This is a genomic window from Microscilla marina ATCC 23134 (genome assembly GCF_000169175.1).
Classification (GTDB): Bacteria; Bacteroidota; Bacteroidia; order Cytophagales; family Microscillaceae; genus Microscilla; species Microscilla marina.
Genome location: NZ_AAWS01000037.1, coordinates 1 through 96789 on the forward strand (window position 1 = coordinate 1; position 96789 = coordinate 96789).

68 protein-coding genes are annotated in these 96789 nt (G+C 38.4%); 32 read left to right on the forward strand and 36 right to left on the reverse strand.

The genetic code is table 11. The annotated features are described in order from the left end of the window. The 6 genes from M23134_RS26120 to M23134_RS38925 all read right to left on the reverse strand — a co-directional run. The coding region (locus tag M23134_RS26120; RefSeq protein ID WP_002701358.1) for a hypothetical protein at positions 1-1969 on the reverse strand (1969 nt) is incomplete at its 3' end. 45 nt (positions 1970-2014) lie between these two features. Further along, on the reverse strand, positions 2015-2548 hold the full coding sequence (locus M23134_RS26125) for a SiaB family protein kinase (RefSeq protein ID WP_002701360.1): 534 nt from the start codon (positions 2546-2548) through the stop codon (positions 2015-2017). Between the two features lie 55 nt (positions 2549-2603). Further along, complete coding sequence (locus M23134_RS26130) at positions 2604-3656, reverse strand: hypothetical protein (protein WP_157558656.1); 1053 nt, start codon at positions 3654-3656, stop codon at positions 2604-2606. Continuing rightward, on the reverse strand, positions 3643-4110 hold the full coding sequence (locus M23134_RS26135; RefSeq protein ID WP_002701364.1) for a nucleoside 2-deoxyribosyltransferase domain-containing protein: 468 nt from the start codon (positions 4108-4110) through the stop codon (positions 3643-3645). Before M23134_RS26135 ends, M23134_RS26130 begins: the two co-directional genes overlap by 14 nt. Before the next feature lie 25 nt (positions 4111-4135). Then, entirely contained in the window at positions 4136-4516 is a 381-nt protein-coding gene (locus tag M23134_RS26140) for a TerB family tellurite resistance protein (protein ID WP_002701366.1), read from the reverse strand. 74 nt (positions 4517-4590) lie between these two features. Further along, positions 4591-5610 (reverse strand): leucine-rich repeat domain-containing protein, encoded by a 1020-nt coding sequence (locus M23134_RS38925; protein ID WP_002701367.1) that lies wholly within the window; start codon positions 5608-5610, stop codon positions 4591-4593. 117 nt (positions 5611-5727) lie between these two features. Here M23134_RS38925 and M23134_RS26150 point away from each other — a divergent pair, with 117 nt between their 5' ends. The 10 genes from M23134_RS26150 to M23134_RS26195 all read left to right on the forward strand — a co-directional run bounded on the left by M23134_RS26150 (position 5728) and on the right by M23134_RS26195 (position 19433). After that, entirely contained in the window at positions 5728-6429 is a 702-nt protein-coding gene (locus M23134_RS26150; protein WP_002701369.1) for a YjjG family noncanonical pyrimidine nucleotidase, read from the forward strand. Between the two features lie 152 nt (positions 6430-6581). Then, on the forward strand, positions 6582-7808 hold the full coding sequence (locus M23134_RS26155; RefSeq protein ID WP_002701371.1) for a hypothetical protein: 1227 nt from the start codon (positions 6582-6584) through the stop codon (positions 7806-7808). A gap of 336 nt (positions 7809-8144) precedes the next feature. After that, the gene (gyrB, locus tag M23134_RS26160) at positions 8145-10124 is read left to right on the forward strand and encodes a DNA topoisomerase (ATP-hydrolyzing) subunit B (RefSeq protein ID WP_002701373.1); all 1980 of its coding nucleotides are present in this window, start codon (positions 8145-8147) and stop codon (positions 10122-10124) included. 236 nt (positions 10125-10360) lie between these two features. Continuing rightward, positions 10361-12577 carry a polyphosphate kinase 1 gene (ppk1, locus tag M23134_RS26165; protein WP_002701374.1) on the forward strand — a complete coding sequence of 739 codons (2217 nt, stop codon included), beginning with the start codon at positions 10361-10363 and terminating at the stop codon, positions 12575-12577. 171 nt (positions 12578-12748) lie between these two features. Further along, entirely contained in the window at positions 12749-14881 is a 2133-nt protein-coding gene (locus tag M23134_RS26170) for a GAF domain-containing protein (protein ID WP_002701376.1), read from the forward strand. A 212-nt stretch (positions 14882-15093) separates the two neighbouring features. Then, positions 15094-15516, forward strand: a complete 423-nt coding sequence (locus M23134_RS26175) for a SufE family protein (RefSeq protein WP_002701377.1) — start codon at positions 15094-15096, stop codon at positions 15514-15516. Between the two features lie 129 nt (positions 15517-15645). Further along, a complete protein-coding gene (locus tag M23134_RS26180; protein ID WP_002701378.1) occupies positions 15646-15972 on the forward strand; it encodes a DUF59 domain-containing protein in 327 nt (108 codons plus the stop codon). 189 nt (positions 15973-16161) lie between these two features. Next, entirely contained in the window at positions 16162-16581 is a 420-nt protein-coding gene (locus M23134_RS26185) for a BrxA/BrxB family bacilliredoxin (RefSeq protein ID WP_002701379.1), read from the forward strand. A 773-nt stretch (positions 16582-17354) separates the two neighbouring features. After that, positions 17355-18410: a hypothetical protein gene (locus M23134_RS26190; protein WP_002701382.1), complete on the forward strand. Its 1056-nt coding sequence runs from the start codon at positions 17355-17357 to the stop codon at positions 18408-18410. 129 nt (positions 18411-18539) lie between these two features. After that, positions 18540-19433 (forward strand): DUF3822 family protein, encoded by an 894-nt coding sequence (locus tag M23134_RS26195; RefSeq protein WP_002701384.1) that lies wholly within the window; start codon positions 18540-18542, stop codon positions 19431-19433. Positions 19434-19436: 3 nt separating this feature from the next. Here M23134_RS26195 and M23134_RS26200 read toward each other — a convergent pair whose 3' ends face one another. Beyond that, entirely contained in the window at positions 19437-20114 is a 678-nt protein-coding gene (locus tag M23134_RS26200; RefSeq protein WP_002701386.1) for an NUDIX hydrolase, read from the reverse strand. A gap of 101 nt (positions 20115-20215) precedes the next feature. On the opposite strand from M23134_RS26200, the gene pyrE reads away from it, so the two are divergent. Further along, positions 20216-20872 (forward strand): orotate phosphoribosyltransferase, encoded by a 657-nt coding sequence (pyrE, locus tag M23134_RS26205; RefSeq protein WP_002701388.1) that lies wholly within the window; start codon positions 20216-20218, stop codon positions 20870-20872. A 9-nt stretch (positions 20873-20881) separates the two neighbouring features. On the opposite strand, the gene M23134_RS26210 is transcribed toward pyrE, so the two are convergent. Further along, positions 20882-21673 carry a TIGR02757 family protein gene (locus tag M23134_RS26210; protein WP_002701390.1) on the reverse strand — a complete coding sequence of 264 codons (792 nt, stop codon included), beginning with the start codon at positions 21671-21673 and terminating at the stop codon, positions 20882-20884. A gap of 143 nt (positions 21674-21816) precedes the next feature. Beyond that, a complete protein-coding gene (locus tag M23134_RS26215; RefSeq protein ID WP_002701392.1) occupies positions 21817-22596 on the reverse strand; it encodes a hypothetical protein in 780 nt (259 codons plus the stop codon). A gap of 444 nt (positions 22597-23040) precedes the next feature. Here M23134_RS26215 and M23134_RS26225 point away from each other — a divergent pair, with 444 nt between their 5' ends. Continuing rightward, positions 23041-23505, forward strand: coding sequence for a peroxiredoxin (locus M23134_RS26225; protein WP_002701398.1), 465 nt, complete (start codon positions 23041-23043; stop codon positions 23503-23505). Positions 23506-23582: 77 nt separating this feature from the next. Here the strand turns inward: M23134_RS26225 and M23134_RS26230 are convergent, their stop codons facing one another. After that, positions 23583-23792 (reverse strand): hypothetical protein, encoded by a 210-nt coding sequence (locus M23134_RS26230; protein WP_002701400.1) that lies wholly within the window; start codon positions 23790-23792, stop codon positions 23583-23585. Between the two features lie 90 nt (positions 23793-23882). Here M23134_RS26230 and M23134_RS26235 point away from each other — a divergent pair, with 90 nt between their 5' ends. Continuing rightward, positions 23883-25352 carry an outer membrane protein assembly factor BamB family protein gene (locus M23134_RS26235; RefSeq protein WP_045114364.1) on the forward strand — a complete coding sequence of 490 codons (1470 nt, stop codon included), beginning with the start codon at positions 23883-23885 and terminating at the stop codon, positions 25350-25352. A gap of 64 nt (positions 25353-25416) precedes the next feature. Here the strand turns inward: M23134_RS26235 and M23134_RS26240 are convergent, their stop codons facing one another. From M23134_RS26240 to M23134_RS26250, 3 genes are all read right to left on the reverse strand, one after another. After that, positions 25417-26376: a leucine-rich repeat domain-containing protein gene (locus tag M23134_RS26240; RefSeq protein ID WP_002701404.1), complete on the reverse strand. Its 960-nt coding sequence runs from the start codon at positions 26374-26376 to the stop codon at positions 25417-25419. Positions 26377-26449: 73 nt separating this feature from the next. Next, positions 26450-29593, reverse strand: coding sequence for a hypothetical protein (locus tag M23134_RS26245; protein WP_002701406.1), 3144 nt, complete (start codon positions 29591-29593; stop codon positions 26450-26452). A gap of 186 nt (positions 29594-29779) precedes the next feature. Continuing rightward, positions 29780-30220, reverse strand: coding sequence for a hypothetical protein (locus tag M23134_RS26250; protein ID WP_232296836.1), 441 nt, complete (start codon positions 30218-30220; stop codon positions 29780-29782). A 319-nt stretch (positions 30221-30539) separates the two neighbouring features. Here M23134_RS26250 and M23134_RS26255 point away from each other — a divergent pair, with 319 nt between their 5' ends. Further along, the gene (locus tag M23134_RS26255; RefSeq protein WP_002701409.1) at positions 30540-31349 is read left to right on the forward strand and encodes an XRE family transcriptional regulator; all 810 of its coding nucleotides are present in this window, start codon (positions 30540-30542) and stop codon (positions 31347-31349) included. A 226-nt stretch (positions 31350-31575) separates the two neighbouring features. Here the strand turns inward: M23134_RS26255 and M23134_RS26260 are convergent, their stop codons facing one another. Next, the gene (locus M23134_RS26260) at positions 31576-32022 is read right to left on the reverse strand and encodes an META domain-containing protein (protein WP_045114365.1); all 447 of its coding nucleotides are present in this window, start codon (positions 32020-32022) and stop codon (positions 31576-31578) included. 863 nt (positions 32023-32885) lie between these two features. On the opposite strand from M23134_RS26260, the gene M23134_RS26265 reads away from it, so the two are divergent. Continuing rightward, entirely contained in the window at positions 32886-33503 is a 618-nt protein-coding gene (locus M23134_RS26265; RefSeq protein ID WP_002701415.1) for a hypothetical protein, read from the forward strand. Between the two features lie 181 nt (positions 33504-33684). On the opposite strand, the gene M23134_RS42560 is transcribed toward M23134_RS26265, so the two are convergent. The 8 genes from M23134_RS42560 to rho all read right to left on the reverse strand — a co-directional run bounded on the left by M23134_RS42560 (position 33685) and on the right by rho (position 57804). Further along, complete coding sequence (locus M23134_RS42560; protein ID WP_002701417.1) at positions 33685-33816, reverse strand: hypothetical protein; 132 nt, start codon at positions 33814-33816, stop codon at positions 33685-33687. Between the two features lie 387 nt (positions 33817-34203). Then, positions 34204-35544, reverse strand: coding sequence for a hypothetical protein (locus M23134_RS26270; RefSeq protein WP_002701418.1), 1341 nt, complete (start codon positions 35542-35544; stop codon positions 34204-34206). A 46-nt stretch (positions 35545-35590) separates the two neighbouring features. After that, positions 35591-37267, reverse strand: coding sequence for a hypothetical protein (locus M23134_RS26275; protein ID WP_002701419.1), 1677 nt, complete (start codon positions 37265-37267; stop codon positions 35591-35593). 16 nt (positions 37268-37283) lie between these two features. Continuing rightward, entirely contained in the window at positions 37284-38627 is a 1344-nt protein-coding gene (locus tag M23134_RS26280; RefSeq protein WP_002701420.1) for a hypothetical protein, read from the reverse strand. A gap of 256 nt (positions 38628-38883) precedes the next feature. After that, entirely contained in the window at positions 38884-53277 is a 14394-nt protein-coding gene (locus M23134_RS26285; protein ID WP_002701425.1) for a Tc toxin subunit A-related protein, read from the reverse strand. 317 nt (positions 53278-53594) lie between these two features. Continuing rightward, positions 53595-54041 (reverse strand): hypothetical protein, encoded by a 447-nt coding sequence (locus M23134_RS26290; protein ID WP_002701427.1) that lies wholly within the window; start codon positions 54039-54041, stop codon positions 53595-53597. 1089 nt (positions 54042-55130) lie between these two features. Beyond that, positions 55131-56096: a TIGR02452 family protein gene (locus M23134_RS26295; protein ID WP_157558657.1), complete on the reverse strand. Its 966-nt coding sequence runs from the start codon at positions 56094-56096 to the stop codon at positions 55131-55133. A gap of 115 nt (positions 56097-56211) precedes the next feature. Further along, complete coding sequence (rho, locus tag M23134_RS26300) at positions 56212-57804, reverse strand: transcription termination factor Rho (RefSeq protein ID WP_002701430.1); 1593 nt, start codon at positions 57802-57804, stop codon at positions 56212-56214. 556 nt (positions 57805-58360) lie between these two features. Here rho and serS point away from each other — a divergent pair. Continuing rightward, positions 58361-59635, forward strand: a complete 1275-nt coding sequence (gene serS, locus M23134_RS26305) for a serine--tRNA ligase (protein ID WP_002701432.1) — start codon at positions 58361-58363, stop codon at positions 59633-59635. A 43-nt stretch (positions 59636-59678) separates the two neighbouring features. Here serS and M23134_RS26310 read toward each other — a convergent pair whose 3' ends face one another. The 3 genes from M23134_RS26310 to hemW form a co-directional block, all read right to left on the reverse strand. Then, positions 59679-60065 carry a hypothetical protein gene (locus M23134_RS26310; RefSeq protein ID WP_002701434.1) on the reverse strand — a complete coding sequence of 129 codons (387 nt, stop codon included), beginning with the start codon at positions 60063-60065 and terminating at the stop codon, positions 59679-59681. A 226-nt stretch (positions 60066-60291) separates the two neighbouring features. Further along, positions 60292-60972, reverse strand: coding sequence for a cyclase family protein (locus tag M23134_RS26315; protein WP_232296837.1), 681 nt, complete (start codon positions 60970-60972; stop codon positions 60292-60294). A 77-nt stretch (positions 60973-61049) separates the two neighbouring features. After that, positions 61050-62180, reverse strand: coding sequence for a radical SAM family heme chaperone HemW (gene hemW / locus M23134_RS26320; RefSeq protein ID WP_002701440.1), 1131 nt, complete (start codon positions 62178-62180; stop codon positions 61050-61052). Here hemW and M23134_RS26325 point away from each other — a divergent pair. The 8 genes from M23134_RS26325 (at position 62164) to porN (ending at position 72099) form a co-directional block, all read left to right on the forward strand. Continuing rightward, positions 62164-63990, forward strand: coding sequence for a BamA/TamA family outer membrane protein (locus tag M23134_RS26325; protein ID WP_002701438.1), 1827 nt, complete (start codon positions 62164-62166; stop codon positions 63988-63990). The genes hemW and M23134_RS26325 overlap by 17 nt on opposite strands. 28 nt (positions 63991-64018) lie before the next feature. Then, positions 64019-65206, forward strand: a complete 1188-nt coding sequence (locus M23134_RS26330; RefSeq protein ID WP_002701442.1) for a DUF4271 domain-containing protein — start codon at positions 64019-64021, stop codon at positions 65204-65206. Between the two features lie 42 nt (positions 65207-65248). After that, a complete protein-coding gene (locus tag M23134_RS26335) occupies positions 65249-66046 on the forward strand; it encodes a uroporphyrinogen-III synthase (RefSeq protein WP_002701444.1) in 798 nt (265 codons plus the stop codon). Positions 66047-66135: 89 nt separating this feature from the next. Next, entirely contained in the window at positions 66136-67140 is a 1005-nt protein-coding gene (locus M23134_RS26340) for a PorP/SprF family type IX secretion system membrane protein (RefSeq protein WP_002701447.1), read from the forward strand. 199 nt (positions 67141-67339) lie between these two features. Further along, the gene (porK, locus tag M23134_RS26345; protein WP_002701448.1) at positions 67340-68536 is read left to right on the forward strand and encodes a T9SS ring complex lipoprotein PorK/GldK; all 1197 of its coding nucleotides are present in this window, start codon (positions 67340-67342) and stop codon (positions 68534-68536) included. Positions 68537-68628: 92 nt separating this feature from the next. Then, positions 68629-69471, forward strand: a complete 843-nt coding sequence (gene porL, locus M23134_RS26350; RefSeq protein ID WP_045114370.1) for a type IX secretion system motor protein PorL/GldL — start codon at positions 68629-68631, stop codon at positions 69469-69471. A 44-nt stretch (positions 69472-69515) separates the two neighbouring features. Next, positions 69516-71114 (forward strand): type IX secretion system motor protein PorM/GldM, encoded by a 1599-nt coding sequence (porM, locus tag M23134_RS26355; protein ID WP_045114371.1) that lies wholly within the window; start codon positions 69516-69518, stop codon positions 71112-71114. A 106-nt stretch (positions 71115-71220) separates the two neighbouring features. Continuing rightward, the gene (gene porN / locus M23134_RS26360) at positions 71221-72099 is read left to right on the forward strand and encodes a type IX secretion system ring subunit PorN/GldN (RefSeq protein ID WP_002701451.1); all 879 of its coding nucleotides are present in this window, start codon (positions 71221-71223) and stop codon (positions 72097-72099) included. 86 nt (positions 72100-72185) lie between these two features. Here porN and M23134_RS26365 read toward each other — a convergent pair whose 3' ends face one another. The 5 genes from M23134_RS26365 to M23134_RS26385 all read right to left on the reverse strand — a co-directional run bounded on the left by M23134_RS26365 (position 72186) and on the right by M23134_RS26385 (position 80232). Beyond that, positions 72186-73409 carry a tetratricopeptide repeat protein gene (locus M23134_RS26365; RefSeq protein ID WP_157558660.1) on the reverse strand — a complete coding sequence of 408 codons (1224 nt, stop codon included), beginning with the start codon at positions 73407-73409 and terminating at the stop codon, positions 72186-72188. A gap of 158 nt (positions 73410-73567) precedes the next feature. Next, positions 73568-74863: a transposase gene (locus tag M23134_RS26370; RefSeq protein ID WP_157558661.1), complete on the reverse strand. Its 1296-nt coding sequence runs from the start codon at positions 74861-74863 to the stop codon at positions 73568-73570. Positions 74864-74954: 91 nt separating this feature from the next. Beyond that, positions 74955-76442: a hypothetical protein gene (locus M23134_RS26375; protein ID WP_002701454.1), complete on the reverse strand. Its 1488-nt coding sequence runs from the start codon at positions 76440-76442 to the stop codon at positions 74955-74957. Between the two features lie 162 nt (positions 76443-76604). After that, positions 76605-77654 carry a hypothetical protein gene (locus tag M23134_RS26380; protein ID WP_002701455.1) on the reverse strand — a complete coding sequence of 350 codons (1050 nt, stop codon included), beginning with the start codon at positions 77652-77654 and terminating at the stop codon, positions 76605-76607. Positions 77655-78189: 535 nt separating this feature from the next. Then, positions 78190-80232, reverse strand: a complete 2043-nt coding sequence (locus M23134_RS26385; protein WP_002701457.1) for a carboxy terminal-processing peptidase — start codon at positions 80230-80232, stop codon at positions 78190-78192. A gap of 544 nt (positions 80233-80776) precedes the next feature. Between M23134_RS26385 and M23134_RS38930 the strand changes: the two genes are divergently transcribed. Both M23134_RS38930 and M23134_RS26395 read left to right on the forward strand, forming a co-directional pair. Beyond that, a complete protein-coding gene (locus M23134_RS38930; RefSeq protein WP_002701458.1) occupies positions 80777-81385 on the forward strand; it encodes a J domain-containing protein in 609 nt (202 codons plus the stop codon). Between the two features lie 188 nt (positions 81386-81573). After that, complete coding sequence (locus tag M23134_RS26395) at positions 81574-82065, forward strand: nuclear transport factor 2 family protein (RefSeq protein WP_232296838.1); 492 nt, start codon at positions 81574-81576, stop codon at positions 82063-82065. Positions 82066-82108: 43 nt separating this feature from the next. Here the strand turns inward: M23134_RS26395 and M23134_RS26400 are convergent, their stop codons facing one another. Then, positions 82109-83152 (reverse strand): hypothetical protein, encoded by a 1044-nt coding sequence (locus M23134_RS26400; RefSeq protein WP_002701460.1) that lies wholly within the window; start codon positions 83150-83152, stop codon positions 82109-82111. A gap of 237 nt (positions 83153-83389) precedes the next feature. Here M23134_RS26400 and M23134_RS26405 point away from each other — a divergent pair, with 237 nt between their 5' ends. Then, on the forward strand, positions 83390-83731 hold the full coding sequence (locus M23134_RS26405) for a DUF6150 family protein (RefSeq protein ID WP_002701462.1): 342 nt from the start codon (positions 83390-83392) through the stop codon (positions 83729-83731). A 132-nt stretch (positions 83732-83863) separates the two neighbouring features. Here the strand turns inward: M23134_RS26405 and uvrC are convergent, their stop codons facing one another. The 5 genes from uvrC to M23134_RS26430 form a co-directional block, all read right to left on the reverse strand. Beyond that, the gene (gene uvrC, locus M23134_RS26410) at positions 83864-85669 is read right to left on the reverse strand and encodes an excinuclease ABC subunit UvrC (protein ID WP_002701463.1); all 1806 of its coding nucleotides are present in this window, start codon (positions 85667-85669) and stop codon (positions 83864-83866) included. Between the two features lie 112 nt (positions 85670-85781). Beyond that, entirely contained in the window at positions 85782-86780 is a 999-nt protein-coding gene (locus tag M23134_RS26415; protein WP_002701464.1) for an aspartate-semialdehyde dehydrogenase, read from the reverse strand. A gap of 149 nt (positions 86781-86929) precedes the next feature. After that, the gene (locus tag M23134_RS26420) at positions 86930-87793 is read right to left on the reverse strand and encodes a nucleoside hydrolase (RefSeq protein WP_002701465.1); all 864 of its coding nucleotides are present in this window, start codon (positions 87791-87793) and stop codon (positions 86930-86932) included. 193 nt (positions 87794-87986) lie between these two features. Then, positions 87987-90716 (reverse strand): T9SS C-terminal target domain-containing protein, encoded by a 2730-nt coding sequence (locus M23134_RS26425; protein ID WP_002701466.1) that lies wholly within the window; start codon positions 90714-90716, stop codon positions 87987-87989. Between the two features lie 437 nt (positions 90717-91153). Next, positions 91154-92341, reverse strand: a complete 1188-nt coding sequence (locus tag M23134_RS26430) for an IS4 family transposase (RefSeq protein ID WP_002701467.1) — start codon at positions 92339-92341, stop codon at positions 91154-91156. Positions 92342-92599: 258 nt separating this feature from the next. Here M23134_RS26430 and ispE point away from each other — a divergent pair, with 258 nt between their 5' ends. The 5 genes from ispE to M23134_RS26455 all read left to right on the forward strand — a co-directional run. Next, positions 92600-93409 (forward strand): 4-(cytidine 5'-diphospho)-2-C-methyl-D-erythritol kinase, encoded by an 810-nt coding sequence (gene ispE / locus M23134_RS26435; protein ID WP_002701468.1) that lies wholly within the window; start codon positions 92600-92602, stop codon positions 93407-93409. Between the two features lie 12 nt (positions 93410-93421). Continuing rightward, positions 93422-94276 (forward strand): formate dehydrogenase accessory sulfurtransferase FdhD, encoded by an 855-nt coding sequence (fdhD, locus tag M23134_RS26440; protein ID WP_002701469.1) that lies wholly within the window; start codon positions 93422-93424, stop codon positions 94274-94276. A 211-nt stretch (positions 94277-94487) separates the two neighbouring features. Beyond that, the gene (locus M23134_RS26445) at positions 94488-95069 is read left to right on the forward strand and encodes a DUF308 domain-containing protein (RefSeq protein WP_002701470.1); all 582 of its coding nucleotides are present in this window, start codon (positions 94488-94490) and stop codon (positions 95067-95069) included. A 3-nt stretch (positions 95070-95072) separates the two neighbouring features. Next, entirely contained in the window at positions 95073-95777 is a 705-nt protein-coding gene (locus M23134_RS26450) for a hypothetical protein (RefSeq protein WP_002701471.1), read from the forward strand. Then, a partial coding sequence (locus M23134_RS26455; RefSeq protein WP_045114376.1) for a ParA family protein occupies positions 95778-96789 on the forward strand: 1012 nt, incomplete at its 3' end.

Consider the following 96789-nt stretch of genomic DNA (forward strand, 5'->3'; position numbering starts at 1 on the left):
ACGGGTAAGACAAATTAAAGTGTCGAGGAATCGGCTGCGGTTTGTTTCTTAGGCTATAGCGATAGCCCCAAGTACCTGTACTACTACGATAGTTTTGTAGAGCATCCCAAGTATTACCAAACCAAGTGATATTATAATAAATATTTCCTAGTTCGAACATTGCATTGGCATTCGCAGCTTGTTTTTGTAAGTGAAGTATTTCTTTTGCTAAACTGGCTTGGGTATATTTATTAATAACCGGACGGCGGTGTCCGTAGCTTCCACTAATTGTGTAGTGTTTAGGGTTAGCCAATAGTTTTTTTGATTCACCTGCCAATGTATAATGTTTAACGGCTTTCTTTAATTGGTCATTACGCAAATACATAGTAGCTTTTACCTTATACCAGTTTTTGAGCGATGAATTCAAGGTTTCTTCAAAAAGGGTTTTGTTCTTAGTACGCTTCTCCCAAGAAATCAGGTTATCTACTACTTTCATGGTAAGTGGTATAGTCAGTGCTGAGTTTTGTGGTTGGCACAAGTACGCTTTACCTATATCTCCTTGGGCGTATAGTTTATGACGAAACACGTTGAGTAAGTAATCGTTCAGATGGTTGTGCTTTAATAATCTTACTTGCTGGAACAGTGATCCTTCCTCTACTTTGGTGATTTTATCGAGTTGTGCTATTTTTATTGCTAACTTAAATACTTGTACTTGATACTTGAGTTGGGGAGAGCTGACTGAAAGCTTGTTAAACATTTGTAAAGCTTTAGTGGGCTTGCCTGCTACATACTCTAGGTAGCAGTGAGCCATTTGCCATAATGTCAAATCATCTACTTTACGTTCTTGTACCACCTTGCTTACCATTGCTTTCAACTCTTTGAGGTATTGAATAGCCTCTTGTTTTGGGAAACCATCAAACTTTTGATAAAAAGCCAAATTTTTGCTCAAGTTGGCAGATAATAAGTTTACTTCCATTTTATTGACTTCACGAGTGAGCAATAGTGAGAGGTGTTTGGAAGAGGGTGCTATCTGATAAATACGTTGCATTTCTTCTATAGCGTTTGCATAGGGTTTTATTCCTCGCAATAAATATACAGCAGCAGCTTCTTCGCTGTTTCTACACAGGTTTAGTACTTGACGAAAGTCTTGATCTGAGGAAATCTTAAAACTATCATAAGCTTGTACCCTGCGGCTGGGACATTTGTCAAAAACTCTGGCAAAAAGGTATGCTCCTTTTACTTTAGCACCACTTAGTGTCAAAGCGCCTGCTTTATGGGCAAGTGCCCAATATTTGATAAGAGAGCTAGAGTTGCTTGCCAATGGTTTTGCCAACTGATCGTATAGCTTAACAGCTTGAGTGTAGTTTTGAGAATAATGCGCTAAACGTACTAGTTGATAAGCATAGCGCATTTTTAAAAATTTATTAGAGGAGTTTATGTAAGCGCCATTGCCATTAATAATGAGGTCTTGCATTGCCTCTTTGTCTTTTTTGGGGATATTTCGCCAGCGATTGTCACCTAAGTTAGTTACATAAGGTTCACATTTTTTTGCAAATAGCAAGTATTTCACCACATCAGTAGCACGTGTGTTCTTCAGGTGTTGCACTGCTGAGTTATTACGCCATTTGCTTGGAAGAGAACCACTAATGCCCGCTACATAGTTTTTGATAAGCTTAGTTTCATTGACCTTAGCTTTGTATACCAACTGTTTGGTGTCATTGGTTGAAGGTGTATTTTGGAAATAGGCCTTCCATTCAACAAGGTTGTCTTGGGTGCGTCCTTCTTCTTTATCCCAGTGATAATCGTATAAACGTTCAAAAGTAAAAAAGAAAGGTTTACTATGAGGTTGGTTAATAATCTCAGGATCGAGAAAATTGTAATAGGTGATGCCTGGTTCATAAAAGCCACAGGCAGACTGAGAGAGTTCTTGTGGTTTTAGTACAAATGCTGCGTGTACTAAAACCACAAAAGCCATTTTTAAAAACTTCATATTCGTAAATTTGAGTAGATTTTAGGTAATGACACCTACTCAAATTTACACTAAATAATCAAAATTTCCTCGTCTTACACGCAAAAGCAAAGAGAAGAATATCATGTCGTTATCTATTGCCTGAAAATCAAACAATAACTTTTCTCCCGATTTTCGTACCATATCAATGAATCCTAAACCAGCCCCACCTTTATCTGACAGTTCACCAATTTTTACGATTTCGCGGAAAAGCGCACGTAGCTCATCCCGACTCAAACCATTCACATAGTTTATTTTCTCGGCAATGGTAGCAGCTTCCTCTTTAGTTACAGGATTGCCCGATCCTATGATATAGTCATCGTCGTGCTTACCAATCATAAAAATCGAACTGTTGCTTGAGTGTTTCACAAGGTTTTGCAAACACTCAATCATTATATTGAAGACTTTTTTGCGAATGGTGGAAATTTCGCCGAGAACGTTCATGTTACGTTCGGCCATTGCTAAAACTGTTTTGGTTATTTCTTGGGTAAATTCCCCTTCATAGACCAAAATCAAGTTTTCGTCCATCAATCTTTTATGCAAGTTATAGATGTAACCCATCTTTCAAGCTTAGATTTTTGGTTAATTTAGTATAACAATTGAATAGCAATTCAAGCTAAAAAGAGTAGAAAATACTCTTTAATTCTTTAGGCTCATAATTTTTCAGGTTTTTTTCGTCCAGATGATATAATGTAATATACAACTGATTACTTACTATATAACGACGTAACAACTTTGCCGCTTGTTGTAAGTTGTGAGCACTAACCTGTTCGAGCCTTATCAAATCACCTTTATAAAGGTAAACGCCATTTAAATAAGTACTTTTGATGACTTCAAACACTTGTTTTTGTTTTTGACGAAAAAAACGGGTATTAACAAATGTATTGTTTTTTAAGCTATTCAGCAACTTTATAACGCGTCCTCTTCTTATCAAAACGCCCCACTGATAGATTGGCAATGCCACGTCTAATTGTAGGGGGTATTTCTTTGATTTGCCCAAGTATTGTTGGGCAATTTGGAGGTCTAAAATAGAGTTATTGGTATTTTTACCATCGAGACTTCCCATGTTGTAAAACATCAGCATACCACGATCTACTGGAGGTACTCCAGTTTTTTTGTAGTATTTAAGCTGATGCAACCGAATGGTTGCTGATAGGGTCTTAATACCGTTGCCTTTGACCTGTTCTCTCAGTATTTCAATTAATTTGAAAAAACGCTTTTGGGTTTTACCCGACCAATCACAATCCAGTTGGACTTCACGAATGGTTACGTTTCTGAGATTCTTTGACTTCTCAAGTATTTTGTTAGCAATATTGTTGCCTAATTTCTCTAATTGATTATAAGAAATATTCAAAAGTGTACGATTCGTAATAAAAACAGTAGGTACCAAGTGTGGTATAGGTATGTTCTGGGTTTGCCATTTGAGCTCAGCTATTGGTTGCGCTTCTTTTCGGTAAGGGTTCCAATCTATGTCAAAATAGCGTACATATAGCCGCTTGATTTGCAACTCTTTTAAATATTTACGTTCGTTTGTGGAAAGATTAAAGATCGTCTTCCAATAATAAAACGCAGGAGTTACTTTTGATTTTTGAGAACGACAGTGAGTATGAAGTAGCCCTATACATAACCATCCAATAGCCCAGTAATATTTATAATTAAATTTCCACACATTCTTTTTTTATTGCTTGAATTAAGTTTTCCAGGTTGGTAACTTGTGGAATATCATATCTTTGACAAACCACATCTACATTACCTTTGCGCCAAAAGTTTTTTGAACAACACACGATTAACTTTTTACTTTGAGCAAATAACCCTAACTCTAATAGTGTAATTGGTGCTTTTGAGTGGGGAGCAAAATACATCGCAATATAATGGGCTTTTTCTAGCGCCTCTAGTTCCCAGTTTACCTGTGCTACAAACTGAGGGTTATTGGTAGATTGTTCCCAGGAGGCATCCCAATCATCGCGTCGGGGATTCAAAAAAGTAACAGGACTGTCAGCCAATGCTTGAGTTACTGTGACTTGCCAGTTTATAGCATTGCCCATGTCTATGCTTCCTGCCAAAAAGACTGCCTTGGTATTAGGAATAATGTCAATAGAATCAGGCGGTTTTATAACTTTCATTTGGTTGGCACTTACGATAACTTATTTACATCCAGTTATTTTCTTCAGCATCCTTAACAAAGCGTTTGTACAAATCAGACTGAAAACTGTCTATGACTTTTTGTTCGTTGGCATCTATACCATCACTTGCTTCTGCTACTTTTTCGAGCACATCCAATAAATACACATAGTCAGGGTCAGGTCCGTGTTCTTTAAAAATATCTAAGGCTTTTTTATAGCTATCTTCTGGATTCATGCCTTTTTTACTTTCATAATCGAACGACCAACGGATTTGACTAGCCCAAGGGTGTGCTGTCAAAATATTTTCCAACATGCGTTGTTCTTCCGCTTGAATAAGACCATCAGCTTTTGCTACTGCATAAATTAGTTCACCAAAAGCATCGTACAATTGTTCTTTGTTTACCATAATATAAGTTTATTTGAATCACCTTTTAGGTTGAGTAAATATATCAAAAACCTGAGATTATTACAGAACCAAGTTTAGAAAATAAGTTCAATAGGCGCAAAATTCTTTTTTAATTGATGTCGTTGCTTTGCCAATGCAGGCATATTATGAATGGTGACTTGCTTCAAACAAGGCAGTTTTTTTAATTTGAGCGGTAACTCTTCCAACAAGTTACCAGAGATATCAAGGGTAGTAAGGTTTTCTAATAAGAGTAGTGACTCGATAGATAAGCTAGAAAGCTCATTGGCAGACCAATTGAGTTTTTTTAGTCTTTTTAACTGCTTGGCAGCCTTGGGGAGTTGTTTAATCTCATTGTGGGCAATGTTCAGCTCTTTGAGCTTAGGTAAATTACAAATGCCTAATGGCAGTGTCTTGAAACTATTGTAGCTTAAGTCCAACCATACTAATTTAGCCCAATTACTCAAATCTCCTGGCAAGTTATTCATCCCTTTATTTGCACTTAAATCCAACTTTTTTAGGCTTTTAAGCTTGCGTATTTCAGTAGGCAATACAGCAATTTGATTATGTGCAAGAGATAGTGTATCTAGTTTTTTTAGTTTACCAAACTCAGGAGGCAAGGTAAGCAAATGATTATGTGCAAGGTCAAGTACTTTTAAATGCTTGAAGGTGGCAAGTTCAGATGAAAGGTATTGCAATTTCAGGTTGTTGAGTTTCAACTCAGGGTTTGTGAGGTATTCTCGATAAGCCCATTGCCGAATAATGCCTGCATCTATTTGTGGGTGTTTTACTACCTCTTCTATCAAGGTCCATACTTTGGGTAGGGTAGGAGTAGGCAAGTAACGCCACTTACCCTTTAAAAAACTGGCGTAGTCGTCAGATACCTCTTTAAAAATAAGGTGTTTTATCCGACGTCGAATCTTTGTATCAGGATAAAACCAACTCATTCCTACCAAGTAAGATATGATTTTATAATCAAGCTTGTGTTGGCGCAATTTGTTTAAACCACTAATCACTTTTTTGGAGGATGAATCTTCTAGCAACTGATAAACCTGCTCGAGTTGTTGGGCAGATAGTTTTTTACCTTGTATGGGCATTCTATGTATTTTTTATAGCAAATATTAGGTGCTTATTTTATATCTTTTTTCTTTACGGAAGAAATGTAATCAAACCTTTACTTGATAACAAGCTCACCTTTATACATTTTTGAACTAATGAATTATAAACATATATTTTTTGACCTGGATGATACCATTTGGGATTTTCGGCGCAACTCTAAAGAAACCCTACTTGAGTTGTTTGAACATTACAATCTTGCTGAGGCAGGCAAAGAAGTGATTGATCAGCAAGATTTTTTGACCAAGTACTACGCCATTAATCAAGAACTTTGGAAGCAGTACCGAGAAAATAACATAGATCATCAAACTTTAAGAATGGTACGGTTTGAAAGAATCTTTACTCAATTTAAAATAGATATGCCTCATCAATTGGTAAAACGATTTTCGGACGATTACTTGGGTATGGCTCCTACTAAGCCTCATTTGTGTGACCAGGCACAAGAGCTGCTAGATTACCTTAAGGGTAAATATGAATTACATATTATTACCAATGGTTTTTCTGACATACAACCAGTAAAAATAGCCAGCGCCAAATTAGGTGATTACTTTAATGTAGTGGTGACTTCAGGTTGTACTGGTTATAAAAAACCTTCTACTCAAATATTTGAATATGCACTTCGTCAGGCTGGTGCCAAAACCCAAGAGAGTATTATGATTGGCGATAGTCTGGAGGCCGACATTGCGGGTGCTAAAAATAGTGCCCTTGACCATGTGTTTTATAACCCTTTACAAAAAGCACACAAAGAAGAAGTGTATAAAGAAATTACAAGCCTGAAGGAGCTTATAGAGATGTTTTAAACATTTAAAGCACTAAAAAATGAATCCTTATTGGGAGGCAACGATTTTTAACCACTTTAGAGTTTATTATCTGGTTTTTTTTTGTTTGTTTTGCCCTCAGTTAAAATTTATCTATACTAAGTTTCGTAATTACCCTTAGGGCATAACAGACAATGGATATAACGTCACAGATAATTATGATACTGGGCTTTTCTCTGGCATCATACTCAGTGGTTGGTAATGATGTGATTCAAACGTTAGGAACCTTCATCAGTTCCAACAGCAAACGCAAATGGCATTTGTTATGGCTGTATATTGGCGGTATATTTTTAGCCGTGGCTACCTACGCCTGGTTTCAACTTCAAGGTGATATTGCCTATGGTCGCTTAGATAAAATTCCTTTCCCGAAAAACTACCATTGGTGGTTAGCACTTCCTCCTGTTATTTTAGTAGTAATTACTCGTTTTGGAATACCCGTAAGCACTACATTTCTTATTCTAAGTGTGTTTAGTTCCAAAAATATCCGAAGCATGGTCGAAAAATCATTGCTAGGATACCTAACAGCGTTTGTAGTAGCAATCGTGTTGTATATGTTCATTTCTAAACGTCTCGAAAAATACTTTATCAGTACTAGCCATAAATATCAAGAGTTTACCAAAACCTCTAGTAATGCGGTATTTCTAAGAGCTTTTTTCAACTTCCTGATCGCTATAGGCTTGGGTATTGTTATTGTCAATTTAATTGGACATTATCAACTCATAGAGGGTATCTTTGGCAAAGAAGCCTATAAAACTTATCGCTTGTTTGTGTTCAAAAATGTATTAGCAGCATTGGTAGTAGTGCCAGTGTATTTTTTCTTATATCGTCAAGGGTTAATTGCCAATAGTAAAGATTCAGAAGAATATACCTCTAATAGTTGGATGATTGCTCAATGGATTTCTACCGGCTTTTTGTGGAGTCAATGGATCATTCAAGACATGGCGAACATATTTGTATACTTGCCACGCCATGGTGCCCTGTCAGCCTTAGGATACTGGTTAGCTATAGCCTTGCTAGTAGGACTTTTAGGGCTTATATTGTATCAACGTGGGGGAGGTATTCAAAAAATTGTGACTACCAAAACTAACACCTTTGACATCCGTTCGGCTACCATCATTGACTTTACTTATGGTATTGTATTGTTTATTTTCAAAGAATATAGCAAAATACCTATGAGTACTACTTGGGTGTTTGTGGGTTTGCTGGCTGGTCGCGAAATAGCCCTTACTTATCAATTGGCACGCGGCGAAGCAGGGAGTTTCCGGTCTGTGATTATGGTAGTACTCAAAGACCTTGGTAAAATCTTCTTAGGTTTGGTAGTGAGTCTACTGTTGGTGTGGTTGATCAGCTACTTGAAATAAGATATAAAACATTTACATAAAGTAAATACCAAAGCTTGGCATTGATGTCAGGCTTTTTTTCTTGGGTTAAAACGATGATTATGTTGCATCAATCTGGTCAATAGTTTAAGTGCTTGAATATAAGTACTTTAATTTTAGTTAAGTACTGTTGTCATAAGTTCTTATGCTGCCTTGAAAACAGGCGGTGAAAAATGTGATTTGCACCCCAAAATTACAATTGCTCAAGATAACTTACATCTCTCATAAAACCTCTTTGTTTTTGTGCTAAAACCTTGGAAATGATAGTCTAAATGTCATTTTTTTTTTGTAAATTTACCTCTTTGAAAAAGAAAAATTATGAGCGAATTTACGGAAAATCAAAATGGTGCTGTAGACGCCAAAAACTCAGAATATTCTGCTGATAATATACGCGCATTAGAAGGGTTAGAAGCGGTTCGAATGCGTCCATCAATGTACATTGGCGATGTAGGTGTACGAGGGTTACACCACCTTATTTGGGAGGTAGTAGACAACTCTATTGATGAGGCACTTGCTGGGTATTGTGATCATATCACAGTAGAGGTAAATACTGACAATTCTATTACAGTTACAGACAACGGGCGTGGAATACCTACTGGGTTTAACAGCCAAATGCAAAAGTCTGCGCTTGAGGTAGTAATGACAGTATTGCATGCAGGGGGTAAATTTGATAAAGATACATATCAAGTATCAGGTGGATTGCACGGGGTAGGTGTCTCTTGTGTAAACGCATTATCTACTCTTTTAAGAGCCACAGTACACCGCGAAGGCAAAATTTTCCAACAAGAATATAAACAAGGAGATCCTCAAACAGAGGTAGAGGTAATAGGAGAGTCGGATAAGACAGGTACAGTGATACATTTTGTGCCCGATGCTACCATATTTACTGCTATCGAATACAAGTATGAAACGATCTCTCAACGCTTGCGTGAACTTTCATACCTGAACAAGGGCATTCGCCTGACAATGGTTGATCACAGGGTGAAGGGTGAAGATGGTAAGGCTTTGACTGAAGACTTTTTGTCAGAAGGCGGCCTTACTGAGTTTGTACGTTACCTGGATGAAACTCGTCAGTCGTTTTTGCCTGAGCCCATTTATGTAGAAGGAGAAAAGTCAGGCGTACCTGTACAAGTAGCCTTCACTTACAACCATTCTTATTCTGAAAATGTGTATTCTTATGTAAATAACATCAACACCATTGAAGGTGGTACACACATTTCAGGGTTTCGCCGGGCGCTTACCCGTACTTTGAAGTCTTATGCTGATAAGGAGGGAATGCTAGAGAAAGCCAAGGTAGATGTAACCGGAGATGATTTTAGAGAGGGACTTACTGCCGTTATTTCTGTAAAGGTTGCTGAGCCTCAGTTTGAGGGTCAAACCAAAACCAAATTGGGTAACTCTGAAGTAATGGGGGTGGTAGATAATGCCACCAGTGAGGCGCTGAGTAAATTTCTTGAAGAAAACCCTAAACAAGCCAAGTCTATCATTCAAAAAGTAATATTGGCTGCTCAAGCACGTCATGCTGCCCGCAAGGCGCGTGAAATGGTACAGCGTAAAAATGTACTGAGTGGTTCTGGCTTGCCTGGTAAGCTTGCCGATTGTTCGGAAAAAGATCCTGGCTTGTGTGAACTATACCTGGTAGAGGGTGACTCGGCAGGTGGTAGTGCCAAGCAAGGGCGTGATCGTAATACTCAAGCAATTTTGCCATTGAGAGGTAAAATTCTGAACGTAGAAAAGGCACAAGAATACAAAATTTACGACAACGAAGAAATTAAAAACATTATCACGGCTCTAGGAGTTACTTTTGGTAAGGATGATGATGACAAGGCGTTGAATATGGAGAAACTACGTTATCATAAGATCATAATTATGACGGATGCTGACGTGGATGGAAGCCACATTAGAACATTGATTTTGACTTTCTTCTTCCGTTATATGCGTGACTTGATTGAGAGTGGTTATGTGTATATTGCTTTGCCTCCATTTTATTTAGTAAAAAAAGGAAAAAAAGAGTTGTACGCGTGGAACGATGATGACAGAGATGTTGCCATCAAAGAGTTGGCTGGTAACGGAAAGCCTGAGTCTGTACACGTACAGCGATACAAAGGTTTAGGAGAGATGAACCCAGAACAGTTGTGGGAAACTACCATGAACCCTGAAAACAGAAGTTTAAAACAAGTAACTATTGAGTCGGCTGCGGGAGCCGATCATTTGTTTTCTATGTTGATGGGAGATGATGTACCACCACGTAGAGAGTTTATAGAAGAAAACGCTAAGTATGCGAATGTAGATATATAATTTAATGTTGAGCGATTAGTTTTCAATAATTGTCTGGTTTAAAGTAAATGTTCTCTCTCATTCTTTAAGCTTTTATCCAAAAAAACAGACAACAATTTTGAACTAATAACTTACAAGATCATATCGCATAAATTTAACTTTTGGGAAATTGGTAATTCAGAGTTTTTTTAGTATTCTGAACCGATTTCCCAATTTTTATTGATTTGTTTAGTATAAGCCGAAAATAGACCAACACGATGATTGCCAAAAAAGAAAATAAAGACAAGATAGCAGATAAAAAGAAGAACACTCCAACAGGTGCTATTGAAAAAGAGAAGCGTGATGGACACATTGTGCCTAAGCCTATTACAAATAAACGCATTGCCAACCTTATTGAGCAAAGTAACTATATTAGCCGTGACTTAAGCTGGATGTTGTTTAATCGGCGTGTGTTAGACCAGGCGCGCATCCCTAAGCGTAATATTTATGATCAGTTGAAGTTTTTGGCAATTACAGCTTCAAATTTGGATGAGTTTTTTATGATTCGTGTGGGGAGTTTATACAACTACATAGACTACGGCAAAGAAAGAATAGACTATTCGGGTTTACGCGAAAAACCTTTTAAAAAGCTGTTGTTTGAAGAAATTCAAGATTTTACCCAAGCACAGCATACGCATTTCAAAGAGGTACTAAAGCCTAAGTTTAAAGAGAATGGGTTTCAAATACTGGGTATAGAAGGGCTTACAGATGCAGAAAAAGATGAGGCCGCAGTTTATTTTATGCGAACTATCTTTCCTATGCTTACCCCAATGGTATACGATAACTATCGAACTTTTCCTGTGTTAATGAACAAGGTTTTGACCTTTGGGGTGGTCACCCGAAACCTGCAAAGCACTGATAAAGATGAGCGTCGATTTTCTTTTGTACAAATCCCTCAAAACTTACCCCGTTTTTATGAATTTGAGAGAGAAGATGATGAGATCATTTTTGTGCCCATTGAGCGTATTATTCGCTGGCAAATCAACAAACTTTATCGTAACATAGACATTGTATCGGTTTCTTTGTTTAGGGTTACCCGTAATGGTGATATATCTTTAGAAGAAAGTGATGACATTGAGGCTGATTTTATAGATGAAATTAAGCAAAAAATAAAAACTCGTAAAACAGGTCGTGTAGTAAGAATAGAGGTAGAGAAGGGGTACTCGACTTGGTTAATGAAAAACCTGAAACGTCGTTGGCAATTAGACGATGACAATGTTTTTGTGAATGATACATTGATGGACTATACCAGTTTATTTGGTATTGCAGGGCACGAAAACTTTAAAGACAAATACCCTCCTATACATTCACCCGTATTGCCTATAGGGTTGATAGACCCTGATGTCGATTATTTTGAACATCTCAAAGAAAGCGACATATTATTACATCACCCTTATCATAGCATTGAGCCACTTTTACACATCTTAGAAGACGCTGCAGAAGACCCTGATGTATTGGCAATTAAAATTACTATATACCGCCTGGCCAAACACTCTAGGGTAACCAGTGCTTTGCAAAAGGCTGCCGAAAATGGAAAGCACGTATCTGTATTGTTTGAGCTAAAGGCTCGTTTTGATGAAGAAAATAATATTCGTGAAGCAGAGAGACTACAAAAGGCTGGGTGTTATGTTATTCATGGCATAGGACGGTATAAAACGCATACAAAAATGTTGTTGATTGTACGTAAAGAAGAGCAAAGTGTCACTCGTTATGTACATTTGGCAAGTGGTAATTACAATGAAAGCACATCAAGATTATATACTGACATTGGAATGCTCACTACCAATGAAACTTATGCCCACGATGTTTCTGAGTTTTTTAATGTGATTACTGGACACTCCCAACCTCATCATTATGAGTATTTGCTTACTGCCCCTCGTGATTTACGCAATGAGTTGATTAAGCTTATTCAGAATGAAGCAAAAAATGCTCAAAAAGGATTGACGAGCGGCGTTGTAATGAAAATGAATTCGCTGGAAGATAAACGGATGATTGATGAGTTATATGCAGCATCTAAAGCAGGTGTGCAGATCAAGTTAATCGTAAGAGGCATTTGTTGTATTCGTCCCCAACGAGTAGGTTTAAGTGAAAACATTATGGTAAAATCAATTGTGGGAGACTACCTGGAACATTCACGCATGTTTTATTTTCATAACAATGGCGACCCTAAAATTTATGGTGGAAGTGCCGACTCTATGGTACGAAGTTTTGATCGTCGTATAGAATCGGTGTTTTTGATGGTAGACGAAGGTGTGAAAAAACAAGCAATGCATATACTTGATTATAACCTAAGGGATAATGTGAACTCATATATGATGCAAGAAAATGGAAACTTTATCAAAACAAAGGTCAGTGGAGATGAGGAACCTTTTAACTTGCACGAAGAGTTTTTTGAAGTAAATGAACAAACCATTCTGGAAACCAAGTTATTCTAAAAGATTGTACTACAGCTTTTAACTTGGCATAATTTTTCCCTGAATATTGCCAGTGCATAAGCCTGTCAAAGCGCTCGCTTGTGCACTGGTAACATATAAAGCAACATGATTGATTGAATCAATTGTTTTGGTGGTGATACAAAGCCACTTTATCAAAGACGCAATATACGGATGAAAGAACAAAAATATGGCTTAAATACGTTGTTTCAGCGCAACTCCGTTATCGGTAGGTTGTTTTGGTTGTATGTGCCTTTGTTTTGGGTGTTTGCCAGTGGATGGTATTTGATTACCCTTAGAGCACAGGATCAAAACAAAGAGTTGACTACTATTAAAAATCGCCACCAAGACATTCAGCGGAATTGTCAGAACCTGGATATAGCAGTTCAAACCTCTATCCACTTGCGTAAAAGCCGGGTGCTGTTCAAACACACCACTAATATAGATTCTATCTGGAGTAACCGTGCGGAGACTTACCTAGACTCTTTATCGAACATAAGCAACAAGCTTGATGACAAAGCATTGAAGCAAAAGGTAAAACAAGTACGTGGTTTAATGATTACATTAGAAAAGCAATTTGGGCGTTTGAATAAATTTGACTTTTCTGCTTTGACTACACAGAATGATGGGATGTTTGATGATAAGAAGCCTACCCAGGCATCACAAGACTTTGAAGATATAGATCGCCAGATTAATAATTTGAGCATTAATATACACCGTACCTTAAACGAGGCTGTTGTATACCACGAAGTAGCACTCAAAGATCGTATGGCATTGCTTAAACGTAAAAACCTAAGCAATGCTAATTATTATGCTGTGTTTGCTTTTTTTATTTTAATGGCAGGCATTATCATTTCTTTCATTGTATTGCCCCGCACCATTAGTTTTGTAGAAGAGCTAAAACAACATATCAACAATTTGTTGCATGGTAAGTTTCCTGGAAAACTCAGGAAATCGGTGTATGAAATGAATGATTTGGTAGATAAAATAGATGAATTAACAGATAGTTTTAGAAAGCTTGAAGTATTTGCCGAAGAAGTAGGAACTGGAAACTTTGATACAGATATACAGGTGTTTGATGAAGAAGGAGATGTAGGGCAGTCATTGGCAAAGATGCAGAATAGCTTGAGACAAATTGCAGTAGCTAACCAGCAACGTAACTGGTTTAACGAAGGGTTTGCAAAGTTTGGAAATATTTTGCGAAACGATGAAGAGCAGAGCTTTGAGTTGTTTTATGAAAGTATTATCACTAACCTGGTAAAATATCTTGAGGTTAACCAAGGAGGTGTATTTGTGTTGAATGAACAAGGAACAACAAATAAACCTGTGCTGGAATTGAAAGCATCTTATGCTTATAACCGGACAAAATATCTTAAAAAAGAACTGACAAAAGAAGATGGCTTAGTAGGACAAGCCTGGCGCGAAGCAGATGTAGTATATGTGACGGATATTCCTTACGACTATATCGAGCTCTCTTCTGGGTTGGGAGGTGCCAGACCAAAAAGTATCTTGATTGTGCCTTTACTTACTGGAGACGACCAACTAATGGGAGTAGTAGAATTGGCCTCTTTTGACAAGTTTCCTGAATATAAAATTGATTTTGTCAAACAGTTGAGCGAGAGTATTGCAGGAACTATTTCCAGGGTAAAAACCTCCATCCAAAATCAACAACTTTTGCATGAGTCGCAGCAAATGGCAAAGCAAGTAAGAATTCGTGATAAAGAAAAAGAGCGGACAATGAAGGAGTTAATTACAACTAAAAGCCACATGGAGCAAGCCAATCGTGAGCTGGAAGCTGAACTAAATGTGATTAACGAATCATTTACGGTGTTGGAACTGGATGCTGATGGTAATTATACAGAGGCTAATGCACTCATTCAAAAAGTTTCTGGTTATAGTCGTGCCGAACTTGTAGGAAGGCATTATACGGTGTTGTTGCGCCATAAGGCAGGAGCAGTACAAAAAGAATGGAATAGCATAGTAGAAGGTAAGTTGGTCAAAGGTGAGTTTGTTCGTTACGCCAAAGATGGTCATAAATTTTGGCTGTACGAAATAGTGTATCCGGTATATAATGCCAAGGGAGAGCTAAAGAAAATAAACTCTATTGGCTACGAAATTACCAAGCAAAAAGAACAAGAGGGGCGTATTAATGAGCAGCTTCAGGCATTACAAGTAAATGAAGAGAAGGTGATGAAAAGAATTAAAGAGGTGAGAGAAAACGCCAATCTTAAATTAAAAAGACTCAAAGAAGACTTTGCGAAGCAAATAGAAGAAAAAGATCGAATTATTGACACACTTAGAGGTTAACCTAAACCTTTGAAACTACCAGGAGTGCTTGTTGCAAAATGAGTACTCCCCTACATTTTTAAACCTTATCTCCCAATATTGTGTTATAGCTTTACGACTTATTCAGTTGCCTGATAATGGAGCAATAAAGCTAAAAAATAACAAGAACTCCTCCCTATTATTTTAACTGAGGGGTTTATTTGTTAATTTTGTACTTTACAAACATTAGATTTATGAGCATTCAAGAAATTCAAGATGAAATTATAGAGGACTTTTCTCTTTTCGATACTTGGGAAGATAAATATAGCTACATTATCGAAATGGGTAAAAAACTAGCCCCCTTGAGTGAAGAATACAAGACTACTGACAATAAAATCAAAGGATGCCAGTCAAATGTGTGGTTACATACACATATGGAAGATGATAAGTTAGTTTTTGATGGGGACAGTGATTCTATCATTGTAAAAGGTTTGGTAAGTTTGCTTATTCGTGTATTATCAGGACATAAGCCTGAAAGCATTGCAACATCAGAGTTGTACTTTATTGATAAAATAGGAATGAAACAGCATTTGTCTATGACTCGTGCCAATGGGTTGGCAGCTATGGTTAAGCAGATGAAGTTATATGGAGTAGCTTATCAATCAAAGGTAGGCTAAAAAATCAAGGATGTGCTGTGTGCAAAGTGCAAAAAAGATAAAAATGGTTTTATCTGGTGATAAACCTTTCTTTTTACCTGTTTTCTAAAAGAAAAAAGAGGGGAAAGTAACACCCAAAAAGAAGAAGATATGAAAACTAATCAACTCGAAACGCCTGACTTGAAAGAGAAAGTCGTAGAGGCATTGAAGACTGTATACGACCCGGAGATACCAATAGATATATATGAGTTAGGTTTGATTTACGAAATCAAAGTTTTTCCGGTAAACAACGTATATATTTTAATGACATTAACTACGCCCAATTGCCCCTCAGTAGAAGAGTTACCCGCTGAGGTAAAAAACAAAGTATTGGCTATAGAGGGAGTAAATGATGTAGAGTTGGACATGACCTTTGAACCCCCATATCATCAAGATATGATGTCAGAGGCAGCCAAACTTGAGTTAGGCTTTTTATAAATAAGAGTATGTTTAAAGTGTGTTTTCGAAGTTCTGTTGTACTATTGAAAAAAGACAACAAACCAGTTTTAAACAACACTCTAAAAACATCAAAAACAGTATAATTGTTATTGACTATGTTTTGTCCATAGTTACGTTTTAGCAATTGTCAATTCAACTATTGTATTAACTTTTAAACTTAGGATAATTATGTACCCAGAAGAATTAGTTGTTCCAATGCGTCTTGATTTAACCCAAGCAGGTGTTCAGGAGCTAAAGACTGTAGAAGATGTAGATGGCTTTTTTAAAGATGCCAAAGGAACTGCTTTGATGGTGATAAACTCTGTATGTGGTTGTGCTGCTGGAGCTGCTCGCCCAGGTATTAAACTTGCTTTATCTGAAACTGCTCATAAGCCAGGTTCAGTAGTAACTGTTTTTGCTGGGGTAGACAAAGAAGCGACTGCCAAAGCGCGCGAATACATGTTGCCTTATCCTCCATCATCACCCTCAGTGGCTTTGTTCAAAGACGGAGAATTGGTTCATTTTGTAGAGCGTCATCATATAGAAGGTCGTACGCCACAAATGATTGCTGACAACTTGTTAGGCGCTTTTGATGAGCACTGCAAGTAGTAGCAGCTAACTTTTTAATAAATATTGTAAAGAGCAATGGGTCTGACAGATTCATTGCTCTTTTATTTATTAAGGCAAAAAAATAGACTCCGAGAATATCATCCAGGAGTCTACAAAACCTAACTAATCAAAAACTTACAATTATGAAAACCTAATAAATGGTTACGTTTTAATGCTTCAAAGAGCATAAGGTAGCAACCACGTGTTGACCTTTAATCTTATGCAAAATTATGATTTTATTCTCAATAAATCTACATTCTAAACAATATAAACTCATTTTTGTTTTCAGAAGAAGGTATTTTAACGCCACTTTTTCATAATTAACACATTTTTAACAAAGATTCCTGTGGTTTTAAAAATATTCTTACCTCCTTATACCCTCAAAATGCCCAAACAGACCATTATTTGCAAGGTTTGATGAGTTTTTACCTCAAAATCTTTATATAAACATTACATTTGAAACTTTCTGTGGAATAAAGATGAGGGTTTTTTTATAACTAATATTTTAGTTATATTTGTGCATACTTAAAAATGTTATAAGTTTGCACTTCAAGTTTATAGATAGGGAGTAAATACTGTTAAAAGCCTCTCTATATTGTTTAATCATGCTGAAAGCATTAATTGTATAGAGGGCAAGTTATAATTGATAAATTGAACGACAAAGTTTGCCTAATATTATTTTGGCAATTCATCAATTATAAAAAAAAACGCCTGAAACAAGATATAGTCAATAAAAATTATTTATAATTGCGTAACAAAAAACTGATAGGACAATGGGCTTTTTTAATCAAATAAGCGAAATTATTTCGAATTTGTTCGGATTTGTACAACCAGTATATTTGATTGTATACTTGGTAGTAGTGGGTGCAGTAATTGCTTTGGCTGTCACCAAGAAAATTTCATATAATCTGGCAAGCACAGTAGCAGTATTACCATTAGGGGTGTATTTGTTAGTGTTTATGGTCATGGGGGTAAAAGTTCCCATTGATCAGCAAACAGAGATTGATAATGTGGAAAAAAAGATTATTGCAAAACTTACCTTAATTCGTGATATTCAGGAAGAGTTAGCAAAACAGAAAGGAATGTATGCGGGTAAGTCTGAGGAGTTGATTAACTTTTTCAAAAATGGAAAAATTCCTATTGTAGAGAAAAAAGAAAAAGATTTAGGCAATGATAGTGTAATTGTAAAAATTGATACTTTACAAATCATCTCAACCAAAGAACGAATTCTTAATCGTTTGAAAGAAGACAAAGCAAAAGCAAAAACACAAATTCAGATTTCTCACATTGATCGTATGATCAAATTTGCCAATGATATTGAGAATATTGCAGTAATCCCCAGTAATGGAGGCAAGCAGTTAAAATTTGAGTGGTTTGCTGATACTATTCGCAAAGGTGGTGTATTGGTTCCTGTTTTTGAGGTAAAAGATGCGGCTCCTATCAACCCTAAACGTGGAGGAGAGTTTGATCCTGCCAAACGTGTACCGATTAAAGATAGAATAGAAGCCTTAGAGCAAAAGAAGAAGACGTTGGTCGACAATATGCTGTATGTAAAGAATGAGCGAAAGAAAATCTTAGATGACGATGCTAAAGCCATTCGCAAACGTATGAGAGCTCTGGAAGAAGCTGACAAGAAATCAAGTGCAGAGTATCAAGAGTTGGTAGAAAAGTTTAAAAAATATCAAACCCGACTTGCTCCTTGGGATGAGAAAATGACAGACTACCAGACAATTATGAAAGATGTAGAGGATAAACTTACCATCTTGAAAGAAAAACCTCTGAAGGTGGGTTCAAAAGATGAGCCTAGTACAGCTGGTAACTGGCAATAAGCTATCAAAGCAATAAGATTTAACAATTGTGGTAAAGAGCTGTGTTACTGTGAAGTAGCATGGCTCTTGACCATTTTACTGGAACGCTAATACTATATTTCTTTATAAACCCTCAACTTCCTCACTACCTTGGACGCAACAGACAAATTATCTATCAGAGAAGTAAGTTTCCAGGATGATGCCTTTGATATACAAGCATTAGGAAATTACAATTTGTACTTGTCGATAGGGCAAGACGGGTTGGAAATATGTGTAATAGATACCCAAACTAATCGCTGCCTTATACTAGAGCATTATAGCTTCTATGTAAACCTCTCTCATAACCAGTTGACTTCTCACCTAAACTGGATATATGACAATCATTTGTTTTTAAAAGCTTACCGTTGGAACGAAATTAAAATAGCTTATCGTGGCAAAGCTTTTACTTTAGTCCCCCAGGCATTGTTTGAAGAAGATGAAGCGGTAAAATACCTAAAGCACTTAACCGATGTAACCATTGACCAAACAATCTGCTACTCGGAGATCGAAAATTTGAATATAATGAATGTGTTTTTGGTAGAAACCGAGTTGGTTGCTTGGTTTGAAAACATTTATGCTTTGTCTGAAAAGATGAGCTTTGTACATCAAACTGCTTCATTGCTCAAAGGCCTGAAGCAACAAAGACAATCAGGTCCTTCTGGGTTGGCACAACTTTTTTTGCATGTAGAAAGTGAATATCTTACTTTGAGTATACTCAAAGATGACCAGCTAGAGTTTTGTAATGTATTTGCTTATAAAACAGAACAAGACTTTTTATACTATGTGCTGTTGGTAATAGATGAGTTAAGGTACTTTCCTGACAAAAGCATTGTTAATTTGACCGGAAATATTATGCCTGACTCTAGTATCTACAAGTTGCTCGACCAGTATATTCAAAAAGTAGAAATCACCTTGAATCAATCATCAGTTTCCTGGGTTAAATTCAATGATAAGTTTGACAAGGACGTTTACCAGTACTTCGACCTATTTAGCCTTCATTTATAGTTCTTACTTCATTTGGTTGAAGTATTGCTCAAATACAAACACTATAGAGTTATAGCTGTTATTTAACGCTTGTGGCAGCTGCTCATCATCCATCCATTCTACTTTTTCTATATCTTCTATTGTTTGTGGTTTCAAGTGACTGTCATCAATGCATTGCATGGTGTACCAATCGGTTTTCTTAAGTATTTGTTTGCCTTTTTGTGGGTAATAGTGCCAGGTGGCGCATATAAAGTGCTCAATTTTCACGTTGATGTTACATTCTTCTTCCACTTCTCGTAAGGCAGTTATTTTACTGGTTTCTCCTTTTTCAGCTTTCCCCTTAGGTAAGTCCCACTTTGCCAGGCGATAAATGAGTAAGTACTGATTACTTTGGTTGGTGACTAGCCCCCCTGCCGCCTTTAAGGTGTAAAACAAAGACTTGATGGCCTTTTTACAGGCTTTTTTATCATTGGCTAAAATGACACAATGCTTGAGGGGTGGATAGTGTTGGTCTACAAGGCCTTGAATAAACTGTTTGATTGTTTCTAAACCGGGACACTTAAATACTACTTGTGCATTAAGTTTTGCAGGTAAAGTGGTTTTTTCCTGACTGAAATCAATTACTTGGCTATAAAGTTCAACATTGTCTGCATCGTCGTTTTTATAAATTGAAATATGCTTGTCGTGTATAAATATATCCATAATCTTTACTTAACTTTGTGTTATTAATTTGTTAATATTTAATGAGTTAAACTATTAATTCTGTTAATCTTTTGAAACTTTAAAACACACTAAAATATATGATGTCTAACCAGAAAAATATAGCGGAAACAGTAGCTGCTATGTTACTCGAAGTAGAAGCAGTTCAGGTACGCCCCGATCAACCTTTTCGCTGGAGTTCAGGTTGGTATTCTCCTATATATTGCGATGGTCGTCTGACATTGTCTTTTCCTAAAGTACGCAAATTTATCAAATCAGAATTTATACAATTGATAAAAAAGGAATATCCTACTGTAGAAGCCATTGCTGGTGTGGCTACAGCAGGCATTCCTCAAGGAGCTATGATTGCCGATGAGCTTGAGCTGCCATTTTTGTATGTGCGCTCAAAAGCTAAAGGACATGGTAAAGAGAACCTGGTAGAAGGTAAGCTTACCAAAGGTCAAAAAGTAGTAGTCATAGAAGATGTATTATCTACCGGAGGTAGCTCTATCAAAGCAGTAGAAGCATTGCGTGAAGCAGGTGTAGAGGTATTGGGGATAGTGGCGATGTTTACCTATGGGTTTGACGTAATGGAGCAAAATATGGCCGATGCTGATCTCAAGTTTAATACATTGAGCAACTACACTACATTGGTGGTAGAATTTTCTCACCGCCACGATTTGAGCGAAAAAATTATGGCTTCGTTGCATGAATGGCGGCGAGATCCTGCTAAGTGGCAACCCCGCGAAATAGACGCATAGTTGCTTATACTACATTTTGTGATCAACGCCTAGACCAAATAGTGCAAAATCGTATTTGACAGGATCTTGGGCGTTGAATTTTCGTAAGTTTTGGGTAAGCTCAAGAGCTGTTTGCCAATTCATCTGTTTTCTTTCCAATAAATTTAGCTTTCTTGCCACCCGCTCTACGTGTACATCGCAAGGGCATATCAACTGGCTAGGGTTAATTTTGCTCCAAATCCCAAAGTCAACCCCTTTAGTATCTTTTCTTACCATCCATCTCAAAAACATATTGATGCGTTTGCAAGCCGATTTTCGAGCGGGGGTAGCTATATGCTTACGAGTACGCTCTGGGTATTCTTTCAGGCTAAAAAACAATTCATGAAAATCTGTGAGGGCTTGTTCTACGTGGGACATCTCTGGAGTAAAATTTTGGGTAAAAGCCTCTTCCAAAGAGGGATTTTTCTGGTAAAAATGCTTAAAAAAATGAATAAAATAGAGCGTGTCAGTAGCATTGAAAGTACGATGTTTAAATGATAAAAATGCCTTTAGGTCTGACTCTTCGTGGTTGAGTATAAAGTTATGTGGGTCGTCATCCATCAGTTCTACCAATTCTTTACATTTTTTTATGATAGTGGTTCTATTGCCCCATGCAAGTACAGCTGCCCAAAACCCCGTAATCTCAATGTCTTGTTTTTTGCTAAATAAATGAGGAATAGAGATAGGATCATTCTCGATAAAGCCGGGTTGATTGTACTTATCTGCTGCTTCGTCTAAAAACTCTTTAAGAGTTTGTTCATTTGTTATATCTGGAATGTTCATCTTTGTTGTTTTGTTTATGATTAAACACAGAGTGAGTGTATGAACAAATGTACAAAGATTATGGTGGTTGCCGTTGAAGATAAAAAAATCCCTGCCTGATATGTGATAAGGTAGGGATAAGCATTGGTCAAAAACATAAAGTTTTAGAAATGGACTCCCATTCCTATCCTAAGGTTGGTCATTGAAATCTTTGACTGGTATACCTTGCCTGTGTGGTAAGGATGGGTAATTGTACTTACCCCAGGGGCTAGTCCAGGCATGTCCGTATTGCTGGGAACAACATTGGCTGGTGCATTTAAACTCATATAGCGTACTGTGCCTCCGCTCAAATAAGTAGACTCTATATTAAGAAATAAGCGATTATTGCCCATTCCCAGCTTAAATATTTGCCCCATATCTATTCTTACCCCAAAACCAAACCCTGCGGCCATAGCTACATCGCGCAATACTGTGCCCTCTTCTACTGGGTCGGGACACTCTGTAGTGTGTTGTATATTGGGGTTTTCAAGAATGTAGTCGGTATGGTATTCTTGCACTCCAATACGAGCACTTATATAGGGTCTGATGATTCCTTTAGATAATAAATCGACTCTCCCTGTAATGAAGGCATCACATACGTAATTGTTGATGGTAAGGTCATAGGTACCTTGTATTTGCTCATCTTGTACAACCGTAAAATTGTCTAGTTTGCGGTTACCATAGCCTGATAAGCCCAAGTCTAAACCGACGCTAAAAGGTGACTTGGGAATCTTATAGATAAGCTCTAGGTTAAAACCGTGCATCTTCCTGATGGTGCTTGCCATTTCTTCCATAGGTTTTGAGTAAGTATAACCCATGTTGAAGCCAAACTGAGCAAAACTTGTTTGATAAATCAAACATAGTATAAACCCACTGACAACGCTTTTAAATACTTTGTTGTTCATGTGTTTTTTGATTTGATAATGTAAACAGTAAATTTAGCAAGGGATAGTATATGTGCCCATATTTAATGTATAAAACATACATCAAGCTTGGTACTTACTATATACATACGACAAGTAAAAAATATAAACCCCTTAATAAAAAATAAGATTTTTTTGGCTATTCCTTGCCTACTGTTTGCCAACGTATTCTTAAGATAATAAAAAAAACTTTTAGTGCGTAGTGTTTGATAGGTGATTGAAGTTTTTTTATACAAAAACAAACAAAATAATAACCATGCTTGCCATTCAATAGTTATTGAATAAGCAATTGTGTACTTTAGTAGAATAATACTATTATTGATTTTGTGTGATTTTGTGTGATTTTTACTCATAATGTTGTACTGCACACCAAGTAGCAATTACAAGATTTTCCTTAATATTCAATTTATTTAAAATACTAGAAGAATGGCTTTAAAAGTAGGAGACAAAGCACCTGATTTTACCTTACCCTCTACCACTGGGGAGGATTTTAATTTGTACAATAATCGCAAGGGTAAACCTTGTATTATTTACTTTTATCCAAAAGATTTTACCCCTGGTTGTACTGCTGAAGCCTGCGACTTTCGTGATAATATTGAGTTTTTCAAACAGTTTGACATAGATGTATTAGGGGTTAGCCGTGATGATATAGAGACACACCTAAAGTTTAAGGAAAAACACAATCTGCCGTTTGAGTTATTGGCTGATACTAAAGGAACAGTGACTAAAGCTTTTAAGGCAACTATGCCATTGGTAGGAGTATCCAAACGTATTACTTACTTGTTGGACAAAGACCAACAGGTGGTCGCAGCATTTGATAAGCTGTTTGGGGCTAAAGCCCACATTCAGGAAATGATCAAGAAAGTAAAAAGTGACTTGGTAGAAGAGTAAACCTTGGGGTTGGATATAAAAAGTTTTAGCTGTGGGTATTGTGTAGGCAAGGTCCACAGTTTTTTTATGTTTAAGATTTATTTGCGGCGTTTCTCTTTTTTTAAGTTTCTAAACATCCATAATGCGATGCCAATAGGAGAACCACCCAAAGCCAACATGTTTATAACCAAATGGGTAGTATGTGGGTGGGGGCGTGCCAGACGTATACAATACCCTATCACGATCCAAATGCCCAGTACAAGCAGTGTCCAGGCGGTTTTGCGATAAAATCCTATGACTTGTTTCAATCTTAAAATATTGCTTTTGCTCCGCAAAAAGGTTATTATGAATCAATAATTTATTGATTACATTTGTAGAAACAAAACAAACTTACAAAAATGGCAGATGAAGTTGGAAGGAGAGGTTGTTCAGGTATGGTCAACCTTGGCATATCCGTGATTGTATTACTTTTATTAGGCTGGTTTTTTACCCAGGATAAGCTTTCTTTCTCAGACCTTACTAAAAGAATAGGGAGTATTTCAGGTGTTTCTCCCAAAGTGGTATTACGCACTATGCCCTTGGTAGACAGTCCTACGCTTACGATGTCTGATGTATTGGTAGTCAGTGTGAAAAAAGATATTAAGCACCGTAAAAATGCTGAAAATCAGTATGAAATACATTTAGCTTATCGGTCAGCTGCTAACCAGGTTACCCAATGGGAAACCAACCTTAACACCTTATACAAAGATGGACACAATTACCTGAAAACTACCTATGATCGTGAGCATGTATACATTCTTGTGAAAGATTTTGTGTATGCCCTTAAGCGCAATAGTGGTGAAAAAGTATGGAGCTTAAGGTTAAGGGACCAACTATCGCCAGAATGCTCTAACTGTATGGCGTTGGTACAACGAAAATTGATATTACTTACCGAAGATCGGATTTTATACTCAGTAAATGCCTTGAATGGCAATATATTACGAAAAAATCGCCTTGAAACCCCTAAAGCAAAAGGAGTAGGTTTTTATGTAGTGAAAGATAAAGTTGTACTAAGTGATCAGGCAGAAGATAAGATGGATGTTTCGGCAAGTGTTGTAGTAATTAATCCAATTACTTTGATGCCTATGCGTTTATTTACTCCTACGCCCCATCGCGAGATAGACAGCGGTAAAGTATACAGGGTAAACATGCCCATGGTGTTTGATAACATAGGCACGCATGTATACTTGATGCCTGAGGGTACCCATATACAATGTTGGGACATAGATAGTGGTACTAAGAAGTGGGATAAAGTTTTACCTTCCAGAGTATTACTTCCTTATGATATAAAAAATCTAAGGCATATTAAACATCAAACAGCCCTGTATTTAAGTGCATTGAGTGGTTCACGGAGTGTATTGCTGAAGGTAGACATGTTATCAGGAAAAATAAGAGAGTTGGCTAAGGAAATAGACTACAGTCTGACACCAATGGTTGGGCGTAAAAACCTGGTAATTGCCTTTACTCGAAAAACCAGAGGAAACAATAAAAATGAGCTTTGGGGTATAAACCATCACACAGGAATGGTGGCTTGGCGTTATCCTTTGCGTAGCACCAACTTATACAATAAAAAAACGAAAGATGGCGAAGTGTATCATATCTTACACAAGGGCAATTTATTAATCATACAATACCTCAAAGAAACAGGGCAGATGCTTATTGAAAAAATGAATCCCATGAATGGAAATTTGATTAAAAAAACAGTAAAAGATGTGATAGGTAATCAATGGAATAATATAACGGTAACTAAACATAAGGCATATTTTAGCATGGGTGATGTGTACGAATTAGACTTAAAAACTGCCGAAATTACCAGATTTGATTATTAAATGGTATTGAAATCACCTACACCATTTTGAAGTGGTGTGGGCGATTTCAAAATGGTGTGGCTTGTTAATACATATAATACAAAGGGGTACTTGATGTATTAATGCTTACTGTAAAATTAGGAAACTTGGCGCTCCATTGTTCCGCTTGTTCCTGGGCGTTTTTCCAGTCCGATTCTTTCCACACAACTTTATTCAGTGCTGGATATTCTTTCATTACATCAGGTAGGGCTTTTAAACCTGCGAAAGGGATAAACAGTTTGGTAAGGGCAGGCAGTTGCTTTAGTTTTTTGAAAATATCTTCATAGTTATAAGGAGTGTCCTTTTTGCTGCTAATACTCAAATACTCAAGGTTGCTAAGTGTATAAAACTCATCAGGTAAAGTTTTAAAGTTGTTGTTTTTAATTCTTAAATGTTTCAGGTTTTTTAATTCCCCAATGGTCGCAGGCATTGTTTCAAATGGTATATAAGACAAACTCAAATTCTCCAGTTGAGGGCAGTTTTTTAGTACATTCAGTACTTGTTGAATATCCAGTTTTCGACAAGAAGTCAACGAGATTGTTTTCAGGTTTTTGAGTTCTCCTATTCCTTCTGGCAGTTTCTCTATTTTAGCGCCATCTAACACTATACAGGTAAGGTTTTTGAAATTCTTGATTTCATTGGGTAACTCAGAGCTGCTCAAACTCTGCAGTACTAGTACCTGTAGGTTTTTGGCTTCGAACAATGCCTTGGGAAACTCCTTAGCATAATTTTTAGAACGGTAACGGATAATCTTGCTTTTGTCGGTTTCTGCTGTCACTTCTTCTTCTGAACCATATTCTTTGGCTTTACCCACCAAATCTTTGCTCAATGGTGCATCAGCAGTGTTAGTTGATGTTGTTTCGTCGGTTTTATTGTCAGTATTAGCACTGTCAGTATTAACACTGGCACTTGTATCCGCTGAATTTTCGGTGTTTTCACCTTTTTTGTTTCCCCCACAGGCAGCCAAAAAGCCCACCATTGCGAATGCTATCAATAGTTTTTTCATAAAATGTAATGTTTAAATGAAAGATTAAGTAATTACAATCTTACCAAAGATACTATTTAAAATTTACCCTCATCTAAATATTCTGCAAAAGTGCTTGTACAAAACGGCTGCCTACCTCAAAAAATAACCAATCATTTTCTTCTTGCTTTTTATCTATCTGTCCAAAACCTACATGGTCATAAATAATTCCAAGCTTGCCCGTAATCACATCATAACCAGCTTCCAGTTCATTTAAAAATTGCTGATAACGCTCTGCCACCACAAAATCAAGGCTTTGATAACGAATAGCTCGTTTGATATAAAAGCTCAAAAAACACCTAAGTTCGTGTATAAGTGTGGCTCTATGAGGAAACAGTAACGAAGGTTTGAAATAATACATCAGGGCTTTGTAGGTGTTGTCAATGTCTCGTTTTATTTGTTGTTTGATCCCCTTCATTTCATCTTCAGTCAAGTTGTCACCAGAGGCTACCCCAATCATTTGTACCCATATATTATGTTTGTTGGTATCCATGGCTACCAGCAATAGGTTTGCCTGATGTTCGCTGGGAAACCACTGAGGGTGTTTGCCTACAGGTATAATGAAATGATCGTTCAGAAAATCAAATTTTTCTAACAACATCTTAGTCAACGCCATGTCTGTGGCTTGTTGAGGCATGTCAAACCAAGGAAAACCACTGACTTCGAGGTGTTCTGCCATTTTTTCAAGGCGTTCTTGCGAATTAGACCAATTGTGCCCAATATCGCGTAATTGGAAATCTATAGTTTCCAAAGGGCTACCTATTTGCTTGGTAACTACTATGCCACTGCTTATATCTTGAGCTACAAGTTGGGGCAATTGATGTTTATTAGGCGAAAAATCAAACAAGTCTGGGGTAATATGAGTGTCTTTGACTATGACCCATTCCGAAGCTTCACTGGCTTTGTCAAATAATACTTTTTGAGGTAAAGTGAGCACTAGTTGGGTAGCAGGGGTAGCACCTGATACTTTTCCGGCAAGGTTAGTTACTGCCAGTTGTTGCCAAAGTTCAAAGCCTTTATGTAGGTAAAGCACATCTTCAGAGGCATCTTCGTTGATAAAATGAGCCATAGAAGTTACCCATCGGCTTACCTTGATTTGTCCGTTTACCTGAGTAAGCAACGAAGGAGTCTGCAGCAGTCCCTCCTGTAATTGAGTAGGTGCGGCTTTGTCAAAATCAGAGGCTAATAAAATAGGTTGAGCGCTGAATGGTTGTACCAAAAAAGTGAGATCGCTGCTAAACTCTTCAGGGGTTTTGAAAAATTCTTCAATGTTTGCTACACCCACCTTTACTTGCTCAAATAGCTCAGGAGTTTCAGCGGCAAGTAGTTCAAAAGCATTGCCGGCTTTACCCAATGCCTGATCGTTGGCAAATAGGAGTAGAGTATATTGCAAATCCTGAGTTTCGGGTTGGTTAGCAAGCCAGTAAATAGCTTCAGCCAACGACTGTCCAGTATCTGCATTCAATACATTGATTAAAAGTTCTTTTTTCTCTGGGTAACGCACCAGATAGCTCTGAATTTGCCCAATAATTTCTTCAGCATTTAGAGCCGATGAATTGTAAATAGGAGCAAGGTTAAATACTTCCTGCCAATACCTCAAGAGATGAGGTTGCGTGTTGAGCTCAGTGGCTGCTTTGGTTGCTTGGTTTGCTGGAGTGTATATTCCCCATCCGTGCGCAAGCTCTCCTGTATATTGATACACCTTATCTTCTATGCTCATCAACAAAGGATTGTTTTGGGGCATCATCAGTTCCAGGTACTCTTGCATAGCTTCTACCCAAGTGGCATGTCCTTCTTCCAGAGTTAGTAATTCCTCTTCCCATTCCTGGTACCAATTCCAAAGGTTAAGGCTCCATATCATTCGTAAGGGGTGTAGTGGAGATTGTAAAAATACTGTCCCGATTTTTTGATTAGGTAAAAGCGTTCTTGCTTGAATCAACTCGAGGTTTTGCACTACTTGCAGCATTTCATATACATCCTCTTGTTCTTCAGGTTCTAGCTCTTCTATTTTTTTGAGCTTGCGCAACACCTTGTTTAGCCAGTGCTCATACTCTTCTACATAATCTCTTATGAGTTCAATATGGTTATATATTGCAAATGTTTCCCATATCCCTTTATTATCAGTAGCACTAGTACGAATGGCAGCAAATACTTCGGCACGTTTTACTCTGAACGAGGCTGGAATCCAATCATTTTCTCCTTCAGCTACTTCGGTAAGGGTAATGGCTCCCTCGCGTAGTGGTCCATAGTTTTTAACGTCAATCAACAATGGGTCTACCTGTTCAGGGTTGGCAAGCATACACTGTTCTATGATAGCCAGTTTTTCGGGCAATTGAACTTTTAACGCCTTATTGGCAGGTTTTAGAATTGTCTCATAAATGCTTTCTAAGCATTCGCCTCGACTGGTTTGTAACCGAAATCCAGTAGTACCAGTTACAGGAGTAGCCTCAATAATGTTTTGCAACCTTAGCTTGATAAAAGCATATAACCAATGTTTGAGCGAACTGGTTACCTCATTGGCTGGTGGCAGCTCATTTGGGGAGCCATCGCTAAACATTAAATTTTCTATAGAGCAAATATTTTCTTGTACTTGAGTAAAGAAAAAAGTGTCAGTATCACTGCTTATTTTTTGAGTGTGTACCAATTCTTCTTGCAAAGCCTCCTCCTCTATATTAAGCGGAAACTCCTCCTCATCTAAAGCAATGATGCGTAAAAAATAAGCGCCATCTTCCAAATCAGGCGGTAGTACAACTGTTTTGTTACGGTAGTTACGTGCTGAACCTGAGTCTTTAAACTTTGCTAATGCATTAACAAAAGTAAAGTCTTTATCAGACAAGGAACGCATTAAATCAACCCTGAAAAACGCCAATTCCTCAAGAGATTGAGGGGCTGGCACTGTAGTAAACTTTAGTTTTATTTTAGCAGGACTTTCGGTATTGCCCCAGACTACTTTGGGTTTTTTAGGGGCATCTTCATTTATTTCATTTGCTTGGTTAATCTCTATTTTTTGAATCACTACCTGCGTATCAGGAGGATTATACCTGCCGTACTCTATAGCTGGTTCCTGCAGTGTATTTAAAGGTGTTTCTAGAGTTTCCTCATTGTCATTATAATGGTTCGATGGCTCTTCAAGCTCTTCTTCGTGATGAAGTGTAGATTTTAAGTTATAGAAAAGGTTGTTTTTAAAGGGTAATTTCATCGGATTGTAAAAAGTAAGTTGTGAACTAATTCTGACTAATAAGTAGCTTGACCAGCATTGATATGATTCAGCACATTTGAAATTAAATAAACCTGCCAATAAATATAAATCAAATCGTTCATAATTTATTGACAGGTTTCAACCCTTGCGGCAATGACCTCCCTGAGGTATTATAATAAGACAGTGTTATTTTTTTAGCATTATTACCATAATAAACAAACCCATTACCGGCATTGCTATGAGCAAACCACTCAATAGCCACATAGACAGCCACTTGCCTAGTATAAACTCAAACCACTTCATATACAGAATCAGAATTAAGGTATCGGCATATAGAGTAATGGCGCCCGGACAAAAAGCATTTTTCCATTGATCTTCGTGAAATAAGATAATCACCATCAAGACACTAATGGCTAAGCCATATAGCAATGCATCTATTTTGATGTCACCCGAAAAACCCATCGGCGGAGCCGATAGTAAAAAGCTGTTGCGTAATACAACCACATTAAACGAAATAATCAGCAACAATACTATGCTCTTGGTAGCCCCTGAAGTAAACACATCTGCCATGTCAATAGTAGTGACAGGGGGAGTTTTCTTTTTAGGTGTTACACTTTTTTTTGCCATACTGGTTTTTCTAGTAGTTTTCTTTTGCTGAGTTTTTCGTGTTCGTTGTGTTGTCTTTGGTTTCGCTGTTTGTTGTGCTGTAATCATGACCTCAGATATTTTTATTTAATTTTTTTTCATAAACCCGTAGTATTTTTCTTATCTGACTGACTTTAAATTATTTTTTTTGACAAACTTTTATGCTTTGCTCATTGTAAGTGGTTGATTGTTAATAATTTTAGCGTTTAAACCTTGCAAATGACCGATTAGCTTGCTAAATTTGTTAGCAAATATACCGAATAGGAAAATTATTAGCCAATATTTTTAACATTTTTTTGATATGTTTTTGAGCAAAAATTTAAAACACCTGAGAGAACGCAATGGAAAGCAAACTCAGGAAAACCTTGCAAATGCACTTGGTATTACTCGTAGTGCTATTTCTTCGTATGAAGATGGACGCGCTGAGCCTAAGTTGGTAGTGATGAATAGGATTGCTCAGTATTTTAACATTACATTAGATCAATTGCTAAATGTCGAATTAGCAACTTTGGGAGATGTAGATCTTCAGCAACAAAAAGAAGTGAAAAAATATGCTTCTGCCGAGAATTTACGCATTCTAACTATTACCACTGACCGCGAAAACAATGAAAATATTGAGTTGGTGCCCGAAAAAGCTGCTGCTGGATATACCAAAGGGTATGCAGATGCAGAGTATTTGAAAGATTTGCCCAAGTATCAATTACCATTCTTACCTGAAGGTAGAACTTACCGTGCCTTTGAAATTGCCGGAGAGTCTATGTTACCGTTATTGCCAGAGTCTATTGTTATTGGCGAATATGTAGCAAACTGGAATGAAGTACAAGAAGGGCAAACTTGTGTAGTAGTGGCAAAAAATGATGGAGTAGTACTTAAGAAGGTATACAACAAAATTACCGAAAGAGGTACATTTTTGTTAAAATCGTCTAACATTGCTTATCAGCCTTATGAGGTATCCGCTGACGAAGTAGTAGAGATTTGGAAGTTTGCTGCTTATATTAGTCGTGATATGCCTGATGATAGTGTTACTTCACTGCAAGAGTTAAAATCGGCTTTTTCGCGTTTGGAAGACGAACTTCAGGATATTAAAATGGAACGACGTGTTCGTAAATAATTTGATTGCCAGGTTTTCGTCCTGTAAATAGACTGTAAACCAAAAACAGGGAGTTTTTATGCAACCAAGACCCAATTAATCCAGTTCGCAGCATTTAGAGATAGACAGTAAATTGAAGATAATTCAAATAAGCAAAATAAATTTAAAACATTTAAAGTAAGAAAGTAACCACCATACGACCAAATAGCTGCGGACTGGTATAACCCACATAGTTTTAGCCTGCTTTTTATTTCATTTTCTGAAATACCATACGAACCTCACCACCCTTTAAAGTCATATACAATAATTGATTGTCTATGTTGTAATTTTCAGCTTGAGGCAAACTCTCCAGAAACTTTACACCCCATTGCGATTCGGTAGTAAGGGTACTTACTGGAGTAGTCAGTACTAAATACTGGCTATTGATAAGAGTATAGCTGCCTGTGTAGGCATTGTGTAGGGTAGACCCACCATAATCACCTTGCTTAAAAGCAATGATAGGGTTTTCGTTAATATTTTCAGTGTTTTGTTCAAGTTTTCCGGCAGCACCTTGGTAGCCTATCAATTGCCAGGTGCCGTCCAAAGCCACTGGAGTCACATCTTGCTCTTTAGTAGCGTCACACGACGAAAGAGTGAACATAAAACTTAACAAAATGATGGGTAAAATATTTATATATTGTCTTACTAATTTCATATTCTCTTCTTAATGTCACTATCCTGATAATCAACACGATAAATAGTGTTGAAATGCTACTTGATGGATTATTGTTTTCAATAATTATGCCTTTACTTATCTAGTCAATAGTCCATAGTATTTAGTCGATAGTCGATAGCTGATTCGAGTAAATGTTTACCTTTGTTAAATGCTGTAAACCAGTATTTTATATTAAGATTGCTTACTCAATTTATTTTTAAAAGTGTGTCGGTTTTACGCCCAAACACCCAATTAAATAGTTTTTAAATTCGTAAATAACTGAGAACCAGCAAACAACTTTGACTAAAATCACTGCGGAGTATTGCTAGTAGCATCGCATATTTAATAAACTTACTTGTTTTGTAATAAAGACAAGAAGACACTGGGCTTACCCTAGTTTACAAAAAATAAAATATCTGAATTTGATGCCTTTGAGTAGTTTTAGAAAATGTCTGTCCTGATTTGCTGCCAAAGAAGCTCCCTCCAGATTGTGTATGAACAAGTCAACTTGTTATAAAGAAACAGGGCGTGTGTTCAGAAGAACGTATGTTATTGTATACTACAGAGAGCACAACAATTACTCTATCCAGCGGTTAAGTTAAGGGCTGAGTTCGAGATTTAGAAATTCAACGCAGTAAAACTGCCCTGATGAATCAGGGTTGAGCAACGGCTTTGGTTTCTTTTGCCACCTGATTTCTCTTAAAAACTGATGGCTACAGCTTTGCTGTGCCGAGTTTTGACAAAGGCTAACTATCGCGTAGCTGAGGTTCTGGTAGGCATCGGAACTCAAAAAGCGAACGATGTTCTATTTTTTATAATCATCAGAAATTGAAATTGATTTAGTACCAGAGTATATTATCATTATGCAAATCATCAAGACTTTCACCATCGTTACTACCTTATTATTGTTGCCCTTCTTAACTTTAAAGGCGCAAACCAGCCATTTATTGGACTATATAGTACTTAATTCTGGCGACACCCTATATGGTAAAGTAAAACATGTAAATCAGCGCAAAGTGCCCCCCCGATATTATAAAAAGATTCGATTTACTAATACAAAAGGAAAGCGAAAAAAGTATAAAAGGGCTGATGTTGCTGCTTTTAATGTGAACAACACCAACTACGAAGGGTTTTGGCTGAGCCAATCGTCGCGAGGGATGACTCTAATAAATCCCCAATATGACATTGACCCTAAAAACGGAGAAAGGTATTTTTTGCGGGTAATTAGTAAAGGAAAACTAAGCCATTATTACTTGGAGTGGTGGGAGCAAGGCGAAGCTGGTTCGTCTTGGATGGACTTGTTTAGAAAAGAGAAGGATCAATTTTTCATTAGAGCCACTCAGGGGTTATTCGGCTTAAAAAGAAAGACTTTAGCCAAATATTTTGCTAACTGCCCTAGTCTCCAAGAAAAAATCAAAAAAAAGCAAATACGTAAAGTTTCGCAAGTGGTAGATTATTACAATAAAAACTGTGTTGACTAGTTTACATTGGGCATTTTGGCGTCTCTTCAATTGGCTATCTTCGACTTGTTATGTTGAGCACTGCTGCCTGTTTTTTTCTTGAACCGACAGCAGTTTTTGACATCTCACCTCAATGCAAAGCATCTACCTAAAAATGGGTTCTTTAGTTACTAATGACCCCCAAGTAGATTATTTGGGGACTTTATTCCTTTTTTTTCTTGCCTTTTCCACTTGGTTGTTTATCTTTTATCTCGACAAACTTCTTTTGTTCCTCAATGCTTTTACCCTTCAATTCTTGATGTAGTTCCAGTTCTACTACACGTCGTGTCTCCATATAACTTTGTTACTCAGGTGAGTCCAATTCCAAAAGGGTCTCTACCAGCCCTTTTTCATTGGGTCTTAAGGTTTGAAGAAATTTCTGAGTTTTAGAATCAGACAATAACTGTTTTATTGGGTGATTTACTAATTACTCAAATAGTGCTAGATAAATGGAACATTCTGATAATTTAGGAGCTAAATAAATAATGAATCGCGAATACCAATGAATGATTTCAACAATATTGTCTACTGAAGAGCAAACATCTACAGATGTTAAGCCGAAACTCAACATTCACTAATTATTGTTTGATACTGTATTACTCATTTAGCCCCTATGTATGATCTGCTATACTTTAAATAGCTCTAGTCAGATAAACAGATGACTTTACTTTCCAAGCCATTATCATTCAAGTACTTCATAGCTTTTCAACAATTTATCAATGTCTTGATCTGTAATAGGTTTTGCGTCGGCTATACTTGAATAAGACCTTTCGGCGGCCACCGCTTGTTTTATAACCCTGTGTGTATAGCCATTGTCACGAAGCCAGTGCTTGAAGTCGTCTGCTGTATGGGTATAATCGTAATCAATTATTTGTTCTTCCGTAAAGCGTGAGGGTAGGTGTTTTTGGGTGTATAGCGTGTCTAAGGCGGCTTTTAGCGCGGCTTGTCCATCGCCTCCCTTTCCTCCCTGAGAAGTGGGTGACTCATAAAGGGCGTTTGCCAGAAACCCAAACGGGGTAGACGTATCGTAAATATTGAATTGAGCCCGTTGAAGAAGTCCAATATATTTTTCGATGTTCCACTCATTCGCGTTGAGTATTTGAACTAGCCTGAATAGCCTGCCTGGCTTCCCAGATTCAATAGCGGCATTAAAGGCGTTCTCGAAGGTTTCGATGGCTCTGTTTAAATAAGCCGTTAACTGATCCAAATTAGTCCAAGTATTGTAAACACCTCCAGTCCTGAGCCCATTCACTCTATTTCCTATAAAGTTATTAAGGAGTTCTTCGCCTATAAATGAAGAAAGGGCTTGTACTCCTTGTTGCAGCCCTACTTCATTAGACACATCCAATTGGTTGTATATGGTGCGTATTTCATTGCCCACAATGCGCAGGCTATCCATATACCTCAACATAAATCGGGCGGCAGATGCCTCTCTAGGGTTGATATGCCCCCCCTCTAATGCCTCGGCTATAAATTGCTCATGATTGCTTGCTACCTGTCCCTTTGCCTTAGCTTGCTTTACCAAGGTTTCAACGGTCTTAATATCTTTTTCCGAAAACTGCACGCCAGTAGAGGCTTTCAGTTCGCGTTGTTTCCGAACATAGGGATCTTCTTGGGTAGAAGGATCGTTCGGCTTGGTCGATCCGCTATTGTTGACGCCAATCCGATCTTTGGGGTGCAAGGTATGCACCACCTCCCAAGGGTAGACCCCATACAGTTCATGAAACTGTTCTACCAAGCTCCAGTAGCGTTTTGCTCCCTCTTTTATCTCCGCCTCCGTTTCGCTTCTGGGCACGAGGTTGTCCAAGGTTTTTATCATATCGGAAGGGGCAGTACCAGCCGCCAAAAGCGTGTCAACGGTATTATTAAAGCCTGAGGTTGTATCAGATACTGATGCAGGGCTTGCATCATCAAGGGTGATTTCTTTTTTCCTTGCGCCCGACTTGCGTTTGCCAATGATACCATCGGCATCCATCGTAGCTTTATTTTGTTTTTGTCTTATTTGAGACAGTCGTCTATCCATCGTTTGAGTGTTTTAGGAGTTTCATAAAAAATACCACGGGTTTGGTTTATTGATTAGGCAACGATTTTAAATCTTGTCTGGCTTTTGATATGTCCAGGGCAATGCTAACTATTAAATCATCAAGAGATGCTTGAGCTTGGCTGTCGTTAGTTTGATTGCCCCGTAATTGTATCGTTCGTTCATTGATCTCCGTTGCGGTGCTAATAAATGTTTCCAAACTTGTTCGGTTGCTACTATCTACCAAGTTTTTTTGCTGATTATAGAACGTCGCTATGCTTTGAACCGTGTCAAGGTTAAGCAGTGGTGATTGGTCAGTGCTTACCTGTTCAGAGGCATTAGGTTGACTATCAATACTTGTTTGAATTGTATCAGAGGGCTCATCCTCTGATGGTGGATAGTAAAAGCTTAGCTTCTCATTAGTTACATCTGTCAATGTATATGTCCGCTGTTCATTGAGTTTGGCAAAGGGAGCGTAACTGTACTCCGATCTCCAAGTTTTGTTTGCACTATCCGTGAAATATGCCACACTACCCTCGTCTTCTTGAAGCGCTTTTAATTTGTTGAAGAGTCTTCTGCTGTGAATAGTGACCGTTTTTTTATTTGGAGTGTTACTTGGGTTTGTTTGATCTTTCCCCTTGATCATGGCATCCACCTGTTCATCAATATTGGTGTCTATTACTATATATAACTCATCTAAGGTTTTTTGACGATGAACCTCCATATTTACGTTGTATTTAGGGTTTTGTGGTTTAGATTCATCTTTATTCATGACCCAAACTTGTGCTCTATCTATATCATCCAGACGTGGGTCTTTTTCCACTGTTCGATTTGCCCATTTATCCAGTCCTCCCGAAAAGAATTCATTACCAGCGATATGACCAGTACCAATTACAAGTACTTTCCCATGGGGGTTTTGTGGGCTGTCCATTACAGATTTTATCATGCCTCCGATGTACTTTTGCCTACTCGAATGTTTGTTGATTTTGTGATTATTGGGATCTCGTTCACTCATCATGTCCACTGATACTACTTTCCAGCCCAGTTCCCTAGCTTTCTTCACTACTTCTGCCTGATAAAGGTTGTTCCAGGCTGTTCGGCTCCATTCGTCTATCTTGGTGTCAAACTCTGCATCATCCCATTCATTGAGTGTCAAAGGTCCTTCAATCATCAAAGTTCCTGGTTGCTCGGCACGATCCATCAACAAAGAGGCATAAAGAAATGGTTCTTCTTGGTTATGTTTGTCATTGATAATCACTAAATTGCCCCCATCCAATTTAGCAGCTAAATCTTGTATTAAAGCACTTTGTTCAGTGTATAATTCGTCTTCTGTCAATCCGGCAACAAACTCATCCCTTAATTTTTTTGTAAAGTCAAGTTCATTAAGTTTATTATCAGGATCTAACACCTCCCTCAATGCTTTTCGTTGTTCTTCTGGGCTTTCATCGGATATACTCTCATCTTTTATAGTCCCGTTGTCTATAAACCTATCTATGAGAGCACCTACCCATGTTTTTACTGTTTTTTTGTCTACATTTTTTAGACTTTGCTGTTTTTTTAAAAGTTTCCTACTTTTCTTTTTGTTCTGTTCCTTGAGATAAGCCTGTAGTTCTTTAAAGCTCATACTCCGCTCTTTATTCTTCTTCTTCTTCTTTTTGGTAGTAGATTTTTCATCGGGCAAGTTAAAGCGAGTTGATTTCTTTTGATCAAGTTTACGATCTGACATAATATGGTTAATTTAGTTATTTCAAATTAGTTAAGTTATTTGATTGCATTTCTGTCACCGCATTCCTACGGTTTCTCCCCTCAGGTTTACTTGCTCTTTGGGCACGCCTTCGGGTTTGGGGCTCATTGATCACCTCCTCGTCGCGTACAAACTGCCCTTTAGTTTTTTCTGCGGCGGTGGCTTCGCTTTCTTTGGGGTAATACACTAGCTCCTCTTTTCCATCATCCGACTGGGTTTTTACTGGGTAAAGCACCCTTCCCTGATCATCGGTTTTGGGCTTCAGGTTTTGGGGGAGTACTTCCCTTACTTTTTTCCCCGCATCTACTGCTTTTACAAATTGCCCTTTTTGAAGTTCCGACGGGGTGGCATCGCTTTCCTGCGGCAGGTAAACCACTTCGCCCTCGTCTCCCAAGGTTGCGTACAGGTTACGTCCTTTGAACCATTTGTCTTCTTTGGGGGCATAGCCTTCAATGGCATCTTTGCCAGCGTCTACGTCTTTTACATAGCGTCCCTTCAGGCGTTCGGCTGGAGTAGCGTCGCTTTTTTGGGGGAGGTAGGTCGTTTTTCCGTCTTCATCAAGCGTAGGGTAAAGGTTGCGTCCCTTATACCAACGATCGGGTTTGGGGGCGGTACCATCGAGCACCTCTTTGCCCGCCTCCACATCCTTTACAAACTGCCCTTTGAGTAGTTCCGACGGGGTGGCTTCGCTTTTTTGGGGGAGGTAGGTCGTTTTTCCGTTTTCATCTAGCGTAGGGTAGAGGTTACGCCCCTTGTACCAGCGATCTGGTTTGGGGTCAACACCGTTGAGCACTTCTTTGCCCGTGTCCACATCCTTTACAAACTGCCCTTTGAGCAATTCCGACGGGGTGGCTTCGCTTTGTTGGGGTAGATAAATCGTTTTTCCGTTTTCATCAAGCGTAGGGTAGAGGTTCCGTCCTTTGTACCATTTATCTGCTTTTGGCGGTATGCCTGCCGCCACTTCTTTTCCAACGTCTACGTCTTTCACAAACTGCCCTTTGAGCAGTTCCGAAGGTGTCGCATCGTTTTGTTGGGGCAAGTAAATAGTTGCGCCATCTTTGCCCGCAGTGGGGTAGAGGTTGCGCCCCTTGTACCATTTATCAGGTTTAGACGAGAACCCTGCCTTGACTTCATTGCTTTTGGCAATACCAGGCTTCTTGGCTGCCCTATTTTCTCTTCTTTTGTTGACACTTGCTCCTCCTTGTTTTTTGGCAAGAGCGGTAGGACGTTTTTTGGCTGGTCTGTTTAAGCCAGTAAATACGTTTTTAGTATTCCTTTGGCGTTTCAACTTAGCCCGGTTCGCATCGCCTCGTTGTCTTTTATGTTTTGCTGACTGATTCATGAGGGTATGTTTAAAGTTATGATTTGGATGTTGTAAAATTTGAAATAAGACCTAACAAGTTTTCAAAACCTGTTAGTACTCTGGCTTCTAAGTAGGTAAGGTAGAAATTTTGATGGATTTTGCTTACTGGCGATCTTCAAAAATTGAGCATAGCCGTAGCTATGGGATATTTTTAAGAGAAGCTAGTGAACAAAAGGCCCAAAATAGCGCTTTAAATATTTAGTGTCCAGAGTACTAGGTCTAAATCAAGATAGGTTTATTCAACTTTTGCCTTGTATGAAGCAATCATCTCTACATTGCTAATCATTGACTTATCCCCCTGTACAGTAAACTTCCACGTAGAACCCTCTTTGGCTACGCTCAGGTTACCTATTTCTAGGTAAGTACTGTCGGTAAGTTTGGTTTCGTCATTGAGCAAGAATGTAGGCTTTTGATCCCCCTCATAGTCATACTTAAGGAACAAACCATTTACTTTACTACCACTCATACTAGGGAACATGTCACGGGTAAAGGTAAGCTCCAAGTCTTGTTCATCGCTCAGCATGAAGTTGTTCCAAGCATCGGTAAAGTTATAAGCAATGTCAACGAAACTAGTGGTATGGTACGGCTTCAAGGCACCTTTCACCGCATTGGCAAAGGCACTTCCTCCTTGCACTGCAGTATAGCGCAACTTGATGGTGACATCTAACAAGTCCTTTACATTGTAAGTAAAGCCTTTTTTACCATTGAGTTCCAGTCTCCACAACGACACCGCTCCAGTGCCTTCAAACGGCAGGTAACGATCGTCGTAATACCTTAGCTCAAACAAACCATTGTTTTCGGTATACTGGTCTACATAAGACAGCGCCACTTGTTGGTTGGCTTTCCAGTCGTTGCGAATAGACATTGGCTGAGTGCCCTTGGCGTCTAGCAAGTGCTTCACTGCCTTGGTGTCGGGTTCTAGCAACACTTTGTTGTTTAATTGGGTAAGCGTAGCATTTACATACTGCCCTTCGCCAATATCAAAAGCCAGGGCAATTGTCTTGACTTGGCGCTTGTAGTGCCCAGGGAAATCATAGTCAAACAATGCCTCAGTTAGCCTAAACTCACACACTCCTTTAGACTTGAGTTGCATAAATGCGAGTGGGTCTAGTTCTAACAAGGAGATGTTTTTGGTGATTTCGAAAGTACGCGAATCTTGCTCTATGTAAGCCTTTTCCATTCGGCTAAGGTCAAAGCCAAGGCTGCTACCCGCCAACAATCCTTTTTTCTGACTGTCCCAATAGGTGCCCCCAATGTAGCTCACTTCCGAAGCGGGTGTGCCTGTTTCGAACTGAAAGGCTTTTTCGGCTTGTTTTGCCATGTCGTGCGCCATCTTGTACGAATCGTAATACATACTTGACAACTTGCTTGACATCCACTGATAGAGTGCTTTGTTAGAGAATTTATCGGTCATAAAGTTGGCGATTGATTGGTTGTTTTCAATCTCCTTTTTGTGAACTTCCAATTCTCTTTGGGCGACCTCTTTTTGTATTTTGGCGCTCAAAATCTGAATCTCCAATTGTTTGATCTCCCCGTCTGCCATGTCTCTTTGCAGTTCCCAGTCTTGCACCGAGCGTTGGTGCTGGGCACGCATCCCCACCAGCTCGCCCGAAGTCATGAGGGCTTCGCCCGTGGTTTGGAACGACTCGTTGGTGCTTTCGAGAAACTCGCCCGCTTGCATTCCTCCTGTGGTTACCCCAAAATTGAATGGGCCCATGTTGAACTGAGGCACCACCTTGGCAATGGCACTTAAGATATAGCCAAAGGCGGCTACCGATTGCAGCGCAATGCCCGCAATCATCAAATCCATCTGTTGGGTTTCTTCGTCGAGCCACCCATCACTAATCAAGGTATCATAGTGAAGTTTTTGAAGCTCAGCCGTTTTTTTGCTTTCCTCCAGGTTCTCAATATTCTTTTCTGCCTCCTCAATGTTCTTTTCTTTGATTTGAGTAGTAAGATGAAGAATATTGTGCTCATTTTTATTTTGAAGAATGCTCAACGCCTCGGCATCTTTCTTTTCGATGGCTGCCAAGAGGTCACTACCAAACTGTTCTACCTTTTGGGCAAACTCTTTAGCCTTGTTGAGCATATAGCCAAATCGGTAATGAGGCACTTCCATGGTGAGCCCAGCCAAGGCACTGCTAAAGCCTCCACCTCCAGCGGCAGCGTTTACTAGCGCCATTGGGTCGATGGGTGGTTGAAACAGCGGCAAGGGTTGTTTGATGCCCATGATGTTGAGGCTGTGGCGGATTTTATAGAGACGATCTTCTACTCGCCCCCAATAATCAATGAATAGGGAGTTTTCGGGAACAAAAAAGTAAGGGTCTGCTATAGAATCGTGCACCATGCCCGCAAACGAGAAACTATCATACGCCGAGATAATTTTTTCCTCTTCTTCGTCGTAGTTGGCATTTTCCAAATCAAAGATAAAATCGTAGTCATCGTCCAAGCCAGTGTATTGCTTTAGCTCGCTGTATGCCACATCGTCGGATAACACTTTTTCCCCCAGGTTTTCGGGTTTTTTACCCAAGAGGTCATACGCCAACACATACAACATGCGGGCTTCGTTGATGCTTTCTCTGGTGTATTGACGGAACAACATATCGCCCCAGTCGAGCAAGTTATCGATGTAGTTCATCATTATAGCCTTACGGTAGGCGATCTTACGATACTCGGCAATGGTGTGAGGGTCGAACGGATCGTCGAGGTAAGTACTAATTTGTGAAGTGGTGTTTTGCATCAACTCATAACGATAGTCGAGCTTGGCGCAAATTGCCAACACCTCTTGCAAGTTGGTTTGGGCATTTTCCAACAGCGTTTGCTGGTCGGCATCGTTGCTTGAGGTGGTCAGGTTGGTTACCGCCAGCGAAAGCTCAGTATAAGTAGGCCAGCTTTCGATGTTGGCAAGGGTTCTGGTCACTTCACCCTCTGCCGAATCGGTATAAGTGCCAATAGACACATTGTCTAGCGAGGTATACCCTTGGAACACAGGATTAAACTCAATCAAAAGTGTTGAGAAGCTTTCTAGCTTTGCCCTTGCGTCATCGCCATCACTGCCAAAGTACTCCAAGCTGCCTTCCATAGAGGTAAGTAAAGCGCTAATGTCGGTGGCAAGGAAAGGCAAGAATTTCCAATAGTTGCTCGTCTCGGTTGGATCAAAAATGTATTCATACCATTCTTTGGCATATTCAAATTTTTGATCGGTATTGAGCGACATGGCAATGTGGAAAGGCGCATGAAAGAAAATCTCCCAATAATAGATTCCGTTGGCACTGTCAAAATCTAGGTGGGTGCTCACGGGTAAACCTGACGACTCCACATTGTTTGGGTCTGCCTCAATCGTAGTAGGACCAGAGCTTCCCGCTTCTCGGCTAAACGAGGGCGTTTCGTCGGTTTGCTGTACGGTGGCATTGAGCAAACCTCCAATACCCGTAGGCGTATCTACCGAAGCAAGCAAGGCTTGGTTGAGCGCATCGGCGGTACTGGTGGTCAAGCGCACGATTTCATAGTTTACATCATCAATCTCATAAGGCACCGCCTCATCTTCATCATCCACTACATAATCGATAAACTGACCGTTTTGAATGAAGTATAACTTGCTGTTTTTATTCAATGCCGCAGTCATTCCTGTATGCAAATCGCTTGGGAAGTTGCCCCAGTTTCCTTTGATGGTAGCCCCATCACTGTCGTCAAAGTTATCTGGCGTTTCCGTGCTCAGAATCTTATAATACTGGCTATCTACAATCAAATAGACATTACCATTGAGCACAAAAGCCGCCGACACATCACTTACCCCATTGCCAATGGTTTTTGGGTAGTTTTCGTCCATCTCTTGGCTTACAGTCACGTTGCCCTCTTCATCAACCTCAATGCTGTGTGCTATAAACTGGTCTTCGCTAAACAAGTAGACTTTACTATCCAGTACATAAGCGGCATCAATGTTACTTGCATCAAAATTTTGGGTGTTCAAATTTCCCCAGTCCACCGTAATGGTTTCCGTGTTTGAGGTATCAAAATCCGAACTGAGTTCAAGCGATTGATTTTTGGCACTGTTAAACAAATAGGTTTTACTATCAAAGTAAGTAAATGCCGCGTCTACCGTACCCGACCAATTGGAAGGGAGACCTGGCAATAAACTAGCAATGGTACCCACAGTTTCTACGGTGTTATAATCAGCCCCTTCGTAGCGCACATAATTTTCGCCAGACAAGAGGTAAGTATACCCATCGAGCGTAAATGCTGCATCAATGCCACTGTTGTCAAAGGTCAGGCTTAACCCAAAAGTATTCGAGATAGTTTTGCTATCCTCGCTCAAAAAGATATTGGTTACTTTATTATTATTGTTGCTGCTCTTAAGCTTTATTTGATCAGGGGCTAGTGTCCAATATTGGTCTCCCGACAAAATGTATATGAAGTTGTTATAGCTAAATGCAGCATCCACTGCTATTTTATTACTATTTTTATCTTTTAAAAAGAAATAACCTTTAAAACTATCATACGACCCTTGGTAAAGCCCCAGTTTGTTGCTAGAGCTTCCAGTGGAAGTAATGAATATCTTCTCAGATTCGGAGTAAACCAAAATATCAGCACTCCATTCATCCCCATTGTCAATGGTTTTACTGCTCAAGTCAAAGCAAACAAGTAAGCCATCAAAATATACCCTCAGTAAATTATCTGTAGAAGTATAGCAAACAGAAGTTAATGTTTTGCCTGCATAAATTGAAGCGGTGACCTCATCAAAACCAAACTCTTCCACTATAAATCTTGAGAAGTCCCCCGTCTTGATTACTTCAGGAGTAGCGGCTGATATGGTGCCATCGTCTGCCTTAGCCATAGAGCTGTAACGAATCCATTGGTCACTATTAAACACATAAAGTGTGTCGTTGTAAACAAATGAACCTACCACTGGGGTGCTTGCTCCTGAGAAGTTATTCGTTAAAATTCCCCACTTGCTGGAAATCGCACTTCCATCGGAGTTACTCCCCGCAACTACGTACTTTGACGAAGCATTATTAAACAAGTAAGCATTGCCATCGTCTCCCTGAAAAGCCGCATCTACATTACCCCAATCGGTAGGAATGCCTAACTCATTGTTTTCTATCAGTTTGGGGTAATACTCTTCTGCCAAGTCTCCCCCGTCGGTCAGGTACTTGTAGTATTGATCCCCCGAAAACAAGTACACATTGGTACCATCATTATAGCCAGCGTCTATGCCATAGTCGGCTTGAATGTTGTTTTGCACCTGGGCCCAACGTGCCGAGTTATTACCGCTTTCTATGACACTGCTACCATCATACACATAGTACATGTTGCCTACCATGTAATAAATGCTTGCTCCGTCATAGAAGGCAGCCGTAATGTTCTCGTCAGTAGGAAGGTTCTCGGTGTTGGTTGACAGGCTTTGCGGCCATTTATCGGTAGATAGCGCCACTACCGAAGGTTTGACCAAAAAGCCCCCTCCTTTGTAGTCATAAGTAAACCAAGGACCATCCAAACTATTCTCAATAGAATTGAGCATCACAATGTCGTTGCTATTCAATTGACTAGAGTCTTCGGAAGGAAAGAGGTGTTCAAAAACTTCCATTCCCTTGTTTTCAAAGTCAGGCGTATCTGCCGAGTAGGTAACCAGTTCTGAGGTGAGACTATAAGCCACCTGCTTGGTTTTTACCAGAGAACTTTTGGTGTAAATACGTTTTAAGAAATAGGGCAGACTGAGCACAGAAAAGTCATAGTAAGTATACTTACAACTAATCACGATATTCTCGTAGTCATCGTCGTCATAACCATCAATCTTTTCGGCGTTTTCTACAAAAAGCTCTACATCGGTGATTTTACCTTGGGTTTCGATGCTGGTATCCAGCAACTGAGGTTGCGACCACTCGTCATTGAGGTTGTAGAAGGAATAGTAAATGTTTACCCGATAATAACCTCCTCCACTGGAAGATGAAGAAGATGAGGAAGTAAAATACTGAATGTCATCATCGTCGGTAGTAGTCGCTACTGCCGCCGTAGAAGAATCTTGCTCGTCTTCGTCGTCCATGATGCGCTCAACAGTAGCCCAAAATACAAACACGCGGTAAAACGCATATACAGGGTAAACTTTGGTAGATTCGATCGCCACCTCTACTTTTTTCCAAGGCTCCCAAGTAGCCCCACTGCTTTCGCCGTCTACAAAGTTGGCAAAACGGTAGTAATAGCGAAGCGGATCGGTTTTGGTTCGCCCAAAGAGCACCAAGTTTTTATCGTTGCTACCAATAGAGCCTATTTCGTCGTAGATATACCCTCCTGCAATCTTCAAACGAGAAACTTCGGTATACTCGTCCAAGTATTTTTTATAGCTTCTTTCTACCAAGTCTTCCGTAATGTCGCCTTGCATCAAGTCTTGCTCTAGCACTTCAAAAGCGGGCGTTTTATAATCCGAATCTCGCAACTCAGGGCGAATGTAGTTTTCGGGGTATAAAAATACTTTTCGGTTGGCTTCCCACACCCGATAATTGCGCATCCATTCCCATTGTCTTCTCAGCCTCTCTTTTACCTCTTCATCGTTCGAGCCCGCAAGGTCTACATTCTCTAGGTTGATAAAATAGCGGTGGAAGTATAGCTGAGTAGCAGCAATGGCTTCTTTAATACGCGAAGTAGTCGCCTCGCTTTCCATCATTACATCAATCAATGTTTTCTCGTACAGATCGCGCGCATCTAACAAATCGTCATCTATCGAAATGGCGTAAGGCACCAAGGCATCTCGTTTCAGGGTGTTAAGCTCCCCCTCTACTTGGTCTAGTCGTGCTTGGTAATTGTCGTTGCATTCTACCGTACCTAGCATTTGATAAATCTTGGTTTTGGCGGTAGTTCTATCTACCGAAGTGCCATACAGATTTACCCATACATCTTCATACAGTTTAGACGCGTCTACGTTTATTTCCTGTGCCTTGGTCAGGATGTCATACAGTTTGATGATGAGTTCTATGTCAAACTGTTTTTCAAACGAACTGAGCGACTCCAAAAATGCATTGTTTTGTTTTACCCAGCGCACTTCATCTTTGTCAAAGCCAAAGATTTCGGATACTGCCAAATAAGGTTCTTTTTCTATGCCGTCGCCTTGGTGTAGCAAACTAGGCAAGTTATATTGATCGCTGATGAAGGTATCGGCTAACTTTTTAAATCGCGCCAATGCCAATACATCGCTCAATAGGTAGTCTGCCCAATCTCCCCAACGGTACTTAAATTCTTGTGGATAGATGTTGTCGTCATAGGTATGGTATCCATCAATTGCCATCACATACGACGTGTCCTTGGCAAAGTACATGCGCCCCTCAAACATAAAAGCAGCGTCCAACTCTTCTCTAAAGCCTTCGGGTAATTGGGCATGGTGGTCTTCGATGAGCATAGGATAGCCCGCATCGACATACTTTTCTAGTTCATCGTCTTCCGTAAACAACTCTTTTGGGTCAGTATAGCGGATAAATTGGTCGCCTTTGAACACCAACAAGCGCCCTTCTTCATCTATATAAGCGGCATCAATGGTTTGCCCGTTGTCGTCTTGAAAGTTGTTTTTGATTTTGCCAAAGTGATCGCTAATCGACAACAGCTCTGAGCCACTATTTGAGGCAATGTAGTTTTCATCTTTGAAAAGGTAAACCACCTCCTCGCTGTCAGTATAAACTGCGTTAATGCCATATTTAAAGTTATCAGGTACACTGCTCAGCCCTAGCTCCGTTGTCAAATCGTCTACAATCAATTTGGGGTAACCCTCGTCTATGTACCTATAGTAAGTGTCAGAATAACGAATGTATTGATCGCCTGAAAACAAATAGGTTTTGCCCGCGCTATCAACAAAAGCGGCATCTACTTGTCCCTGCTCCTGAAAGTTGTTGCGTACCTTGCCCAAATGCCCTGTGTCTAGTCTATCATATTTGTGCTTCGAGCCTACATACAATTTATTATTCAAGAAGACATAGGTATTTCTGGGGTTGGTATAAACGCCCGTCATACGAAGCTCCTCTTCCGACTCTTCTATCTCGTCAATGGCATACTGAAACTCCTTGGGCATAAAACTAAAAGGTGCTTCTGTCCTTAAATCTTTTGCCACTTCTTTGGGGTAACCATCGTCTACATAGCGATAATCGGAAGTAGAATAACGGACATACTTGTTTCCAGAAATCAGGTAAGTGATTTGCTCATTGTATACAAAAGCCGCATCTACTACATCGGCAAAGCTATTGCTCACCAATCCCCAGTGATCTTTTATCTCGGTTACACCAGAAAAAGCGCCCCCTGCGTAGGTCACATAATGGTCTTCATTGAAGAAATAGAGGGTACCATCGGCTCCTTCAAAAGCAGTTTTTACCTCCTGAAAAGTGGTTTTATTAAAAGGGAAGTTCTCATAGAGCAACTCTAAGTCTTTGGGATACGACCAGTTCTCTTCGTTGGTGTTATAGCGGATAAATTGCTGACCTTTGATGAAGATCATATTCTCGCCTTGCATCAACATAGTATCAAAGTGATCGAAGCCTTTTTCGGCTTGTTGTTGCGGGATGCCAAAGAAGCTAATGTCGGCTTTTTTAGGATACCCAGCGTCGGGTTTTTCGTAGGTGTCGTTAGAGTATACCACATACCTAAAGTGACCGTGAACGTCGGCTTTTTCGAATAAGTAAGTTTTGCCATCTTTTACATAGGCAAGCATTACGTTATTTAAGCCTCCCCACTTACTCGAAATAAGTTCTGGCGGGTCTTCGGTCTGCTTTTGTACGTAGGTATCAGTCTCGTACACAAAGTATTGGTTGCCACTAAAAACATAGGTTTTGCCATCTCTGCCCACAAAAGCCGCATCAATGGTTTCGTTGATTTCTATGTTGTTTCTGGCAATGCCCCATTCTTCGCCTGTGGCATATTCCAAATCAAGCAAGGTGTTGTAACACTCGGTACCTTTAAACACATAGGTATTTTCGTCGGTGCCCCTTAATACCGCACTTGCCTCGGTTCTAAACACATCGGGTGCCGCATCCAAGAAATTGGGCGTTTCGTCCACCTTCTCAATTTCTTCGGCTTCTAAGCTACTGGCACGTCTCCAAATACCATCCTCAAGGGTGTAGACACTACCATAACCAGCGGTTACTGCCGAAATACCTAAAAATTCATCAGAGGTATAGACTCCTTTGTGGTGGTCTTCGTCATCGGAAACAACGTGTAAACTGCCCCCGTCAAACACATATACATTGCGATCATCGGCATAAGCCGCAGTTATTTTATGTATTTTATCTTGTAACTCACCAAAACGAGGCTCTTCCTTGAGGTCAGCCAACTTTTTGGGGTAACCCTGTTCTACTTTAGTGTAGTCGTCAACGAGGTAACGGAATATTTGGTCGCCCGCAAAAATATAGGTGTGACGGTTGATATCCACATAGTCATCTCCGTTGTCGTCTTCTTCGTCTTCGCGCGACTCTAATACAAGCGCCGCATCTACCTTACGGTGGCGTTCGATGTTGTTCTCTACTTCGCCCCAGTATTTGCTAATGGCTCGTGGGTAACCATTGTCTACCTTCCAAAAATCTCCATCAGAAATGCGCACATATTGGGTATCAGAGAAAAGGTATATTTTTCCGTCTTTGCCCGTAAAGGCAGCGGTGACGGTAGTAAAAGGCAGGTTATCCCATTTTTCAATGATTTTTTCAGGCTCCGACCACCAGCGATTTGCCTCCTTGAACTCTACTACATACTCGCCCGAAAATAAATAATGAGTACCATTGGGTGCTTTAAAAACCGCGTCTACTTTTTCAAAGCCCGCATCAATTAATGATTGTGGGAAACTCCACCATTCATCGTCATTTTGATCTCTAGGAAACGTCTCCACCTCTTCAACATCGGGTAGGCTTTCTACTGGAGTAATGTAGCTGCTCTCGTCCTCGTCTTCTTCGTCTACCTCAGTGTAGTCAGGCGTAGAGTAGCGTACATACATCTGGGTTTCGTTTTCGGCAACCCCAAACAAATACGTTTTACCATCTAGCACAAAAGCCGCCTCTACCTGCATCAGCCCCTTAAAATCTTCGGAAGTAGTGCGTGGATAACCAGGGTCAACTTTTGCGTAATTATTGCCCGAATAACGGAAGTATTGATCGCCACTAAAGACATAAACTCTACCATCCAATGCCGACAATACCGCATCAACGGTTCCCGTGGTTTGGATATTATTTTGCACAATTCCCCAAGTATCGGCTAAGTCTAATAGTGCTATTTGGTCGTCGCCTTCGTTAAAGCTTACGGCATACTCGTCTTTCATAAAATGGAGCTTGCCATCTTCTCCTCTGAAGGCGGCATCTACTCCTTGGGCAAACTCATACGGAAGGGCTGGGTATTGGTCTATGATGCGTTTGGGGAACCCCTCGGCTACTTGTATGCCTTCATTTTCGAGACAGTCGGTATACTTCACCATTACCTCTCCCGAAAACAAGTATATATTGACCCCATCTTTTAGTATGGCATCGATATGGTTGCCCCCTGCAAACTCATACTCCATCTTTCCCCAGTGTTTGTCCACTGGCATCATTTTACCTTTGTGCTCGGAGCTTACAAACCCACGCCCATTAAATACATAAGAATAACCGTCAGTGCCCTCAAAGGCAGCACTAAACTTATGACCAAAATGCGGGGGAAGGTCTACCTTTAGGTTTTCATCTTTCCAGCTCTCGGCAATTTTTTTAGGGTATTCATCATCAATGTAATTGTGCCCATCAGAGTACCTTACATATTCATCATTGGCAAATAAAAACAACCTTCCTTCTTCGTCTTTGTAAGCCATGTTTATCTCGGTAATGGCTTCGAAGTTGTTGTCTAAATTTCCAAATTCATTGTAGCGTACATCCCAAGTATCGCTGCCTTTTGGCAAGAGAAAGTAATAATCTTTGGTAAAAATATAGGTATTCCCCTCTTTGTCTTTAAAAGCGGCACTCACCTGAATAGAGCCCCCTTCTTTTTCAAACAATAATCGAATTGGGTCATCCTCTAGCACGTCTCGCAAGTCGTCGTCATCTCGTTGCAAGTCAATCAAATCCTCATCGCTTTCCAAATCCGTTTTGTCAACCAATTCATAGTCCGATTTGCGATAAATCCAGTACTTGCCATCGTGGAACAAGTAAATAAAATCATCTCCTTCCAGAATGGCGTCAATTTTTTCTATAGAAGTTGTTTCGGGTACATCTGCCTCAGTGATTACGTCAAGCGCTATTTTTTCGGGAAACTTGGCAGCCAAGTTCTGGTCACGGAAGGCAAGCGCTACTTCCTCTTTCGATAGTTGCAACTTGCCCGACAGCATCGCAAACTGGCGGATGCGTTTGAAGGCACTATTGAAAGCCGCATCTAGGGGTTCTTTGGTCACCGTATCTAATACATTGACTGCCCTAAAAATGGGTAACATCCAAGCCGCCTTTATGTCTGGTTGCCCTTCAAATACCTCGCGCGATATGGATTGCATAATGTTGGCATCTAGCCCAAAAATGCTCTGCAATTGGTCGTATAAAAAACGGTCTTGTTTTTCGGCAGTCTCTTTCAATACCGTTTGAATCACCTCTTGCGCTTCTTTTACTTGCTTGGCTACTGCCTGTAGCAAAAAGAATATATCTTTGTTGTAATCTTCAAATCCTTTTACGTGGAACGAGAGGGCATTATTCGAGTCTAAGTAATGCTCCAAGGCACCCATGGGCAACTTATTATCTTCAGTGATCACCTCCATGCGGCGAAGTAAATGCATTGCCTCTTCGGTTTCATCCTTAGAGAATTTTAAGTCTTGGAAGGCTTGCGTTGTTACATGGAAAGCTTCAGTAGTTTTGACAATGCTTGCCATGCGATCAAATAAGATGGTGCCAGGCAGGTTATCAAAATAATAGCTTAAAATAAATTCTTTTTTATTCTCCTCATCCAAGAAAAACGCTCTTGAGGTAGGCAATAACTTAGCGCCATGGATATACTCGTCTTGCAAGTCTTGGTAAGCCCATGTAGCTACAATCTCATCTGCTATTGGGCTTAGCGAAGCCACACTTACGGTCATGTATTCCTGCTGAACACCCTCTACTTTTTGTTTGAGCAAACGAAGAATGTCATGGCGATGAGGATAGAAATGAAGCGCCAGTTCAAACTCCTTGACATCTTCTTTAAGCAAGCGGTGTTTATCCTTTACTACATGGTTTTTATCTATGTATTTATTGAAGATCAGGTTCTCAACCAACGCACCTATTTCTGTTTCTTTTAAAGGCAATTCGCTAAAAATTGATTTACCAATCATCAATTGCCCTTCTTCAAACATTTTGAGTTTTTTCTCAAACTGTGCATACACTTGAGGGGCATAATCATTAATATCTATTTCTGTATCAAAATCTTCTTCGTTCTCACTTTTGGCAAAGAAAAATGGGTGTTGAATGTTCCCGTCTTCATCTATATAATTATTAAAAATGAGGCTATCATACAATTCGTTTTGCTCACCTTTGCTCAGCCCTAACGCCTCAAAATCTGATGGAAATATAGAAATGCTCAGGTCTTCCAATGTTTCACCCTCTTGCACCTCTGCCTCTTCAAAAAGCGCTTGGAAGATGTTAAATATCTGATGGCGAAGGTAAGTAAAGTTAGTTTCGAGGCGAAAGTACTGGCTATCCTTGGGAAACACATTGGGTTGTATCACCCCTTGTTCATTTATATAGCCTATCATCACCAAGTTTCGAAACATCTTCTCCGCTAGTTTCTCCTCAATGCCCAAATTGGTAAAATCTAGGCTAGTAACCCAAGCAAGTTGATCTACCGCCTTATGAGCCATCTTTTTGGCTTTTTCTTTCGAATAGTTGACCAAGCGCACATCATGTCCACATGATTTTGCCTTGTTGATGGCTTCCAATGTGCGATAAATTACCCCAGAGGCGCGTTTATCAAAGGGGGCTCGAATAAAAGACTCAGGCTTGAGGACTATAGATTTAAACCCTTGATAAATGCCATCTAGCGCGGTTATTTTAGCTCCTTGCGAAGCCGCTTCTGCTTCTTCTGTTTTGAATTTACCCGTGGTTATTTGCCATAAGGCATCGGCAGTAAAGCCATGCTCCATCATCCACTTAGCAACATAATGCAAGGTATGAATCAGCCACTGCTGGTCTTTTACGTCCGAGCCCATAAAAATCTCGTAACAGTCTTGCGTAGAAGGCAAGTAACTAAGGAAGATGTTTTGTTGATTGTGGTTGGCAATGGTAGGGTCAACCTCCAGCACATCAAAAAGCGTAAACAACTCTTCGTGACCAATATCTAGTAAAGATGATAGTTTCGTGAAACGGTAAAGGAAGTTGAGCAAGTCCATCTTGTTCTCTTCTAGCAACCAAAGGCTCTCCTCGACCTCTTTGTCGTCCAAACGCTGGATAATCTTTTCCAGGTCAAGTTTAGAAAGTCCCAATACATAGCGTACCCGTTTTCTGAAGTCATAGTTGTCTTCCGAAAACAAGTCGGCATAATAAGGTATTTCCGTATACTCCTCTTCTTCTTGAAACTCTATAGCCAAATCTACCGATCCCAAGATATAGCGCTCGTCAAATTGCACACACTTATTGTTAAAAATGCGGTTGAAGAGATCTTTGGGTTCCTCTTCTTCGGTTTGCCCCATTTCGTTGATGGTAGACAGCAATGCCACCACTACCTCATAGTCTACATCAAAGGCTTCTTTGAGTTTTTTTACCGAGGCAACCATAGCCACTGCATCCGCATCTAGGGTATTATTGCAGCAGTGCCTAATGATCAAATCTAAGTCGGTGAAACTGATGCCTATTTTGTTAGCAAAACGGGTAAAACGGCTGACCCTGTCGTACCAATCATACGGCAACTCATTGTAGGTATTGCCATCGTCGTCTTTCCAAGTTCCCTCCGAATCGTTGCTCCAAACAATGTAGGTTTCAGTATCGTCTAGCAAGGCATAGCCATCGCCTGCCAAGTCATTATTGATATAAAAATTGACTTGAAAGCCATACTCTTCTTCGCGCAAGTTTTGATACAGTAATTCCCTGGCTTGTACCCCCGTGAGGTCGGTGGTTTCTAAAAAGGTAGTGACATTGGCCATGTATGCCTGAAAGCCCAGGTCTGAGGTGTCGTCATCGCTTGAATAGTTATAGTATTTCCGAACAGGCCCATAACTATGCTCCGAAATGATCATCTCGTGCTTTTCTTCCGAGAGGTCTAGGTATTCTCTAGCAATAATGCCATCGTCGTGCTCCAGCGAAAAAGTTTTATACAGTTCTTCAGCAGAAATGCCCAAGTGCTTTAAGTAGAGTTGAACTTCGGCATGATCTAAGTTGAAGGGCATGTTAAAAGGATAAGAAGCCTCAAGCAAATCAGTGTACACACTGTCTCCAATTTTGGTCTCAAGTACTTCGTTAACTACCTCCAAATAAGGAATTTCTTCGAAAGAATTTTCATAATCAAGAATAATATTACGTATGTCAGGACGCCTGGTTTTTACATCTTCGGTAGAAGAAAACTCATCGTCCATCATTTGCAGTAAATCTGCCAAATAAGCAGCAGGAGAATAAACTGATCTTGATTCATCGCCTTCTTTGAAGTCTAAGTCTCCGAAAAGAGCTTCATAGTCTGGCAGATCATTAAATGTACTCATGATTTAGGTGGTTATGTTTAGTTTAGGAACAATGTTCAAAATAAGTTTCGAGATTGAGCATAAGTTTTAAATCGGACAATTATTGCGATCATGTTCCTTAGAGATTGAAAAGTTTTTTTGAACTTGTTGGGGCGCTTCAGAGCCTGAAGCACCCACAAAGCTTTCATTAATAATTTGTTAGCTAAGCTTTCAAACGCTTAAAAATTGGGCAAAGCAATGCCATGCAACCCCTTGGTTATCTTTTGATAAGACCAAAAAATTGGAAGTATTTTTAAATGTCGTTCTGCTATGCGATTAAAATAAATTGAGGAGTCAAATCAGGCAATGGCATTGACTGATTTAGTATGAGGTTGGCGGTTTTGCACAATGTTCATGTACTTTAAAAGCACCTTGCTTCGGGTAGCTAGAGCACGCGCATAAAATTTTTTCATCAAGTCTTGGTCCTTAAAAATGTTTAAAAAATCGCTCATAAACTTCTTTTGAGGAATAGAAGCAACTTGTACCGCAGAATGAAGATTTTGTTTGAGAAGTTCCTTGGCAATTTTGGGGTGATGTTCTCCCAATAGCCGAAGCAGGCGTTGATAAGCTTTTACTTGTTTCAAGACCTTTGGTTGGTCTTTTTTAGAGATTTTACTCCAGTTCAAGCTTTCCAACTCTTTTGCACTCAGTAGGTTAAAAGTTTTAAAGTCAACTTTTTTGTTCTGGCGAAGCAACTTATTGAGTTGTTCTAAGGAGTTATCCTTTGCAGTTGATTTTGTAGGCATATCTGTTAAGTTATTGCGATAGATTTGAATATTAATATATGTAGAATATTTGAATGGCTAAGAATTAAAATAAAAAATATGGATCCATGTTTTTTATTTAATATAATATCAAATTTGTTTAAAATTTATATCCTGTTCTTGTTACCGGGATCGTCAATAAGTCAGAGGTTGGATGGTTCAATGACGACTTGTTTGGTAATTTGAAGTGTCAATGTGGGCTTTGAAAGTAATATAGACTTGAGTAAGGATTTCATACAATTCTTATTTTAAGTGGTTTGTTTTAAAGATAAGAACTTCTTACTGTCGATGTAATGTTTTTTTTTGAAAAATTATTAAAAAAATCATCATGTATCACGGTATATGATGGCTAAATATTAGAAGTATTAGGCATTACTATAAGCTCGAATTTAACCTTATGTAGTATGCTAAAAATGTGCTTTGTATGGTTAAAAAGCTTTTTTGAAGTATTTACACGTTCAGTGAAATTACCATACATTTGAAAATCAAATTTACTACAAAACAATGTCCTTATGGTAATTATTACATCACTAAAAGTTGAACTCTATTTGTTATACCAGAAAGTTATTGTTGTTTGTAAATTTCCTTGTATCCATGATTTATGAGTAATCAGCTTGTTATTTGATTTTTAGTACCGTGTTGTTGTACTACCATTTCTAAATGAGTTTGTTCAAGTTCAGTCAAATCAACAGGGTATTTTTTGTTTGGTATAAGTTTCTGGTGTTTGGGTGAAGATATTAACCTATTCCTAAATAAACTATTGACTAAGGAACATGTTCAAAATAAGTGTCGAGATTGAGGTCATAAACTCAAGGCTGACTGAGGCACTTTTTGCGGGCAAGGCAACATCCGGGGGATGTTGAGCCAGACCGTGGGACGGTACCACGGACAATAAAAGCTCATAGTCCCGGCGGAACTGCCGGGGTAACGAAAGTCAGGGAAGAGGATATGTTCTAAACCGGACAGTTATTGCGATCACGTTCCTAAGTACTGGGTGAATTTTAAACCTGCTCTTAATTTATCGTTAATAAACAGCGTGCTAATAAATTTAAAGAATGGCTGGGCAAATGGTTAATCAAATACCTGTTGAAAAGGAATTAAATTACCCTCTGGGTTATGGGCTTTCCAAGCGTTATGATCATCTATAATAGCAAATATTACAGATTTAAACCGTTCGTTAAAATCTGTTTCGGCTAAAACTTCCTTAAACAACTGTGCCATATGGTGAGGAGGGTTTTTGAAAGCTCCACAACCAAAGGCGCTCAAAATTAAGCAATCGTGTTGGTGCAGGGCTGCCATTTTTAGTATGGTTCTAATCTTATGCTTAGTAAATTCTATCTGAGGGGGTGTTAGCCAATTTCGTCCATTGCGTGATTCTACTTTGGGGTGAGCAATGGCAGGTACAGTTACAATAGACAAGGTAAAAGGCTGGGCAAGCAAAGCATAGCCACTATGCTCTGATGACCTAAAAAATAATACATCAGGCGAATAAATACCTCCAGCTTGAGCTGGAATAGGGTATCGGTGTTTCCCATGTTTGTGAATACCATATTGAGGAGCAAAGTCAGCGTATTGATACAGTGAGGTGTATAAATTAGAGCGACGAAATAGGTTTTCTTCCTGAGCGCCTGCTCCGCGAATAACTGCTCCACCCGGAGTATTACCATTTGCCATATTCAATACCACAGGATTAAACCCTAGTTTTTGCATAGTTTGCCCTACTTCTATGCAGTCTGCCTGAATGACTTGGTAAGCAGTAATGTATGGAGTAGTTATCTCTGGTAGTACTAAAGTATGGGTATCAGGGTAAAATTTTGAGTCTTGCCAAATATGTAACAGATCAGTAAAGTCCTTCAGCATAATAGTTTTCCCATTAGCTACATATTGCCCTGCTTTAATCACTTCTACAGTATGATCAAATACTTTTTTGCGTGACACCCTAAAGCCTATTTGAGATTTAGAACCTTGCTTAAACTCTGCAACCCATTTTTTGTAGTCCCAGGTAAGGGGAGTCTTGTTTATTAGATATTCTTCCATAATTGATTTGATGAGCTTTTTGGTCATTATTTTCATCAATACACATAAAAAAAATCTCCGAAGATATCTCCGGAGATTCAATAATTTATAAGAAATAAAACAGTGGGCTGTTATATTATCCATTCATCGAAATCAAGAATTCCATGTTATTTCTGGTACCCTTCATTTTATCTAATAAGAAGTCCATGGCTTCATTAGAGTTCATGTCGTCCATGTATTTACGCAATATCCATACACGCTGTAGTTCTTCTTTATCCATTAATAAGTCTTCGCGGCGAGTACCAGAAGCAGGAACATCAATGGCAGGATAAACACGTTTGTTAGATAGTTTACGGTCAAGTTGAAGCTCCATGTTACCAGTACCTTTAAATTCTTCAAAGATTACTTCGTCCATTTTAGAGCCTGTTTCTATCAATGCAGTAGCAATGATAGTCAAAGAACCTCCATTTTCAACGTTACGAGCTGCCCCAAAGAAACGCTTAGGTTTGTGCAGTGCATTGGCATCTACACCACCCGTTAAGATTTTACCAGATGAAGGAACAACCGTGTTATAAGCGCGTGCTAAACGAGTAATAGAGTCAAGCAATATTACTACATCATGTCCACACTCTACCATACGTTTTGCTTTGCCCAATACAATCTGAGCAATTTTTACGTGACGTTCAGCTTGCTCATCAAATGTAGACGAAATTACCTCGGCGCGTACACTGCGTGCCATATCGGTTACTTCCTCTGGGCGTTCGTCTACTAACAATACAATGAGATATACCTCTGGGTGATTAGTGGCAATAGCATTGGCAATATTTTTAAGCAAAACAGTTTTACCTGTTTTTGGTTGGGCTACAATCATCCCTCTTTGACCTTTACCGATAGGGGCAAATAAATCAAGTATACGGGTAGACATTTCATTGCTTGAAGCGCTCAAATTGAGGCGTTCTTGTGGGAACAAAGGTGTGAGGTATTCAAAAGGAATACGATCTCTGATTTCTTCTGTGGTTTTTCCGTTGATGTTCTCAACCCTTAAAAGTGCAAAGTATTTTTCACCTTCTTTTGGGGGTCTTATTTGTCCTCTGATAGTATCCCCTGTTTTTAGACCAAATAATTTAATCTGAGAAGGAGAAACATAAATATCATCAGGACTGGCAAGGTAGTTATAATCAGACGAGCGCAAGAAACCATAACCATCTTGCATAATTTCAAGAACTCCCTCATTTTCAATCAAACCGTCAAAATCACGGATAGAAAACGAATTGCTATTCTTTTTGCTGCTACTCTGACTTTTACCACTGCTTGCTTCCTTGGGCTCAGCTTTAGATTTTGCCGGAGCACCAAGATCGTTATTTACTGGGTTGTCAAACAACATAGGGTCATTGCCCATGTCAAAGTTAAAGTCTTCTTGCTCAGCTTTCTTTCCATTATTAGCTGTGCTTGCCACTTTAGGTTCTTTTTCTCTGCTACTTTCAGATTTGGTGCGACTTCTCTTACGAGGCTTGCTAGAAGTGTCACTCTTTTTTTCTTGAACTTTTGGTGTTGCTTCTTTTTCTTTTATAGGAAGGACTTTTTCTTCGGGTAAGATCGCCTGTTGATCTAAAATTTTGTAAATCAACTCCTTTTTAGTCAATTTCTTGAAGTTTTTTACTTGTAGTTGTTCGGCGATTTCTCTTAACTCCGAAAGAAGCTTTAAGTTTAGTTCTTCGATGTTATACATAGGAAATATTTTGTGAAATTAATACGCATTGAAACGATTAAGTTGAACAATTAAATATTTGGATATAAATAAGAAATGTAGGTTTCTATATCAGGAGAGTGTATTTGCTTTCTCACTACTATAGTGTAAATATCTTGTTATTTACATTACCTTCTCACACTAGGCAAATGAGTTTAATGTTAAATCAAAAATAAAAGTATGATTGTTTTAATAGCTTATCCAAGATGCTGGACAAGTACTCAATTCTATAATATGGTTAAAATTTGCAAAGAAAGAAGATACCATTGAAAATACCCTTTACCCACAATAGACCTTTGGTGTAGAAATGAGGCTCAATTCACGCTTAGGAGATTTTGCACGGCAAGTTTACGAAAAAACCAATAACTAAAAAATGAATGTAAATTTTTTTTAAGTTTTTTGTAATTAGTGCAATTTTTATGGGGATAATAAAGAGTGTTTTGATGGTAAATTTATAGATTTGCGTCTCTTACTGATACAAACATAATAACTTGACACGATTTTTCAAAATTTTTATATACAAATATAAATACTGATTATGTTACAGATTCCGCACATCCGCACCCACCAACAAAAGGTTATAGAAGGATTACAAAAGCGGGGAGTAAAAAACGCCGAGGATTTGGTAGACCAAGTTTTGGAGTATGATACCCAAAGAAAAAATACGCAAACAAAACTAGACAACCTCAAAGCTTCTTCTAATAACCAGGCAAAGCGTATTGGGCAATTGATGAAGCAAGGCAAAAAAGTAGAAGCTGACAAATTAAAACAACAGGTTGGAGGCAGCAAGCAAGAGGTAAAAGATCTTGAGGCCAAGTTGAAGATTGTAAGCAACAAACGCGACGAAGTTTTATATAAACTCCCAAACATTCCTCACCCAAGTGTGCCTAAAGGTAATACTGATGCAGATAACAAGGTAGAATCTGAGCATGGATCTGTTCCTACACTACACGACAAAGCAGTGCCACATTGGGACTTAATTAAACAGTATGATATTATAGACTTTGAGGTAGGAACAAAAATTACTGGAGCAGGCTTTCCGGTATATAAAGGGAAAGGCGCCAGACTACAGCGTGCTTTGATAAACTTCTTTTTAGATGAGGCAGTCAACGCGGGTTATAGTGAGGTTATTCCTCCGTATTTGGTCAATCAAGATTCTGGTTTTGGTACAGGGCAATTACCAGACAAAGATGGGCAAATGTATCATGCCCAAGAAGATGGTTTGTACCTAATACCCACAGCTGAGGTGCCTATTACTAATATGTATCGTGACGTAATTGTAGAAGAAACAGATTTGCCAATCAAGCATGTAGGTTATACCCCTTGTTTTCGCCGAGAAGCAGGTGCATGGGGAGCGCAAGTACGTGGATTAAATCGCTTACACCAATTTGATAAAGTAGAGATTGTTCAAATACAACATCCTGAAAAATCTTATGAAACATTAAACGAGATGTGTACGCATGTACAGGGACTATTGCAGAAATTAGATTTGCCTTACCGCGTGCTCAGGTTATGTAGTGGTGACTTGGGTTTTACGTCAGCACTTACTTTTGATATGGAGGTGTACTCTGCTGCTCAAAAGCGTTGGTTGGAAGTAAGTTCTGTAAGTAACTTTGAAACCTTTCAGGCAAACAGAATGAAACTACGTTATAGAACAGGAGATAATAAGAAGCATTTTACCCATACTTTGAATGGTAGTGCACTAGCCTTACCACGTATAGTGGCAGCGTTGTTAGAAAACAATCAAACACCAGAAGGCATTAAGGTACCAGCTGTATTACAGCCGTATACTGGATTTGATATAATTAACTAGAAGTTAGATTATAAGAGAAAAGAAAAAATAATCTTTTCAGAGATTATTTTTTCTTTCTTACCAACATCATTAACTCCTTTTGAACACTCCAGTCTTTGGCAAGTTTAAGCATGGCAGTTGCTTCCATCTCTGTTACATACCCTTTAGCGTTATTAGCCTCCCATACCATACTAAGGTAGTTTAACCTGGTTTCTTTATCCAAATTACCCACTACTTCATTTAAATACTCTCTGGCACGCTCAAAAGCCGTATAATAATCAAGAGAAATAAAGTCATTTGCCCACTTTAGCTCTTCCCAGGCATCAAATCTTTCAGCCGTAGAATCCAGTATTTGTTGCTCTTCTTTGTCTAACCCATGATAGTGGAAAATCACAGATTTTAATAACAAAATTGCTTTCTTCTCATCACTAGTCATTACTTTGCTTGTCATTGTTTTAATGGTATTTATAGCTATTGATCTATCTTAACATACTGAATAAAAGCTTGGTAATATAGCTTTTATTATAGTGGTAGATGTTACTTATCTACCATTCGCATGAATTGTTCCAATAAGATAATGCAAGGTATTTATCATACCAACCTTCGCAATTACTTTTTCAGTTTTGGTTTTCAACTCATCATTGATTGAGCTGGATGATGTTTGCAATTTAGTCATACTAAATTTTACTAAGCGGATAAATTATAGGTTTACTAGGGCTTGCATCGCTCCACAAACTAATTACTTGTAAGTTGAGTAAATACAACCCATCAGGAACGGTTGAATTTACATAAACCAATTCAGTAATTGTACTATCCTTGCGAGTTTTTTCAGGATGCTGCCAAAAAGCCCGGTGACACAATAACTTTCCTCCATCTACTTCTCTGTCTACTGAAGGCAAGTCAACTAATAAATGTTTTACCTTGTGATCAGCCAGAAACTTACCAATGCTTGCTTCCAGGTAGGGAGGGTTACTCCCTGAGTATTGTCTGGTAAGCTTATCAGGAGTATTAGGTGTTGTTCTAATAATCACAGCCTCAGGCATTTGTTGAAGCATATTATTTTTTAAGTCTTGCAAGGTTACTAACTGATCTTCACCTTGTTGATGTACTGGAAGAGTTACCAGGTGACACACAAACATATATTCTTTCAAACAATTGTATATATTAGCACTATTGTCTGCCGACAAATGACCATAGCACTCGGTATGAGTACCATTGCCGTGGGGAGTAAGAGTTATTTTTTGGTAATTAACTACCCCGCCTCTGGCAACACTACCAATAAAATCACCCATTTCATAAGTTTCAAAACCAACTTTGTCTGCATAATAACAGTTGGCAGAATCTTCATTCAGTATCATTGAAATATCAATAGGTTCGCTAGGATTGAAACTATAATCCTGACCTAAATACTGTATTTTTATGGGTGAAATCATATTTACTCAATAATAAATAAATCAGAAGCTATTTTATCAGCAAACAATTTACCATTGTTGGTAAGTTTTAGTACATCATCCTCAAGTTTTAACAACTTTTTATCTATATACTCATGAATGTAACTTTTGTTTTCATAGAGTAAATTTATATCAAAGTTATGAGAAATTTTGCGCAAATCACAGCCCCAAATCGTTCGTAAACTTGTCATAATATATTCATTTACTTGATTAGCTTTTGATAACTCTTCTTTTTCAAAAGGAATTGTATTTTTAGCCAAAGCCTGCAGGTATTTACCATTATTAGCTATGTTAAACTGACGTGTAGAACCATTGTAAGAGTGGGCACTAGGGCCTATGCCAAGGTAAGGGTTTTTTATCCAGTAATTACTGTTATGTTGAGAGTAAAAACCTGGTTTGGCAAAATTTGATATTTCATATTGAGTAAATTGATTCTGCTCTAAATGTGCAATCAAACTATTAAACTGGTTAGAGGCAAATTCATCATTTATTGGATTGATGAGTTGTTTTTGTAGTTGACGACCAAACACCGTTTTCTCTTCTATTGTCAGACAATATGCTGAAATATGTTGTACTTGGAGGCTAACTGTTTGTTGTAGATCTTCTTGCCAGACTTTATTGTTTGCCACCGGAATAGCGTATATCAGATCTATACTTATATTATCAAACCCTCTATCTTGTGCCATTAAGATGCTTTGCTTGGCTTCAGTAGCATTGTGTGCTCGGTTTAAATATTGTAAACAAGCATCTTGGAAAGACTGAGTACCTATACTTAACCTGTTGATTCCCTGTCTTTTAAATAGTAGTAGTTTCTCTTTTGTTAAATCATCAGGGTTAGCCTCTAAGGTAATCTCTGCGTTAGGCACTACTGAAAATGTGTGGTGTATAGTTTCAAAAATTCCTGCAAGTTCTTGTTCATTCAACAGAGAAGGTGTGCCACCACCAAAGTAAATTGTGCGTAAACGATTATTGGATAAATAGTTCTTTTGCAGCACAATTTCTTTCTTGATCGCTTCTACAATTAATTTTTTATTATTTTGGTTAACGCTAAAATGAAAATCGCAGTAATAGCAAGCTTGCTTACAAAAAGGTATATGAATGTATAAACTAGACAAAATAATAAGATTAAGACGAGGTGTTCGATACAAAAAACAAGTCATTTATGGGTGTATATACTGGTGCTTATTTCCTTTTGTTATCTATGCTCAATCCCCTTCGTTAAAACAGGCAGGCTCAACAAATAAAAAAAACAGTATTTACCTAAAACTTAGTACAAACTTAAAAGATATTCAGTCATTAAAAAAAATAGAAGTACCCACTGTTTATCAAGACATTAAAAAAGCTGAGAAGGCTGTAAAATCTTTTATTCAAAAGCTACATCAACAAGCTTACCTGAATGCCCAATTAGATAGTCTGTCAAATACCCCAGATACCCTCTTTGCTTATATTTCTGTGGGGACTAAGTTTATATGGGCAAGTTTGAAAAAAGGTAACCTTCCTGAGGAAATAATACACAATGTAGGATTTAAGCCTAAATACTATAATAAAAAACCTTTTTTGTATAAATCAATATCAAAATTACAAACTAAAGTGTTGAGTTATTCAGAGAACCACGGCTACCCTTTTGCTCAAATTCGCCTAGACTCTTTAACATTTGTAAAGCAGGAAGTTTATGCTAAGTGGAACTATGATCAAGGACCACAGGTTTTATTTGATACACTCCACATTGTGGGTGATTTACAGGTAAAACCAAGGTTTATGATGAAATACTTACGACTAAGAGAAGGTGACCTGTTTAGTCAATCAAAAGTGCAAAGTGCCCATCGCATATTGAAACAGTTACCGTATTTAAAGGTCAGAAAAAAAGCAGTGGTAGATTTTCGGGCAAAGAAAGCCAGCGTTAACTTGTTTTTACAAAAGCGTAAAGCGAATCAAATAAACTTACTAGTGGGACTACTTCCTAATGAACAAAATCCTGGTACTATAGAGTGGATGGGGGAGTTTGATCTTCTATTGCAAAACATGTTTAGGTCTGGCAAGAGCCTTTCGGCAAAATGGTTACGACCAGAATCTCAGTCTCAACTGATTAACTTAGATTATACTCATCCATTATTATTTGGATCAGCATTAGACCTACAGCTTAAGTTTAACCTTTTAAAAGAAGATACATCGTTTGTTAATATAGACCTAGGTGGGGTTTTATACTATAATTTAAAAACAGGAGACAAAATAAAGGCTACTGTAAACTCTAAAAGTTCTAGGGTACTAAATAGCCTTATTTATCAAAATGCCACCCGATTGCCTGATACCTTAGACATTTCTTTTATTGCGTATGGTTTGGGCTATATACACAGTAATTTGAACGATGCATTGTACCCATCTAAAGGTGATTTTTTAAGTTTATCAGGGGAAATTGGACAAAAAAACATCGTACAAAACCCTGAGTTACCAGAAAGTTTGTACAAAAATATTCCACTGTCTACCACTAAATTGGTATATGAAGCTAAATGGAAGCACTATTCAAAAACATCTTCAAAATCAGTGTTATATTGGCAGTTAAGTACAGGAGGAGTGATCAATGACCAATTACTGGTCAACGAACTATTTAGGGTAGGAGGGATCAACAGTTTAAGAGGACATAACCAAAATATCTTCTTTGCCTCTCATTATGTAATCGCCAATCTTGAATATCGCTTTTTATTTGATGATTATTCATATTTATTTGTTTTTTATGATCAATCGTGGCTACAACAAAAAACAATCAACACTTTTACCGAAGATACCCCTCTGGGGTTTGGTCTAGGGCTTAATTTCCCTACTAAAGCAGGTATATTTAATATTGTTTATGCACTGGGTAAAGCGCAAGAACAGCCAATAAACTTTAATCGTTCTAAAATACATTTTGGTTTTATAAGTAGATTTTGAAATATTTGTAAGACTCAAAATGTCTGTTATGAAATATTATACTTTACAAGTAGTTTGGATTTTAGGGTTGTTACTAGGTTTGTGTGCAAACACTTATGCTAAACAAAACTCTCAGGATGGTTTTCTTAAAATTTATGACCTGGAAGATGAATGGCAAGTGTATGACACCAAATATAATTCCTATGTACCCTACATAGAAGACAGGCATGTGGACTCTAAAACCGCTAGTTTTTGGTTAGACGCCCAAAAGTATAAAGGGTATTCGCTTACATTTTATAGCCCTAAAGATGTTTTTATTTTTATAAATAAAAAACTTTGTAAAGAGGTAACTCAAGAGGGCTGGGTTACTTTCAGTATTGATAGCCTTCGGCAGGCTTTTGATCAAAAGAAGAAGTTGTTTTTTACCTTTTATGATAGGGGATATCGTCTTCCATTGAAGTCTGTACATATCGGCTACTTTAAAGAAGATTTCATTACAACCAAAAAAACTAAAAAGCAAGAATCTAAAATCCAGGAAAAAAGTCGGTACCTGTCAGGGGTGAAAGATTTTATGATTATAATAGGTGGGGTTTTATTGGGAATATTTACTTTACTTTGGAACTTCCACCCTAAAACATTTTTAAGCTATTACAGTTTTCGCAGCAGTGTTTCAAGTTTATCTCGCAAGGATATTTCATTGATAAGTAAGCCTTTTAATGCCATCAACCTGTTGTTCTTAGCTTTACATGCGTTAGTTATAAGCTTGTTTTTTATGCTTGCGCAAAAGGACGTAACAGGTATTCTTAACGTATCATTTAAACTAGTAAATGCTAACTATGACTTTGTTTCACTGCTTGCCAACTATACACTGTTCTTTGCTATTGTATTTGGTTTAATTTTTCTAAAATATATTCTTTTAAAAGTATTTGGTATATTATTAAGTCTGGAAAAAATAGAGTATACTCACTTCTATGAATACATGAGGCTATCAAAACTCTTTTATACTATAGCTGTGATTTTTCCTGTGTTTATGCTTATTTCTGCTGAAGAATACATCACAGAGTTGAATAAATATTTTATTTACTTTGTCATAGGGTTTCATTTTGTCCAAACTATGCTAGTTAGTTTTTATGTAAATAAACGGGTTCAATTTAAAAATCTGTATTTATTTTACTACCTTTGCAGCACAGAACTAACCCCCTTGTTAATTGGCATAAAACTATTACTTTTCAACTAGTTTACTTTGTAATCAGCAAACAGTAAAGAAAATCTTTAGCGCATGAGTGAACTACACCCTCAAATGCCTCAAATTGTTCGTGAGCGACTTCTTAAAGTAGAAAGTATTTTAGTTTCACAACCTAAACCTAGTAACGATAAATCACCCTATTTTAAATTAGCAGAAAAATACGGAATTAAGGTAGATTTTCGTCCATTTATCGATGTTGTACCCGTTTCTGTAAAAGAGTTCAGAAAACAAAAAGTCGATATTTTGGCCCATTCTGCCGTGATTTTTACTAGTAGAAAAGCAGTCACACTTTTTTTTGAAATGTGTAAAAACATGAAAATTGAAGTGCCCGCAGATATGAAATATTTTTGCGTATCAAGCCAAACTGCCAATTACTTACAAAAGTATATCGTAGTGAGGAAACGAAAAATTTTCACAGGTTTAAAAACTGCAAAGGATTTATTAGAAATTGTAAAAAAGCATAAAGGAGAGAAATATCTTTTCCCTTGCTCAGATATCCGAAAAGATGATATCCCAAATTTCTTGACTAAAAATGACTACAACTTTACAGAAGTAGTATTATATAGAACAGTTGCGAGTGATTTATCAGATTTGTCTGATGTGAATTATGATGTTATTGCATTCTTTAGTCCATCAGGAATACAGTCTTTATTTGCAAACTTTCCAGACTTTAAACAAAATAAAACTCGTATAGCAGCTTTTGGTCCTACTACTGCCAAGGCTGTAAGAGATGCAGGTTTGGTGTTGGATATAGAAGCACCTATGCCAAATGCTCCCTCAATGACTGGGGCTATAGAAAACTATATCAAGGTTTCGAATAATATCAAGTAAGTATAAGTTTTACAATCAAGTAGCTTTGTTATAAACTTATGCTTGCATAATATTTATAAGTTTATTTAACAAAGCTATTTTTTTGACTTATGAACAGGATTCCTAAAGTAATATTACTGTTTTTTTTACTGTTAGGCAGTACAACTACTACTGTAAAAGCACAACAAGATGCACAGTTTAGCCAGTACATGTTTAATCAGTTATTTATCAATCCAGCTTATGCTGGTGTCGAAGGTAATTTTTCTGCTTCACTTATTCACAGAACTCAGTGGGCAGGCTATAACCCAACCTTTGATAATGGGGGGAGTCCAAATACACAAGTAATGAGTGTGTCTTATGGCAATAATGCTTTTCGTAGCGGTGTAGGGCTACATTTTGTCAATGATATGATTGGACCGCTGATTAACCGTGAAGCGCAACTTTCTTATGCTTATCACGTACCACTTGGTAGTCGTAATGGTACTCAAGCAAAACTTTCTATAGGCGTGCGAGGAGGTATTTATTCCCAAACTATTGATTTTGATCAATTTAGGGCGCTCGACCCTGATGATAAGTTACTGCAGACTGGGGTTTTATCTCAAACAAACTCCGATATGGCAGCCGGCATTTATTACCATTCCAATACGTTCTTTGGAGGAGTAAGTATGAATCATATCATTCCTCAAAAATTTAATTTTGGACAAGAAGGAAGTGAAGGTATATTGGCTAGTAATCTCTATGTATTAGCTGGATATAACTTCAATGTAGGAGGGTATAACTCTCTCTGGTCTGTAAGCCCTTCTGTGTTAGTTAAAATGGTACCAACAGATTTAAGCGGTTATTCATTTGACTTAGGGGCAATTACTACTTACGACAACAAATATTTTGCTGGAATATCATATCGTCAAGAAGAATCAGCATCATTGATTTTAGGAATTAAGTTGAATAAAAGTAGTAAGAAACCAACCCTACAGATTGCGTATGGTTTTGACTACGTGTTTTTTGGACAATCAGCCAAAGACCCTACGTCACATGAAATATCTGTATCATACAAAATACCTATTTTTCATACTACAGATCCAAAACTTAATACTCCCCGTTATAATAATGAGTGATCATATAAAAACGATTGGAAAAAAAGTAATATTATTGTAAATAGTCCGTTTTCGAATCAGGTTTGGAAACAGAAGAACAAAGGCGTCATGATTTTGGCGCGATATTAGTTGTTTACCGAATAAAACATCAACTTATATAAAATAATAAAGCTAAACCAAAAAAACAATTGTCATTAATTTGTTAGGTGTTATGAATAAAATGTTGTTTAAGTACAAGTTTTTGTCTTATGCTCTAATTGCATCCTCTGTACTATTTCTTCAGGGATGTTTTTTGTTTGGAAAGAAAGGTGATCCAAACAGTTTAGAGTCAAGAATTAACGGATCGGCAGGTGAGATTATTCCTTTTGAACAAGTCAGAAGTGATTATTCTCAGTACGTGCCTAGTGGAATGGTCGTTGTACCTAATGGTACTTTTCACATGGGACAAGCAGATGAAGATGTTCCTGCAACTCAAATCAATTTGAATAAGCAGATCACTATCAGTGCTTTCTTTATGGATCAGACAGAGGTTACCAATAATCAATACAGGCTTTTTACTGATGTATTGTTGGCATACTCTGAGGGACGACAAGCACAAGGGGAAGAACTACCCCAAGAGTATCAGGAAGGTGTAATGGATAAACTATTTTTGAAAAATGGAACTCCTGTAAGACCTGATTCTATAAAAGTAATGAATGAAATGTATCCAGATACAACACGCTGGAGTACAGAATATGCTCACCATATGGGAGATCCTTTGATGGAGTATTATTTTATGCACCCTGCATTTGATGATTATCCTGTGGTTGGAGTAGATTGGCAAGCAGCTAATTTCTTTTGTCAATGGCGTACCATGCACTTGAATTATTACCGTCATACGGTAGAAGGTGACCCTTACCCTGCGCCTCGTTTTCGTTTACCAACAGAAGCTGAGTGGGAATACGCATCAAGGGGTGGTCGTGATATGGCAAAGTATCCCTGGGGAAGCCCTTATTTGAGAAATACACTTGGGTGTATGTTAGCAAACTTTAAGCCTGGTAGAGGTAACTATTATGATGATGGCTTTGCTTACACAGGTCCTGTTGCTCAATATTTCCCTAATGATTATGGATTATACGATATGGCTGGAAACGTAGCTGAGTGGGTACTAGATGCTTACTTTGAGTCTTCAGTACCTGTAGTATGGGATTTAAACCCCGTATATAACCCACCTATTACCAAAGCAGGTAAAAATGATGTAAATATAAACAACCGAAGAGTAATTAGAGGAGGATCTTGGAAAGACATTGCATATTATTGCGAAACTGGTGCTAGAACTTTTCAACATTGGGATTCTTCGTCTACCTCTATTGGTTTCCGTTGTGCTATGACATATTTAGGTCGATCTTCTGGCGAAGAGGTTGATCTTGGACGATAAAAACATGCATATCATTGCATTCTTTCAATACAACTACTAAATTTATACTTGTTAAACTATTCTTAAATTTTAAACACTAAACTTTTACTGAAATGAGTTCATCAAAGAAACTGAGTACCATGGAGTATGTCTATACTTTCATTGTACCACGAGTTACAAATGTTGGAGCTGCAGTTGTTATTATAGGTGCAATGTTTAAAATCCTTCACTTACCAAATGGAGGACCTATTTTGGCTGCTGGTCTGATTACCGAAGCTTTCTTATTCTTTATTGCTGCATTTGCTCCTCTTCATGCGGAAAATCACCGTCCTGATTGGTCTTTAATTTATCCTCAATTAAATGATGAAGATTATGTGCCAAGTGACAAGCCTGTATTACCAGGCTCAGGTGCTCCCGCTGTAAGTCAAGACCCAAGTGTATCTAAAAAGTTGGCTGAAATTGATGCAGCTTTAGCTAAGTCTTTAACAGGCGCTAAAATAGAAAGCTTTGGCAATGGAATGAAGAGCCTTAGCGAAAACGTAACCAAAATGGGCAAACTTAGCTCGGCTTCAGTAGCTACAGAAGAGTATGCTAAGAATGTGAAGTTAGCATCTAATGCAATTGTAGAAATGAACAAGTCTTACAAGACTACCATTAATGCAATGAGTGAAATGTCAAATGCTTCTAAAGATGCTAAAGCTTATCATGCACAAGTTCAAGGGTTGACAAAAAACCTGACTGAATTGAATACTTTTTATGAAGTAGAAATGCGTGAAGCTAAAAAACATGTGAAATCTGTAAACGATTTTTATAAAGGTCTAGGCGTGGCAGTAGAAAATGTTTCTAGTGCTGGAAAAGATGCTGCAACCCTTAAAACTGAAATGTCTGCACTTGCTGGAAACCTTACCTCTTTGAACAAGGTATATGGAAGCATGCTTGCTGCCATGAAAGGTTAATTTTTTTTAAATTATTGATAAACTTTTAAAATTAATTAATTCTTATGGCAGGTGAAAAGTTAAGTCCACGGCAACAGATGATCGGCTTGATGTACCTAGTATTAATGGCAATGCTAGCACTTCAGGTAAGTTCATCTATTATGGATAAATTCATATTTTTGAATAGTGCATTAGAACATTCTTTAACAAACGCCAAAAAATCAAGTGACCAAGCATTGGAAGCTTTGAAAAGAGACGTGAAAAAGAATGGAAACTCTCGTCAAGGTCTGGAAAGAATCAAGAGAGCAGAACTTCTTAAGAAAAAAACTTCAGAAATTATCGGTGAGGTAACCAAAATCAAGCAAATTTTAATCAAAGATGCTGGTGATGGTATTGATAGCAAAACCCACGTGGTAAAAAATCCCAAGGAAGAAGGAAAAGTGGGGGAGATTATGATTGGAGAGTCTGAGGGAAAAGGAGAAGGTTATAAACTTAAGGATAAACTGGATAAATATGTAGCTTGGTTGTCTGCTGAGTTCAAAGATTTAGATTTACCTAAATTTGAACCATTAGCTGAGGGTAACAAGAAGAAAGCTTTGTATGCAAATGATCCTATTCAAAAGAATAAAGATTTTGCAGAAGCTAACTTTGGTCATACTCCAGTAGTAGCAGCTTTAGCTGTATTGACGCAGAAGCAGTCAGAAATTCTTCGTTATCAAGCAGAGGTTTTGAAAAAACTAGGGGCTGGTGATTTAACCAATGACCTCAAGTTTGACAAAGTACGTGCAGGTGTAAGCGTAGAAGCAAAAACTGTTGCTCCTGGTGATGAATATAAAGCTGAGCTGTTTATTTCTGCATCAGCAAGTAAAGCACAACCTAAAATGACTTTAAATGGCTCTCCTATTCCTGTAAATGACGGTATAGGTAAGGTAAGTTTTAAAGTAAGTGATCCTGGTGGTTATACTGATGGTAGAGCAAAAGGATCTTGGGAAGGTACTGTTACTTTCAAAAGTAAAGGTAGAGATACCACCTTTAGACATAAAGAGGAGTATACAATTGTTCAACCTGTACTTTTGATTTCGTCGGCTACTATTAACCCACTGTATAGAAACTGTGCTAACCCATTGGTAACATCTGTACCTGCTTTGGGTGCGGCTTATAGTCCTAGTTTTCAGGCTACAAATGGTTCTGCTATACCTGGTGCTAAAAAAGGTGATGTAACAATATTTCCTGGTGGCGGTGCTAAAACCAGACTTACAGTAAGTAGTAATGGTACATTGGTTGGATCAAAAACATTTGATGTGCTACCAGTGCCTCCTCCAACTGTAATGTTAGCAAATAGAAATGGTGGAGCGGTAAATATAGAGCGACCATTACCTGCAGCAAGATTTCAGGTGATAGCAAAGGCTGATGATAACTTTAAAAAGGCTTTGCCTAAAGAAGCTACTTATAGAGTAACAGGCATTGAGGTAACTACCTTTAGAGGTGGTGGATCTACTGGTTCTCGTAAGGTCAATGGAGGTGCAGTGAATGTGCGTGCATTGAAAACACGTAGAGGAGATGGTGTAATGATCAAAGTGTTGGGGGTGCAAAGAGTAAACTCTCGTGGATCTGTTGAGACTGCACCAATCCGAAACCGGATTATTAGTTTCAGGGTAAGATAGAGTTGAAAAAACAACATTCGACTATATAAATAATATGTCACTTAAATCGTTATTTAAGTGACATATTTTTTAAAACAAATAACTATAAAATAATAAAGTTCTAACTATGAAAAAGTCGTGGTTAAGTATAACAGGTATATTGGTGTTTTTATTGGTTTTAGATGTATCGGTTTGGGCACAATATGGACCAAACGGATATAACCCCAATTCGGTAAGGGGGTCAAAAAAATCAAAGCCAATCTTTGGACAGCCAATTTTTGAATCAGATATAATGTACCGTACTACGGTATGGCGTAAGATTAATTTGCGTGAAAAACAAAACAAGCCTTTCTTTTCTATTGAGAATGAAATTACTCAAGTAATTATTGATGCTGTGAAAGCTAAGAAATTACAACCTTATGAGTTTAACTCTTCACCTACCACTGATGGTGTTTCTAGCCCAATGCAATTTGAAGACTTCTTAAACAAGTTAAATTATTATGATGACTCGGTTCAAGATACTGTTCCTTTGCGGGCAACTGACTTGTATATTTTAGAGTTAAAGGAGGATTTAATATTTGATCGTAGACGTTCAAGAATGTACTGGGATATCCAATCTATCACCATGGTAATTCCACAGGGAACAAACCAAGAAACTCAATTAGGTGATTATCGTTTAGCATCATTTAAATACAGAGATTTATATGAGTACTTTAAAGAGGCTTATGAAGAATCTCAGAAAAAAGGAACTTTTGAAGATGTTAGAGCTTTTTGGTATAACCCTGAGAACCCACGCCGTCATATGTCTTTAGGTGATGCTATGGAGTTACGCTTATTCAACTCTCGTATTGTAAAAGTCTCAAATCCTGATGATAATGACATTGTAACAATTATTAACCAAGAGTATGGAGACCAGGATACAAAGAAAGCTCAAAAAGTATTATATTTATCTCAAAAAATTGAATATGATTTGATGGAGTTTGAGCATAATTTATGGGAGTATTAATACTTCTTAAAAAGGAAATTATTGAGGTAAGGTCAAATGGCTTTACCTTTTTTGCTTAAGCTCATTGTATAAATTATTTTAATAAACTACCCTACCAAATTCAAAAAATCATCATCTTCCCATAACCATTCAAAACTGCGATCTTTGTAGGCGTTACGTTTCCATTTACTATTGAGCACTACAAACTTTTTGAGATACTCCAATGTTTTATCACGGTTTTTCATAAAGTTGTATGCACGAGCAATGTTGTAAAGTGCCTTATCAAAATTTGGTTTTTCTTCTACTACCCGTTGAAAACAAGGGATAGATTTTTCGTATTCACCAAGGTTGATATAAATAATGCCAAGGTTGTACCAAACTAAGTCAAACTCAGGGTTGAGTCCAACAGCTTTTTCAAAACAAGGGAGAGCATCCCGGTCACGTCCTAGGTTAGCATAGGTAATGCCTAGATTATACCATACCAGTGGATTGTTAGGGTTAATTTCCAGTGATTTTTTATAGTAGGGGATAGCTTCCTCGTGTTTTTGTAAGTTTGAATAAGTTACCCCTAATATATACCAGAGTTCGGTTTCAGGGTTGATTTCTATGGCTTTTTCAAAGCAATAAATTGCTTTTTCGTAGATTTTCATATCGGTATAGGTCAAACCTAAACTATACCAGGAATCAAAATCAGGTTTGATATCAATGGCCTTTTCATAGCAAGGAATAGCTTTTTCATACTGTTTAAGATCAACGTAAGTAGCTCCTAAATTGTACCATGCTTTTTCGAATTTATCGTTAATTTCTATAGCTTGCTTGTAGCAGTAAATGCTTTCCTTATATTTTTGTAGGTCTATATATGCATTACCAAGGTTATTCCAAGAGTGATAATTGTTTGGGCGAATTTCTATGGTTTTTTGATAAGCTTTTGAGGTAAATTCCGGGTCATCAGAAAAGTATCCCAGGTTAAAAAAGTTTTCTTCTAATGTGTCATCAAAAGATGTAACGCCTTGCAGTGCTTCTTGACATTTGATAAACATGTCAAACGCATCTTCGTATAAGTCGCTTCGACACTTGCTTTCAGCCATTCTAAAGTCAATCAAAGTACGCTGTGTGTCGTCCAACGTTTTTTCTTTTTTCAAGTAACGGATCAAGTCCATCACTTCTGGAGAATTTTTCTCTTTGAAATTGGCAAATTTAAGTGGTTTAAAGCGGCTTACTCCTTCAAGTATTATCTGAGAAATGAGTTTATGTGGGGTAATAAGGGCAGGTTTAAACTCTATAATGTTATACATGAGCTGCCTTGCAAGGTCTCGGCTAAATTGCATCATTTCTACAATTAAACCGCTTAAATAGCTAAAAAACTTATTGTGATTAGACCACAATAAAGCATTACAATAGTCTAACAATGCTATTTGGTAATCTTCGCTCTGGTAACGTTGTTCTATATTTGGAATTTCTTTTTTTAGTTTGCTTAAAACTCTACAGATTATTCGTTACCAAATGAAAACCTGTTTAGGGCATCATTGACTTGTTCTGGAGAGATGTCTTGTTGTTCAAAAAATCGCTGAGCAAGTTTGTAGTTAATGAGTTGTGCAAAGCCATTTAATATAAAATGCCTTGTTATTTTCCCTTTTCCTCCTCCCAGTTGTGCAATCCACTCAATAGTTTTATCCTGAGTAAGCTGATCCTCTATTTCATAAAAGTAGCCTGCGACAAAGTAAATGAGAGAAATAAGGTTTTTAACCACATTGTAGTCAGGTATCCTGTTATCTTCCCAACCTAAAACCTCCTTACAAAACTTAAATACCCCTTCAATCTTGGCTCTCTTGCAGTATAACTCAAACACCATTTGCGCCATTTGAAGCTGATCAACCTGCATATTGGTGATAAGCAACATGGGGTTTTTAAAAATATTCCGTCCAGCACGGTCAAAAAAGCGAATCTTTACTACACTATATATCCTACCTTTGATTTCTACTTCGTTCCACTCAAAAACCCCCTTTGCATCCTGATAGGTCTTGCCCTGTAAAGTCATTTTCTGATAATGAACTTCATCCCCTTGAAAAAACTGCTGATGCCTCAGTTTGATGTTCTTTTCCTTCCCGCTACTACACACTTGTAATTCATTGGAGACCCTATTGAGCTTGCTGCGAACTACAAACAGGTTACCCAAATCCGTTTCATGTTCAAATACCTCCGTATCATCGAAACCTCGGTCATATACATCTACAATGACAGCATTGGGATTAGAAGCACGAATTTGCCCAGTAATTTGACTGGTATGATCCTTGACCAAGCTCTTGAGGTTATAACCTTGCCCCGAAGTAAGAGCTAACTTTATTTCTTTTGCCCTATTTTGATCCTTAAGCTTATTATCTTCATAAAGCCGAAGCTCCTCTACCTTTAAATAGTTAGCGTCGGTTGTGCTGTAGGGGCTACACCTAAGCAAACGAAGGTTTTTGCCACGAATGTCGACACAAGCACTGCTCAGGGAACGGTAGCCATTAATCAGTTTTTTGTCCAAGTCCAATACTTTACACAGGTGGTCAGCCTCTTGGCTATATTTTTTGCGAATGTCACTGGGATCATGCAATACTACTACATAGTCCTTATCCTTGAAATATTCGCTATTGTTCGCCAACAAGCTAATGTTGAGCTTTTCACTATCCAAAACTGTTTTTAAGCTGCCATCCAACATACGGTGATTTCTTGTGTATTCATTTGTGTCTTCGGAAATAGTATAAAGGTTACTCTTCTTCGTAGAAATTAGCTTTTCTATCAAAGAGGAAGCGTTTTTTTTACTTGGGTTTGACCCAACTGAGCTAGTAATGACTCACAATAAGCAGGTAAAGTAGGCATTTTTGACCCTAAATTTAAAACATTTGCAACTCTTCCCTAATCTGTAGAGTTTTCAGTAGTTTGTTAATATTATTTTTATAAAAAATGCTCATGTTTTTACCATAGCTTATAATTTCGTCGCGCATTAATGAGTGTTTAGTCATATCTGATTGACTTACTAGGTGTGCCCGAAGCACTTGCCGTACTTTTTTGTGCATTTCAAGCCTGTTAGTATCTATAAAAGAATAGGTATCGGCAAGGTCTTTAAACGTTAATTCTGTTGCCTTATCATCATTAGTTTTCCAAAGAATAGATAATACTCCTACGTTCCAGGTACGTAGCATTGCCAAGTGAAATATCTTTTGCAGATCACTTTTAGGACTATGTTTAATAAAGCGCTCAATCAATCCTTGAATCACCATTTGGTGAGTTTTGCTGTAGCGTTGTAAACTGATGGTAAGGTCACTAAAATTGATAATTTTATTTTTTAGTAAATACAAGGAGTCTTTCACGACTAGGGGTATTCCTTTGGTGTGTTCATTTAGTGATTTTATTTGTGTTTCAGTAAGTTTTACCCCTATCTCAATAGCTAAATCCTGTGTGTTCTGATAGGTAAACAAAAGATTTTCTAAGTGCTGGAAATGTAATAATGTTTCGGGCAAACTATTACGATACTCTTGTGTATGGTTGTTTTTTTCACAAACAATAGTTGTTATTCCTGTAAAATCTTCGGCGTAAATCGTGGAAAGAAAGTGGTCGCGTAACCATATATTAAGGTCTTTGCTATTAATTATTTCATAGTTATCGATGGCCAGTAACAAAGGGTAAGCTTTAGAAGCCTCCTGCAAGCAAAAAACCAGTGATTTGACAAGTTCTTTCTCTGAAAACTCGTATAAATACAAATCTTGATCTTCTAAGATGTCTTTTTTGCGCAACCATGCAAGTGTTGTTTCTTGTGTTTTACTTTCAGTAATGCTAATTTCACTTTCAGTTAGTGGAACCAAACTGCTTTTTGAGCCTCTTGGGGGCAATTCAAGCTCGGTGAAATCTACAGTTTCCGAAATGTTAATTGCCCAGTCTTTATTGGCTTTTTTAAGGGTTTCTACTTTATCTTCTACTGCCTGAATCTGCTGTTTGGTTTGGTAATAGTAGCTGAAATGTTCATGAATGCCTAATTCTTTAGTTGTAAAAATATCTGCAAGAGCATCCATCATTTTTACTCTTGTGCTAGGTAATACACTTTTGCGATCGTAGTAGTTCTCCCAGTTGATATAAATTGTTTTTATTTTAGAACGTTGGGCTTGCGCTACTTTCTCTGCTGCATCAAGGTAGGCCTGGAGGAGCGACGTTTTGCCAAAACCATCTTCTCCGTATAATAAAAACACTTGTGCATAGGAGGCTTCTCTTTTCTTCTTTGCAAAAGGATTTAGAGAAAAACCACTTTTTTTGAATTGCTTCGTAAAGTGTTCTTGAAAACGTACAATCTGTTTTTGTCTTCCGACAAAAACTTCAGGATGAGCCATACCAAACTAGATTTAATAACTTTGTCCAATATAGAGAATCTGACATTTTTTTCCAAAGAGACCTGTATAGAGAAAAATAGTGTTTGGGTACTTTTCTTATGGGTGAATAATAACAAATGAGGGGTTGTGGATGACGATGAGTTACACCAAGAGCTAACTAAACTAAGGTGAAGCTGTATAATTTTTGATTGTTGAATGATAGTTTAAATATTTCGGTTTGTGTAGGTTTAATAAGACATTAAACCTCGTTTGAAACTCCTCAAAGCCTAAAAAATGATACATAGGCGTGGGTATTTCAAAGATGAGTTTTTGTTTTGCCTTGTGAGTATCGTCTTCACGGCACTGTAAATAAATAATGCCATCTTGCATTGTAGTATTACCTGTAAGGTATTGCCAATTCTCTTGCTCCCAGTTTAAAACCCAAGCTTCAAGCTCATTTTTCGGTTTTAAATAAAACCTACCATCAATTTCATCTGCCCGATCTCCTGTATTTATTGTGAGTGAATGTTTTTCTCTGGTTAAATAAAGCAACCCTTTATGAATAAATGCATCAGTGTTTTGACCATTTATTGTCCCGAAGCCATTACACTCATTAAGAGGTGCTTTAAGGTACCCTGTGGTAGTATTGCCGTAGTAACAAGCCCATTCAATGTTCATGTTTGCACCCAAATCGTTTAGGATGTAATCTCGTAGCCCAATGGATGAAAGATAACCATTTACTATGATATGGAGGTTTTGGGGTAGTGTAATTTTAAAGGTTTTTTTATACAACCATAAGGCATGGGCTATTGGTAAGGGTTGTCCTGCCAGTATAACTTCTGTATTGGTTTTGCTGGCCAACAGGAGTGCATGACTAGCATTGATTAGCTTACCCCTGGTTTCTATCAACACGGTATTTTTTTCAGTTGATTGATGCTTATTAAAAGTAGCAAAAAGTTTTTTGGGTGAGAAAGTGCTGTCTGTTTCTTGTTGCAAATAGTCTTTGTTTAAGAGAATATTGATAATTGTTTGTATTTGATTTTGCTCTTGAACTTTTATGCCCCAGTGAAAGTCTGACATAAAAGGTTGTTTACTTTCAACAAAAGTGGCAGCAGTAGTTGTGTCCAATCTTGTGGGGAGTTTGCTTATGATATGGTGTCTCAATTCTTTGTCAATCACTTTCGTTTGACTATATTTTTTTCGGCGGAAGTTTAGAATGCCTAATCTTAACATAAATGTGCAATTTTATGAACTAAAGGTTCAGCGGTTGAGAATGTATTATATAAGTTGGAATGGGTATGTTGCTCAGATATTTTAATGATGCCCTTCAAGCAATTGGTTACTTTATGAAGGTTTAACTCACGCTAACCAGCAAGCTTACACTCGCTTTTTATGGAGTCAATAGTGCTGTGCAACTTTTTTAGGTTACAAATATAGGTTTTGTGAAAGGACGATGTAAGCGTATAAACACTGGGTTTTTAAAAATAAGGGTTTATAAGGAGCTAAAGGAAGTAGGCACTATAAAGTTCTCAATCTACAGAGGGGAAGTAAGGGTAGTTGAGGTTCAAGTATTGTGTATTTAGTATTTGGCAAAAGAGCTGTACTATATTCTAATAAGGCAGGTTTTGCCAGCAATATATTTGCAAAAAAAAACAACGGCAAGGTTTCTCAGAATCCTTGCCGTTAGAACTTGTTTAAATTTTCGCATTTAGCGTGATTTCCGATGAACTGTGTTCTCAGGGAATAGCTTGGTTATGATTCACATTACTTATTGTCCACCGTTTACACGAATCATTTCCGACAATATTTGACCGCCATTCTGTAAGAACACATCCCGGTTTTCTTTCTTATGTAGCTTCTTATCGCGTGCTTTGCGTTCCTGCTCTTTTTTATCCCACTCTGCTTTTTTGGTAAGCCTTATTTTTTCATTCAAAGACACTACCGTACGTTTGCGTTCAACCCTTATTTCTTTAATATCACTTAACAATCGCTGTAAATCTTCGTCAGTTTTCAAACGTTGTTGGTAATATTGTCGGAGCTTGTCTTTCATTTTGGGTGTAATATGATTAGTAGCCGCAAAACTAGCCGACTTTATTTCGTCCCAAGGTAAAGCACTGGGTTGAGAGCTTTCGCCTACTTCGTTGCTTAGGTATACTGACGGCAACTTAATGTCAGGAGTGACCCCTTGGTTTTGGGTACTACTTCCTGTAATTCTATAATACTTAGCCAAGGTTAAATTCAATTGTCCTGCTTTTTTTGTTTTATCTTGAACAAACCTGTCCAGATTAATTACATTTTGTACAGTACCTTTACCATAAGTTTGCTCACCTATAATTATCCCCCGGTTATAATCTTGAATAGCACCTGAAAAAATTTCTGAGGCTGAGGCACTATAGCGGTTTACCAATACTCCCAAAGGACCAGCGTAAACCTGCTCTTTGTTTTTATCTTTTAGCTCCTCTATTTTTCCACGTGAGTCACGTACTTGTACCACTGGTCCTTCCTTGATAAACAAACCAGTCAAGTCAACCGCTTCTTTGAGCGATCCACCACCATTATAGCGTAAATCGATCAAAATGCCATCTACTTTTTCTTTTTGTAGCTCTTTTATCAAACGACGTGTGTCATTACTGGTGCTTGCATAATCTTTTTGCCCTGCTTGATAAGCGTCAAAATCAAGGTAAAATGAAGGAATGTGAATAACCCCTATTTTGAATGCTTTGCCGTTGTGGTCAAGTTTGATAATTTTTTTAGAAGCCTTTTGTTCTTCAAGTTTTATTTTATCCCGTACTATACGTAACACCTGAGGCTCACTATCAGTTGTAGCATCATGTTTAAGTAATTTTAACCTTACTATAGAACCTTTAGGTCCACGTATTAGCTGTACTACTTCATCTACTCGCCAGCCTACTACATCAATAAATTCTTTCTTATCACCTTGGGCTACTCCTATTACTTTATCATTGGGGTGCAACGCTTTAGTTTTAAAAGCAGGTCCACCAGGGCGTACCGAGCGTATAACAGTGTAGTCTCCCTCAGTACTCAATACAGCACCTATACCTTCAAGAGATTTACTCATTCTGATCTTGAAATTGTCAGATGATATAGGCGAAAAGTAGTTGGTGTGAGGATCGTAAGTTTCAGATAAAGCATTCATGTATATTTGAAAAACATCTTCTGCCGTGTATTGTATGACATTTTTTTTATAGTTTTCAAATCGTCTTTTCAACAACTTACGTATTTCAGTATCTTTCTTTTTGCTTAGGCGTAAGCCTAAAAACTGGTGCTTAAGCATTTTGTCCCACACCTTATCCAGCATAGCTTTAGAACTGCTCCATTCGGCATTGTCACGATTTGTCTCGTATGATTCATCTTTAGTAAAATCAAAATCTTTTTGAATGGTTTGAAGATTTTTTTTGATACGACTTAGGAAGCGCGTGCGAAAACGATTAAATATTTTATAGGCTACATCTACTTTACCCACTTGCAAGTCATCGTCAAGGTAGTAGCGGTATTTCTTAAATTCTTCGATGTCAGATTTTAAGAAATAGAGCTTGCTATTGTCTAGCGACTTGATGTAAGAGTTAAACATGACTACCGACAATGAATCGTTGAATTTCATTTGACGGTAATGATGAAAATTGATGATACCGCTTACAATGCGGGCTTTTTGGGTATGAATTTTTTCTGGTTTAAGTTTTTTAGAAGAGTCTCTTGGGTCAATATTGTGGCCAAATTGACTTGGTGGTGTATAAAATACAAAACCTGCGATAATCACCAAAAGTGATAAGAATATTATGGCTTTTTTCATATTATAATGATGGTTATACAAATCTCACTTTATTATTTGGGTTAAAAAATATATATACGCATTGTGCTGGTGCATAGATGTGTTGCTATCTCTACAATCTTGTATCTATTTTTATTATTGATGTAAGTAAGCAGAGAACAAACAACAATAAAATGATGTAAATACCCTGTTAGAATATTTGCCTTATTAACGGGCAACAGGTGTGATGGGTTATAAGTCTGATGCCTGGTTTGCCAAACTAAGATAGTACTTTTCATGTAGTTTGTGTATAGCTTTTGGGTAAAACCCCTTTATCAACAGTGTAAAAAGCAGAAAATAACCAAACCAACCTCCGAAAAAAGTTTTTTGACCTTACTCAAATGTCCACTGCCTGTTGGTTGTTCTAGCATAAAACCCCCAAACGATCGTTTAAGATGTACAAGTTTTATCCCTAGTTTTGGAAAGTTTTTAATATATTTGATTATAAACCTATCAGTAAAGCATTATTATCATTGAGGTATGTCTCATATCAAATGTGATTCATTTTCTGTAAAATATCATTTTTATGAAAGACTATTATCAAATTTTAGACATACCATCAAGTGCTGATATTGAAGCAATCAAAAGTGCCTATTATAACCTAGCAAAAAAATTCCACCCTGACAAAAACACACGCAATCCTTATTACTCCGCCGATAAGTTTAGAGAAATACAAGAAGCGTATCGCATATTATCAAATGAACAGGAAAAAGCAACGTATGATCAGCATTTTATTTATTTGCAGGCACTACAATTAAGGCACCTCACACGTGATCGCCGTAATGTGAAACCACACTCCAAACAACAACCACCCTCTCCTCAATCGGCCGAAATGCCCCAAACCTCTGCTGAGAGATTTGACATGTTTAGAAGTGCATTCCTTAAGAAACAAAAGGAGATTCACCAACAATACCAAGAAGAAAAAGCCAAAGAACAACAGGATCAGAAAAAAAGCTTTCAAGAAGCTTTTAAACGCAACCAAGCCAAGCTTCGTGAAGAACAAGCAATGTACACTAAGCCAGTAGATGAAGTAGCAAAAGCCCAAAAAAGAGGCAAACAAGTGACAATTATTGTGGTAGGTATGTTGGTAGTTTGGCTTGTTATTATCTTCCTTATCTTAAACGATATGGTATAGTTAATCTTTGATATATTTCAATGCTTTATAATTTTTTAACAGAATAGCCTTTTATTTAATGCTGTTATACCTCTTTAAACCCATAGTTAGTATTTATATACTAATTCTATTGCACCCTTTCGGGGAATATGATAACTTTGGAAATAAATAAAAATTATTGAACACTACACCTCCCCAAATACACACCAATGATGTCAGCAAATAATCAAGCACTTATTCAAACATTTTATGAGGCATTTAGCAAGCTCGATTACAAAACAATGAATACTTGTTATGCTAGTGATGCTACTTTTTCAGATTCAGCATTTAAAAATCTGACTAGTAAACAAACCCAGGCAATGTGGCATATGTTGTGTAGTCGTGCCAAAGATTTTACACTCACCTTTAAGGATGTAGAGGCAAGCGAGTCAACCGGGAGTTGTCACTGGGAACCCATTTATACCTTTTCATCTACTGGGCGCAAAGTACACAATAAAATAGAGGCAAAGTTTTGGTTTCAGGATGGGAAAATTATTCAACATGAAGATTTCTTTCCTTTTTATCGCTGGAGCCAAATGGCTCTGGGACCTATGGGATACTTGCTGGGGTGGTCTTCATTTTTGCAAAATAAAGTGCGTAAAACAGCCCTGATTAGCTTACACAGTTTTATCAAAAAGCACCCCGAATACCAGGAAAAATAAAACCCCTGAGTTAGTTTAGTCAGGGGCTTAACAAATGAATATACTAATCTTGTGATTGTTCCTGCACCTCTGTTCCGTTTTTAGGTGGAGGAGGGGCAGGGCTGGTAGTAGTGGCTGCGGGTGCTATCGACTTACGTACACTTAATAGTTTATTGAATAATTCATACCAAAAGGGAGCCCCTAAAGATACTGCCATTGCGGTAACTAACCAGCCAAATACTTTGTGTATGATTGCCCAAAAGTCACTAGTGGTTTCTTTTGCTTTGGTCTTGTTCCAGCCTATAGGCAATGGTTTAAGTAGTGCATAGTTTTTTCCAATATCTTTTACAGTGTTTTGCACTACCCGTTGAATGGTACTATCAGTGGTGGTGCTACCTTTAGGGTTTGTCTTATAATTTTGCATAGTAGCCAAAAACTCCACTGCTTGATTAGGGTTTTGCCATAAGGTCTTACCTATATAAAAAGTATCTACATTAAACGCAGCTGCTATGAGCAAACCATACAAAAACATCAATAACTTTACCTTACGACGGTACCAGTCGCGCAGGTGGTCTACCGAATTGGTGTAAAAATCTTCAATTTCTTGTTTGAAAGCCTCAACATTATTTTGAGACCTGTCTATAAACTCCAGCAGTTTTGCTTTGAACTTCCCCTGAATCATTTCTATCTCATTTTTTTCAAGTTTGATCTTCAGTTGATTCAAAAAATTATGTTCATCATGGTTATTGATTTGTTCCTTCAAAAACTGCATCATAGCCAGTACAAAGTTTTTGGGAGGGATATACTTAGGAAATTTATCTGCTTTACTCCTGAGAGAGTCTATAAAAGGGGTATCAATGATTTTTTTTAAGCAATTTTGCCAGTCAGGATCTACTTCCTTGGAGGACTCTTGGGTAATATCTTTAGCAGTAACTGTTTGGTCATTGTCAGACTTATAAAACAGGTTAAAAAGCGAGTTTTTGAGCATATTACCTCGCATATTCAGCACATTGGATATACCCTCATTGATAGAAGACACCATGAGGGCAAGAATAAAGTAGGTAAATGCCAACGCAATGACAATATCCAGGGTGGCAGTGTTTAACATAATGATTTAGTAAAGTTTTGATTGATAGTCAGAGTATATACACAAAGATATTATTTCTGGTTAATTATAGGGTGTATGCCAGAAAATTGTTCAGAGGTTTGGTAACCTTAAGTGAGTTTAGTGGAACCTTAAACAGGGGTTTGTTGGATATTGACGGGTATTTGTATAAAAATTTACCTTTTTACCCTTTTCATCGTTTAACATACTGACAGGAATTATTGAATATAAAAAAATAAAATGATGAAAAAACTACTATTAACCACCATTTGCTTGTTGATCATTACTACTTTTGGCGCTTTTGCCCAAACTGTATTTAAGGTAGGGAGTAAATACGATGCCGATATTAAAGTATTTGCGGTAAACAGTAAGTATGATGCCGATTTGGTAGTATATGAAGTAAAAAGTAAATACGATGCTGATAAAGACGGGCGATGGTTTTTTACAAACTCGAAATATAATGCTAAAAAGAAGGTCTTTTTTGTGAAATCGAAATATGATGCTGACCTCAAAGTATATTTTGCATCAAGCAAGTACGATGCTGGATGGCGTAATCGCTCTAAACAGCACTTGTTAAAATAATTGAAAACTGTTTGAAGATAAATATAAGGTAAAGCTGAGCTTTGCCTTTTTTGCTTAAGCAGGGCGTTTTGACTGATGAATAATGATTGTTGCTTAACTGTTAGATGCGTTTATTGGTAGTAAGGAGCATCACTACTCTTGTTCTTTACTCTCAAAATAAGCCCTAATCAAGTTTGCTTTAGCCTTGCCTACTACTTTTGCAATTTCTTGTGTTGATGCCTGCGCCACATTATTCACTGTTTTGAAGTGTCTGAGTAAACTGGTAATTGTTTTTTCTCCTACTCCTTCTATTGCTTCCAGTTCCGAGTGCAGACTATCATTACTTCTTTTATTGCGATGAAACTCAATAGCAAAACGGTGTGCCTCGTCCCTTACTTTTTGTAATAATTTAAGTGCAGGTGACTTTTTACTAATGTGCAAAGGAATACTATCTTCTGGGAAATAAATCTCTTCCAGCTTTTTGGCAATACCGATGATGGTGATTTCGCCATACAAATCAAGTTCTTTTAATGCTTCACAAGCAGCACTCAATTGCCCTTTGCCACCATCTATTACAATCAATTGGGGTAACTCGGCTTTTTCGTACAATAACCTTTTATACCGTCGGTGGACAATCTCTTTCATCGATGCAAAGTCGTCTGGTCCCACGACTGTTTTGATGTTAAAGTGACGGTATCCCTTTTTGTAAGGAAAACCATTGCGAAAGAAAACCATAGATGCTACTGGGTAGATCCCCTGGATATTTGAATTGTCAAAACATTCGATATGACGCGGTAATTCTTTCATTCTGAGTACCTGTTGAAGCTCTTCCAATACCACTCTACTTTTGTCTTTGCCTTGGCGTAATAAACGTTGTTGAATTTTTTCTTTTTTGTAATACAGCACATTCTTTTGCGAAAGCGAGAGTAGTTTCTTTTTGTCACCAATCTTTGGAATAGTATTGGTAAACCGGTCATCACTGATATTAAGTGGCAGATTTGTTATAATCTCTGGAGCATTGCTTCCAATGGTATCGCGCAGGTTAAATGCTACCAAGGTCAAAATCTCTTCTTCGGTTTCGTCCAGTTTTTTAGCTATTTCTATACTTTGCGTGTGGATAATTGCCCCATTCTTAATCTTAAGGAAATTGACATAGGAATAGTTTTCATCTGAAATAATAGAAAACACATCCGTATCTATTACTTTGTTGGGGTTTACCACCAACGATTTGCTCTGAAACTTATCTAGTGAAGCAAGTTTTTGTTTTTGTGATTCGGCTTTTTCAAACTCCAGTTTTTCGGCGTAGGCAAGCATTTGCTCCTTGAGGTAAGTTTTTACAATATGAATATTACCTTTCATAATGTGCTTGGCGTGCTCCAGGTCTTTTAAATAGTCCTCTTCACTTTGCAAACCTTCGCAGGGTGCCTGGCAATTGCCTAAATGGTATTCCAGGCATAATTTAAATTTATTTTGTTGAATGTTTTCCTTTGACAAGTGCAAGTTGCAAGTTCTTATGGTGTATAGCTCTCTAATAAGTTCTACAATGGCATTCATTGCCTTTAAGTTGGTAAACGGACCGTAAAAACGTCCTTTGTTTTTTTCAAGTTTGCGTGTGACTACCAGTTTCGGAAAAGGTTCGTTGGTAATCAGTATATAAGGGTAGGTTTTATCATCTTTTAGCAGAATGTTATACTTAGGCTGATAGTTTTTTATTAGGTTATTTTCCAGCAATAAAGCATCAAATTCACTGTTTACAACGGTGTAGTCAACGTGGGCAATTTGCTTGACCAGGTTGATTGTTTTACGATTATGCTGAGCCGATTTGTTGAAATAGCTATTTACCCTGTTTTTCAGATTTTTGGCCTTGCCTACATACAGCAAAACATTATTTTTATCAAAAAACTTATACACTCCAGCATTAGTTGGGAGTTGTTTTAGGGTAGCTTCTATTTGGCTCATATTCTAAAGGTTGGACTGAGTTTGAGTGACCAATATAATTTGTTTTGTCAACAAAATAAAGCCTTCCGAAGTTCTTCCGAAGGCTTTCAAATAAAATAAAAAATGACTTACTTTATGCTTTTACCGACCAAAACTGATCAATCAGGTATTCGGCAATTTGTACTGCATTGGTAGCTGCACCTTTGCGTAGGTTATCAGCCACAATCCACATATTTAGTGTATTAGGTTGGGTTTCATCTCTACGCAAACGCCCTACAAACACTTCGTCTTTTCCGTGTGCATCCAATGGCATAGGGTACACATTATTTTGTACGTCGTCTTGCAAAACCACACCAGGTGTGTTAGCCATCAAGTCACGTACATCTTTCAAATCAAAGTCCTGCTCAAACTCCACATTTACCGCCTCAGAGTGCCCACCTACTACTGGAATGCGTACCGCAGTAGCTGTCACCTGAATGTTGTCATCCCCCATAATTTTTTTGGTTTCGTTCACCATCTTCATTTCTTCTTTGGTGTAGCCATTGTCAAGGAATACATCAATGTGAGGGAGCACATTTTTGTCAATAGCGTGAGGGTAAGCAGGTTCAGCTTCTTCACCTTTGCGTTCAGCCTCCATTTGGTTTACCGCCTTAATGCCTGATCCTGAAACACTTTGGTAAGTAGATACTACTATACGCTTTATTTTGTATTTTTTATGAAGGGGAGCCAAGGCTACTACCATTTGGATGGTAGAACAATTAGGGTTGGCAATGATTTTATCTTCTTTGGTAAGTAAACCAGCGTTGATCTCAGGAACAACCAGCTTGTGTTCTGGGCTCATTCGCCAAGCCGATGAGTTGTCAATGACTATAGTACCTACTGCGGCAAATTGGGGGGCAAACTCTAAAGAAATGCTACCTCCTGCTGAGAAAATAGCGATGTCAGGTTTGAGTTCAATAGCTGCCTTCATCCCTACTATGGTGTATTCTTTACCTTTGAAAGTAATCTTTTTACCTGCTGACCTTTCAGAGGCAACCGGAATCAATTCTGTGATTTGAACCTGGCGTTCTGCCAGTACTTTCAACATTTCGCCACCAACCAAACCAGTGGCGCCTACTACAGCTATTCTCATTGTATTATTATATTTAAATTTAGTGTTTGTTGTCAACAACAGCCAAATTACGCAAAAGCCAATGATTATAAAACTAAATATAGCTGTAGTTTGGGTGTAGCAAGGTTAAATTATAACATTATATTGAAATATTTTAAGTATTTGCAAGTTTATAACTGTAAAAATACTTTCCTAAACCTATCTTGATCTACCCCAATGGAAATATAAGTATTTGTGCCCTCTTGAGGTTCTGAACCCCATTTACCTCCTTTTTTAATCATTTTCACTTCTTTGAAAATACAAATATCAGGATCTATTGCCACGCAGGCAGCCAATGGATCGTGAAATTTTTTACCAGCCTTTTTCTTAGATAGATACAATTTCATTCCCTTGTAAATGAGCTCATAACCAAGGTGTAAGTGCCGTTGAGGAGTCAATAGCTCATGAAACTCCTCATTGTATACTACTCCATGACATACATTCTTAGAAACCAAAAAGCGGTCATTGATAGTTACATCGTTCAACATCTTGAGTGCTTCGTTGGGTGCTCCGTTAAAATTATAAGTAGGGCAAAACTGCATCCCATTAAACTTAGGCAAGCGATACATAGGAGGCACCACATTGTCGCCAGCAAACCCACCTTGGGCTACCCATGTTTCTATAGGTTGACTTACTTCCAATGCTCCAAAGTTTTTGAGTGGTGCTCCTGTGATGATCACCAAATCAGGGTAAGCCTCCAGTGTTTCTTTAATTATTTGATGCCCCTCTGCATCAGGTAGTTGATCATCAAAGTTGCCCAACCAACGCCTATGAAATAGCGACATGCAGTTTTTTTCATACTCAGGACGATAACTGCCCACAGGAATGGCGGCATGATTGGTTGCTTGCAATATATGGTGTACCAAACCTACTTGTTCGTTGGTGCCAGGTGTTACAGTTACTGCCCTCAAACTTACCAAAGGGTGGGCTATCAAAAAACAAAGGGTGACCGCATCATCTGGGTCACCCGTTTCCATATCAAATAAAACATTCATTTAGTCAAACTAATCATAATTACAATAGGCTACCACACCCATATGCTGGGCACAGTAAATCTGAACATACATTGGCTGAAGCTGTGAAAAAATGTTTTGCCAACAGCTTCAACTGTTTCTTAAGCTAACCAAAAGCCTGATTTTTAATGGCTTTTCGGCTAACCGTTTAGTTAATTGAAGAACCATAACATCATTACTTCCTTAACTTTATCCAACCTTTCAGTTTTTGTACCGAGTTGTTAGGGTCAAGCGTGATAAATTTTACTTTGGCAGAATAATAATACATACCAGATGGTAACACTTGGTCGGAGCCATTGCTACTACCATCCCAGTCAAGCATAATATTATCACTGATCTCAAATACTTTTACACCCCAGCGGTTATATACTTTAAACTCCACCGACTCAACAAAGCGTGGAGTAGGGAAGGGGCGAAACACATCGTTTTTACCATCCTTGTTAGGAGTTATAATATTAGGCAATTCATAGTACGTGCAGTTATCTTGACAAACAATATTACTTGGGTCACTTTCATTGTCTAGGCGATCGACTGCTGTAACATAATAACAGCCTGCCAGCGAAGTAAGGTTGGCATGTATATAACTCAGTTCGCCTTGAGTGAGACTTGTCAGCAGAGTAAAATCACCTTGGTTAGTAGGTCTGAAATACAATTTGTATTGTACTATATCATCGTCGCAACCAGCTGGTATATTAATAACAGGCGTCCAACTCAGGCTATTTTGCAACAAGGCCTGATCGTTAAAGCTTTCACATTTAATAGAGTCAATGGCAAGCCGTGGTGGACAAGGTGCGGTAGTATCGGTAGGTTGTGCACAGGCAACCTGTGATAAATTAGCTAAAGAATCAGGGTCAGCAATTTTTATGTCTGGGTTTGAGTAAGTACCCACTGTGAGAATATAATAACAGTACGTACTATCGGTATCTAGTTTACGGTCTTGGAAAGTACCCTTGTCAAAATATTCCAGTTTGTTTGAGCTACTCTGAGGCAATGAGTCTATCAGGTGAACAGCCCCTCCAGGGCTTGCCTGGCGATAAATCAAGTGTTTGATATTTGCCCAGGGCACATCATAAGTCCAGTTGAGTTTAATACTACTAGGAGCCGATACGGCAGTCAAGTCTACGCTGGATGCTAACTCAGAGTAATCGTCAAAAATAGGAGTGCCATTGTCTATATAAGCCAGTACTCTATAAGTATGCCCTGTGTCTAATGTATTGATATTTTGGTGAATGAACGAAGTATCAGCCGAAAGCGTCAATAACTTGGTTGAATCAGTTCGGGTAGAATCTTCTCCCCTAATGCCTACAAAATGGTATAAGTCATATTTGTAATTATCAGTAGAGTTTGCTACTGGCGGCTTAGTCCATTTGATCGTAATTTGTCCGGTAGTTGCGCTGGTCTGGTCTACTGTAACATTGGTAACAATAGGAATATCAAGTGGTAAACTCACACACACCTCTTGCGATGCCCGGCTTTGACCATTAGATGGCTCTGGGAATACTGCTGAAATACGATAACTGTATTTGAGCCCTTTTTTAAGCCTTTGGCTATCAGTAAAAGTAGTTTGACTGGCAGGCACCCTGCCTACCTCTTGATAACCTAGTCCAGCAGGCACTCCTACTTCGCAGAGTGGTTCCCAGGTAGAACAACCCTCCTTGCGCCAAATGATCAGTTCTTTGGCATTGGCGCAAATCAGACTGTAGTCTGACCAATTCAGGGTAATACTTCTGCCGGCAGGCGTAGCAGTAAGCCCCACCGGACGAGGCCCTACTACAGTGATACGCCAGGCTTTTACATCTACCAGAGGGCTTTCTATGGTAGGATTGTCTTCTGCCTTGAAAATGACCCGATAGGGTTGTTCCCTGATATTTTCGCAAGATGGTGTCCACCTAAACGTACCTTGGGGAATACCACCAGTTTGAAAGTTAGTAGGACCAAAGGTTGCCCTGGGGTTAAACCCAGACTCCAAAATACCACTCTCAGCAGTAATCCTGACTGGGTGTCCATCAGGATCATTTGCTCTAATCGTTTTGAGGATTTCACTGTTGGCTTCTACGCAAGTGTCTTGAGGCAGCAACAGCCGAGGACGTTCATTGTTACAGTCTAATACTATAATTTGCATATCTCGAACAATAGAGCCTATTTTTACCCCATTGCGCCACTCTTCCACCTTAAAGGCAATGTTATATTCTCCGGCAGCGCCAGGCGAATCCCACGTAAGTGTACCAGTAAAGGGGTCAATTCTAAAAAATGGGGTGCCGCCAGCTTCAGTTCTACCCCCAAATGAAGCGCTTGATGGGTCTGCATAGCCATTGACTACTTTCTCGATGTCTTGGTTGGGTACGGTAAGCGTAAACGAAAGGCTGTCACCGTCTGGGTCAAAAGCAGCAGGGTTGTGGGTGAATTTCTGCCCTACACAAGCCAAGTCAATTGGGTCAGCCAATAAGATGGGAGTGTCGTTTAAACCAACAAAAGGGTCTATTAAGAGCCTGGTTTCTACCGAAAAAGGAGTATCCACCGAGTTGATCATATTCAATACTCCAGCGTTGCGGTTTTCTTCTGCAAAGTAAATGGTATAAGCTTGTGGAGAAGGGTAAGTGTGTTCTATCACATAAATATTACGTGTAGTGTTGTTACCAATAGCTTCTTCGGTCACTCTTTGTACTTCTGCACTATTACCATCACCAAAAAACACATTAAGCGAAGGACTATCTGCATTGCCTTGTCCACGGTCCATGTAAATGGTAACAGTAATTCTATAGGTAAGGCTTACACTGGAGATACGTTCAGCAGTGATTTGCCCTGCTCTCAAGTGGGTTGCCTGTACCGAATAAGACACCAGCAACATAGTAAAAAGCAAGCCTAATGTGTAGGGTATATTTCTGAAATGATGTATTCTTTGCATATTTTGTTCTCTGTTATTTTAAGCTATTGGTCAAGTGCCCTGTATTAGTAACTGTCATTACTGCTCAAATACTCAACATTTGGTGAAAATAATGAAATATCTTGACAATTTTACTGGTAGTTGCTGTGCAGGCGAACTCTTTCCAGATATACTTTGCCAAAAACAGGATGAATAAAAAACAGGTTTTATACCAGAGGCTCCGGTCTGCATAACAAACAACCTTTGCAGGAAGTTTGAAAGGATGTGCGAAAACTCGTATTTGTATAAACAGTTTGAGTTACCTCAAAGCCTAAACCAGAGGCAGACAAGCGCTAAATATAGGTGCCATTGGCAAATATTCCTGTTTTTTCTTTAAAAGGCTGAACTGACTGCAAAAGAGACGTAAAGCCAGTAACATATCCCCTATAAAAGGTTAGGGCTGTTCAGAGAAATATTATCTATTCTCTTTTCAGTCTTTTTTTTGCTTTTTTTAGAAACCATTGACTCAGGTCTGGACTTTCCATCATTTCTACTATAATCAAAAGATAGATGTCTTCCAAAAAGAGTTTTTTGGCTCTTTTATATGTTTTGATGGCATTTTTTTGTTTAAAAATAAGGATCATCATTGCTGCAATAAGCTTTACATAAATCATTACTTTTATAGCATTCAGATCATTACAAACAAAGTGTGTAAGGTTCATTTCTTGTTTTAAAAACCTGAAAATCACTTCTATATCCCATCTCATCAAGTAAACCTGAGCCACCACTTCTGCGGGTAAATCCCAAAGATTGCTCAGGATAAAAAGGTGCTTCCCCGTTTCCTTAACTCTAAACTCTATCAACCTAAACTCATGCTCCATTGAATTGGTAGGTTGTCCACGCTCAAATAATTGTACAACACTGTCTTGTATAAAGTCTAAATCAGGGTGGTGGCGATCTAGGAGCTGATGAGGACGATTCACCTGATAACGGGGCTTTTTACCTATATTGGTCACAAACTGTATAGATGCTTCATCAAAATCTTTAAACTTACGACGCCCTTTCAAACCATTATCAAAAACTATAATATCTTGGGAGCTGTGTTTTCCCAGATTAATTTGTTCTTGCAAGGCGGTTTCTTCACTTAAATGAGCCTGATCTTGATGGAAACTCACACGGAGACCAAAACCATCAGTGTGCTCAGTAGTCAGTTTTACTTGAAATTTATTTTTAGATGTATTACCTACTTTCATTCCTTGTAATAAATGACCAAATACCTTAATCAAAGTAGAGTCGTAACGTTTGATATGGTAATCAAGAAGCTTTTTCTCTCCATATAAAGCATGAGCTTCTGCAAAAAAATGTTCATATACCTGCTCGATAAAAGGAAGCTTGATATGCCGCAAACGTTCCCGAATACCAGTCCAACCAGCCATTTGTTCGACCATCTCAGATGAAAAACTTTGAAATATAGGATTGCTCATCTCAGATGATATTTCCCGAAGGCTAAGACGCTCATTGTTTAACACGCTGTATAGCAGTAGCTTAATAAATAGTTTGCCTGGTAATTTGCTTACCCACTTATCTACATCAGTAGACTGACTTAAGTTATCAAGCAAATCATCAGGTAGAAGGGAAAATAAATCCGAAACGCTAACTTTACCCATAAATTTAGATATAAGGAGAATGAAGATGAACCAATCAATATATGTTAAAAAATTTCTCTGAACACTCCTAAAAAGGTTGGGAATCGGGGATAATTTTGTATATCAAACAACTATTTACGTGCTTTGGGTATTATTTAGTAAGCATATAGTTTTTGACTGAAGCAAGGGGGCTAAATCTTGCTTGTTATATTATGAATTTACTGTTCAAACATTCCCTTATTGGGGAATGAATTGAATAGATTTAATGGTACATTATTTATGATTAGTTTTCCTAATGCTAAAATAAACCTGGGGCTCAATATTATAGAGAAGCGCTCAGATGGTTTTCATAACCTGGAGTCCTGTTTTTACCCTACAGGGTGGACAGACATACTCGAAATACTGCCCGCCAACCAGCTATTATTCGAATCAACCGGTATACCTATCCCTGACAACGGCAACGAAAATCTTTGTCTTAAGGCGTATCACTTATTGAGTGCCGATTTTGACCTGCCACCTGTGCACATTCATTTACACAAAATTATTCCTATTGGTGCAGGTTTAGGAGGAGGCTCTGCTGATGCTGCATTTACCATTAAAACCCTGAACGACCTGTTTGAACTCAAGCTTACTGCCATTGTAATGCAAGATTATGCCCGCCAATTGGGCAGCGATTGTGCTTTTTTTATTGAAAATGTACCTAAGTATTGTTTTGGTAAAGGTGACCAGTTCAAAGAAATTGACATCAAGCTTAAAGACAAGTTTTTGGTATTGGTATACCCCAACCAACATGTGTCTACTGGTGAGGCGTATGCAGGTATTTGCCCTATGGAGGCAACCGATAACCTACAGGAGGCATTGCAACTTGAAGCAAATGTTTGGAAGCAAAAAGTTAAAAACGATTTTGAACCACAGGTTTTTACCAAGTACCCCCATATAGCCGCCATCAAAACTAAGTTGTATGAGCAAGGGGCTTTATATGCCAGCATGACAGGGTCAGGGTCTACTTTGTTTGGTATATTCGACCAAGTTGTTACTCCCGATTTTTCGCCAGCATACACAGTATATAGTCAGCCTTTATCTATCTAAATTTTTATCTCTATGAGTCATCAGCCCAAACCCTCCGTTTTTCCGGCAAGCATTTACAAGTACCAGACTGGTGAGTTGGTTCAATCGCCCGATTTGTTGGCAGTAGAAGAACCACTAGAGATTCAATTGAATTTTATTGCCAACGACGAAATCACCGAACGCAAAGTATCGGTAACTATGCGTACTCCTGGGCACGATTTTGAGCTTGCTACAGGCTTTTTGTTTAGCGAAGGTTTGATCAAATCACCCAAAGACATTATCAGAATAAGGCATTGCGAAAGCATGAAAAAACCTGAAGAACGGGGCAATGTGGTAAAAGTCACTTTACGCCCCCATGTAAAAGTAGATTTGCAAAGGCTTGAGCGTCAGTTTTATACCAACTCTAGTTGTGGGGTTTGTGGTAAAACCTCTATCGAGGCCATTCAGCTTACTGGTTGTCCCAACTTGCCCATAGATGCCCCAATAATAACGGCTGATATTTTGCTTGGCTTGCCTACAAGTTTGCGAAACCAACAAATGGTTTTTGAGCACACAGGTGGGTTGCATGCGGCAGCTCTATTTGATAACAAAGGGCACCTTTTGGCAATGCGTGAAGATGTAGGTAGGCACAATGCCATGGACAAGTTGGTAGGAAGTCAATTAGACAATGCAGAAGTGTTTCATCGTTCTATTGCTTTGTTAAGTGGTAGGTTGAGCTTTGAATTGGTACAAAAAGCTTTGACCGCTGAGATTCCCGTAGTAGCGGCGGTAGGAGCACCCTCAAGTCTGGCGGTACAGCTTGCCCAAAGCTATGGTATGACACTGGTGGGTTTTTTACGCAATGAACGATTCAATGTATATACCCACCCCACACGTATACAGATGTGATTTTTTAGCAAAAATCGCGTAAAACGCCTATTAGATAAACCGAGATTTAGCGAACTTGTAAACCTTCCGAATAAAGTTCGGAGGGCTTTACCTTTTCAGCTAATTTTAAATAACTCTAAGCGTTTTTGAAAACCAGGCAGTTAGCTTGTTCTTTTTCTTGCAAACCCTTGGTGGTTTTGAGCTTTTTCCTTGAAAGGTGTATATTGTAGTGATGTTTAAACACAAAGAAAAAATTTTATGGTTGGCTGGTGCCATTGCTTTTGTAGCAGGGGTCATCATTTTTGCCTTCAAGGGCTGGGATGTAGCCGAACCCTGGACTTTTATTCTGAGTGGAGGCATTCCTATGCTACTGCTGGGTGTCTATCTTTTTGTGCTCAAAAAACCTTCTGTACCCGAGCAATCCTTTGGTATTATTGAAGCAAACAATCAAACTCCAACCATAAAACCTTTGACAATGACCTACGAAGAAATTAAAAACCTGATTAATGAAGGAGATTATGTAACTACCTTTGACGAACTGGACAAGGTGCGTGATCGAATGCCCAACCATCTTAAGCCCAATTATGCCCAGCTAAAGGCTACTTTTACTCAAGGAAAAGATGATGTAAACTATGCCCAACAATTGACAGTATTTGCTAGTCAACTAAAGAGTATCTTAACTGTTGATGAAGATGCCTCTGTCAACCCGCCAATTTCGGGCAATAGTGGGCGTACTGTTCATACTACCAATTATTTTGAAGATACAGGTACTGTAAACCTTGACCAACGCACCAATCCCAAAGACTCTGAGTAAACTATGCGCGAGATAAATAGCCAAAACTATTTCGAGAACACCGAAAACGTGTACATCCATCAACATGCCTCCAAATTCAAAGAGTATTTGTTTGTGGTGGTACTCACCCATACCCAACAATACTGGGTAACTAACCCCTCGGCTATAGTAGATGTGCCTACTGGCAACTATGGCAATGAGCTCAAGCATTGGAAGCCTTTCGGCGAAGCAACAACCATCAGTGGGTTATTGGATGAATTTAGCCGCTTGTCTGAAATAAACTTAAAGGTGTGTTACTTGGACGAATCCTGTATTAACCGTGCCATTAGAAGGCAAGCCAAAGGGCTCAAAGACAGAATGGTGTTGGTGGCTGATCCTTTTTCTTTGGTGGCAACCAATAACAACCAGTTTGCTAAAGTGTTTGACGAAACCGCCCACAATAACATCAAGGCTTGCCTGGTGCCTCTTTGTGTTACATCATCTACCAAGACACGTGGTGTAGCTACCCGTAATATCAAAGCTGTATTTGAAGATCTATGCCACGGTTGGGAACAAGAGTTTTTTAAAAGTTATGTGCACGTAGAATTGGATGTTCCCAGTAAAATTCATTTTTTTAGGCGTTTATCCAACATTGCCTTCTATAGGGGCATAGGCGACAAAGAAAACCTGGCACGCTTTGAAGCTACCACTCAAAAGTTTGAAAACAAACCATCACTAGGGGATTTATAAATGGGGACTATATTTACTTTCTATTCATACAAAGGCGGCGTGGGGCGCACCCATTTACTGGCAAACCTTGCCGCGTATTTGTGCTATTATCGCAAGCGCAAGGTATTGATGATAGATTGGGATTTGGAGGCGCCTGGTTTACACTTTTACTATGATAAAACTGATCAAACCATAGAAAGTAAGGGTTTACTGGATTTGTTTAACGCCCACATTGCCAAAGTACGAAGCATAGAGACTGATACTTTTAGCGAACAAGACTTTATTGCCCCCGATGGTACCTACATTAGCCCTTTGGTACAAGCCGACAATGGGGGCGTTATAGATTTGATGCCTGCCATAGATTACCGTCAGGAAGGTTTTCACGGGCAAGTAGATGATTTTGACTGGGTGGAGTTTTATGACAAGTTTGAAGGCGGCAGCTATTTGCTCTGGTTTAAAGAACAACTTAAGCAACAATATGATTATGTGCTGATAGACAGCCGCACGGGTTTTAACGACTATTCGGGGATTTGTAATGTGCTCATGCCTGATATGAACATTATTTTGGTGGCACCCAACCAACAAAACTTTGATGGAGCCAAGCAAATGGCTATGCGAATAGTAGAAGCAAAATATACTCAGGAAAAGAAGCGTAAACCTTTTATATTGCCCGTATTGTCTAAAATAGACGAATCATATGGCAAGGTAAGCGACCAATGGAAAAAACGTTTTGTAAATGCTTTTGCTTTTACTATAGATTTGCTAGACCATGACCTAAAAATGGTGAGCAAAGACGTATTGGAAATGATTGCCTCACGTACCACCCTTAGCTATAATGCCGACTTTGCCTTGGGTGAACCTATTCACTTTGAGCCTACCGCCGAAAGGGTGAGTGAAGGCTCTTACCTCAAGCATTTTGAAAATATAGCGGTCAACTTCTTAGAGGAAATGCACCAACAAGGTGACATAAGCCTGAGTAAAATATTTGCGTATGCTTTGTTGGACGTTTTTCAGCGAAATGTAGAAATGAACC

Coding starts and splice junctions, on each gene's coding strand:
- M23134_RS26125 (WP_002701360.1), bottom strand. CDS start 2,548: ATGGGTTACATCTATAACTTGCATAAAAGATTGATGGACGAAAACTTG.
- M23134_RS26135 (WP_002701364.1), bottom strand. CDS start 4,110: ATGAAAGTTATAAAACCGCCTGATTCTATTGACATTATTCCTAATACC.
- M23134_RS26140 (WP_002701366.1), bottom strand. CDS start 4,516: ATGGTAAACAAAGAACAATTGTACGATGCTTTTGGTGAACTAATTTAT.
- M23134_RS38925 (WP_002701367.1), bottom strand. CDS start 5,610: ATGCCCATACAAGGTAAAAAACTATCTGCCCAACAACTCGAGCAGGTT.
- M23134_RS26150 (WP_002701369.1), top strand. CDS start 5,728: ATGAATTATAAACATATATTTTTTGACCTGGATGATACCATTTGGGAT.
- M23134_RS26155 (WP_002701371.1), top strand. CDS start 6,582: ATGGATATAACGTCACAGATAATTATGATACTGGGCTTTTCTCTGGCA.
- gyrB (WP_002701373.1), top strand. CDS start 8,145: ATGAGCGAATTTACGGAAAATCAAAATGGTGCTGTAGACGCCAAAAAC.
- ppk1 (WP_002701374.1), top strand. CDS start 10,361: ATGATTGCCAAAAAAGAAAATAAAGACAAGATAGCAGATAAAAAGAAG.
- M23134_RS26170 (WP_002701376.1), top strand. CDS start 12,749: ATGAAAGAACAAAAATATGGCTTAAATACGTTGTTTCAGCGCAACTCC.
- M23134_RS26175 (WP_002701377.1), top strand. CDS start 15,094: ATGAGCATTCAAGAAATTCAAGATGAAATTATAGAGGACTTTTCTCTT.
- M23134_RS26180 (WP_002701378.1), top strand. CDS start 15,646: ATGAAAACTAATCAACTCGAAACGCCTGACTTGAAAGAGAAAGTCGTA.
- M23134_RS26185 (WP_002701379.1), top strand. CDS start 16,162: ATGTACCCAGAAGAATTAGTTGTTCCAATGCGTCTTGATTTAACCCAA.
- M23134_RS26190 (WP_002701382.1), top strand. CDS start 17,355: ATGGGCTTTTTTAATCAAATAAGCGAAATTATTTCGAATTTGTTCGGA.
- M23134_RS26200 (WP_002701386.1), bottom strand. CDS start 20,114: ATGGATATATTTATACACGACAAGCATATTTCAATTTATAAAAACGAC.
- pyrE (WP_002701388.1), top strand. CDS start 20,216: ATGTCTAACCAGAAAAATATAGCGGAAACAGTAGCTGCTATGTTACTC.
- M23134_RS26210 (WP_002701390.1), bottom strand. CDS start 21,673: ATGAACATTCCAGATATAACAAATGAACAAACTCTTAAAGAGTTTTTA.
- M23134_RS26215 (WP_002701392.1), bottom strand. CDS start 22,596: ATGAACAACAAAGTATTTAAAAGCGTTGTCAGTGGGTTTATACTATGT.
- M23134_RS26225 (WP_002701398.1), top strand. CDS start 23,041: ATGGCTTTAAAAGTAGGAGACAAAGCACCTGATTTTACCTTACCCTCT.
- M23134_RS26235 (WP_045114364.1), top strand. CDS start 23,883: ATGGCAGATGAAGTTGGAAGGAGAGGTTGTTCAGGTATGGTCAACCTT.
- M23134_RS26240 (WP_002701404.1), bottom strand. CDS start 26,376: ATGAAAAAACTATTGATAGCATTCGCAATGGTGGGCTTTTTGGCTGCC.
- M23134_RS26245 (WP_002701406.1), bottom strand. CDS start 29,593: ATGAAATTACCCTTTAAAAACAACCTTTTCTATAACTTAAAATCTACA.
- M23134_RS26250 (WP_232296836.1), bottom strand. CDS start 30,220: ATGGCAAAAAAAAGTGTAACACCTAAAAAGAAAACTCCCCCTGTCACT.
- M23134_RS26255 (WP_002701409.1), top strand. CDS start 30,540: ATGTTTTTGAGCAAAAATTTAAAACACCTGAGAGAACGCAATGGAAAG.
- M23134_RS26260 (WP_045114365.1), bottom strand. CDS start 32,022: ATGAAATTAGTAAGACAATATATAAATATTTTACCCATCATTTTGTTA.
- M23134_RS26265 (WP_002701415.1), top strand. CDS start 32,886: ATGCAAATCATCAAGACTTTCACCATCGTTACTACCTTATTATTGTTG.
- M23134_RS42560 (WP_002701417.1), bottom strand. CDS start 33,816: ATGGAGACACGACGTGTAGTAGAACTGGAACTACATCAAGAATTGAAG.
- M23134_RS26270 (WP_002701418.1), bottom strand. CDS start 35,544: ATGGATAGACGACTGTCTCAAATAAGACAAAAACAAAATAAAGCTACG.
- M23134_RS26275 (WP_002701419.1), bottom strand. CDS start 37,267: ATGTCAGATCGTAAACTTGATCAAAAGAAATCAACTCGCTTTAACTTG.
- M23134_RS26280 (WP_002701420.1), bottom strand. CDS start 38,627: ATGAATCAGTCAGCAAAACATAAAAGACAACGAGGCGATGCGAACCGG.
- M23134_RS26285 (WP_002701425.1), bottom strand. CDS start 53,277: ATGAGTACATTTAATGATCTGCCAGACTATGAAGCTCTTTTCGGAGAC.
- M23134_RS26290 (WP_002701427.1), bottom strand. CDS start 54,041: ATGCCTACAAAATCAACTGCAAAGGATAACTCCTTAGAACAACTCAAT.
- M23134_RS26295 (WP_157558657.1), bottom strand. CDS start 56,096: ATGGAAGAATATCTAATAAACAAGACTCCCCTTACCTGGGACTACAAA.
- rho (WP_002701430.1), bottom strand. CDS start 57,804: ATGTATAACATCGAAGAACTAAACTTAAAGCTTCTTTCGGAGTTAAGA.
- serS (WP_002701432.1), top strand. CDS start 58,361: ATGTTACAGATTCCGCACATCCGCACCCACCAACAAAAGGTTATAGAA.
- M23134_RS26310 (WP_002701434.1), bottom strand. CDS start 60,065: ATGACAAGCAAAGTAATGACTAGTGATGAGAAGAAAGCAATTTTGTTA.
- M23134_RS26315 (WP_232296837.1), bottom strand. CDS start 60,972: ATGATACTGAATGAAGATTCTGCCAACTGTTATTATGCAGACAAAGTT.
- M23134_RS26325 (WP_002701438.1), top strand. CDS start 62,164: ATGTATAAACTAGACAAAATAATAAGATTAAGACGAGGTGTTCGATAC.
- M23134_RS26330 (WP_002701442.1), top strand. CDS start 64,019: ATGAAATATTATACTTTACAAGTAGTTTGGATTTTAGGGTTGTTACTA.
- M23134_RS26335 (WP_002701444.1), top strand. CDS start 65,249: ATGAGTGAACTACACCCTCAAATGCCTCAAATTGTTCGTGAGCGACTT.
- M23134_RS26340 (WP_002701447.1), top strand. CDS start 66,136: ATGAACAGGATTCCTAAAGTAATATTACTGTTTTTTTTACTGTTAGGC.
- porK (WP_002701448.1), top strand. CDS start 67,340: ATGTTGTTTAAGTACAAGTTTTTGTCTTATGCTCTAATTGCATCCTCT.
- porL (WP_045114370.1), top strand. CDS start 68,629: ATGAGTTCATCAAAGAAACTGAGTACCATGGAGTATGTCTATACTTTC.
- porM (WP_045114371.1), top strand. CDS start 69,516: ATGGCAGGTGAAAAGTTAAGTCCACGGCAACAGATGATCGGCTTGATG.
- porN (WP_002701451.1), top strand. CDS start 71,221: ATGAAAAAGTCGTGGTTAAGTATAACAGGTATATTGGTGTTTTTATTG.
- M23134_RS26365 (WP_157558660.1), bottom strand. CDS start 73,409: ATGATGCAATTTAGCCGAGACCTTGCAAGGCAGCTCATGTATAACATT.
- M23134_RS26375 (WP_002701454.1), bottom strand. CDS start 76,442: ATGGCTCATCCTGAAGTTTTTGTCGGAAGACAAAAACAGATTGTACGT.
- M23134_RS26380 (WP_002701455.1), bottom strand. CDS start 77,654: ATGTTAAGATTAGGCATTCTAAACTTCCGCCGAAAAAAATATAGTCAA.
- M23134_RS26385 (WP_002701457.1), bottom strand. CDS start 80,232: ATGAAAAAAGCCATAATATTCTTATCACTTTTGGTGATTATCGCAGGT.
- M23134_RS38930 (WP_002701458.1), top strand. CDS start 80,777: ATGAAAGACTATTATCAAATTTTAGACATACCATCAAGTGCTGATATT.
- M23134_RS26395 (WP_232296838.1), top strand. CDS start 81,574: ATGATGTCAGCAAATAATCAAGCACTTATTCAAACATTTTATGAGGCA.
- M23134_RS26400 (WP_002701460.1), bottom strand. CDS start 83,152: ATGTTAAACACTGCCACCCTGGATATTGTCATTGCGTTGGCATTTACC.
- M23134_RS26405 (WP_002701462.1), top strand. CDS start 83,390: ATGATGAAAAAACTACTATTAACCACCATTTGCTTGTTGATCATTACT.
- uvrC (WP_002701463.1), bottom strand. CDS start 85,669: ATGAGCCAAATAGAAGCTACCCTAAAACAACTCCCAACTAATGCTGGA.
- M23134_RS26415 (WP_002701464.1), bottom strand. CDS start 86,780: ATGAGAATAGCTGTAGTAGGCGCCACTGGTTTGGTTGGTGGCGAAATG.
- M23134_RS26420 (WP_002701465.1), bottom strand. CDS start 87,793: ATGAATGTTTTATTTGATATGGAAACGGGTGACCCAGATGATGCGGTC.
- M23134_RS26425 (WP_002701466.1), bottom strand. CDS start 90,716: ATGCAAAGAATACATCATTTCAGAAATATACCCTACACATTAGGCTTG.
- M23134_RS26430 (WP_002701467.1), bottom strand. CDS start 92,341: ATGGGTAAAGTTAGCGTTTCGGATTTATTTTCCCTTCTACCTGATGAT.
- ispE (WP_002701468.1), top strand. CDS start 92,600: ATGATTAGTTTTCCTAATGCTAAAATAAACCTGGGGCTCAATATTATA.
- fdhD (WP_002701469.1), top strand. CDS start 93,422: ATGAGTCATCAGCCCAAACCCTCCGTTTTTCCGGCAAGCATTTACAAG.
- M23134_RS26445 (WP_002701470.1), top strand. CDS start 94,488: ATGTTTAAACACAAAGAAAAAATTTTATGGTTGGCTGGTGCCATTGCT.
- M23134_RS26450 (WP_002701471.1), top strand. CDS start 95,073: ATGCGCGAGATAAATAGCCAAAACTATTTCGAGAACACCGAAAACGTG.